At 38.5% G+C, this 115,343-nt stretch carries 105 protein-coding genes (2 of these 105 running past the window's edge); 9 read left to right on the forward strand and 96 right to left on the reverse strand.

Annotated elements, in window-relative coordinates:
- On the forward strand, positions 1-840 hold the 3' portion of the coding sequence (locus BR73_RS0115645; protein ID WP_242860684.1) for a diguanylate cyclase. It extends 306 nt beyond the left edge of the window; only the last 840 of its 1,146 coding nucleotides appear in the window; its start codon lies beyond the left edge, outside the window; the stop codon is at positions 838-840.
- 149 nt (positions 841-989) lie between these two features.
- On the opposite strand, the gene BR73_RS0115650 is transcribed toward BR73_RS0115645, so the two are convergent.
- From BR73_RS0115650 to BR73_RS0115690, 8 genes are all read right to left on the reverse strand, one after another.
- Positions 990-1,337 carry an inorganic pyrophosphatase gene (locus tag BR73_RS0115650; protein ID WP_033166299.1) on the reverse strand — a complete coding sequence of 116 codons (348 nt, stop codon included), beginning with the start codon at positions 1,335-1,337 and terminating at the stop codon, positions 990-992.
- A gap of 97 nt (positions 1,338-1,434) precedes the next feature.
- Entirely contained in the window at positions 1,435-2,367 is a 933-nt protein-coding gene (locus BR73_RS27515) for a phosphotransferase (protein ID WP_051685232.1), read from the reverse strand.
- Between the two features lie 162 nt (positions 2,368-2,529).
- Positions 2,530-5,685 (reverse strand): isoleucine--tRNA ligase, encoded by a 3,156-nt coding sequence (gene ileS / locus BR73_RS0115665; RefSeq protein ID WP_051685233.1) that lies wholly within the window; start codon positions 5,683-5,685, stop codon positions 2,530-2,532.
- Between the two features lie 493 nt (positions 5,686-6,178).
- The gene (locus tag BR73_RS0115670) at positions 6,179-6,808 is read right to left on the reverse strand and encodes a LysE family transporter (protein ID WP_051685234.1); all 630 of its coding nucleotides are present in this window, start codon (positions 6,806-6,808) and stop codon (positions 6,179-6,181) included.
- Positions 6,809-6,827: 19 nt separating this feature from the next.
- Positions 6,828-7,268 (reverse strand): Lrp/AsnC family transcriptional regulator, encoded by a 441-nt coding sequence (locus tag BR73_RS0115675; RefSeq protein WP_033166301.1) that lies wholly within the window; start codon positions 7,266-7,268, stop codon positions 6,828-6,830.
- 148 nt (positions 7,269-7,416) lie between these two features.
- Entirely contained in the window at positions 7,417-8,037 is a 621-nt protein-coding gene (locus tag BR73_RS0115680) for a non-canonical purine NTP pyrophosphatase (RefSeq protein WP_033166302.1), read from the reverse strand.
- Positions 8,038-8,450: 413 nt separating this feature from the next.
- Positions 8,451-10,811 (reverse strand): family 10 glycosylhydrolase, encoded by a 2,361-nt coding sequence (locus BR73_RS27520; RefSeq protein WP_051685235.1) that lies wholly within the window; start codon positions 10,809-10,811, stop codon positions 8,451-8,453.
- 224 nt (positions 10,812-11,035) lie between these two features.
- Positions 11,036-13,639 carry an N-acetylmuramoyl-L-alanine amidase gene (locus BR73_RS0115690; RefSeq protein WP_033166303.1) on the reverse strand — a complete coding sequence of 868 codons (2,604 nt, stop codon included), beginning with the start codon at positions 13,637-13,639 and terminating at the stop codon, positions 11,036-11,038.
- Between the two features lie 555 nt (positions 13,640-14,194).
- Between BR73_RS0115690 and BR73_RS0115695 the strand changes: the two genes are divergently transcribed.
- Positions 14,195-15,244 carry a tyrosine-type recombinase/integrase gene (locus tag BR73_RS0115695; protein WP_033166304.1) on the forward strand — a complete coding sequence of 350 codons (1,050 nt, stop codon included), beginning with the start codon at positions 14,195-14,197 and terminating at the stop codon, positions 15,242-15,244.
- A 109-nt stretch (positions 15,245-15,353) separates the two neighbouring features.
- Here BR73_RS0115695 and BR73_RS0115700 read toward each other — a convergent pair whose 3' ends face one another.
- From BR73_RS0115700 to murA, 5 genes are all read right to left on the reverse strand, one after another.
- Positions 15,354-16,313: an alpha/beta hydrolase gene (locus BR73_RS0115700; protein ID WP_033166305.1), complete on the reverse strand. Its 960-nt coding sequence runs from the start codon at positions 16,311-16,313 to the stop codon at positions 15,354-15,356.
- A gap of 317 nt (positions 16,314-16,630) precedes the next feature.
- The gene (locus BR73_RS0115710; RefSeq protein WP_033166307.1) at positions 16,631-17,593 is read right to left on the reverse strand and encodes a phosphotransferase; all 963 of its coding nucleotides are present in this window, start codon (positions 17,591-17,593) and stop codon (positions 16,631-16,633) included.
- A 49-nt stretch (positions 17,594-17,642) separates the two neighbouring features.
- Complete coding sequence (locus BR73_RS0115715; protein WP_156034737.1) at positions 17,643-18,338, reverse strand: class I SAM-dependent methyltransferase; 696 nt, start codon at positions 18,336-18,338, stop codon at positions 17,643-17,645.
- A gap of 509 nt (positions 18,339-18,847) precedes the next feature.
- Entirely contained in the window at positions 18,848-20,587 is a 1,740-nt protein-coding gene (locus BR73_RS0115725) for an ATP-binding cassette domain-containing protein (RefSeq protein WP_033166310.1), read from the reverse strand.
- 378 nt (positions 20,588-20,965) lie between these two features.
- Positions 20,966-22,282, reverse strand: a complete 1,317-nt coding sequence (murA, locus tag BR73_RS0115730) for a UDP-N-acetylglucosamine 1-carboxyvinyltransferase (protein WP_033166311.1) — start codon at positions 22,280-22,282, stop codon at positions 20,966-20,968.
- A gap of 491 nt (positions 22,283-22,773) precedes the next feature.
- Between murA and BR73_RS0115735 the strand changes: the two genes are divergently transcribed.
- Positions 22,774-23,583, forward strand: coding sequence for a prolipoprotein diacylglyceryl transferase (locus BR73_RS0115735; RefSeq protein WP_051685236.1), 810 nt, complete (start codon positions 22,774-22,776; stop codon positions 23,581-23,583).
- A 182-nt stretch (positions 23,584-23,765) separates the two neighbouring features.
- Here BR73_RS0115735 and BR73_RS0115740 read toward each other — a convergent pair whose 3' ends face one another.
- The 7 genes from BR73_RS0115740 to hutH form a co-directional block, all read right to left on the reverse strand.
- The gene (locus BR73_RS0115740; RefSeq protein WP_033166312.1) at positions 23,766-24,134 is read right to left on the reverse strand and encodes a hypothetical protein; all 369 of its coding nucleotides are present in this window, start codon (positions 24,132-24,134) and stop codon (positions 23,766-23,768) included.
- A gap of 213 nt (positions 24,135-24,347) precedes the next feature.
- Positions 24,348-26,168: a multicopper oxidase gene (locus BR73_RS0115745; RefSeq protein WP_051685237.1), complete on the reverse strand. Its 1,821-nt coding sequence runs from the start codon at positions 26,166-26,168 to the stop codon at positions 24,348-24,350.
- A 321-nt stretch (positions 26,169-26,489) separates the two neighbouring features.
- A complete protein-coding gene (locus BR73_RS0115750) occupies positions 26,490-27,842 on the reverse strand; it encodes an amidohydrolase (RefSeq protein ID WP_033166313.1) in 1,353 nt (450 codons plus the stop codon).
- The gene (locus BR73_RS0115755; RefSeq protein WP_033166314.1) at positions 27,826-29,136 is read right to left on the reverse strand and encodes a Zn-dependent hydrolase; all 1,311 of its coding nucleotides are present in this window, start codon (positions 29,134-29,136) and stop codon (positions 27,826-27,828) included. The genes BR73_RS0115750 and BR73_RS0115755 overlap by 17 nt, the downstream gene beginning before the upstream one ends.
- Before the next feature lie 8 nt (positions 29,137-29,144).
- Positions 29,145-30,383, reverse strand: coding sequence for an imidazolonepropionase (hutI, locus tag BR73_RS0115760; protein ID WP_033166315.1), 1,239 nt, complete (start codon positions 30,381-30,383; stop codon positions 29,145-29,147).
- Positions 30,384-30,401: 18 nt separating this feature from the next.
- On the reverse strand, positions 30,402-32,429 hold the full coding sequence (locus tag BR73_RS0115765) for a urocanate hydratase (RefSeq protein ID WP_033166316.1): 2,028 nt from the start codon (positions 32,427-32,429) through the stop codon (positions 30,402-30,404).
- Between the two features lie 152 nt (positions 32,430-32,581).
- Entirely contained in the window at positions 32,582-34,111 is a 1,530-nt protein-coding gene (gene hutH / locus BR73_RS0115770) for a histidine ammonia-lyase (protein ID WP_033166317.1), read from the reverse strand.
- 554 nt (positions 34,112-34,665) lie between these two features.
- Here hutH and BR73_RS0115775 point away from each other — a divergent pair.
- On the forward strand, positions 34,666-35,238 hold the full coding sequence (locus tag BR73_RS0115775; RefSeq protein ID WP_033166318.1) for a TetR/AcrR family transcriptional regulator: 573 nt from the start codon (positions 34,666-34,668) through the stop codon (positions 35,236-35,238).
- 14 nt (positions 35,239-35,252) lie between these two features.
- Here BR73_RS0115775 and BR73_RS0115780 read toward each other — a convergent pair whose 3' ends face one another.
- The 20 genes from BR73_RS0115780 to BR73_RS0115875 form a co-directional block, all read right to left on the reverse strand.
- Positions 35,253-36,398: a GTP-binding protein gene (locus tag BR73_RS0115780; RefSeq protein ID WP_033166319.1), complete on the reverse strand. Its 1,146-nt coding sequence runs from the start codon at positions 36,396-36,398 to the stop codon at positions 35,253-35,255.
- Between the two features lie 13 nt (positions 36,399-36,411).
- A complete protein-coding gene (gene rpmB / locus BR73_RS0115785) occupies positions 36,412-36,597 on the reverse strand; it encodes a 50S ribosomal protein L28 (RefSeq protein ID WP_033167514.1) in 186 nt (61 codons plus the stop codon).
- A 270-nt stretch (positions 36,598-36,867) separates the two neighbouring features.
- Positions 36,868-38,094 (reverse strand): mechanosensitive ion channel domain-containing protein, encoded by a 1,227-nt coding sequence (locus tag BR73_RS0115790; protein ID WP_033166320.1) that lies wholly within the window; start codon positions 38,092-38,094, stop codon positions 36,868-36,870.
- A 112-nt stretch (positions 38,095-38,206) separates the two neighbouring features.
- Entirely contained in the window at positions 38,207-39,340 is a 1,134-nt protein-coding gene (wecB, locus tag BR73_RS0115795) for a UDP-N-acetylglucosamine 2-epimerase (non-hydrolyzing) (RefSeq protein ID WP_033166321.1), read from the reverse strand.
- A gap of 20 nt (positions 39,341-39,360) precedes the next feature.
- Complete coding sequence (locus BR73_RS0115800) at positions 39,361-40,245, reverse strand: glycosyltransferase (protein WP_033166322.1); 885 nt, start codon at positions 40,243-40,245, stop codon at positions 39,361-39,363.
- Between the two features lie 39 nt (positions 40,246-40,284).
- A complete protein-coding gene (locus BR73_RS0115805; RefSeq protein WP_197032673.1) occupies positions 40,285-41,805 on the reverse strand; it encodes an oligosaccharide flippase family protein in 1,521 nt (506 codons plus the stop codon).
- Positions 41,806-41,862: 57 nt separating this feature from the next.
- A complete protein-coding gene (locus BR73_RS0115810) occupies positions 41,863-42,876 on the reverse strand; it encodes a hypothetical protein (protein WP_033166323.1) in 1,014 nt (337 codons plus the stop codon).
- Between the two features lie 35 nt (positions 42,877-42,911).
- Positions 42,912-43,982: an EpsG family protein gene (locus BR73_RS0115815; protein ID WP_033166324.1), complete on the reverse strand. Its 1,071-nt coding sequence runs from the start codon at positions 43,980-43,982 to the stop codon at positions 42,912-42,914.
- A 97-nt stretch (positions 43,983-44,079) separates the two neighbouring features.
- Positions 44,080-45,354, reverse strand: a complete 1,275-nt coding sequence (locus BR73_RS0115820; protein WP_033166325.1) for a glycosyltransferase — start codon at positions 45,352-45,354, stop codon at positions 44,080-44,082.
- On the reverse strand, positions 45,335-46,111 hold the full coding sequence (locus BR73_RS0115825) for an NAD-dependent epimerase/dehydratase family protein (protein ID WP_051685239.1): 777 nt from the start codon (positions 46,109-46,111) through the stop codon (positions 45,335-45,337). The genes BR73_RS0115820 and BR73_RS0115825 overlap by 20 nt, the downstream gene beginning before the upstream one ends.
- 111 nt (positions 46,112-46,222) lie before the next feature.
- The gene (locus BR73_RS0115830) at positions 46,223-47,242 is read right to left on the reverse strand and encodes a polysaccharide biosynthesis protein (RefSeq protein WP_033166326.1); all 1,020 of its coding nucleotides are present in this window, start codon (positions 47,240-47,242) and stop codon (positions 46,223-46,225) included.
- A 76-nt stretch (positions 47,243-47,318) separates the two neighbouring features.
- Positions 47,319-48,455 (reverse strand): NAD-dependent epimerase/dehydratase family protein, encoded by a 1,137-nt coding sequence (locus BR73_RS0115835; protein WP_033166327.1) that lies wholly within the window; start codon positions 48,453-48,455, stop codon positions 47,319-47,321.
- 52 nt (positions 48,456-48,507) lie between these two features.
- Positions 48,508-49,815 (reverse strand): glycosyltransferase, encoded by a 1,308-nt coding sequence (locus BR73_RS0115840; RefSeq protein ID WP_033166328.1) that lies wholly within the window; start codon positions 49,813-49,815, stop codon positions 48,508-48,510.
- Positions 49,816-49,840: 25 nt separating this feature from the next.
- Positions 49,841-50,821, reverse strand: a complete 981-nt coding sequence (locus tag BR73_RS0115845; protein ID WP_051685240.1) for a glycosyltransferase family 2 protein — start codon at positions 50,819-50,821, stop codon at positions 49,841-49,843.
- A gap of 32 nt (positions 50,822-50,853) precedes the next feature.
- Complete coding sequence (locus BR73_RS0115850; protein ID WP_033166329.1) at positions 50,854-52,221, reverse strand: phenylacetate--CoA ligase family protein; 1,368 nt, start codon at positions 52,219-52,221, stop codon at positions 50,854-50,856.
- Positions 52,222-52,281: 60 nt separating this feature from the next.
- Positions 52,282-53,400 carry a glycosyltransferase family 4 protein gene (locus tag BR73_RS0115855; protein ID WP_033166330.1) on the reverse strand — a complete coding sequence of 373 codons (1,119 nt, stop codon included), beginning with the start codon at positions 53,398-53,400 and terminating at the stop codon, positions 52,282-52,284.
- Positions 53,397-54,080 carry a WbqC family protein gene (locus BR73_RS0115860; protein WP_033166331.1) on the reverse strand — a complete coding sequence of 228 codons (684 nt, stop codon included), beginning with the start codon at positions 54,078-54,080 and terminating at the stop codon, positions 53,397-53,399. Before BR73_RS0115860 ends, BR73_RS0115855 begins: the two co-directional genes overlap by 4 nt.
- Positions 54,081-54,115: 35 nt before the next feature.
- Positions 54,116-54,715 (reverse strand): sugar transferase, encoded by a 600-nt coding sequence (locus BR73_RS0115865; RefSeq protein ID WP_033166332.1) that lies wholly within the window; start codon positions 54,713-54,715, stop codon positions 54,116-54,118.
- 79 nt (positions 54,716-54,794) lie between these two features.
- Positions 54,795-55,475 carry a PIG-L deacetylase family protein gene (locus BR73_RS0115870; RefSeq protein WP_033167518.1) on the reverse strand — a complete coding sequence of 227 codons (681 nt, stop codon included), beginning with the start codon at positions 55,473-55,475 and terminating at the stop codon, positions 54,795-54,797.
- Positions 55,476-55,542: 67 nt separating this feature from the next.
- A complete protein-coding gene (locus tag BR73_RS0115875) occupies positions 55,543-56,658 on the reverse strand; it encodes a polysaccharide biosynthesis protein (RefSeq protein ID WP_051685241.1) in 1,116 nt (371 codons plus the stop codon).
- 195 nt (positions 56,659-56,853) lie between these two features.
- Between BR73_RS0115875 and BR73_RS0115880 the strand changes: the two genes are divergently transcribed.
- Positions 56,854-57,186, forward strand: a complete 333-nt coding sequence (locus tag BR73_RS0115880; protein ID WP_051685242.1) for a hypothetical protein — start codon at positions 56,854-56,856, stop codon at positions 57,184-57,186.
- A gap of 114 nt (positions 57,187-57,300) precedes the next feature.
- Here the strand turns inward: BR73_RS0115880 and BR73_RS0115885 are convergent, their stop codons facing one another.
- From BR73_RS0115885 to BR73_RS0115895, 3 genes are all read right to left on the reverse strand, one after another.
- A complete protein-coding gene (locus BR73_RS0115885) occupies positions 57,301-58,224 on the reverse strand; it encodes an NAD-dependent epimerase/dehydratase family protein (protein WP_051685243.1) in 924 nt (307 codons plus the stop codon).
- Positions 58,175-59,494, reverse strand: coding sequence for a nucleotide sugar dehydrogenase (locus BR73_RS0115890; protein WP_033166333.1), 1,320 nt, complete (start codon positions 59,492-59,494; stop codon positions 58,175-58,177). The genes BR73_RS0115885 and BR73_RS0115890 overlap by 50 nt, the downstream gene beginning before the upstream one ends.
- Before the next feature lie 201 nt (positions 59,495-59,695).
- A complete protein-coding gene (locus tag BR73_RS0115895) occupies positions 59,696-60,058 on the reverse strand; it encodes a LysM peptidoglycan-binding domain-containing protein (protein WP_051685244.1) in 363 nt (120 codons plus the stop codon).
- Between the two features lie 314 nt (positions 60,059-60,372).
- Between BR73_RS0115895 and lexA the strand changes: the two genes are divergently transcribed.
- On the forward strand, positions 60,373-60,987 hold the full coding sequence (gene lexA, locus BR73_RS0115900; RefSeq protein WP_033166334.1) for a transcriptional repressor LexA: 615 nt from the start codon (positions 60,373-60,375) through the stop codon (positions 60,985-60,987).
- On the opposite strand, the gene BR73_RS0115905 is transcribed toward lexA, so the two are convergent.
- From BR73_RS0115905 to rplU, 10 genes are all read right to left on the reverse strand, one after another.
- Positions 60,984-61,733, reverse strand: a complete 750-nt coding sequence (locus BR73_RS0115905; protein ID WP_033166335.1) for a CpsB/CapC family capsule biosynthesis tyrosine phosphatase — start codon at positions 61,731-61,733, stop codon at positions 60,984-60,986. The two genes, lexA and BR73_RS0115905, sit on opposite strands and share 4 nt — an antisense overlap.
- A gap of 87 nt (positions 61,734-61,820) precedes the next feature.
- Positions 61,821-63,239 (reverse strand): polysaccharide biosynthesis tyrosine autokinase, encoded by a 1,419-nt coding sequence (locus BR73_RS27525; RefSeq protein WP_051685245.1) that lies wholly within the window; start codon positions 63,237-63,239, stop codon positions 61,821-61,823.
- 264 nt (positions 63,240-63,503) lie between these two features.
- Complete coding sequence (gene rsfS, locus BR73_RS0115915; protein ID WP_033166336.1) at positions 63,504-63,860, reverse strand: ribosome silencing factor; 357 nt, start codon at positions 63,858-63,860, stop codon at positions 63,504-63,506.
- A gap of 10 nt (positions 63,861-63,870) precedes the next feature.
- Positions 63,871-64,455 carry a bis(5'-nucleosyl)-tetraphosphatase (symmetrical) YqeK gene (gene yqeK, locus BR73_RS0115920; protein WP_033166337.1) on the reverse strand — a complete coding sequence of 195 codons (585 nt, stop codon included), beginning with the start codon at positions 64,453-64,455 and terminating at the stop codon, positions 63,871-63,873.
- Complete coding sequence (gene nadD, locus BR73_RS0115925) at positions 64,415-65,068, reverse strand: nicotinate-nucleotide adenylyltransferase (RefSeq protein WP_033166338.1); 654 nt, start codon at positions 65,066-65,068, stop codon at positions 64,415-64,417. Before nadD ends, yqeK begins: the two co-directional genes overlap by 41 nt.
- 39 nt (positions 65,069-65,107) lie before the next feature.
- Entirely contained in the window at positions 65,108-65,419 is a 312-nt protein-coding gene (yhbY, locus tag BR73_RS0115930; protein ID WP_033166339.1) for a ribosome assembly RNA-binding protein YhbY, read from the reverse strand.
- A 117-nt stretch (positions 65,420-65,536) separates the two neighbouring features.
- Entirely contained in the window at positions 65,537-66,823 is a 1,287-nt protein-coding gene (obgE, locus tag BR73_RS0115935) for a GTPase ObgE (RefSeq protein ID WP_033166340.1), read from the reverse strand.
- 109 nt (positions 66,824-66,932) lie between these two features.
- The gene (gene rpmA, locus BR73_RS0115940) at positions 66,933-67,220 is read right to left on the reverse strand and encodes a 50S ribosomal protein L27 (protein ID WP_033166341.1); all 288 of its coding nucleotides are present in this window, start codon (positions 67,218-67,220) and stop codon (positions 66,933-66,935) included.
- 39 nt (positions 67,221-67,259) lie between these two features.
- The gene (locus BR73_RS0115945; protein WP_033166342.1) at positions 67,260-67,577 is read right to left on the reverse strand and encodes a ribosomal-processing cysteine protease Prp; all 318 of its coding nucleotides are present in this window, start codon (positions 67,575-67,577) and stop codon (positions 67,260-67,262) included.
- 15 nt (positions 67,578-67,592) lie between these two features.
- On the reverse strand, positions 67,593-67,901 hold the full coding sequence (gene rplU, locus BR73_RS0115950; protein ID WP_033166343.1) for a 50S ribosomal protein L21: 309 nt from the start codon (positions 67,899-67,901) through the stop codon (positions 67,593-67,595).
- Between the two features lie 653 nt (positions 67,902-68,554).
- On the opposite strand from rplU, the gene BR73_RS0115955 reads away from it, so the two are divergent.
- The gene (locus BR73_RS0115955; RefSeq protein ID WP_033166344.1) at positions 68,555-69,100 is read left to right on the forward strand and encodes a helix-turn-helix transcriptional regulator; all 546 of its coding nucleotides are present in this window, start codon (positions 68,555-68,557) and stop codon (positions 69,098-69,100) included.
- 221 nt (positions 69,101-69,321) lie between these two features.
- Here BR73_RS0115955 and BR73_RS0115960 read toward each other — a convergent pair whose 3' ends face one another.
- Positions 69,322-70,539, reverse strand: a complete 1,218-nt coding sequence (locus BR73_RS0115960; RefSeq protein WP_242860686.1) for an aspartate aminotransferase family protein — start codon at positions 70,537-70,539, stop codon at positions 69,322-69,324.
- A gap of 127 nt (positions 70,540-70,666) precedes the next feature.
- Positions 70,667-72,550, reverse strand: a complete 1,884-nt coding sequence (locus BR73_RS0115965; protein WP_033166346.1) for a U32 family peptidase — start codon at positions 72,548-72,550, stop codon at positions 70,667-70,669.
- 1,047 nt (positions 72,551-73,597) lie between these two features.
- Between BR73_RS0115965 and BR73_RS0115975 the strand changes: the two genes are divergently transcribed.
- The gene (locus BR73_RS0115975; protein ID WP_033166348.1) at positions 73,598-74,809 is read left to right on the forward strand and encodes an alanyl-tRNA editing protein; all 1,212 of its coding nucleotides are present in this window, start codon (positions 73,598-73,600) and stop codon (positions 74,807-74,809) included.
- Between the two features lie 268 nt (positions 74,810-75,077).
- Here the strand turns inward: BR73_RS0115975 and BR73_RS0115980 are convergent, their stop codons facing one another.
- The 12 genes from BR73_RS0115980 to BR73_RS0116035 all read right to left on the reverse strand — a co-directional run bounded on the left by BR73_RS0115980 (position 75,078) and on the right by BR73_RS0116035 (position 86,014).
- A complete protein-coding gene (locus BR73_RS0115980) occupies positions 75,078-76,463 on the reverse strand; it encodes an NADP-dependent glyceraldehyde-3-phosphate dehydrogenase (protein WP_033166349.1) in 1,386 nt (461 codons plus the stop codon).
- A gap of 127 nt (positions 76,464-76,590) precedes the next feature.
- Positions 76,591-76,956 (reverse strand): BlaI/MecI/CopY family transcriptional regulator, encoded by a 366-nt coding sequence (locus BR73_RS0115985; protein WP_033166350.1) that lies wholly within the window; start codon positions 76,954-76,956, stop codon positions 76,591-76,593.
- A gap of 465 nt (positions 76,957-77,421) precedes the next feature.
- Entirely contained in the window at positions 77,422-78,738 is a 1,317-nt protein-coding gene (locus tag BR73_RS0115990; protein WP_033166351.1) for an AAA family ATPase, read from the reverse strand.
- A 20-nt stretch (positions 78,739-78,758) separates the two neighbouring features.
- The gene (locus BR73_RS0115995) at positions 78,759-79,682 is read right to left on the reverse strand and encodes an RluA family pseudouridine synthase (RefSeq protein ID WP_033166352.1); all 924 of its coding nucleotides are present in this window, start codon (positions 79,680-79,682) and stop codon (positions 78,759-78,761) included.
- Between the two features lie 129 nt (positions 79,683-79,811).
- Entirely contained in the window at positions 79,812-80,402 is a 591-nt protein-coding gene (gene lspA, locus BR73_RS0116000; protein ID WP_081848685.1) for a signal peptidase II, read from the reverse strand.
- Entirely contained in the window at positions 80,390-81,622 is a 1,233-nt protein-coding gene (gene aroB, locus BR73_RS0116005) for a 3-dehydroquinate synthase (RefSeq protein ID WP_242860687.1), read from the reverse strand. Before aroB ends, lspA begins: the two co-directional genes overlap by 13 nt.
- Positions 81,594-82,214, reverse strand: a complete 621-nt coding sequence (locus tag BR73_RS0116010) for a DivIVA domain-containing protein (protein WP_051685246.1) — start codon at positions 82,212-82,214, stop codon at positions 81,594-81,596. The genes aroB and BR73_RS0116010 overlap by 29 nt, the downstream gene beginning before the upstream one ends.
- 12 nt (positions 82,215-82,226) lie before the next feature.
- Positions 82,227-82,988 carry a YlmH/Sll1252 family protein gene (locus BR73_RS0116015; protein WP_033166353.1) on the reverse strand — a complete coding sequence of 254 codons (762 nt, stop codon included), beginning with the start codon at positions 82,986-82,988 and terminating at the stop codon, positions 82,227-82,229.
- Position 82,989: 1 nt separating this feature from the next.
- A complete protein-coding gene (locus BR73_RS0116020) occupies positions 82,990-83,259 on the reverse strand; it encodes a YggT family protein (RefSeq protein ID WP_033166354.1) in 270 nt (89 codons plus the stop codon).
- Positions 83,260-83,261: 2 nt separating this feature from the next.
- A complete protein-coding gene (locus BR73_RS0116025; protein WP_033166355.1) occupies positions 83,262-83,825 on the reverse strand; it encodes a cell division protein SepF in 564 nt (187 codons plus the stop codon).
- Between the two features lie 33 nt (positions 83,826-83,858).
- A complete protein-coding gene (locus BR73_RS0116030; protein ID WP_242860688.1) occupies positions 83,859-84,566 on the reverse strand; it encodes a YggS family pyridoxal phosphate-dependent enzyme in 708 nt (235 codons plus the stop codon).
- A gap of 59 nt (positions 84,567-84,625) precedes the next feature.
- Positions 84,626-86,014, reverse strand: coding sequence for an HlyD family efflux transporter periplasmic adaptor subunit (locus BR73_RS0116035; protein WP_033166356.1), 1,389 nt, complete (start codon positions 86,012-86,014; stop codon positions 84,626-84,628).
- A 377-nt stretch (positions 86,015-86,391) separates the two neighbouring features.
- Between BR73_RS0116035 and BR73_RS0116040 the strand changes: the two genes are divergently transcribed.
- Positions 86,392-86,589, forward strand: coding sequence for a DUF378 domain-containing protein (locus BR73_RS0116040; RefSeq protein ID WP_033166357.1), 198 nt, complete (start codon positions 86,392-86,394; stop codon positions 86,587-86,589).
- Between the two features lie 63 nt (positions 86,590-86,652).
- Here the strand turns inward: BR73_RS0116040 and BR73_RS0116045 are convergent, their stop codons facing one another.
- The 29 genes from BR73_RS0116045 to BR73_RS0116185 form a co-directional block, all read right to left on the reverse strand.
- Positions 86,653-87,072, reverse strand: a complete 420-nt coding sequence (locus BR73_RS0116045; RefSeq protein WP_033166358.1) for a hypothetical protein — start codon at positions 87,070-87,072, stop codon at positions 86,653-86,655.
- Between the two features lie 230 nt (positions 87,073-87,302).
- The gene (locus BR73_RS0116050) at positions 87,303-88,313 is read right to left on the reverse strand and encodes a serine hydrolase (RefSeq protein WP_051685247.1); all 1,011 of its coding nucleotides are present in this window, start codon (positions 88,311-88,313) and stop codon (positions 87,303-87,305) included.
- Positions 88,294-88,692, reverse strand: coding sequence for a methylglyoxal synthase (locus BR73_RS0116055; RefSeq protein WP_033166359.1), 399 nt, complete (start codon positions 88,690-88,692; stop codon positions 88,294-88,296). Before BR73_RS0116055 ends, BR73_RS0116050 begins: the two co-directional genes overlap by 20 nt.
- 8 nt (positions 88,693-88,700) lie before the next feature.
- On the reverse strand, positions 88,701-89,822 hold the full coding sequence (locus BR73_RS0116060) for an FtsW/RodA/SpoVE family cell cycle protein (protein ID WP_033166360.1): 1,122 nt from the start codon (positions 89,820-89,822) through the stop codon (positions 88,701-88,703).
- Between the two features lie 21 nt (positions 89,823-89,843).
- A complete protein-coding gene (gene minE, locus BR73_RS0116065; RefSeq protein WP_033166361.1) occupies positions 89,844-90,116 on the reverse strand; it encodes a cell division topological specificity factor MinE in 273 nt (90 codons plus the stop codon).
- Positions 90,117-90,132: 16 nt separating this feature from the next.
- Positions 90,133-90,924, reverse strand: coding sequence for a septum site-determining protein MinD (gene minD / locus BR73_RS0116070; protein ID WP_033166362.1), 792 nt, complete (start codon positions 90,922-90,924; stop codon positions 90,133-90,135).
- A 22-nt stretch (positions 90,925-90,946) separates the two neighbouring features.
- On the reverse strand, positions 90,947-91,612 hold the full coding sequence (minC, locus tag BR73_RS0116075) for a septum site-determining protein MinC (RefSeq protein ID WP_033166363.1): 666 nt from the start codon (positions 91,610-91,612) through the stop codon (positions 90,947-90,949).
- Between the two features lie 73 nt (positions 91,613-91,685).
- Positions 91,686-94,622 (reverse strand): penicillin-binding transpeptidase domain-containing protein, encoded by a 2,937-nt coding sequence (locus tag BR73_RS0116080; RefSeq protein ID WP_033166364.1) that lies wholly within the window; start codon positions 94,620-94,622, stop codon positions 91,686-91,688.
- Positions 94,623-95,132, reverse strand: a complete 510-nt coding sequence (gene mreD / locus BR73_RS0116085; protein ID WP_033166365.1) for a rod shape-determining protein MreD — start codon at positions 95,130-95,132, stop codon at positions 94,623-94,625.
- Between the two features lie 15 nt (positions 95,133-95,147).
- Positions 95,148-96,002, reverse strand: coding sequence for a rod shape-determining protein MreC (gene mreC / locus BR73_RS0116090; RefSeq protein WP_033166366.1), 855 nt, complete (start codon positions 96,000-96,002; stop codon positions 95,148-95,150).
- 34 nt (positions 96,003-96,036) lie between these two features.
- Positions 96,037-97,059, reverse strand: a complete 1,023-nt coding sequence (locus tag BR73_RS0116095) for a rod shape-determining protein (RefSeq protein ID WP_033166367.1) — start codon at positions 97,057-97,059, stop codon at positions 96,037-96,039.
- 71 nt (positions 97,060-97,130) lie between these two features.
- Positions 97,131-97,829, reverse strand: a complete 699-nt coding sequence (gene radC / locus BR73_RS0116100) for a DNA repair protein RadC (protein ID WP_033166368.1) — start codon at positions 97,827-97,829, stop codon at positions 97,131-97,133.
- Positions 97,830-97,877: 48 nt separating this feature from the next.
- Entirely contained in the window at positions 97,878-98,153 is a 276-nt protein-coding gene (locus BR73_RS0116105) for a DUF4321 domain-containing protein (protein WP_033166369.1), read from the reverse strand.
- 84 nt (positions 98,154-98,237) lie between these two features.
- Positions 98,238-99,557, reverse strand: a complete 1,320-nt coding sequence (locus BR73_RS0116110) for a methionine gamma-lyase family protein (protein WP_033166370.1) — start codon at positions 99,555-99,557, stop codon at positions 98,238-98,240.
- A gap of 23 nt (positions 99,558-99,580) precedes the next feature.
- Positions 99,581-100,525 carry a tRNA (adenosine(37)-N6)-dimethylallyltransferase MiaA gene (miaA, locus tag BR73_RS0116115; protein WP_033166371.1) on the reverse strand — a complete coding sequence of 315 codons (945 nt, stop codon included), beginning with the start codon at positions 100,523-100,525 and terminating at the stop codon, positions 99,581-99,583.
- Positions 100,526-100,552: 27 nt separating this feature from the next.
- Positions 100,553-102,664, reverse strand: a complete 2,112-nt coding sequence (gene mutL, locus BR73_RS0116120) for a DNA mismatch repair endonuclease MutL (RefSeq protein ID WP_033166372.1) — start codon at positions 102,662-102,664, stop codon at positions 100,553-100,555.
- A 56-nt stretch (positions 102,665-102,720) separates the two neighbouring features.
- Complete coding sequence (gene mutS, locus BR73_RS0116125; RefSeq protein ID WP_033166373.1) at positions 102,721-105,426, reverse strand: DNA mismatch repair protein MutS; 2,706 nt, start codon at positions 105,424-105,426, stop codon at positions 102,721-102,723.
- A gap of 34 nt (positions 105,427-105,460) precedes the next feature.
- Positions 105,461-105,937, reverse strand: coding sequence for a ribonuclease HI (gene rnhA, locus BR73_RS0116130; RefSeq protein WP_033166374.1), 477 nt, complete (start codon positions 105,935-105,937; stop codon positions 105,461-105,463).
- Positions 105,934-106,563: a hypothetical protein gene (locus BR73_RS0116135; RefSeq protein WP_033166375.1), complete on the reverse strand. Its 630-nt coding sequence runs from the start codon at positions 106,561-106,563 to the stop codon at positions 105,934-105,936. Before BR73_RS0116135 ends, rnhA begins: the two co-directional genes overlap by 4 nt.
- Positions 106,564-106,673: 110 nt before the next feature.
- Positions 106,674-107,168: a GNAT family N-acetyltransferase gene (locus tag BR73_RS0116140; RefSeq protein WP_033166376.1), complete on the reverse strand. Its 495-nt coding sequence runs from the start codon at positions 107,166-107,168 to the stop codon at positions 106,674-106,676.
- 308 nt (positions 107,169-107,476) lie between these two features.
- Positions 107,477-108,145 carry an ABC transporter ATP-binding protein gene (locus BR73_RS0116145; RefSeq protein WP_033166377.1) on the reverse strand — a complete coding sequence of 223 codons (669 nt, stop codon included), beginning with the start codon at positions 108,143-108,145 and terminating at the stop codon, positions 107,477-107,479.
- Entirely contained in the window at positions 108,145-109,380 is a 1,236-nt protein-coding gene (locus tag BR73_RS0116150) for an ABC transporter permease (protein WP_033166378.1), read from the reverse strand. Before BR73_RS0116150 ends, BR73_RS0116145 begins: the two co-directional genes overlap by 1 nt.
- Positions 109,381-109,431: 51 nt before the next feature.
- A complete protein-coding gene (locus BR73_RS0116155; RefSeq protein WP_051685248.1) occupies positions 109,432-109,839 on the reverse strand; it encodes a DUF4418 family protein in 408 nt (135 codons plus the stop codon).
- A gap of 203 nt (positions 109,840-110,042) precedes the next feature.
- Positions 110,043-111,230, reverse strand: a complete 1,188-nt coding sequence (locus BR73_RS0116160) for an ABC transporter substrate-binding protein (RefSeq protein ID WP_051685249.1) — start codon at positions 111,228-111,230, stop codon at positions 110,043-110,045.
- Between the two features lie 128 nt (positions 111,231-111,358).
- Positions 111,359-112,177 carry an ABC transporter ATP-binding protein gene (locus tag BR73_RS0116165; protein ID WP_033166379.1) on the reverse strand — a complete coding sequence of 273 codons (819 nt, stop codon included), beginning with the start codon at positions 112,175-112,177 and terminating at the stop codon, positions 111,359-111,361.
- Entirely contained in the window at positions 112,171-113,199 is a 1,029-nt protein-coding gene (locus BR73_RS0116170; protein ID WP_051685250.1) for an ABC transporter permease subunit, read from the reverse strand. The genes BR73_RS0116165 and BR73_RS0116170 overlap by 7 nt, the downstream gene beginning before the upstream one ends.
- A 76-nt stretch (positions 113,200-113,275) precedes the next feature.
- Positions 113,276-113,629, reverse strand: coding sequence for a NifB/NifX family molybdenum-iron cluster-binding protein (locus BR73_RS0116175; protein WP_033166380.1), 354 nt, complete (start codon positions 113,627-113,629; stop codon positions 113,276-113,278).
- A gap of 18 nt (positions 113,630-113,647) precedes the next feature.
- Positions 113,648-114,622 (reverse strand): cysteine synthase A, encoded by a 975-nt coding sequence (gene cysK / locus BR73_RS0116180; RefSeq protein WP_033166381.1) that lies wholly within the window; start codon positions 114,620-114,622, stop codon positions 113,648-113,650.
- Positions 114,623-114,637: 15 nt separating this feature from the next.
- Positions 114,638-115,343 carry the 3' portion of a nitrogenase component 1 gene (locus BR73_RS0116185; protein ID WP_033166382.1) on the reverse strand. 833 nt of this gene lie beyond the right edge of the window, so 706 of the gene's 1,539 nt are visible here — the last part of the coding sequence; its start codon lies beyond the right edge, outside the window; its stop codon occupies positions 114,638-114,640.

The following is a 115,343-nucleotide window of genomic DNA, read 5'->3' on the forward strand; positions in this document are numbered from 1 at the left end:
TTATTTGTAGTTATATGTTTTGTGCTGTTTACTGTACATGTAGCCTTTTCAGCACTATATTTTATCTTTGCCCTTCCTATTATGCTAACTATTATTTATGCTGATTATCATCTTACCGTTATAACTTCTGCTTTGAGCATGGTGGGTATGGTTACATCGGAATTATTTATTACATGGGATATGGACAAAGTTAATATCTTTGAAGATTCTATCAGATTAGTCGATTTTCTTATTTCTTTATTTATACTGCTTGCCTTTTCTACTGTAAGTATGGTTGTCATTCGCTTTGAGCGCGAGAAAAATGCTGCCAGTATTCAAAAAGAACTGGAAAGGCAGCAGCTGCAGAAAAAACTGCAGATGGATGAACTGACAGGTATTTATAACCGCAGAGCTTTACATGATACTATAAAAGATATGGATACTGATACTTCTGATAATAGCTGCATTTTTGTTATGCTTGATATCGATAATTTTAAAACCTTAAACGATTCCTTCGGGCATATATTTGGTGATGAATGCCTTAAGCGGATGGGACGTATTTTAAAGAAAAACTGTACAGACGCAATCCCTTTTCGATATGGCGGGGACGAATTCTGTATTTTGTTTCCGAACTCTTCCGTTGAAGATACCGTTAAGACCTGTGAAAAGATCAGCACAGACCTTCAGGCAGTAAGTTTTGAAAATATGGAAAATATTAAACTGACAGCCAGTATCGGAATCTCCGGTTTTTATAAGCACATGGATTCGGCTAGGCTTATCGTTAATGCAGACCAGGCATTATATGCGGCAAAGACAGTAAAGAATACCATACATATCTATAGTGAAGCTGATAAATGCTGAATATGAACCTATAAGATAGGGATAGAAAGCTTTACTGCAAAATGAGTTGTAAAGCTGATATAAGGGGCTAGTACTTTTTAAGCAATGTAACAGCAGGAAGCCCCATATAGTGAATGTTGATATTTTTATTAACGGTTTAGAGTTAGCCCCTATCTGCGTATCATAATACCTTTCATATACTTGGAGGAATTATGTGTCTGATAGATTTTTTCTTTTTCTTCCTCATTGCAGCCTATAAGTATCTTGATTTCTGAATCTCTTTTCATCAAATCAACAGTACATATAATAGCATCTGCATATTCTGCTGAATCACTTCCACGCCAGACATCTATTTCGTTGCCATCCATAGAAGAAGTTCCTTTTAAAAAACCGTAATCCACCTTATACAACAAGTCAGGGTACTTTGGATGGATGGTACCCTTGGGCCGATCGATTATTATTTCTGATCGCTCTACCAAGCTGTCCAAGGCTGCCCAAAACTCCTCATTATATACCATTTTGACTCCTTTCGAAAATATCAGATATCTTGAATTTTCCTTAATCCATAGTTAAAAAAACGCATAATTTATTTACCATTATTGTCTTTTATGTCTTTTAATTAATGGCACTCTTTTCTTCTCTCTCACACTGCTTGCGCCAGCGCATTAACCAATCAAGCTGCCTGTCAAGAAAGTCTTCATCAACACAATTTTTACCATAAATTTCAATAATAGTAGCCTGCAGCTGATAATGATATATTGCCAGCAGATTATTAAAGGAATTTATTTCCTCTGCACTAAGAATAGAATACCTGCTGTAACCCTTTAAAAAGGACTGAAATGCTTTCTTAGATCGAAGCAGCCCCTCCTCCTCATAATCAAAATAGTTTGTCCTGTTGCAGAATAACACACAATCATATAGTGGAAAGGCATAGGAAGCGGTATCAAAGTCTAATATATAATAATTACCTTTAGATGTCTTTAATAGATTACCCGGATGCAGATCTCCATGGCAGAACCCCCGGGGGAGGTTTTCCACCCTGCTCCAGAGATAATCCCCATATTCACGGAAGTTGTTTAGCTTATCTTCCTCATAATCCATTTGTTTTAGTAAATGTATGTAACGGTCAATAAAGTATTCTTTGTTATGCTCGGGAAGACTTACCTTGTAAGCTCCCATTAGATGATGGAGTTTACCAATCAGCTCCCCTGTTAATTCTAAATTATCATCTGCCTCCGGTTCTTCACCCTCCAGATGGTCAAATAAGACAAGAATATTCTCTTTGTCCTGCCCTTCAACATATGCCTGACCACTATTTGTTTTAATTACAGAAGGGGAAGGAAATCTATTCTTTTCAAGATATAATAAAATATCAATAGATTGCTTGGCAGAATCACCAAAAGCAAAAGGAATAACTTTTAAGAAATATTTTTCGTTGTCACACCATGCACAATATGTCCTGGAACCACCTTCCCGCAGCAGCTCCACACTCGAAAATTTCAGCGGATAGCAATGATTTAGCTGTACTATGATATCTGATGTAGTCATAAAGGAATCTCCCATTCTGCGGCTATGATATTATTTTATTTGAAAGTAATCTACTGCTATCCAAAAAGCTATAAATTACTTTCAAATTACAATTACAGTTAACGGTTATATATTACCGGATAAGCAGCTTAGTTTATCCGGTAACATACATTTGTAATTAAATCAGTTATTTATTAGTTTAAGATTGATTGTAAAATGATAATTATCCAGTAAGATATCCTCACTGTAATCAGGTATGAAATCCGTAGTCAGGGAAGCCAGCAGCTCACTTTCAAACATTGCTTTTTCTCTGCTTATAAGGCCTTGCAGATCTTTGCTGCAATCTACTTTCAAATATATTTTATCACTGACCCGATAACCTGCCTTTTTCCTTGCAACCTGGCATTGTCTTAGAAGCATACGAAGAAGCCCTTCCTGTTTAAGGCTCTCAGTGATATTTATATCCAGGGCAATACCAAGATTATATTGAACAGCTACCCCCAGTGAAGCTTTGTCATCATACTCGATTGAAAAGATTCCGGCTTCAAGAGGCTGGTGAATACCTGGAAGTCTTACATTTTCTCCCTTTAATAGCTTTTGAACAATTTCATCTGTCTGCTTATAAGAAAGTTCTTTTAGTATGTTATTTACGGTATTTAATTCACCCTTTAGTATCTGGCCGGCTTCTCTAAAGTTTAGTTTTATGACAGGCTGCCTGAAATCAGTAAGAACTTCTGTATATTCAATCCGATTCACGTTCATCTCGGTTTTTAAGATGTTTTCAAAATAGGAATTGGGGCGGTCAGATAAATCCTCGAACCAAAGATAAGCACACTCCAGTTTCTGCTTTACTTTCAGCTTCTTTTCATTTCTGATCTTTAAGGATAAACTTAAAAGGTCCCGTGTATTTTGTACCATAGGAAGTAATGGAATTCCTTCTGTTATCCACTGTTCCTGTGCTTTCGGCCATATACTTAAATGTACGGACTCCTCTGCCTCGGAATATCTTCTGATAACACACTGCCAGATATACTCTGTAAGAAAAGGGAGGATAGGTGCGGCAATTTGTGTGAGTGTCTTCAGACAATAAAAAAGTACCGTATAAGCAGCCTTTTTATCGTCCGTAGCCCCTTCTTTCCAATATCTTTTCCGGTTTATGCGTATATAGAAATTGGAGATATCGTCTACTGCTTTTTCGAATTGTTGTAAAACATCCTTGGTGTTATATTCATTGTAACCTTTCTCTGTCTCCCTGATAACGGTTGATATGGTTGACATCAGCCATTTATCGGATAAGTCCAGTGGTAGGTTCTGTAAAGTCCTTAAATCTATAAAGGGATGATCGATTTCAGCATAGGTGGTAAAAAATACAGCAATATTATAGAAGTTTAACAGTTTACGTTTACACTCTTCCCCAAGATTGTAACCGAAACGAACATCGTTAGCAATAGGTGTCTGAGCAAAAAGATAGCGGGAGGCATCTGCACCGATTGCATCTGCTGCCTCATCAAATCGTATCATGAACCCGGTTTTGGAGAATTTACTGCCGTCTTCTGCCGTCACCATACCATACGTGCTTACCTGCTCATATGGCGGTTCACCTGTAAGAACAGTGCTCATAAACAGCATGGAATAAAACCATAAACGAATCTGCTCCTTCATTTCAATAACACATTCGGCAGGAAAATAGGATTTCCAATAGTCTCTGTCCTCAAAATATCTCATAGTGGAAAAGGGCACGATTCCGGCATCCAGCCATACATCTCCAACCTGTTTTATTCGGGATACTTCCTTATTACAATGAGGGCAGCTTATAGCGATAGCATCGATCCAGGGTCTGTGCAGATGAGGTAATTCATCCACCAAAGCTTTCTGAACAGCTTTCTCCTTCAGTTCCTTTCGTGAACCTATCACAGTAACAGTTCCACATCTGCATTCATAGATAGGCAATGGCAGTCCGTAATAACGGCTTCTGGAAATACACCAGTCCCCCATATTAAGGAGCCAATCTGTCATGCGTTTCTCCTGGTAAGGCGGATTCCAGGTTACTTTTCCTGTATTCTCAAGAAGTTTGGGACGTATTTCTTCTACATCGATTGCCCATTCGTCTACGAGACGAAATAATACCTCCTCTTTACAGCGCCAGCATACAGGGTAACTGTGTTTATGCTTATGGGTGTAATGGAGTTTACCTCTGAGCTTCAGTTCCTGAAATACTTCTGCTCTTATAGTTTTTGCTTCTTTTCCCTTAAGGAAACCAAAGTTCTTATAGAAGATGCCTGTTTCGTCTATTGGAACAATTTTAGGAAGGTCCTCTGTTACTCCTAACCCATAGTCTTCTGCACCACAGCCGGGAGCTATATGAACTACCTGACAGCCATCACCTTCTGTCACTTCTTCCCACAACACAATCTTGTGCAGCAAATTCTTCTGCGCTTCTATTTCCGGAAAAAAGGTCTCATATTGCAAACCGCAGAGAATGTCACCTTTTACTTCTTCCAGTATTCTGACACATTCATTTTTACCTTCACAAGAGTATTTTCTATTATAGTAATTCTTTCCCATCCATAAGGGTCTTCCTTCGTCTAACTGCACAAGCACATAATCCAGATCTTTATTCACTGCCAATGCGGTATTGGCAGCCAGTGTCCAGGGAGTTGTGGTCCAGACAAGGATATCTGCTTCGTTGTCCTTTAAAGGAAGCCTTGCAAATACAGCTTCATGTTCAAGTTCCTTGTAGGAACCGGTCATTTCATGTTCAGATAATGAGGTTCCGCAGCGTGGACACCAGGGCATGGGACGGTGTATCTTCTTTATCCATCCATGATCAGAACAAGTCTTTAAAAAAGTCCAGATGCCTGTGATATTCTCATCTTTATGGGTGTAGTAGGAATTCTCCCAATCCATCCATTGGCCTAAGCGTTTCGACTGGTCTGTTATAATACCGGCACAACGTTCTACCCGCTCTATACACCTTTGAGAGAATTTATCAATACCATAGGTTTCAATATCTTTTTTCGCTTCAAACTTAAGTTCTTTTTCTACTTCAACCTCAACCCATAACCCCTGACCGTCAAAACCGTTTCGGTAATGGCTCTCAAACCCATTCATTGCCTTAAAACGAAGAAAAGTATCTTTTAAGGTTCTGCCCCAGACATGATGAATTCCCATGGGATTATTTGCAGTAATGGGACCATCAATGAAACGGTATTTATGACCATTTTTATTTTTAGCTTTTAGCTTTTGAAAAATTTTCTCCTCTTCCCACCAGTTTAAGATTTCTTTCTCATTTTCAGTAAAACCATATGCATTCGTCCAAATAAAGTATTCCTTTTCCATTTCATAACCTCACTTTTCAACCTGATATATTACCGGGATGTTGTGGGCAAACAGATTTCATATTATATTGCCATGCAGCCACAAGAATCTTCACGGTACAAACAATTAAAATCCTGAAATGGTCTTAGGATAAGAACGGCATTTTTCATGCCCTTTTCACCTCCCTTCTGTCGCATAGGTCTGGATTTCGAAGGGAGGAATACAAAAAAGCTCCCATCCGTAAGAGGATGAGAGCTAAAAGTACATTCACCTGTTACGACATACCAACATATGCGTTCCGTATAACGGCGGAAAACCGTCAGTGTCTACCGGCTAAAGCTTTCGAACTGCCAATCGGAAGTGATTTTGGGGTTATTCCTGTCGGTACCGTTTCTCAGCTGCCACGGCTCTCTGTAACTTTCAGAATATCCTTACTTTCTTCGTCATCTTGTTTGATTTTTCCATATATTATCACTAAAAGCACTTAAAGTCAAGGTGAGAGATTAGACATTTATTATCCTTCTGCTTGCTTCTCCTTCTCTTTCCTGAAAAGCATCTTTATACCAAAGAATATTAAAAAGATACCCACTACTCCATTAAGGATCTGTATTACCAGATACGGCAGAAATCTACCGATTAGACTTCCTAAAATCGCAATACAGGTAAGAAAGCTTAAAGTAGCTAATACACAACCGGCTGCAAATTCAAACAGCTGCTTTTTATTCCAGTGATTTTCTAATAACTGCGTAGTAAACATACCACTCCAGAAAAGGATTGTAAGTGGATTTGATGCGGTTAGCAGTAATCCCTGAAGAAATAGATTCCGGCTTGAAACATTAGAAAACAATGCAAGCTTTGGTAGAATAGCTATATCAAAGGAGCCGGACAAAGTATTCAGTCCAAAAAGGATTAGAATAAGGCACCCAAAGATTTTCATGAACACCTGAATCCCCTCTCTGCGGAGTACTGTTGCTATACCAATACCGGACAAACCAATGTAGCATGCATCAATTAAAGCAATTGCCACTACAAGATTCAGACTGCTGAGAAATCCATTGGTGGATGAGGTTTGAAACACCATCAAACACATTGGTCCAATAGATAACTGCAGTAACATACCAAATTTAAGACCTTTTAATATCATATCAATAGCTCCTTACAATCTAAATATTCATTTCTTCTTTCAGTGTAGTCAATGAGATAATTGTGTTTGAGCTATCAACACCTTTGATTTTCTTCAGGATACTGGTTAAGAAATACTCCAGAGCTTCCGTATCTTCTAAGATTACTTTCAGTAAATAATCATATTCACCAGCAACATGATGACATTCGAGGACACAATTATGTTTTACGATAGTGCTTCTGAAGTTATCGATATTTTCATTTTTATCAATATTAACGAATATAAAGGCAAGAAGTTTATTACCTGTTTTGAAACGGCTTACTTTAATTGTATATTGTTCTATAATACCTGACTGTTCCAGTTTTCTGATTCTTTCTGCAACCGCCGGAATAGAAAGGCTTACTTTTCTGCTGATTTCGGAAGCTGAGGCTCTTCCATTCTTCTTTAGTTCACTTAAAATTCCTATATCAATATCATCCATATGCAGCTCTCCTTTTTTAAGTAATATTACCATGCACTTGCATATTTGAAAATACTTGGATTAAATATCAATATATTATTAGGCGGATTTATATATTTGCTTAACATTATTTAAGTTTCATCACCCTTAGGTATAGTATGACTTATAATTATAATGTCTTCACTTCACTGAAGATACTTCTGAAAAACTTATAAAAGCCATTGTCAAGTGCCAGTTCATCGGCAGCATCAACAGCCTCCATATCGTAATAATACTGTCCGGTAACTTTATGTACAGAAATGCTGTCTAATGGAAATCCCGGTTCTCTTCTGATATGAGGTTTCTCTACCAAAAAGAATTCTTCACCGGATAATGTATCGTCCATACTCTCATATACATGATCTTTATCCAATATAAAGCAGATCGCGTTCTGGTAACGTGCCGGCAATCTCCCGAATTTAGCTGCCAGATTGCTGTAATATGCAAGCATTTCGTTATCACTTAATTCTATATCATTTATTCTTCTTACATGGACACCTGGTTGATATTCCTCAGGTATCCCTCTTAGGTACAAACCTGAATCGCAGGAAAATACAGGTGTCTGAAACGCTTTGTAATAAGCATATGCCTTTATTCTTGCATTTTCCAGAGGATTCTTTCCTGTTTCCTCTACTTGTGGAAGGTCGCAGTTTAGATCTTTTAATCCTACAATCTCCACCTCCAGATTTTTAAGCGCTCTTCTCATAGAAGATAGTTTTCCCTGGTTACCTGTTCCATATAATATTCTCATTTGTTGTGTTCTCCTTATTTCCCTTATGCTTCACTCTGCATTCCTGTATTTTTACTCTCAAAGGATTGTATAACTCTTATGTACATGATATATTTTAGTCTATTTTAATATAAAAAGGGAAAATTATCTACGTTAATAGTTTTATAATTTTCTATGCCATATTTTAATGCTCCTTTTAAGAGAGAATGGCAGTTAAAATAAAAAAGGTATCACAAACTCCTGTTGGAATTGTGGTACCTTTTTATTATTATAAATTCAATCAATTACCATGCCTTGTGTTTTAGTTATACACTTGGAGAAGCTGGTTTTTGTATTACTTCCTAAAAATCTCTAGAACATCAGATCAAATCTGGTCTTTTGCTACTTCCTATAATCTCTATAACTTCAGACCAACTCTGGTCTTTAGTTACTTCCTATAATATCTCTAGCATCAGATCAACCCCTGGTTTGGTCGTCTTATTATAAAAGAATTCATATCGGAAGAACATATAACCATCCACTAGTCCTGTATCCCTTCCATATTCCACCATATCCTTTAGAACATTAGGATCATTCAGCCAGTCTTTTTCAAGATTGGAACCGGATCTGTAGGTTGCAATTCCTACATATACCCTAACCGTAGAACTGGTTCGGTAGGACAGCCATGTCTTAAGAATCTTGTCATAGGGATAAGTAGCATGTGAGAAGGTCCAGTAAAGCTGAGGGCAGATATAATCAACATATCCATCGGAAGACAACCAGGTCTTAACATCTACATAATAAGACTGATCACTTGCCAGAGAATCAATGAAACCACCCGGGCTGATACCGAATTCTACATTCTTATCAATCTTCTTAATTGTACTGTAAGCATTTCTTACCATGGTGTTGACATTATATCTTCTCCAGTTAGCAATTGTCATTGGAGTAACATTGTTCTTTTTGCAGATCTCAGCGTAAGCTTCATATTCCTGTGAATCGAAATTCTTCTTATAATTGCTTCCAAGCGCAGGGTAGAAATAATCATCAAAATGAATACCATCTACATCATAATTCGTAACAATTTCTTTAATACCGTTAACAATCAAATCCTGAACTTCTTTTACTGCAGGATTATAATAGAGATTATTATTAAAGGAAAGAACGTTTCTGTCATTAGAGGAATCTTTATCTTCTTTCCATACTCTGGCAGGGTTATCTTTTGCCAGCTTGGAGTAGTCTGTACTTCCTGTGGTAACTCTGTAAGGATTAAGCCATGCGTGGAAGGCAAGACCTCTCTTATGAGCTGCTTCTACCATATAAGCCAGTGGATCAAATCCCGGGCTGGTACCCTGGGTTCCTGACGCATATTTTGACCAGGGGAAATAAGCGGAAGGATACATTGCATCACCGAAAGGACGTACCTGTACTACAACAGCATTCATTTTAAGATCTACAACATTATCAAACATGGTATCGATTGTTTTCTCAAAGGTAGCCTTTGTAAAACCATTCTTGCCATAGTTTGCAAATTCCAGATATGAAATCCAGACAGCTTTAAGCTCCAACTGTATTTCAATCGTCTTTATAACACGATTACCGGCCTTATCTTCTACCAAAACACTATAGGTACCTGACCCTGTAGCAGTAAAGCTCTTAGCAACAGTAATATCCTTTGCAGTATCCCATTTAGCTGAGGATACGGAAGTATTGCTGCCTTTTAAGAATTTGACCATACCAATTCCCGATGCATCTTTTGCACTGTAGGTTACAGTTGCTTTTTGATTCATAACGGAGGAGGACAGGCTTAAAGTGGGTTTTGTAACATCAATATTTGTAATCTGTACCGAATCAATGGTTTCATTACCGGCTTTATCCTTTAAAAGTACTGTAAAAGTCCCGTTTGCAGCTGCAGTAAAGGTTCCTGTACCGTCTTCGTTAAGTGCAGCTGTCTCGTAGGCTCCTTCTGTAAAATCAGCAGAGGTTTTTGCTCCGGACATATAATAAACAGAAGCTATACCAGATTCCTTATCTTCACCTTTTACAGTTACTTCTACACTTTTGTTTGTTGGATTCAGCGTACTTAAAGTATAGGAAAATACAGGTGCTGTCTTATCAATATTACTTATCTTCACAGTTTTAAGAACTGTGTTACCGGCTAAATCCTTTAATAAAAAGGTAATGGTATTATTTCGTGTTACCGTTAATTTTCCGGTGTATGTATAGACATCTTCTTGAGCATCCTCTGTTGTTGAATTTTTAAGGACAATTTCCTTGGCAGTCTCAGTAAAGTTCTCTGCTTTCCTATTGCCTGTCATATATTGAAGACTCTTGATACCTTTACCTTCTTCCGTTACCTTAAGAGATAAAACAACATTTCCCTTTGTAACTTTTGAGGTACTTAGTGTAATTGCAAGTTCAGGCTCAAGGGTATCAATATTTGATATGGTTATGGTCTTGACGGTAGCATTTCCCGCTTTATCCAGCGCATAAAAGGTATAGGTTTTATTTGCGGAGAAAGAAACGGATGCAGCACCCTTTGAATTGATTTTTAGAGCAGTGCCTGCTGTTTTAAAATAGGCTGCTGTTCTTTTACCGCTAGCCCATTTAAGCGATTTAATACCGGAAGTATCTGTTGCTTTTGCCGTTACCTTTACTTTACCGTTCGTCGGTTCTTTTGTACTTGCTGTTACCGTTAATTTAGGTGCTGTTTTATCTGCCGCAGCCAAAGCAGTACTCTTATGAAGCAGCAAGCTGCTTACTGAAAAGAGTATTAACAAAGCCCATATATATTTCGTTTTAATCCTTCGTAGCATATTAACTCCCATCTGTGCGTTGGCACATTAATCATTCTTACTCCCTAACAGTAATACTTAATTTGGCAGGATGATTTAACCTGTTGGAATCTGTTATATCCTGCTGAATTCGATTTCCAGCCAAAAATTGATTTTAACCTGTTGCATTCTGTCTTATCTTGTCGGTCGTATAAGAAGGGCTGCTGCATTATCTGCAACAGCCCTTCTTGTGTCCATCTTACCTGTTATCGGCCTGTGGGATAAGCATCAAACACTTCACAAATACTTTCATATATTGCTAATGCAGCTCTATTCTGAAAATCACTGTTTGTTAACAGGGTTAAATCACTCTTGTTTGACATAAAGCCAAGCTCTATCAGAATAGCAGGAACATTGGTCTCTCTTGTAACGACCAGATTCTGACTGGAGATATAACGCTTCTGAGTTTCCAGCTTATCGGTCATAGAATTAAGAACCAGGGTTGCCAGGGTCTTACTGTTAAGTCCCGCTGAGTTCTTAGAGGTATTTGCACTGTAATAATAGATTTCTGTTCCCTTTGGATCGCTCTTTGTATTGGCATTCATATGAAGACTTACAAACATATCCGCGCCTACAAGATCAGCAAAAGCTGCTCTGTCGTAGAGGTTTACCTTTGTATCGTCATATCTGGAATAATAAGCCTTTACTTCTGAATCAGGGCTGTTAAAGTACTGTCTGGTAAGTTCATACATAATTTTATAATTCAGATCTTTCTCATATATGGTCTTACCGTTTAAGCTTCGTACGGCACCTGGATCAGTACCGCCATGACCTGCATCCAGAACTACTATATTCTTATAGATATCTTTTGGATTACCAAGGGTTATACCTACTTTGTTATTACCCAGATCAGTGAGCTTATAGCCTTGCAATGTAGCAGTATCAATAACAATCTTAGTCTTACCGCCTTCTACCAGAAGCCCCAGCTTATTAATGATATTATCAGACCAGGCAACGGGATTCTGATTAAAGAAATCTGTTCTGTCACCGGGTAACTGAATTAATATCCTGTTCTTATAATACTGATCTTCCGAGGTAATATCAGAAAAGGATAAATCTGACGGAAGCTTGAACTCGATGGAATAACCGGTGGTTACCTCTATTTCAAAGATTATTTTATAAGAGGTACCATTCTGTTCAACACGGTAACCGGCATTTGAGTTCTTTTCAAAAGTTATTACAGAAGTATTGCCTGCCGTTGAACTGGTAACTGCTTTCAATGCTGCAAGATTGGTCTGAATGTTATTAGTTCCAATACCATTTACGGTAGAAGGAAATTGCAGAGTAACCATATTGCCTGATTCGGTTAAATCTACTTTCAGATCTTTCATACCGGATATCTGTAAGAATTCCTCACCGGAGGAAACTCCTGCTGTAATAAGATTGATATAGTTACGATAAAGCTTAACATACAGTGTGCAGCTGTCTGAGGATAAGGATAATTCATACTTAAGCTCCTGCTCAGCAAGGGAAAATACTAAATTAAAGGCTGTTGTATCAGTAGTGTCAGCGCTAAGTGTTACAAGGCTTGCAAGACTGCCGCCCAAGGACAGTGTCTGATTATTACCCGTAGCATTATTGATATGTAAGGTAAGCTGAGTATCCTGTTTGGTAAGTGTTGATTTACTAAAGGGAGAAGTTCCGCTTATTGCATAGGTTTCACTGTTTGCGGTGGATTCCACTTTCGTAATTCCTGTTATGTATGAACTTTGCTGTGTATCCTGTGATACTTCAAGCGCATTTCCTAAATTGCTTAATTTCGTGTATTCCTCAAGGTTGGAAGCGGCAATACCCCAGCTAAAGGTTGTAGTATCAGGTATAGGGTCATCACTTAATTCAGGGCCGCCGTTTCCTGAATCCGGCAGGGTTACGATCTTACTCTTTGTTAAATTTGAAGTTTTAGATGCAGAATCCCACTTATAATCATAACCCAGATAAGAAGCAACAAAACTGCCCGGAACCATTACATATGCCACCTTTGTATCCAGATTGGTTACGAGTAAAGGAGCGGTGTCCATTGTTCTGGCTTTCCCGTTAACATATGCAGTTTTCTTACCCATAGTCAGTACAACTTTCGTAGTACTGTTGGATAAAGTAAGTACCCCGGTTGACTTATCGAAGTTATAATCAGCCTTAATGGAGGAAGATGAAAATACTTTATAAGCTTGAAGCAGTGCGGTATTATTAACAATAATACTAGGCATGTCACTGACATCAACCTTTTTCTTATCAATGGTAACAGCACCTTTGGTTCCTGTGTAAGCGACTTTACTGCCGTTATAGGATAGATTCATGGGACTGGTGATTTCACCGGTAGCAGTACTTGAATTCCAGGTATATACATAACCAAAGCTTTCAGCTACAAAAGTGACCGGAACCATGTATTTTGTTTTTTTGTTATCTTTAAAGGTTATTTTTGTAGGTGCCTGGGACATTGTAACTTTTTTCCCATTCAGCACTGCTGTCTTACTGCCCTCTGTCAGTACTAATTTTTTATCATTTTGTGACAGGGTAAGAACACCTTTCGATTTGTTGTAGGAGTACTTTAGGCCGATTCCCGAATTAACAAAAACATCGAGAAAGGAAGCCAGTGAAGTTCCTTCAATAATAATACCTGGTGTGTCCTTCATATTAATGGTCTTACCATTAAAAGTATATTTGGCTTGTGTACTGGTGTAGACCAGATTCTTCTTTGTACTGTATAGATACAGGTTCAGTTTGGATGCCGCCGATACTTCTGTAAAGGGCAGACATATAAGAACCAGCGCCAGAATACCTATCAATTTCCAGTTGTTTCTTAATTTGACCATATTTCTATCTTCCTTCTGTATATTGACAATCGTTCAGACAGTTTAATCCTATGTATCCGAACATCTGTTTATTTGCCATGACATTATAAATATCAAATATGCAAGTTCTGTCCTATCTGCCATCTGGTATTAAATAGCTTGTAAGACAGTTGAGTTATCAGGTTACCTTAATCTATTTCATCCCTCCCTCATTAAATATTTGCGCATCTGATATAAATCTTTCGAATTACAATGAAACGTAGCAATCATTACTCGCAATAAAAACAAATCGGATTATTTTAATGCTATAATATAATGCAAGTAATTCTATACAATTTTCTTATCACGATACTTAAAGCAGGCTGTATACTTTTCAGATTGCAAATGAAGAAAAAACCCTGAAAAAATGTAATACAGACCTAACTTTCATCCTCTTATACCTTAATGTGTAAACGTGTTAAAATTATGTCATTTTTTTGTTATTAATGAATTTTATGGTCATTTTGCCTAATACATGGTATACTTTAGACAAAACTAAGAATGAATATGAGAATTTAATTACAGAGGTGTTTGACTATGGCAGAACATACTTATCATGACAAAATGAACATATACAATACCAAACGTCTGCGAAAGGTGTTGGATGAACTTCCTCCTTTCTGCAAGGATTTCTTCAGAGGAATCGAACCTACCACCTCCTCTTTAACAAGAATCGCTTATGCATATGATATCCGGGTATTTTTTGAATTCCTAATTTTCAGCAATCCGGCTTTTAAGAACCTGGCTGTTAAGGATATTAAGTTGGAGGTACTGGATCAGATCAAGGCTATTGATCTGGAGGAATACCTGGACTATCTCTCCTATTATAAGAAAGGGGATATGGAACATTTAAATCAGGAAAACGGCAAGAAAAGAAAGCTTATCTCACTAAGAAGCTTCTATAATTATTATTTTAAGAAAGAAATGATTACAACAAATCCTGCTGCCCTGGTGAATATCCCAAAATTGCACGGGAAGGAAATCATAAGACTTGATATTGATGAAGTGGCACGGCTTCTGGATCAGATAGAATCCGGTGAAAAGATGACAAAACAGCAATTAAAATATCATGAGAAAACCAAGAAAAGGGATCTGGCCCTGATTACTCTTCTATTAGGTACAGGAATCCGAGTGTCTGAGTGTGTAGGGCTTGATATAAATGATGTGGATTTCCATAATGACGGTATTAAAATCAAACGAAAAGGCGGATCGGAATCAATCATCTATTTTGGTGAAGAGGTAAGGGAGGCCTTGGAAATCTATCTCCTGGAAAGAGAGAGCATCATACCGGAAACCGGTAGTGAAGAAGCCCTTTTTCTGTCTCTTCAAAAGAAAAGGATCAGTGTTAAGTCCGTTGAAAATCTGGTCAAGAAATACTCCTCCCTGGTTACCAGCTTAAAGCGCATTACCCCTCATAAACTGAGAAGCACCTATGGTACCAGCCTGTACCGTGAAACCGGTGATATCTACCTGGTAGCGGATGTTTTGGGACATAAGGATGTTAATACAACGAAGAAGCATTATGCTGCTATCGAAGATTCCAGAAGAAGAAGTGCGGCAGGTAAGGTTAGGTTGAGAGAGAGTTGAACCCCATAAATCCGCTGTGATGACACCCTTTAGCAAATAATCAAAAATATTTTAAGAGAAGGAGTGGTAATGACACTCCTTCTCTTAAAATATATTGCTAATATAGCTCCTATTTTATATACTTAGTTATAAACTCTTTTGTCATATCGGCAATTTTATCAGCATTAGTCCAATGTAAATAATGGGTTCCGCTAAGAATTTCAATCTTTTGTATTTCAGTGTTCGAAATTAATTCTTCATGAAGCGGAATCCACTCAGGATCATTGCCTTCTATATCATCTACTAAAAATGATATTACAGGCAGGTCATATGGATATTTCACGTCGTATAATTCTTTTGCATTTGCATTTACCATATTAAACTCATTTATCACAGAGACATTTACACTATTCCAGGCAGTTGCCATCTTTTTTATTTTCAATTGTTCTTTTGTATAATAATTATTTTGGTTCATTCCATCATCAGTACTTGGCAATAGGTAAGTAATATCCCTTATGATACCCAAATTATTAAGTAAAGTTAGAGCAGGTGACATATCAGGGTCTCTATTGATTTTCGTTTGATTCGGTACAGACTCATCAATACCGATAATTGCTTCCACCTCATTCGGATAATTCATTGCATAATACAGTGAATAAATACCTGATATAGAGTGAGGCATCAATATATAGGGCCCCCCTATTTGCAGCTCTTTCAGCGCTGTCCTAATCTCATTTACAATATTCTCATTGGATCTTGCCTCTTTTGTTGTATCGCTAAAGCCATATCCAAAACCTTCAAGAATTACAACCTTATAATCTTCACTTAATCTATCCGCAAGAGGCATAAAATCTATAATTGGTGAAGCCGTCCCTAAACCACTGAGTAAAACGATTGTTTTATCTCCTTGTCCGGTCACATATGCCTGCATTTTTTTACCATCTACAGTTATTGTCTGACCGATTTTATATTTATTTTTTTCAATTGATTTCAAAATGTTATGTGTTATGGCTGAGATTAATATTAATCCAATAAGAGTCAGCAAAATACCCAGCAATACTTTACCTGTTATTTTAAGTGTCTTTTTCATAGTCTTCCTCCACTATACTCATTCGCTTTTTTCAGTTTTAACCAGTTGTACTTTATTGGTATAAAATTCTTAATATTTTCTCTGCAATAATATAATCCAAGTTCAAGCTCCTTTCTGCCTTGCGCAGATTAATTATGCCACAGCCTGCACTTAATTACAGCATAATTGCTTTGAAAGGAGTATTATATCCTCTTAATGGCTCTATCTGCTCGCCCAGTGGAACATATAATATAAAGAATAAGTATTATCCAATCATAACTGTGCCTAAAGAAAATCAGCTTATTTATATAGCGCTTTATCTTTTGACTATAATTTGACTATCTGACTTTTGTCTTTCCACTTTCCACACATTTTCTCAGCAGTAATTTAAGATCCGTCATATCGAGGATAGAGTCAGGTGCAATGTTATGTAATTTGCAGATTTGTCCCAGTATATTTGAACCGAATTCATGAATAACTAAACTAAGAGTTAAGGTATCATAGAACTCGTCCTTGTGATAATCTCCAAAGTATGCTTCCATCATTATCTGGTCACATCCGAATAATGCAAAGACAATTGGCGGCCACTCATAAAAATAAGGAGCAACACGGCTGTCGGCAAAATCTATTATATAGATTTCCTCCTTTTCATCAATAATCATATTTTCGCCTGTCAAATCACCATGTGTATATACGAAATCAGGAAGCTTATTTTCTAATCTGTCCTGAATATATGCTAATCTGTCCCGACAGAAAATATCAGGGAAGTCGCTCCAGCTTTTACTGTTTTGTATATCTGCCAGTGCTAATATGGGAATTTCCGTATATTGAACTTTTGTATTTAATTTACTTGTTATTTCTTTTAGTTTGAACGCAAAGTTTCTTTTTTGCAGGGTTTGATACATCTTTAATTTATGTTCAGCATCTTTTCCGCTAATGAACTCCATTATAATATAGTGAAAAAGGTATCTGTCGTTCATCTCACCTGCATGCAGCAATAATGGCGCAGGAATTTGCACATCGTTTGCATGTTTTAGTGAAGATAGTTCAATTGCATAATCTGAGCCGGTATTATACCCAGATTCAATTGGTGCAAATATTTTTATGACCTTATTATGGATGCGAAAGACTGCATTTGTCCCAGGGGTGAGGTTTTCAATTTCACCTGCTTCAAGATCATGTATTTTAAATATAGCTTCGATTAACGGCTTAAATATACTAACAGACTGAAATAGTTCTGCCCATGAATTATTGCCATTTATGGTTTTATTAAATAAATAAAAATTTTTATCATCACTCATATACGAAACTCTCCTCTGTTTTGCGCTTATAATCAGAAAGCAGCTAACTTTATCTTTGCTTAATCGCCCTGGTTGCCATATATTGAGGGGTGTATTCACGAATGGCTGATCCACCTGGTCTGTCCCTGTCCTCATACAGGTCTGTCAAAGTAAAACCAGCCTTTAACTGGCCTCCAATCTGCTCCTCCATACTATGGCTGAATTGAATACCTTCATAATGATCAGCCATCCTGTCATATTTATGCTGTTCCATTTTTAAGGGATTAAACGGAAGTTTGTTAACAACGGTTAAAGGAGCCTCCTCCTCAAACAAAAAGCATATATCATTTGCAAATCCGGCTAATAGAATTCCACCCTTTTTCAGAATCCGGTAGCATTCATTCCAAACAGGCTGAATATGCTCAATATAGCAGTTAGATACGGGATGAAAAATTATATCAAAGGAACCATCTTCAAAGGGGAGTGGGTTCGTCATATCCCCTTTTATAATTCTGATATTGTAGCCCTCTCTTTCGGCCACCATTCTTTCCGCTGCTAACTGCCGGTCAGAGTAATCAAAGATAGTACATTCTGCTCCCAGTGCTGAAAACAGAGGCATCTGCTGCCCTCCACCGCTTGCTAATCCAAGCAGTTTCTTATTCTTCAGGCTTCCGAACCATTCATGGGGGACTGTTATGCAGGGTGTCAGATATACACCCCATTCTCCTGTTTTCGCCTTTTGATATTCCTCCTGTGTAATCGGTATGGACTATTCACAGTTATTTTCTGACCATTTATCCCAGGTCTTTGAATTAATTTCTGTATATTTTTGTTTCATCATAATATCCTCACTTTCATAAACCGATTGTATTAATAATGTATCAGATCCCCTTAAGCTTAGGATACCATATAGGCATTGTTATGTATGTGCCATATAATTTTTAATAAAAGTTGCACACAAATCGGACTGTTAAAGAAAGTTAACATATTAATCCATTTAAAGAGACTGCTGCACTTTATACAATGTTGCGTTAAAAAGCCTCTTGGCTTTCCTCCACACACCGGCAAAAGACATCTTACCAATTTTATTTGCTATAATCGTACAAAAATTGTTCGCTTTTAGCACACAAAACGGCAATATGTCTTTCAGGCGGTGCATTATTGGAAAGCCAAGAGGCTTCTTACCACTTAACATTTATTTTGCAGTGTCCCTTGCTACTCTTTTTAATGCATCTATCAAAACAGGGGCAGAATCTGTATCTCCTGAGAAGATTTTTATAACTGTTTAACCAGTTCCTCCAACTCTTCTGCCAATACCTTTGCCTGCTCAAAATCTGTGTTCTTCAGAGCTGCTTCTATCTTTGTCTCAACAGCTTTCTTCTTCTCTTCTATCGCAAGATAGTCTTTATCAAAATGATTTGCATAAATCATCTTTCTGAATTTACGCATGCTCATCTTCCTTATGGTCTTATCCTCAATTATTAATATATAATCCACACAATTTGCTATGGTGTAGTAATCATGAGATATCATCAGCACGGCACCTTTATAATCTTTTATTGCTTTTTCCAATGCAATCTGAGAATAAGTGTCCAGGTGGCTGGTGGGCTCATCAAGTAGCAGGAGGTTAGATCTGCCGACAGATATCTTAGCTAACTGGAGCATATTCTTTTCACCGCCGGATAAAAGACCAATCTTTTGTGTAAGGACCTCTTCACCAAAGCCATAGTTTAGAATATGCTGCTTTATCTCCTCCTGGGTTTGAAAGCCTAGTTCAAAGAATTCTTCCAGTACTGTATTATTCTCCTGAAGCATCTCACCTTGCAGCTGAGATAAAAATGCCATTTTAGCAGTGTCAGAAACCTTTATGGCATCATTATTATTTCTGTATATGTCACGAAGTAATGTTGTCTTACCTGTTCCGTTCGAACCAATAAGCGCCACTTTATCCGATGATTTTATCTCAAAGCTTACATTCTCTAAAAGAATCTCTTGAAAGGCCGCACTGTAATTCTCAACCTTTAAGGCAATGGTATCTTCCACTACATCATTTGCTACAAGATCTATTACCGGTTCTTTGATTTCAACAAAAGGAGCTTTGATTCTGCGGGCTTCCAGTCTTTCCAATACTTTAACTCTGGCATGTAAGGCTTTTCCTCTGGCAGCTTCTGTATGAACAGTTGCAATGGCTCTTAGTTTGTCGATAATCATCTCATTTCTTTCAATCTCTTCTGTATCCGCTGCTGCCAGTTCCTGCAATTCTATTTTAGTCTGAAGCAGTGAGAAATTATATTCAACATAACTGCCGTCAAATTCCTGTAACTCTTTATTTTCAAGATGAATGATTTTATTAAAACAATGATTCAACAGATATCTGTTATGGGTAATAATAAGCATTATTCCTTTATGCGAGTTTATAAGGTTCTTAAGGGAATTCAGATTATCAAAGTCCAGGAAAGCATCCGGCTCATCCATAATCATTAATTCAGGGCTGGTAAGCATTTCTTTTATTACCTGAATCAGCTTAAACTCTCCGCCGCTTAATTTTGAAACTATCAGGTTTTCATGTTTACTTAAATTAGCCAGGTTTAGTTTCTTATTAATGATATTTTCATAATCATCACCTCCAATGGCTTCAAAGGTATCCAGCTTTTCCTGATACTGTAAAAGCAAAGCATCCAGGTTTTCAGAGGTTTCCATTTCGGTACATATGGCGGTTATTTCATTTTGGAGTTTAATGAAATTCTCTGCAATATATTCAAAGACAGTGATTTCGTTTGCTTTGTCAAGCTGTGAGAACTGGCTTACATAACCAATGCGGCAATCGGGAGCAATTTCTAATTTTCCATCGAACATATATTTATCCGGATCCATCAGAATGTTTAATAAAGTACTTTTTCCGCTGCCGCTGGTGCCTATAAAAGCACAATGCTGGCCTTCCTCTAATGTAAATGAAATATTCTTATATAATTCCTTATCCGGAAAAGAGAAGGAAAAGTTATCTGCTTTAATCATAATTGCTCCTGTCTGTGTGTTAGTATTTTAGGTAAAGCACTTTCGTACTCGTTAAAAAAGAGCTTATAGGAATAAGCTCTCATATATTATTTACTAAATTGCAGTTATATTATTGAATTTATAATTATGTTATGTTATTTAATATATCCTTAGTAGCATAACATTTTTTAAGATGAATTTCAACTATTTCACAGAAAGCTTATTTACTATTTCGCAGCAAAATTATTTTCTGTTTCATAGAAAGCTTATTTATACTGTTTCATAGAAAGCTTATTTACTATTCATATAAATTATGTACTATCAATCATAGGAATCTTTTCTCCTATAATTATGTATTATGCAATTAATAAGACCTCTCCTTAAGCTGCTATTATATACTTAACCGCTATAAGCATTCTGGCTGACAATTAACTCAGGGACACCTTTGTTCATAAGGGAAATGTCTGCTCCAAGAGCAAGAAGCTTTAAGAAGAAATTATCGTAACCTCTTAAGATATGCTCCAAGCCATAAATCTTGGATTCACCTTCAGCCAGCAGAGCTGCCATAACTAGTGCTGCACACATTCTAATATCAGTACCCTTCATGGTTGCTCCTGCCAGTTTCTGAATACCATTTATAATTACCTGTGAGTGCATACTTTCATAATCCATCCCCATTTTACTGATTTCATACAAGTGGTTAAATCTTACCGGAAAAACAGCATCCTTAACAGAGGATTTACCGTTACAGCTCAAGGAATAAACCGTAGCAAAGGGCTGCAAATCTGTGGGGAAGCCGGGAAATGGCAACGCTTCAACATTAATTGCCTGAAGCTCACAATTAGTAGCATCAATAAAGATATTATTTTCTCTTGCATTAATTACTGCACCGGAATCAGACAAAATCGTAATTACAGATATTACATGTTCAGGGATTACGTTCTTTAATAAAGCCTTACCTTTTGTAGCCGCAATCATAAACAGAAAGGTTCCGACTTCCAGGCGGTCGGGAATGACTTCATGTACTGTCCTTTGCAAGATGGCTGCATTTGGCTTAATCCGTATCACAGGTGTACCGGCTCCGGTTATTTTAACACCCATTGAACTTAACAGAATTGCCATATCTACAATCTCCGGTTCCATGGCAGCATTATAAATGACAGTTTCGCTTTCCGCGGCACTGGCAACCAGCATGGCATTTTCCGTTGCACCTACACTCGGAAATCTTAAGAAGATCTCCTGGCCCTTGTAAGGAAATACAGTTGCTTCACATTTGACGTAACCATCTATTATATCAGTACGAATTCCAAATTTATTAAATACATATAAATGGATGTCGATTGGTCGGTTACCAATCTTATCTCCTCCGGATAAGGGTACCACTGCTTTACCGAATCTGGCTAATAATACACCAAGAAAAAGGTTGGAGGCTCGTATTTTTGTAACATAGCGTTTACTCAATTCCGAATAAGTCATATTCCCGCTTATCTTCACTGTGTTATTATAACTGATCATTTCCAGTCCGATTTCTGCTAATATTCCTCTCATAGCTTCTACATCTGAAATTTCAGAGATATGTGTAAGTACCCCTTCACCTTCCCCTAAACACATTGCCGGAATTAATGCCAATATTGAGTTCTTTGAACCGCTGATTTCTATTTCTCCACGAAGCGCTTTCCCACCCTTTACCTGCAGATAAGTCTTGTTGTCTTTCATTATGTATGCCTCTCTTATCAATTATTAATCATTTCCGATATTTTCACGGTATTCATAGGACCCCCAAAATCTAAAGTCCATACCTCTGTATGTTGAGCTCTAACAGCTTATTTATTTAATCTCTCGTTATTATGTAATTATCATTTTGTTACCACATTCATGAGAGCCATATGTATGGAATGTTCTCTTACAGCTTTAATACCCTGTCATGTGGTAATTAGTATATGTATTATCCTGGTTGCACCCTTATATTGAAGCCGCTGTAATAAGATGAACTCCAATGTTATAATATTACTATTTTTTATGGTATAAATCAATGTAAATTTGTTAAGAACAAATAAAGGGCTATAGATTTTATAAAGCATTCCTATATCTGTATTTTTATGTATACAAAATAATTACCATGTTTTATAATGAAAATATATACATATATCACAATTAAAACATTATATGCAGAAATTATAATGGAATGAAGAAAGGATTCATAACTCATGAGAAATGAACTATTCACGATAGGTCCTTTTACCGTATACGGTTACGGACTTATGATTGCCATCGGTGCTTTCGCAGCTTATCTGGTTTCAGAATTTCGTGCGAAAAGACTTGGCTTAAAGCACGAATTGATTTTTGCACTTTTCTGGTGGTGTCTGGGAGGAGGCATTCTTGGTGCGAAGCTTCTCTACATACTTACACAGCTGAAAGAAATCGCAGCTGACCCTTCAATTCTACTGAATGTATCTGAAGGTTTTGTTGTATATGGCGGTATTATAGGCGGTATCCTGGGCGGTTTTATCTTCTGTCGTATTAAAAAATTAGAATTCTTAAAATATTTTGATCTCGTAATGCCTTCCATTGCTTTAGCCCAGGCCTTCGGCCGTGTAGGCTGTACTTTTGCAGGCTGCTGTTATGGAAATGACACTGAAAGCTTCTTTCATATTATTTTTCATGAATCCAAATTCGCGCCAAATGATGTAGCACTTATTCCGACGCAGCCACTTTCCAGCGGACTTAATTTCTTGCACTTTGCAGTATTGGTCTTCCTATCCAAACGGGTGAAGGCAGATGGACAGATTGCAGGCTTCTATCTGATATTCTACAGTGCCGGCAGGTTCATTCTTGAATTCTTCCGCGGTGATCTGGTACGAGGACATATCGGAGTATTATCTACCTCCCAGTTTATTGCCATATTTTTGTTCCTGTTTGGAATTGCACTTGTTATCTTCTGTGGTAAGAATCCAAAATTACAAAAGGTTCCTTTATCAGATAATGAGGTTAAGGATTCTTCTGATGACAGTGAATAAAAAAGATGCTATGTTTGTAAGTACTGAATAAAATGAAAATCGTATTGGTGGCAGCATATGCATCCAATACGATAGCAATTATATAATTGATTATTCTTTTCTTCTCCAGGTGTAAAAAGGCAGGAATACATGGCATTTTCATACCTGGGGGAAATGTGTATATTGGTAAAATCTTATAGTGTCTATGCTAATTCCGTCTCTTCCTCTGTATAATTATCTTTTATGATCAAATCCTTGGCACTTACACAATCACAATCAACGGAAGTATTTCCAACAACTGCTTTTGCACCGAAAACAACCGGTACTTCAACGAGTATTTTCTGGCTTAAAGTAAATGAACAGGTACCATTAGGACGGCCACAGCATTCCTTTTTACCTGGAGAAACATAGGGTTCGCCATAACAAGTGGTTGTAGGAATTCCAGCTTTTGCATAAGGAACTACAGTAATCGGAACACAAACTGTTGCTAATTGAAATGCACTGGTCGGGCAAGTTTTCTCACAAGGAATTAATTCTTCTTCCGGGGCAGCAGGTTGAACGATGTTATCCATTATAAAATCCTCCTTAATTTATATTACATTATATAATATGAAAAATGTCGAATACTGTTACGCATTTCTTACAAATTATGCTGTATATGTCATATTATGTAATTTTTATTTATAAAAGATTTAATTCTTTTCTATTCACTTTATATCAATTCAACCTGTTTTTATGAATATACTAAAATATATAAAGCTGTTGCCACAAGCAACAGCTGAAGTTTATTTCATTTTATCTATTTGAATATCACAACCAATACAAGGCACCACCTTATAGGGTCTCATCATATCATTATCTTCATGATCTATTATATGACAATGCCAAACATAGCCGGGTCCGTAACCTGGGTCAAAAGGAAACAGATTTACACAAGGTCTTGCATCTTTTTCTTTGGCTTCCTGAGGCGCATATCTAATCAGTAGTCTTGTTACCTGATTTGGCATAACCAATACAGTATCCTTCCATCCTGTCTCGTTAAGAGGCGGCTCGATGGGCTCTCCTTGAAGATAAGGCTCCGGGGACAGTGAAACCGTTGGATTTTCCAATGGCGGAGTTCCGTTAAGCTTTGTCCATTCTTCTGCATATTTCACAGAATCATAATTCTGTCTGTTTTTTATAAGGAACTGGATCAGGTGTATATGAATGGGATGCGCTCCATTGGTCATATTCACAATCTCCCATTCCACGGTGGAGCCGATAATAGCCTCTTCTGAAACAGGAGCATGCCACATCTGGCCGTTTAAGAGAAGCGCTGATAGTCCCGTTGAGTCAACTGCTACATTTAAGGTTACCGTTGTATTAAGCACATTAGGAATTAACTTTGGTATTATATTTAATTTATCCGGTAATTTCTTGGGTTCAGTAGGACATTTATCTGATATGGTAAACTTCATAATCTGTCCTACGGTTTCAGGATCTGCCGGAGCACCGTTAGGAAAGGGTGTATTAGCAATGTTTTCAAGAATGATAGATTCTCCGGCAGCAAGCCTGGAGAAATCAACTATTATATCCGCACGCTCTGCAGGTGCTAAGAGGAGTTCTGTTAATTCTACCGGCTGAGGCAGCAATCCGCCATCTGAACTTATCTGGGTAAAGGACTGATTATTGGATAGTTTAAATTTATAGATTCTGCTGTTTGAGCCATTTAATAACCTAAAACGGTATTGTCTTGGTTCAACCTTGAAATTTGGCCATACTCTTCCATTTACCATAATGGTATTACCCACAAAAGCCGGACGCCAATACGGGTGTAACTGCGTATTTATTCCGTTACTGGGATATAAAAGGGAACCATCATCATAAAAGGATCTATCCTGTATCACAAGCGGAACATCGTATTCTCCTGACGGAAGATACTCAGATAAACTATTCTTCGGATCATTTATAAGGTAAAAACCAGCCAGACCTGCATACACATTAAGTCTAGTCAACCCTAAGGTATGATCGTGGTACCATAATGTGGCAGCTTCCTGCTCATTGGGATAGGAATAACGTGATTTCGTAAAGGTACTTCCAGTTTTCTCTTCTCCTGCCGTAAACCAGGAATCCGGAAAACCATCGGAGTCCGATCTTACTTCTGCACCATGAACGTGCACAACAAGAGGTGTCGGACTCTGAGCCAGTGGATAACCCTCCGGATAGGGAAGAAAGGGTGGTTCCGGCATTGGCATATTATTAGGATTAGCCCAATGGAGGGTTGGATCTACTGCAAAGAGATTTGGTTCTGTAATAGCATTCACCCATTGTACATTAACCGGTATTCCTTTTACTGCCTTTATGGTAGCCCCAGGTGAACTATGCTGATAATGGGTTTTACCGCTTTTGGGATCTGTAACTTTTCCTTCAAACCCCCAAACTGTGGTTTTGGGGAATTTCTTTGGCAATATCTGTTGCGTAAATTGGCTCATTGTAATGGTATAATTGTGACTAATCTCTTTTCCTGTTTTTGGGTCCTTTACAACAACAGGTTTATAGGCAGGCGGTATAAATAATGGATTAACATACTTTGGTATTAATAAAGGGTCTAGCTCTACTTTTGCCATAAATACCTCCTAATGTCAATATTGATAGAAGTTTTGCCTGATATTTTCTACGATATCTGAAACGTGTTCGAAAATCACCCTACCGTTCTGACGGCCTGCTTTGGAATATACTTTACAGATATTTTGGAAATGCAACCCAAAATCAAGCCTTGTCTACCCCAAAAAGCGGACTCCCAGCCCATTATAAGCATTTAATCAAACCCTCAGAATGTATCTAAAGTAGTCAGGATATAATTCCAGGCATTATATTTATATGTCGATATATGGCATTTTGTGTCGGTATTATGCAACGTAACAATAGATTTACAGATATGCTGTTATCTAATAAGAAGATCTTACCGCCGTATAGATTCTACTGCTTAAAGCTGAGACCTGCTTTACGATATCACCCTCTTCCATAGTGGATAATTTCCCTTTATGAACAGTTTGGTGTCCATTTACGATAACCTCCTTTATAGCTGTAGGCTGCATGGAATAAACAATATTGGGCAGGAGCTGTTCGTAGTCCGAGAAATAAGGCTGCAGCGAAATATCTGTTAGGTCCACTCCTAAGAGGTCGGCTTTATAGCCTTCATTGATTTCTCCGATGGGAAGGTCTAAAAGGGTACCTCCGTTAATGGTTCCCATATTATAAGCTTGTTCACTGTCAATCAAAAGAGCATTTAATTTCGTGACCTTTTGTAAAAGGGAAGCCATGCGCATTTCCTCAAACACACTGATACGGTTATTGCTGCAGGCACCATCGCTGCCCAACCCAATATTAATTCCTGCTTCTGTCATCCACGCAATGTCTGTAACACCATCAGCCAAAAACATGTTACTGGAGGGACAATACGCAAGACTGGCTCTATTTGCAGCCATCAGTTCTTTCTCTCTGTCATTCAACCATACAGCATGCACCATAACCATCTTATCATCCAGCACGCCGAGCTTCTCAAAATATTCAACCGGACGCAGCTGGTACTTATCCAACACTTCCTTTACTTCAAAGGGTTCCTCCGCTACATGGATATGAAATTTAGTTCCAAGCTCCTGTGCCAAAGCATGTCCGGCCTGTATCATCTCCGGTGTGGCAGCATGAAGACTATGAGGAGCCGGTAGTATAGTTGTCATTGCATCTGCAGTATTATTATACTGTTTTGCCAGATATCTGGTATTCATAACGGCTTCCGGGACAGTCTCTATGTAACCTTTGGGAGCACCCGTCCAATCATACATGGTTCTGGCAAGCACCAGACGGATTCCGATATCCTTTGCAGCCTGTATAATTGCCATATCACCCTCAAGTCCGTTATTATGCAGGTAGAAGAAATCAGAAACACAGGTAACACCGTATTTCATCATTTCCCCAAATGCCAGCAGCGCTCCTACATAGATATCCTCAGGGCTTAGTAAAGGAGAAATCCGGTATAAGGCCTTATCACGCCATTCTAAGAAGGGCTTTCCAACCGCCAGCCCTCTTAACAGACTTTGAAAGCTGTGATTATGTACATTTACCGTTCCTGGTAACATAACCATGTTCTCCCATATCAACTCCTGTTCCGGTGTATGCTTAAGCCTGATATCCAATACATCACCGATTTGTACAATTGTCCCGTCTTCTATTAAGACAGAAATATTCTCCTGAAAAGTGCCCTTGTAATATACTAATTTGGGTCTAATTAAGGTTTTCATGTTTTAGCTCCTTATCCAGTCTAAGAACTGCATTTAGCAGTGCATTTCCTGCAATTTCAATATCCTTGCTATTTGTTTTTTCTTCTCTGCAATGACTCTTCCCCTCAATGCTCTGTACAAAAATCATGCCGGTTTTCGTAATACCTGACATATGTACTGCATCATGACCTGCCATACTGACAAGCACTGGAACATGATCAATAAATTCCAGACCACTGCTTTCTTCTGCTACCGTTGACAGAGGCGCCTGTTCTTTAGATATTTCTTCCCCTATGATTTTCATTATCCCTTCATCCATTGGCGCAGGTGCCTGATCCAGGATAATCTCACGGCGAAAGCTAATTCCACGGTTATTCTCAATTACAAAAAATTCCTTATCTATACTTTGAAGCATCTGCTGTTTGACCAGCTCCGCGGGAAAGCGAAATTCCATTATAAACTTTGTGTTACCGGATATAATATTGGCAGAATTCGGGTTAACCTCCAACCAGCCGACTGTAGCGACCACATCCCTGCGGTTTAATGCTTTCGCTGTCTCTTCAACTGCTAAAGCGGCTTGAGCTGCTGCCAGAAATGCATCATGTCTGTGGTTCATAAGTGTGGTTCCCCCATGATTAGCTTCACCTTTCACTGTAATTAATTCTCTGTATATTCCTGTGATTTTAGATACCGTTCCGGCAGAAAGCTGGTTGTCATAGAGGTTTCGCCCCTGTTCGATATGGCATTCAAGAAAGGCTGCCATATCATCCTTTCCTAACTGCGCTTTAAGCAATCCCTGAACATTTCCGCCGGCACGTTTTAATGCAGCCGTAAGGCTTTCACCGGTTATAAGATGTCTGGAAGCCTGCAGCTGTTCTAAAGTAAGTTTACCTGTTACTCCTCTGCTTCCCATAGTTGAAATATTAAAAGGATTGGGTTCCTCTGCAGTAAAGGATACTACCTGAAGTGGATGTTTAAGCGGCACCCGGTTCTCTTTTAAGGTCTGCATTATTTCAAGCCCCATCAGCACTCCTAAAGCACCGTCGTACATTCCGCCGTCTGGTACTGCATCATGATGTGAGCCAAGAGTGATTGGTTTATTATCGCAGTTGGTTGTTTTCCAGTTAATCCATATATTAGCCATTGCATCAATCTTAATGGTCGCTCCCATATCCAGAGCCTTTTCAAGCAGCCAGCTTCTTGCCTCTTCCTCAGCCTCACTACCCAGTGAACGGTCAATGCCGCCGTCTTCATTTCGTCCGAACTGCGACAATTCCTTCAGATTCTTCTCCAGTCGTTCCAGGTTTATTTTCATTTGCTGGTCTATTGCCTCCTTATGATTTTGCCATCTTTCATAACCATCTCTACCAGATTAATACCGGTATGATAGGGAAGAAAATGTATGGACGGATATTCTAACATAATAATGTCTGCTTTTTTACCTGTTTCAAGACTGCCTGTAGTTTCCTGGAGGCCAAGCGCAGCGGCTCCGTTTATGGTTAAGGCTGAAATAGTTTCTTCAATGGTCATGTTCATATAGATACAAGCCAGAGAAATCAATAAGGGTATGGAATAGGTAAAACAGCTGCCCGGATTAAAGTCTGAAGCCAAAGCAACCGCACATCCAGCATTTATCATTTCTCTTGCTCTGGCATATTCCTCCTTCAGGCAAAAGGCAGTAGCCGGCAGTAAGGTTGTAATTACTCCCTGTTCTGAAAGCCTCTGTATCCCTTCCTCTGAGGCTTTCAGCAGGTGATCTGCTGAGATACAGTTCATTCTGGCTGCCAGTGCTGCTCCGCCAAGGTCAGACATTTCGTCTGCATGAATCTTAAGCTCAAAGCCCATAGCCTTTGCTGATTTCAGATAATACTCAGACTGTTCGGCTGAAAAGACATTCTTCTCACAGAAAATATCCGCGAACCTGGCAAGCTCTGACTTTTTTACGACCGGCATTACTTCCTGCAGCATATAATCAAGAAATTTCATTTCCATTCCTTTATATTCCTTTGGTACGCTGTGTGGTCCAAGGAAGGTTGCTACAATGTCCATGGGATGAATACGGTTTAGTTCTTTCATTACCTCAAGCTGTTGTAATTCTGTAGCTTTATTAAGGCCATAACCGCTTTTTCCTTCCACAGTCGTAATACCCATCTCCATCATCTTATCAAGTCTTTTCATTCCAGCCTGAAGTAATTCCTCTCGTCCGGCTTCTCTGGTAGAAGTTACAGAAGCAGCAATTCCTCCGCCTTTTTTCATGATCTCCATGTAGCTTTCACCACCAAGTCTCCAGGAGAATTCCTCTGCACGATACCCTCCAAAGATAAAATGAGTGTGTGAGTCTACAAAACCAGGTAACACAGCTTTCCCGCAGGCATCAATAACGTCATAACCCGTTGTATCTCTTCTATCCAGCTCTTCCGTCGTTCCAACCGCTGTGATTCTTCCGTTTTCTATGATTACTGCGCCATCCTTGATTATTCCGATATTGTTCATATCCTTGCCAGCCTTAACCCCTCCGGCGCAGGTTACAAGTTCAGCGGCATTTCGAATGATATAATTCATGCTTACCTCTCCCACTTCTTAATTTAAGCTCCTGCTGTCTTCAAGCAGTTTATCAATAAGCTTATCATCTGCAAGGTAAGGAAGTGTAATATGATCCTTTCCCTCCATGACTTCATTGTATTCGGCTGCGGTTTCCATGGAATTCTCACATCTGCCCCAGCTTCTTCTGGATACTCCTATCATGGTATCCCAGGGAATAGCTGCCCGGATGATCTCATCCACTCTCTCACTGCCGTCTAAAATCAATCCAAAACCTCCGTTTATGGATTTGCCGATACCGACACCACCTCCGTTATGAAGGGCAACAAGACTCATTCCTCTGGCTGCATTCCCGGCATAACATTGTATTGCCATATCAGCGGTTATATTGCTTCCGTCATAAACACTGGAGGTCTCTCTGAAAGGAGAGTCTGTTCCGCCGGTATCATGATGATCCCTTCCAAGCATAACCGGTCCAATTATGTTATCTTTAACCATTTGATTGAATTTAAGAGCAATATCACGTCTGCCAAAAGCATCCTGATACAGAATTCTGCACTGGGTTCCGACTACCAGATTATTCTTTCCGGCATCACGAATCCAGATGTAATTATCCCTGTCCTGTCCCCGTCGATTAGGATCTATCATTTCCATAGCTGCTGCATCGGTCTTTATTAAATCCTCTGGCTTACCGCTTAAGCAGCACCAGCGGAAAGGACCATAGCCGTAATCAAATAGCATGGGACCCATGATATCCTCAACATACGAAGGGAATATAAACCCTTCGCTGGTATCCTTTCCGTTCTTGGCGATTTCTGTTATACCGGCATCAAATACGGCTTTCATAAAGGCATTTCCGTAATCAAAGAAATAAGTTCCTCTATCTGTTAAGGTCTTTATAAGGTGGAAATGCTTTTTCAGGGACTGATCGACCAAAGCCTTAAAATGTTCTTTGTCCGTACTCAATAGCTCCGTCCGCTGTTCAAAGGTCAGTCCCTGAGGGCAGTAACCGCCGTCATATGGCACATGACAGGATGTCTGGTCGGAAAGTAATTCAATCTGGATATGCTTCTCTACTGCATATTCCAGTAAATCGATAACATTACCGTGATAAGCAATAGAGATGCTCTGTTTGTGAGCAAGATAATCCTGTGCCAGCGAGAAGGCTTCTTCCGTATTTCCGGTCACTCTGGATATCCAGCCCTGTTCAAGGCGTGTATTTATCCTGGTTGCATCCACTTCCGCGATAATGCCTACACCACCGGCTATTTCAATGGCCTTGGGCTGTGCTCCGCTCATCCCTCCAAGGCCGGAGGTGACAAACAGATGGCCTTTTAGGTCTTCTTCACCGGAAATTCCAAGGACCTTTCGCCCTGCATTTAACAGTGTATTATAGGTACCGTGGACAATCCCCTGCGGGCCTATGTACATCCAGCCTCCAGCTGTCATCTGTCCGTAATTGCTTACTCCCATAGCGGCAGCTTTTGTCCAGTCTGCAGGATTATCGTACATTCCGACCATCAGTCCGTTGGTTATAATTACTCTTGGGCTTGTTTTATGAGAATGAAATACTCCCATTGGATGACCGGACATTACAACCAGAGTCTGTTCCTCTGTCAGCTCCTCCAGATATTTTTTAATCAACTGGTACTGCATCCAATTCTGACAAACCTGCCCCGTCTCACCATAGGTAACCAATTCATACGGATAAAGTGCCACCTCATGATCCAGGTTATTATCTATCATCACCTGAAAGGCCTTCCCTTCCAGGCATCGCCCCTTATATTCTTCCATAGGCTTTCCGTAGATCCGTTCTTTAGGCATAAAACGGTAACCGTAGATTCTTCCTCTGGTTCTCAGTTCTTCTAAGAATTCAGGAGCCAGGACCTCATGCAGTGAATCCGGTATATAGCGCAGCGCATTTTTTAAGGCTAGCTTGATTTCCCTTTCATTAAGTGTCAGCTCTCTTCTCGGCGCACGTCTTACACCCTCTTTAAAAACCGGATATTCAGGTAATACAGCCTCCAGTTTAATTTTCATGGCATCCGTTATTTTTTTATTTTCCATAGTCCTCCATTCTACAGCAAAGCAGTTCAGCTTCTGTTATATGAAATTTAAGTGTGAGCTTATATATAAGTGACCCCTTGACCTCTTTAAAGTATATTTATTTATGTCATACCTTATTGTTCAAATATTCCTATGTCAATGCAAGAAAAGAGTTAAACCGCAAGAACTCCGACTTTTTCCTCTACAGCGGATACCAGAGAACCGTCTATAATCAGATTCTCACAATTATTAATGTCTTCATAAAGCGGTCTGTCCTCATCCAGTTTTTCTACTTTTTCACGGATCAGGGCATAAGCCGCACCCGTTCCTATGCCCAGACCTCTGTCTCCGCGAAGGTCAATTGCCTGGCAGGCACACATTAATTCAATTGCAAGCACTCTTCGTACATTCTCCATAATACTCATTGCTTTTCTGGCTGCAATAGTTCCCATGCTCACATGATCCTCCTGATTTGCTGAGGAAGGTATGCTGTCAACACTTGCCGGATGAGCTAGTACTTTATTTTCTGACACCAGTGCGGCTGCAGTATACTGTACAATCATAAAGCCAGAATTTACGCCGCCTTTTTCTATGAGAAAGGAAGGCAGACCACTTAGTGAGGAATTAACCATTCTCTCAATTCGCCGTTCTGAGATATTTGCAAGCTCAGCAATTGCAATTCCCAGAAAATCAAAGCTTATAGCCATTGGCTGACCATGGAAGTTACCGCCGGAGATGCCTTCTTCCGTATCCGTAAATATTATGGGATTATCCGTCACAGAATTCATCTCTATTTCTATTTTTTCTTTGACATAATGAAGTGCGTCTTTACTGGCTCCATGAACCTGAGGAATACAGCGGAGGGAGTAGGCATCCTGTACTCTGATTTCTCCCTGCTCCGTTACATTTTTACTGTTCTTTAACAGAGTACAAAGTAAAGCTGCCGTATCAATTTGCCCCTTATGAGGTCTAACCTCATGAAGTCTGGGATCCAAGGCATTGATTATACCATTCTGTGCTTCATAGCTCAGAGCTGCAGCAACATCAGATATCTTAAGCAGATTCATGGCATCAAACACGGTAAGTGCTCCAATTGCGGTCATTACCTGTGTACCGTTAATAAGTGCAAGGCCTTCTTTTTCTGTCAGCTCAATGATAGGTATATTAGCAAGCTCCATTGCCTGAGCACCATGATATATTTGCCCTTTGTATTCTGCTTTGCCCATTCCGATCATGGGCAGTACCATATGCGCCAGAGGAACCAGATCACCGCTTGCACCAAGAGAACCTTTTTCCGGAATAAGGGGCGTTACACCTGCATTCAGCATTTGAATAAGTGTATTAATGGTTTCCAGTCTTGCACCTGAATATCCTTTTACCAGATTATTAACACGCAGCAGCATTATTCCTCTTACAACATCACGGTTCAGATTATTACCGGCACCCACTGCATGTGAAATAATCAGATTACGTTGTAACTTTTTGGATTCGCTTTTTGAAATTACCTGGTTACAGAACATTCCAAATCCTGTAGTGACACCATATACCACCTGCCCCTCTTCCACCAGTTTATCAACGACGCACCGGGATTCTACAACTTTCTTCTCCTGTTCCGGAGCAAGTATTACCGGTGCATTATGCCTGCATACCTTCTCTACCTCCTCAAGGGTTAAACTACTTCCGTTAATCAGTACAGCTTCCATATGAACCTCCAAATAATTTATAATAAGCGTTGAAATTTAAATAATTTATATTACTAATGCTTTATCACAATAAAGTTAAAAGAGGCACCTCATTATGAGGTGCCTCTTAATTAATTCTATGTAATTGTCTCTCTTTCAATTTATCAAACATATACTCTCCATTTTCAATTGACAGATTGGTAAAACACAGTATTTACTATAAATATATATTAATTTCTTGAAATTTCTTAAAACCTTCTGCAGAAACCAGTGTCTGTATGCAAAAAGGCAATGGAATTCTACCATTGCCTCGATGCAACAATTACATCATAAAACATATACCTTATTATGTCAATTATAAATTTTATTATTATGTGGCTGCAGTTGGTTTTAATCTCTCATAAAGCTTTAGCAGAACTAAATAACTACCGGAATAAGGGACGTTTATAACGTTAATTCTTATTGTTATATTCTTGTCAATATAGAATTTCCTAAATATTTATGGTATGATATAGGAAACATAAATTGCATTAATGATACTAGTATTATTAATGTATATATACTGGGGAGGGAATATGTCTGATAAAATAACCAGGGATATTATCATAGAAACAGCGAATCAACTCTTTCTTAAGAATGGTTATAAAAATGTAACCGTACTTGATATCTGTAATGCCTGTGATATCTCCAAAACTGCCTTTTATTATCATCTGAAGTCCAAAGAGGATGCCATCCTCAATTTTCATGATGCAGTCACTAAGAACATCACAAAACATCTAATTTCTATTCTGTCCAAAGATAATTACTGGGATCAGCTGCTGATCTGCTTTGAAAGTCTAATCAAAGAAGCCAGTAAGTTCGGTACAGACTTCATGAGTCAGATGCTCACATGTAATCTGAAAGTAGATTATGGAAGTTACGATTTTCGAGAGGAATTGACCAATGTTGTAGTTATGATAATTAAAAAAGGGCAGGAAGCCGGTCAGTTCAGAAATAGAAATGATGCCCTCACTTTATTCCGGGCAGCCTCTTATATGTTTCTGGGACAAGAGGTAACCTGGTGTATCAAAAAGGGTGAATTTATGTGGTTAGATGAAATTCGCCATGGCCTGGAATGTATCTTTGATGTTTCACCGGAGCTAAGATAACGAAAGTTGCGGAGTTATACTACGAGGGGAGTATAACTGACTGTACAACCATCCAGCTGATCTCTGATATTTTCTATATTCATCTCTTTTCCTATAAATACAATCTGATTCATCCTATCTCCGAGTATATCATCCCATTCCGTCAGGACTTCGGGATATTCTTTAAATACTTCCTTCTGCTCCTCCGGAGGAAAAGCTGCTATCCAGTTTGACACTTCTGTTATCGATGAATTTCTTCCCGCCTGTTCAAAAAGCTGTACATGTATGTCATCATCCGAGAACCAGATATATCCCTTTGCCCGAATAATATCTGTGGGATAGTAAAGTTCCAAAAATTCTATGAAGGCATTATAATCAAAAGGATTTCTTTGTTCATACACAAATGAATTAATCCCATATTCCTTCTGCTCACCTTCATCAGCTTTTGATTCCCTCAAAAGTGCCTTTTGAATAGCGGAGGAATTGTTTACTTTCTCATAATCAAAACGCTTCTCATGAAAAATCAGGTCGGCATCTACTTTTCCCCGAACGGTTTCAATGATATCCGCTTCCGGCTGCAACCTTCTTATGACTGTTTTTACCTGGTCGAGCTCTTCTGAATTCAGTAAATCACATTTGTTTAATATAATAAGATTACAGAACTCAATCTGATCCATTACCAGATTTATTATATCCGGATCTTCTTCTGTATCAGCTTCCATACCTTCCTTTGCTTCCTGCAAATCTTCCATTTTCACCAGAAATTCTGTATAGATTCTGTCTGCATCAACTACCGTAACAAGGGAATTTAAGTATACAGAAGAATTTTCATTTATATCTCCATACTGAAGGAAGCTTTCAGCCAGTGAGACTGGATTGCTGATTCCTGAAGCTTCAACCAGTATTGCTTCTATCTCTTTGGTATTGGATAACTGTTCGATCTGCTCCATGAATTCTTCCCGCAAAGTACAACAGATACAGCCGTCATGTAATTCTATCATTTTTTCTTCCCTATGTACTGCGCTGCTTTTCTTTAATATATCTGCATCCAGATTAATGCTGCCCATATCATTTACTATCACAGCAAGCTTTTTATTTGCATGTGACTTTAGCAGCTCGTTCATAACTGTTGTTTTACCGGAGCCAAGATAACCGGTTATTATGGTTACTGGTTTTTGCATTTTTGCCTCCTGTTTATGCTCGTGTTACTAATCCTGATTTTAGTGCAGTTGTAGATATCCAAACTTTCTTTTGGGTACCGTTTACAATGATTTTTATCTTCTTCAGATTTGGTTTCTGCATGCGTTTTGTTTTTCTGTCAGAGTGACTTACCTTATTGCCAAACATTACGGATTTACCGGTATATTTACATTTTGCCATATTTATAACCATGCCTTTCTCATAAACTGCTGCCTTGAAATGCAGTTATTTTGTGTATAGTATTTAGAGATTATATATTTTTATTTCAAGCTTGTCAATATAAATGCAAATAATATGCATTTGCAAATTACTATTGTATAATTGGTATCATTAATATTTTATTGTAAAAAGTGATGGATAAGCATACTTAAATCCGCATAATAAAAAAGATAGCTACCTCTACCAAATCATGGTTAGCTATCTTTTTCGCCACTATTAATACAGCTGATTTTAAATTTTCCTAAAATCATAGCCTGTTGGATTCTGAAATATTCTTAAATCGAATTCCGGTATAACAGCCATTATATGATCAAATATATCTGCCTGTGCGGTCTCATAATTTGCCCAGGCTGTATCATTAATAAATACATAGATCTCAATAGGCAGTCCATTGTCTGTCGGCTCCAGCTGCCGGGCCATACAGGTCATACCCTTATGAACCTTGGGATGGTGTTTCAGATAACTGTCAATATATGCCCGGAAGGTACCGATATTGGTCAGATGTCTGCCATTAACCATATTTACTGGATCTATTCCGTTAAGCTTGTTATACTCTTCTATTTCCTTGTGTTTCTTCTCCAGATATTCGCTGATATATTGAATATGGCTATATTTCCCAATCATCTCCTCGTCACAGAACCTTATGCTTGTCATATCTATGGATATGGAGCGCTTAATTCTTCTTCCGCCTGCTTCCTGCATACCCTTCCAGTTTTTAAAGGATTCTGTTACCATTGCATAAGTAGGTATGGTTGTAATGGTTTTATCCCAATTTCTGATTTTGACTGTATGGAGAGAAAGTTCTGTTACTTCTCCGTCTGCACCGTATTTAGGCATTTCTATCCAATCGCCTATCTGGAGCATATTATTGGAGGTTAACTGAATACCTGCTACAAAACCTAAAATGGAATTCTGGAATACCAGTAAAAGCACTGCGGATGCAGCACCGATACTGCCTAATAAGATCCAGGGAGAACGGTTTAGCAGCACTCCAATTACTATTATAATGCCTATAACATAAGCTATAATTTTTACTACCTGCAGATATCCTTTAATTGGCCTGACCTTTGATACTTCAAAAGTCTGATACAACTCATCTGCTGTATCAAGGAATTTATCAAGGGTTAACAGGATAACAAAAACAATATAACAAAATACCATTCGCTGTATCATTATCTGATAAGCCGGAAAGGCGGGCGCAAAGGCATGCACGGTAATAGCAGGGACAATACGTATAAGCCGTTCCAATACCTTATTATTGATTAAGATATCGCTCCATTTTGATTTGCTTCTTGCAGCCAGACCTGCCTGCACCTTTAATAATATTTTCTTTGCTGTAATATACAGCAAAGTGCTGATCACTACAATAAGTACTATCATTATTCCCGTTGTCAGGTATGAGGATAATCTGGAATTAATCCCATACGATTCTAAAAGTTCATTAATATATTCTGCCATTTGTAATCCACTCGTTCCTATTTGATTCATTTTCTTATCTTATTCTTGCTTTTTATTATAGATTATATGAGTGGGTATTACAAGTTACAACAGAAATAAAACCCGTCCTGTCTTATGAATCCTTTCTCCAGACCATACGGTTAATGATACCGGTATAACTCTGTATAATCTTAATTACCTTCGTGCTCACATTTTCATCCGTATAATCAGGTACCGGACTAATCTTTTCCTCTCTGTCTGTCATGGTGACTGCAAGATCTACAGCCTGTAATACCTCCTCAGAAGATATGGAACCCAGTATAAATGCTCCTTTTTCTAAGGCTTCCGGTCTTTCTGTAGAGGTTCTGATACAAACAGCAGGAAATGACTTAAAATAGGCAGCTTCCTCCGGTAAGGTCCCGCTGTCGGATACCGTACAGAAGGAATGATATTGCAGATAATTATAGTCTGAAAAGGAAAAAGGTTTTAAGGATCTTACCTTTGGATGAAAATGAAACTGCCGCTTCTCTATAAAACCTGCAGATCTTGGATGTGTGGAATAGATTACAGGTATGTTATAGGTCTCAGCAAGTGCATTAACGGATTTCATAAGTTCAAAGAAATTTTTCTCATTATCTATGTTCTCTTCTCTGTGGGCTGACAGAACGATATACTGCTGTTCAGATAACCCCAGCTTCTCACATATCTTTGAATTCTCAATATTTACACGGTTTGCTGACAGCACTTCTGCCATAGGGGAGCCGGTTACAAAACACCTGTCCTTAGGTATGCCTTCACCATGGAGATATCTTCTTGACTGTTCGCTGTAGCAAAGATTCACATCCGCAATATGGTCTACGATCCGGCGGTTGATTTCTTCCGGCAGATTCTCATCATAGCATCGGTTGCCCGCTTCCATATGAAAAACGGGAATCTTTAATCTTTTTGCAGCAATTGCTGAAAGAGCCGAGTTCGTATCCCCCAGAATTAAAAGGGCCTCCGGTTTTTCTGTCAGCATCAGCTCATAGCTTTTGGAGATTATATTTCCTATGGTGCCTCCAAGGTTATCTCCCACTGCATCCAGATATACATCCGGTGACCTTAAGGATAGATCTTCAAAGAATATCTGATTCAAAGCATAGTCCCAGTTCTGTCCCGTATGAACCAGGATATGATCGAAATAGCTGTCACTTTTCTTTATGATTTGTGAAAGTCTAATAATTTCAGGTCTGGTTCCTAAAATTGTCATTAATTTCAACCGTTTCATAATCGGATATCCTCCATTAGCTATATTCTTCTTATTCTTGTGTAAGGTAATAAGAGCAAGGGAAGCGATTTTAAAAGACTCTTCTTTGCATATTCTCTCCGCATCAGGAGTCTTTCCTTGTTATTCTGACTATAAGACGATTGCCCTCCCTTATGAATTACCGGTGAGGTATCTGCAATAATTCCTTTAAGACCCGCCTTTTTCAGATAAACGGCCAAATTCAGTTCTTCACTGTAAAGAAAGGTTTTGGGATATAGTTTATCATAATGACTGAAGAATTCCTTCGTCAGAAGAAAAGCACATCCCTGTATACAATAGGTATTCTGTTTCGTTTCAGTTCCCGCCAAAGGCTCAGAAGGATCTGCAGAGGCAGTCAAGCCTGAAAATAAAACCGGCAGAAAGGGCAATTCATATAATCTTTCTTTCATCCTGTCAATGACACTACGGTAATGAATATAAAGAAAACTGAAAAGCATTAAGGCATATGGATTGCTGGTATTAACTGAGATTGGCTGAGGGTGGTATTCCCTGTCATAAACTGCCGGTGAAATGACACCAACTCCTCTTACTGCCGTAGCTAATAATTCCTCAAAAAGAGTCTCCTCAAATACGATATCGCTATTACACACAAAACAGTTCTCTGCTCCCAGATAAGTTCTTGCATAACGGATACCTGCGTTGTTTCCACGGGCAAACCCTTTGTTTTCTTTTAACCTTTTAAAGGTAATATGTGCTGTCCCTGCAAATTCTCTCTTAAGCTTCTTAAGGGAATTATCCCCTGAACCGTTATCCACTACTACAATTTCATACCCTGATCCTTTTTGCTTAAGTGCACTGTTGATACAGTCTATGGTTTCTTTATAATTTTTATAATGAAGAATAATAACTGCCAGTCTGGTTTTCATAAATACAATCCTTTCAATAGCCGAAGCATTTATTTATCTTTACTTGCCAATACCCCTCTTACAAACAGATAAGAATAGTCCCTTTTCAAAAGTATTAAGTCCGCAAATCCAGAAAACACCCAGATAGATAACTACCATGGCTGCACCTTTTGCCAGAAACAGCATTATTTTACCACCAGGTAGAAATGCTATAAAAACAGCTGCTGCCAGGGAAATTCCCAACGGAAGACATAATCGTCCAAAACATTCCCGGAAGAAAACAGGGATATTGATATTAAGCTTTTTATGATATACCACATTCATTGCTGCTGTGCGAAAGAGGTAGGCAATACATACAGAGACTGCTGCACCGATTTCCTGATATTCTCTGGTTAACAGCATGGAAAAGAGGATATTAATACCTGCCATTATGGTATAGACGATGGACTGCATCTTAACCATTCCTGAGGCTGTAACTGTTAATACTGCAATGTGCTGAGGCAGTTCAATTACACTGGGCAATACCAGAAGGAGAATACAGATATATGCATTACGAAATCCGCTTCCCAGCCAGAAGCCTATGAAATCCCTGCCAACAGCCAGAAAGCCGGTAAAGATCATTCCAATGAGAATAAGCTGAATTCTTCCTACCTTTACCATAAGATTCAACAGATTATCCTCTCGGTTTTTCTCATTCAGGATCCTCGATACCTTTGGCAGAAACAAGCCGTTAATTGCAGTAGCAAAGGTGTAAACCATTCCTTCAATGGTGGCAGAAGCACCAAAGACTGAGATGCTGACAGCACCGCTGTATATACCAAGAATACTGGGGATAATGTTGTAGATAAATCTTTGTGCTATGGAAATAACTGTCGTCCATATGGAAAACTGAAAAATCTCGCGGGTTATTTTCTTTGCTTTATAACGAAAGTTCACTTTGATAAAGGTGTATTTCTTTACAAACACAAGCTTTAATAAAATACTTATTCCACCGGTAACCGCGTTGACAATCACTAAAACATTAAGTCCATACCCCATCTGCAGCGCACCAAAGATTAACCCCATATTAAGAATTTTGGCAAGGAGTTCGCTGATTTTTAAAGGTATGAATTTCTCATAGGAGGTTAAGATACCGTTTAGGGTTCCAAAAGGAAAAGACAACAAACTGTAACAGGAGGATATAATAAAGATTACCTTCAGCTTCTCAATCTCTGCGGGAGATAGTTCCTTATAGATACTGCCTATATTAAAATATGCAACGGCAAGCACCAGAAGGATGATAAAATCCAGAAAGATAAACAGTTTATAAATAATACCCAGAAGATTATTAATAGCCTCCTGATCATTTTTGGAATTGTATAATGAGAGAAAACGGGTAACAGCAGCTCCAAGACCAAAGTCCATAACCAGTATACTGATTATGGATACTGATAAGGTGTAAAGGCCATAATTATCCTGTCCCAGATTCCGTATTATCCAAGGTGTATAGATTAATCCTGCCAGAAGATTAACTCCAATGGTGAGATAACCTAGAATTGCACCAGCCTTTATCTGTCTGGCACTTTCCGTTTCATTTATCACAATCATGCCACTCACCGCTTTCTGATACTTAATATGCTTCAAGAAATAATTGATTGTTTATTTTAGTTTAGATTTTCTTTTAAATTTACTGAGTATACTCTGCTTTAATCCTTTGTAATCCTTGTATTTTAAACGAAGGATTATACTTAAGAACTTACGGTACAATCGAATGAGAGGGTGACCTCTGCCCATAATTCTGTCGATGCGGTTTAAAAATTCATAATCTTCTAATACATAAGGAGGATGTTTTAAAGGAAATTCAAGTTCATAGGTTTCCATGTAAAATATTCTTCGGATTCCACCCGGTATCATTCGAATGTCTGCAACAGAATGGGTAGCATCTGCTGATATTCCGATATTGGAAATCATGTTTTTAGAAGGCACAATATTAAGTCTGTGATTTAAATGCATGCTGGAACCTAATATTGACTCATAATGAGGTATCCCTGAATTGCGGTGCAGCTTCAAATTCTTAACCAGACTGCTTCCATCAGTGAAAGTATCCATATAACTCTTTAATTGCAATAGATTATAAGGGTCTTTTAAGATGGAGTACTCCCCGTCCCAGGTGTCAACTACCCTTTTCCAGGAAGCCCAGCCACAGATGGAGCCGGAGGTTGTAAACAGATAATCATAAGGGGTATATTCACAGACGCCGGTATTATTCATACCGCAGATCATGTTTATTCTTTCATCGTCCTTATATTTTATCAGCAATTCCTTGCAGAAAGGGAAGAAACTTAAGGACGGAACATCGTCATCCTCTAATACGATTCCATACTCTTCGGTTTGAAACATCCACTTCTGAGCTATATATTCGGAAGGATCACAGCCCATATTCTCACTTTGAAAATACGTATGTATTTCACAGTTCCAATCAATATCAAAGGCTATTGCCCTGCATTTAATAATGCCGGAGAGATCATCTGCCCTTCCTTTTCTCGGACCGTCCTGATACAGGTACAGCTTTGATGGTCTTGCTTCTTTCACAACTTCAAAGACCTTTTCAAAGTTAGCAGGCCGTGCAAAGAATATCATTAATACAGCAATATCAATTTTTGATTCTTTCAATTATACCCCTCCAGACACCACTATTTAATATTTGATTAAATATCGAAAATCCATATATACGGCACAAGATTGCCATCCCTTAAGGTTCTGTAAATAAACAATAACCCAAAGAATACCACCGATAGTAATACAAGACATTTCCTTGTATTTTCTTTATCTGCATTTTCACTCTTCAAAGACAGGATGCGGTCCATTAGTATAATACTTGCGTACAAATAGTACAGCGCTGGTCTTTCCACAGTTCTGGTGAACATTCGTAACAGCCAGATAAGAATTACGGCCATATGCATATTCAAAAAAAATACACTGTCGTTGTAACGTTCAAATAGCTCTTTTCGATAGATGATTCCAAGGAATCCAATAAGCAGCAATATTAATAAAAATATGCCGCCATTTCCGGTTTGCTCAATACTGTAATCATAGCCCAGCCAATTAGCAACCATTGAATGAATTCTGGTAAATGAAAGTCCGATGGCAGCATAAACTGCCAGAATAATCAGATGGTATTTCTTTTTCCAGGGAACCTGTGCTATGAAAAAGGCAGGTATAAACAATAGCGCAGATTTATGGAAGGGATAGGCTAATGCGATAAGTAAAAGAAATGGAATAAGCTTCTTTTTTCTTGCAGCTTCATAAGCAAATAAACAGATAGACATTGCAAGTGCTTGTCGAAGACCGGCAAGTGTAAAAGCAAAGAGACCTATAGTAAGATAGAAATATATGGCATATCTCTTATAATCACCATATCGTCTGATAAAAATAAACAGACTGATGCACATAATTGCTGAGGTCACAGCAAAGTAGAAAACGGAACTGTAGTTAATTTCACCTATAATCTTCGTAAAAATATAAAAACCCGGATCAATCTTACGTTCCCAATAAAACTCAATAGTTCTATTTACCGAATCATAAAAATTATCTGCGTATCTGCTATAATCACCGGTAAGAGAGGCTTTTAATATCATCACAAGATAGATTAAGACACAGGAAAAAAAGAGTACCGGAACATTTTTTCCGGTTACTGACTCCTTCTCATAAACCGGTTTTCTGAGCGTAAACAAAGCTGAAAAAGCAAGCATCGACAGCAAAAAAATATATACAAGCATATAATACCTCCCTGTTTATCACTCCTTTGTTAGGATATGTGCAGAAAAGTAAATAGTGTCTGTCTTAATAGTATAAGTTTATTTTCAATTTGCTTTTTCAAGGTGTTTTAGTAATCAGCCTTTTGTAAACATTTTGATACTCCTTCACATTCTCTTCCATTGAAAAATATCTTCTGGCATAGTCTGTACAGGCTTCTGAATAAAAAGCCTTTCCTTTGCTTCTAATCTTACAGAGGCCTTTATAAACACTTCTCAGTGTATTGTCCGCTACAAGATATCCGCAGTTCTTACCTACCAATTCCGGTAAGGCAGTAGCAGAAAAAGTAATAGCCGGTGTTCCGCAGGCAAGTGCTTCGGCGATGGTCTTACCGAAGGATTCCTCTTTCGACAAGGAAATATATACATCAGCAGCATTATAAAGCCTTGCAAGGCTTACAAGACTGTTGGTTCTTGGAATTAGCTGTACATTATTTGGTACCTCCGTATCCTCCGGAATACTTCCCACCATAAGCAGCACACATTCTTTATAATCCGCATTTCCCGCTTTCCTTTGAGCTTCTTCCTGCAGTTTTTCCGCCAGTTTAAGAAAACCTTTCAGCCCTTTCGTATTATCCCATAGGGAAGCTACGGATAAAATTACGAATTTGTCCTCCAATTGCAGATCCTTTCTGATATCCGCGGAATCCATTGGTTTAAAATTATCAAAGTCAATCCAATTATAAATTCGCTTAATCAGGCACGCATCTTTTAAAAAAGAGCATTTAGCCTGGTTGGTAATCCAGTCGGACACTCCGACAACTGCAAGTTTGTTAATTTTTTGAAAATTTTCTTTTTTATCCTTCCACATTTTGTTACAACGGTCAAAGAACCAGCTTGGAGGAGTATTCCTGTTATTGGGACATTTCTTACATTCTTCCCGCCACTGATAACATCCGTTGACAGTATAGTGCGTGCACCTGCCGGTATAGAACCAGCAGTCATGTAATAATAAAACTGTCGGGATATCTTCTTTTGCCAAAAAATTAAGCAGCATATTTAAATTAAGATAATTACCATGAACATTTTCAAGCTGTACGATATCCGGTTTCTTTTTCTTTATGTATCTTAACAGACCCAGGGTAGGAATATGTGAGAAATAACCTTGCAGACCGGTTATTCTAGAACAGAGGGCATGGAGCTTTCTGTCCGCCAGGAATCCAATAATGTAGTGCCCTTTCCTGCGCATCTTTCTAATCTCTTCCTTATCCTTCATACCATAGGCAGTTGCTATAAGACATTCATCCCCCTGTCTTATTATACCTTCACTCAGTTCTTTTACCGTTCTGCCGGTACTTAATATTCCGTAAACTTCATTAATCAGAAGAACTTTCATCCTTACCTCCATACGTATCCGAAACAGGCTCAGAGCAGCTGTAACTGCTGTAAGTAGCATATAACTTTTTTTCAAGATCTGTCTTACATTCCTCCAGCCTCCTGCCTTTCGAGAAGGAATACAAGGTTTCAGCAAGTACTCCCAGGTTTATCTCGTATTCCTTTGTTATGGAATAGTATTTCCTCTCTATGGAATCCTTCGGTTTAAGCAATTGAAGAAACTCCTCTACCACATCTTCAACATAACACAGCGTCAGTCTGGTGTTTCTGTCATGAATGGTTATTGGCAGTCCATGGGAGATATTATAGCAGAAGGTAGCAACAACGGAATTATAATTCGGTCTGGCTTTTGAACCGAAGATATTTGTAAGCCGATAGATATAAACCTGTCCTCCTGTAGTGTTCTGATAATCACTTAACAGGTCTTCAGCTGCTTTTTTACTGATACCGTAGGGTGTACCGCTTTGTGCATGAACGGAGGATGCATACAGCACCGGGCAGTTCCTTTTACAGGCCTCTAAATATCCTGTAAGCTTTCTGGTGAATTCAATATTTCCCTCTATAAAATCTGCTTCATTTAATGGCCGATTCACACCTGCAAGATGATAGATAAAGTCGCATTCAGAAAGATAATCCCAAAGTGCAGCTTCTTCGGTGCTATGATAGCATTCCAGTAGTATAATCTCTTTCATCTCTTGCAGGGCGGATATCAAATGACTGCCAAGAAAACCGCCTGCGCCTGTTACGAGAACTTTCATAGCTGTCCTTAACCTGGGTGTTCTTGAAAACTCATAACGATACAATGAGTTTTCAAATACGCCCTAACCATACTTTCTACCATTCTATTCCTTTAGCAGAGCAAATATCCTTTAAACTTCTTTGTATTTGGAAAGTTCCTTCTGGATATAAGGTATCGTTAATAATTTTTCCTGCATTTCCTTAACCCCTAACTGATTAGCGTTATCCGAATTAAATTCCTTCACTCTTTTCTTCTTCATTCCTTTGGTCATATAGCTGTCATAATTTAAGTCTCTGTTATCCGGAGGGATACAGTAGTAATTACCCATATCCTTGGCAAAACGGCTCTCTTCTCTGGTTAAGAGCGTTTCATACATCTTTTCCCCATGACGCATGCCGATTATTTTAATTCCTTCTTTATAAGAAAACAATTCACATAGTGCTAAGGCCAGGGTCTTTACGGTGCAGGCAGGTGCTTTTTGTACCAGGATATCTCCGCTGCTTCCAAATTCAAAAGCGAAAACCACAAGCTCTACTGCCTCTTCCAGAGTCATTATAAATCTGGTCATTTCCGGTTCGGTAACAGTAAGGGGTTCACCAGCCTTTATCTGCTCTACAAAAAGAGGAATTACCGAACCTCTGGAACAAGCTACATTACCATAGCGGGTACCACATATCTGAATTTTATCTTCTGAGAGCATTCTGGCCTTTGCAACCATTACCTTCTCCATCATAGCCTTTGAGGTACCCATAGCATTTATGGGATAAGCTGCTTTGTCTGTAGAAAGGCAGATAACCTTTTTCACCCCGGCTTCTATTGCTGCATTCAGAACATTATCTGTGCCTATTATATTGGTTTTAACTGCCTCCATGGGAAAAAATTCGCAGGAAGGCACCTGTTTAAGTGCTGCACTGTGAAAGACGTAATCAACACCATAAAAGGCTTCCTTTAAGGTACTGGGAGATCTCACATCTCCGATATAATACTTGATTTTAGGCGAATGGTATTGATGCCTCATATCGTCCTGTTTCTTTTCATCTCTTGAAAATATCCTGATCTCACCGATGTCGCTATCCAAGAAACGGTCCAGGACTGCATTGCCGAAAGAACCGGTTCCTCCGGTAATAAGCAGTACTTTATCTGCAAACATAGGCCTCTCCCTTCTATTTCTGCTGAACTGAATATCTTTAGGACGTTTGATAACTGAAATGAGTTTCACATGCTCTCTATACCGAAGGAATAACGGGACAAAAATAAGTATCCGGATTTAATGAATCAAATACTTCATTGGCCCATATAAGTGTATATAGGTCTGTATCACCTGTATTAATCAGATTATGGGTGACACCCGGCGGAATCTCCAGGAACCTTGGTTCTTCCCCTGTGAGGTAATACTCTGTAATTTCATCGGAATCGGTTCTGCGAAGCTGTATCTTTGCTGTACCGGAAATAACAAGGAACCTCTCACATTTCGTGTTGTGGTAATGTTCCCCCTTCTTGATTCCGGGTTTGGTAATGTTTAAGGAAAACTGCCCCCTATTGTCCGTTTTGAAGATTTCCATAAAGCTTCCTCTGCTATCTGAATGAGCGGGTAAAGGCACTGCAAGCTCCGTAAGGGGCAGATAACTTAAATAAGTACTGTAAAGTCTCTTGACCAGGCTGTCACCTACAGCAGGCAAATATTGCCCTTGTCTCTGTAATCGAAAACCGGTTATTATTTCTGCAAGTTCCTTTAAGGTGATACTATAAAGGCAATCCTCCTCTAAACGATAATAACCGTCTTCTTTAGGAGGCACTTCTTCCTTTAAATGTCTGAGAAAAGAAGTTATCACATCATCTATATAGTAAAAATTCATCACCGTATCCGGATTATGAATTGTGATTTCCTGATCTCTGGCTACAAGATAACAAAAGGTAGCTACTACAGAATGAGCACAGGGTTTTGCCCACTTTCCAAAGGTATTGGTAAGACGGTAGATAATCGTTCTGCTGTTGTTAATACGCCCATGTGTTGCTAAGGCTTCTTCTGCTAATCGTTTACTCCTGGCATAATCTGTATCCTGAGCTGCCTGAATGGAGGAGGTATACAGTACCGGGCTGGGATTATGATATTTCTGCAGATATGCTAACAGTGTCTTAAAGAATTCAAGATTTACTTCCAGAAACTCTTCTTTTCTGTCCGGACGATGGACAGCAGCAAGGTGAAATACAAAATCACAGTCCTTAGTATACTCCTCTAACTTATCCAGTGAATCTGATTTATCATAAGTGTAAATCTTATGCTGTTCCTGCCCGGAGGATTTAAGGGCCTCTATGAGATTTCGCCCTAAAAATCCACTGTGCCCAGTCACCAGAATCTTCATGAAACCATACCTTTCCCACAGCCTGTAAACTGAAAGCACCAGCTATTATAACTTACTTTTTGGCAATAGAGGTAAGCGCAGAATTAAGCTTGTTTCTTACAGCTTCGATTCGATGTGCTTTTACCCCCAGCTCCCAGGCTTTTTTTTGATATAATGTTATTCTATCGGGATGACGTGCTATTTGTGACAGCACTGGGTAAATTTCTCTTTTTCTTTGAATACATATTGCTCCACGGTTCCTTCTTAAATACCTTATTCCCTCATTTTCGCTATGTCCTACCGCCAGCACAGCACAAGTGGAGCCAAGGCAGTCAACGATTTTGGTAGAAAAGGAATATCTTAAAAGCCACCGGTACCTGATATCAAAACTTTCTGCATGAAGTGCAATATCTGCTTCCTTATATACTTCCTTCAATCTGTCTGCAGTAATAAATCCTTTAAGAACTACGGCATTATTCTCCTCCAGCAATCTGGATTGCTTCTTACTGAAACTATCCTTTGTATATATGTGAAGAATCATTTTAATTTCGTCTTTATTAATTTCTGATAATGCCTTTGCTATTGCCATTAGTATTTTGTCACGGTTACAGTACAGTCTTCCGGCGTATACGATTCTGACAGGGGTGGAAACAGCCTTAGGGGTAAATTTTTCAGGAAACTCTCCTCCTTTATAAAGTACTTCGCTTGCAACACCCAATTCTTCTGATATTTTCTTTGACTGAGCTAAGGAAAGGGTATAGAATTTTTCATAAAACATAGCATTTCTTCTTAATTCCTGCCGAAACAATAGCTTCCGCCCCCAATAAAAGGGTGACAGATTAAGCTGCTTTAAGGAGTATTCGTCGTCTCCCGTAAATACTACTACAGGAGCTCCTGTCATTTCATGAAGCAGCTTCTCCATGTAAAGCATCCGTCTTGAGTAAAACCGCAGACTGAAAATAACATCCGGTTTATAAGCTGCCAGAAAATCAGTAAGGAGTGTTCCCTCCCATTTGCTGTGTAACCAGACAAAATCCCGCAGCAATCTCATTGGCCCGCCTGCTGCCGCTTTCAGATACTTAAGATACCTAAGGCTCCTTCCACTGCTATTTACCTTTACAACAGCACCGGCTTTTGTCCCTTTTTCTGAAAAGGTACGGTTGATTAACCACTTACCTTTGTTCTTTTTCATGAATCTGCTGGTTACAGCCATTTTATCCGTTAATTGAAAATATTGGCTGCAACAGGAATTATATGGTGAACCGGAAGCCAGGTAAATATTTGCAAGGTTATCATCATAATTCCCAAACCAATTAGTCATTACATTATTGGGATACATTTTATCATTCCAGGCTTCTTCTGTCAGAAGTAATAAATTCATGGTAACCACCTCCCTTCGTTGAAAGTCACCTCTTAAATCTCTTTTTTACAGGCAGCAAAATCATATTGGCAATTCGCGCGCTAAGCTCCGGGGACAGATAAAAGCAAGTAAACATCAGCTTGTAGGTAATTGGGGTAACACTGCTGTACAATGCCTTAAAGTACATCTTCTCGTACAGCTTAAGAAGGGCTTCCATATCATTCTTATTGTTGGGATCACTTTTACAGATAATATAAAACCGTATGAGGTTTATACAGAAATACTCATAGGAGTGCTCTAATAGCTCCTTGTCGATTTCCATAAAAAACTGAATCCTGTCCGTAAGTACTCCATAGAAATCCGTAGATTTATACGGATTATCATTTCTGGTTACACTCTGCTGGTTCTGATAGCAATAATAAAGCGGCTTTTCAGAATAGACTACTCGTTCACAACGATAGGTTAATTGATAAACAAGAGCCTCATCCTCATAATTAAAATGATCACTTACCGGAAATTCCAGCTCATTAAAAAGCTCTCTCCGGTAAAGCTTACCGGCAACTCCGGATTTCATTTTTCTGCTTAAAATGGCCTGTTTCCTGTCATAGACATGCATAGCACCCTTTACCTTAACGCCAAAAAAATCAGAAGCCGACCCAGTAGCCATTCTGGCTTCTGCAATCTGTGCTTTATTTTTCAGACATAACCACAGCAGATACTTAATAAATTGGTGATGAAGAAAGTCATCACTATCTAAAAATGTAATATACGTACCCTTTGCAAGTTGAAGTCCTTTGTTTCTTGCAGCTGATATTCCACCGTTTTTCTGATGTACAGTAGTTATTCTTTTGTCCAGTAATGCCAAATTCTCGCAGATGACAGGACTTTTGTCTGTGGACCCGTCATCTATTAATAAGATTTCAAGATTTTTATAGGTTTGTTCTCTTACACTCTGCACACAGCGCAGAAGGTATTTTTCGGCTTGATAAACCGGTATGATGACACTTACCAATACCTTTTCTTCCATATAACCTCCTTATATTTATTTCATTAAATGTGTTAATTTTGTTCGTCCTTTAGAATAAGTCTGTATTTTCCGCTGGCGGTCCTGCTGATATTGTCTGTAAACTCTAACGTAAACACTGTCTCCTGTCCAAGAAATTCTCTTATATTCTTTTCAACTATTCCCGTGTCTTTTCTGTTCAGTTTGTTCCTTACCGGCTGGCACAGGATGATAAGGGAACCGTCACTCTTAAGCTGAAACTGCATCTGCTTTATATGTGAATGCAGACTGCTTACCAGATAGGATAGCTGAACCTGGCTGAAAGTACCGCCTTTTGTGGTAATGAAATCTGCTTCTCTTCCTTCGATTCTCTTTATAACCGGATGAACACTGCCGCAGGGACATTTCTCTCCTCCCTCACTAATCACATCTCCAATGTCATACCGTATTAAAGGTGTACCAAAGGTATCAAAACCCGTAACCAGAATTCTTGTACCCTCCTTAGCCGGAATATGTTCAAAGATTCCGGTATCTATTGCTTCATGGTATGCTCCAAAGGGACATTGTATAATAAAGGGTGCTCCTTCATTGGAGGCATATTGATCGGTTAAGGGACAGCCAAAAACTTTTTCTATGGTTTCTCTGTGATAAGGAAGTACGGTTTCTGAGGTTGTAAATACTGCTTTTGGTATAAATTCAGGCTTTAACCCCTTCTCTTCCATGTATTTGGCAACAGTATAGATTGCAGAAACAAAACCTTCAATGGATTGAGGTTTATAACGGTTTAAATCTTTCACATACAATAACAGGTTCTCTTCCGAAAGATGATAGGTGGAATAAAGCCTTTGCCGTAAGGTATAATTATTTCTCCAGAATACTGGTTTTGCTGGTTTATCCTTTACTATCTTTCTTCCTGTAAATCGTGCTGCCCTCATTTTATTGCTGGTAAAACCAAAGCTTTGTTTATAAGCATCCAAATATGCCATTCTCTGCTGAACATCCTGCTTTCTCTTTCTGACCTTTACCGGAATACCCGTAGTTCCACCGGTATGAAAGGTTAAGCTTCTGTAATTTGGTATGGTATAGATACGCTCGATATTATCCCTTAGAATATCCTTCGTCAGAATCGGTAACCTATGGATATCCTCAGCTGATTTAATCTCCTTCAGAGAGATTCCCTTATAAAACTCTTTGTAAAAGGGACTATTCTCAACAGCATAAGACAGCAGTTTTAAAAATCTCTTGTTCTGTATATGCCTTTCCTCTCTTAAGTTTAGATGTTTACGGCTTACAAAAAGCTTACGATATTTCTTGTAATCACCTGAATACCTGCTGAAATAAAGAACAAGGCCGTACAGGCTGATTGCAGCGTTCTGAAGAAACACCGGGAGGCTGTAATATAAACCCAAAATTACTCTTTTCATAGCTCCCTCCTTCTATTGATTCCAGTTCTGCCTTGAAGCAGTACCAGTTGTTATCGTACACTATTCTTTTTGCAGCAGTCCCATCTCTGTAAGCAGTATTTTATTTATGTGTTTTACTTCAAACTTCTCCTTACACAACTGATAGGAGTACTCTCCCATAACTTCACGAAGTTTTCCGTTCTGAATCAGAAGCTCCAACCCTTTGGCTAGTGCTTCACTGTCCCTGGCTTTGACCAGAAAGCCGTTATACCCGTCAACCACCGTTTCTCTGCAGCCTGGAACATCGGTTGTAACTATTGGCCGGCCGGCTGCCATTGCTTCAACAATACTCTTACCGTTACCTTCATGATAGGATGGTAATACAAATATGGAACAACGGTTAAGATAAGGCCTGACATCTTCTGCGTAACCACAATAAGTAACCGCACCTTCCGACAGAAGGTGCTTAAGCTCTTCCTCACTGATTGCTTCTTTATGTTCATCCAGACCGCCAACCAGCAGAAATTCAATACCTTCGTATTTCCTTTTTAACTGGAAGGCTGCCTTAAAGTATTCTCTGATTCCTTTTCCCTCTACCAGCCTGGCAGTCATAAGAATACAAGCCTTCTCCGGCAGGGGAAGCTTTGAAAAATAGTTCATATTAACTCCTGAGCCATTGACCAGAACACCTTTGCCTCTTCTTATTAATCTCATGGATATCATTCTGTCATAGTCATCCTGATTCATAAAGAAACAGGTCTTACTGAAATGAAAGATAATCCGGTAGAAGCCGCACAATATCCTGCGAATAAGTAAATTATTAATTCCTTTCCCGTAAAAGGCTGTTTCAAGACCGGTTACGAAGGGATATATCTTTCTGACCCTTAGGAATATCGAAGCAATTCCTCCGAATACAATAGGTTTAGCCATATATAAGAAACAGATATCCGGTTTTATTCTCTTGATTATCCTTATATAACTCCAGAAAAGCTTAAGGTTCTCTATAATACCAGTACCTGTTCTGCTGCCTCCTGTTGATATATAATCAGAGCCTAATTTCTCTACTTGCGCTTTCATATCCTCCGTACTCTCAATGGAAATACAGGTCACTTCATTGCCTGCATTAACCATTTCCTTAATGAAATCTCCTCTGAAATTTGTCAGAGAGGGTCCAAAACTGGCTGCGACGATAATCTTCATTTTTTCCTCTCCTCCAGCACTCTGTTCCAATCAAAACCGCAGGAAAACAGAAAATCCAATACTGACAGATTCTCTTCAAAAGCCCCCCATTGCTGCGGATAGTAGAAGGGCTTATAATCCGTATAGGTCAGAGTAATTCCTTTTTTCTCAAAGTTCTCACTCTTTTGATAATTCTTTGCACCAAGTCCTGAATAGTATTCGTTTGCATGGAGCAATGAGCAGATATCCAGAATCCGCTCTTCTTTTACGCTATGGATATTTAATTCCGATGACTTTACAATAGCAGTTCTTAGTCCGAAGCCTGCCAGGATGAAACGGTTTATTGTTATATTCATATCTGCAAGACTTTCATATTTGGCAAGCAGCAGTTCTTTTATCATAGGAAAGATATCATTATAATACTTACAGTGTTTATAATTGGCAGTTATAAGAGCCAGATGCTTTTCTTTCCAGCCCATTTCATCTTTTGTACGTACCTTGTTAATATTATCCTTAAAATGATAATCTAAAGGAATCGTCAGCCTTTTTCTTCCCTGCGGAGTCTTAATATCATTTCTATGATGCATATTATTATTGGAAAACTGAACATCATCCAGATATACAAACAGATCAGCTTTGGATATCTTATAAAAATGACCCAGATAGGGAATATAATCCGGCTGATGGATAGCGATTCTCATGCTTACCTCTTTCCGCCGCCAAACAGGACCAGAGGTTATCTGTCCTGCGGGTCAGCATATACATTACTTCCTTTAAGCACTGTTACTGCAGTCTTTATAACGATAATAAAGTCACTTTTTAATGTGATATTTTCAACATAAGCAACATCCATTCTAAATTGCTTCTCTCTATCCGCTTTTGCCCGGTATTTCATATCTATGGAGCAAAATAAGCCAGGAAGTACAGAAAACCGCTTATCATAAGAATAACCTTCTATTTTAAATTCTGCTTCTTCTTCCAGAATGGGTCTGGGGCCAACTATTGCCATATCTCCTTTTAAGATATTAAAAAGTTGAGGAAGTTCATCTAAACTGGTTTTTCTAAGTATTCTACCGATAGGTGTTATCCTGGAATCTCCCTGGTATGCTCTTGTATCAGGATTTTCATGATTTTCTTTCATTGTTCTGAATTTATATATTTTAAACGGTTTTTTATCTTTACCAAGCCTGGATTGGGTAAAGATAACTTTTCCTCCATCTTCTAACTTAATACTGACTGCTATTATGAGAAGTAAAGGCCAGAATAGGATTAAAAGTACTGCACTTACTGACTTCTCAAGCTTTTGTTTCATATATCTTTCATAGATGCCTGTCATAACAACCAGAATTACCTCCCGTCTGCTGCTTACTGCCTCTTTATGCTTTTAAGTCATTTCTTCAAACGGTTTATACTCTTTAAAATATTCTTCGAAAAGCACCTTCAAAGGCTTCTGCCAGTAGTAGTCCTGCCTGGCTGCCACGATATGCTGCTAAACCTTTTATTGCTTCTTCACTGCGAGGGTGGGGGTAAGGACGCATAACCCCTTCATATTGGGATAGTGCTTTAATTTTTGTATCGATACCCTCTTCTTTTACCTCCACAAAAACATTGGGAGTAAAGGGAGGAAGTGTTGGATTTAGATTCCATTCTGTTGAAGAAGGAATCTCCATATAAAGCAGTTCTTTTAATGGTTTTATGTTTTCTTTTCTCTGAAACAATCTTACTGCCGCCTGGCAGGCAATTGAGGTATAATAATGGTCATTATTCATATCAGCCGGATGATGAGTAAACACCATATCAGCCTGTGTTACTGTCAAGATTTCTTCAATGAATTTTACAAGTTTAAGATGAGGAACCGTGTTAAATTCTATGTTGGGAAACTTGCCAAGATAGACCTTATGAACTCCAAGAATACGGCAGCAACTTACGATATCCTTATAAAGTTTCTGTATCCCGGGACGATTTTTTCTCGCTCCGGCTTCACCGCATAGTATGCAGACTTCTGCTTTGTTTCCCTCTGCAGTAATTTTATGAATGAAAGCACCTGCTCCCAGCACTTCATCGTCAGGATGTGCAACAACAAATAAATAGTTCATACCTGTCTGGCCTCTGCTTTGGCTGCTTATTCCTATTAATTGCATAACTTAAACTGTATTACTTCCATTATCCATTGATTGTCTCAGGATCTTTAAAGGTTGGTACAATGGTCTTTAAGGTTTCTCTGATTATTTCTGCTGAATCTGACTCTATTGCTTCCTTTAACTGCTTCATGGAATTTAATATACAGGGCAGCCCTATTTCTTCTTGTTTTTCAATAAATATCTTATGATTAACCGTTGCAATGAGTTCATCTCTATTTGTCAAAATCTCTTCGTACAACTTTTCTCCTGGTCTTAAACCGGTTTCAACTATCTCGATATCACTGTAAGGAATATAACCGTTAAGCTTTATCAGATCCTCCGCTAACTTTAAAATACTGATTGGATTTCCCATATCCAGTATATAAATTTCAGAGCTTCTGGCCATTTCTCCTGCTTTTAGTACCAGGGATGCAGCCTCTTCTACTGTCATAAAATAACGTGTAACCTTTTTATCAGTTACGGTAACCGGACCTCCTCTGGCTATCTGTGTCTGAAACAGAGGAATGACGGAACCGTTTGAACCTAGAACATTACCGAATCTTACCGCTGCAAATCTGGTCTCTTTACAAAATTTCATACTCTGAAGTATCATTTCACAGAATCTTTTACTGGCTCCCATGATATTTGTGGGATTAACTGCTTTATCCGTAGATATCAATACAAATTTCTCTGTTTTATATGTTCTTGCGGCCATCACAACATTGTAGGTTCCAAAAATATTGTTTTTGATTGCCTCTGCCGGGCAATCTTCCATTAATGGAACGTGTTTATGGGCGGCTGCATGGAATACCAGTTGAGGATGATATTTATTGAAGATATGATCAATAGCAGCAATATCCTGAACGGAAGCTATCTCCACCTTCAGGTCCAGATTTTTTATCATACTGCTTAATTCCTGCTGCAGTTCATATGTTGTATTCTCGTAATTATCTAATATGATAAGTTGTTTCGGTTTGCTCTTAGCAGCTTGCCGGCAGACTTCCGAGCCTATGGTTCCGCCACCGCCTGTTACAAGAATCACCTTATCCTTTAGATAATTCTCATCTTTCTCTTCTGCAAAGTAAACCGGTTTTCGTCCCAGTAATTCACTTGTAATGGAGAACGGTTTATTACCTGCTCCTGCCACATAACCCTTCAACCGGATCACCCCCTTTACCCTTACTAGTATTAATATATTCCTTATGAATCTCATTGTGACAAAATGAGGCATGCTGATGCATTAAAATCTGTCGATTTAAGTAACATTTGGATTTTAAGCGCATAAGATATTAGGAAACTACATGGTAGCTTTTTTACCCAATGAATCAAAGTTTAGAGAGGAGCTGGAATTTAAATGCCATTTATAGGTTTGGATATTTTTACGATGTTTTTAATCATTATTGTACCCGGTATTTTTGCCGACAGAATCTTCCGACTAATCGCTTTCTGTCATAAAACCAGCAGCATTTACACATCCCTGATTTTTAGTTTAATTATCTATTGGATAAATATTTTCGGACTGTTTGTTTTCAAGGACATTACGAATTTCTCAATTTTAAATGCATCCTTTGACTGCTTGCAGTTTACAAGAAGATATATCCTTCTCGCCCTTATAGTGGGTGCTATCCTGGGTGTTATCGCTGGTTTTGCCGGATGGCTGCTTTGCAGACTTCGCAGAGATACCTAAATAAAAAAACAGGTCCTCATGGGCCTGTTTTTTTATTCAATAACATGTTACAGAATTTACAGTTGCTTGTAACTAAATCTTTAAAGCACTCTCTGATTTGACAGATCTTCAGAGTTATATCTTCGAAGAATTTTCTTTTTCTACCATTTCTTTAATTGATTCCTCATATCCTCTAATACAGTAATCAAAGTTTTCATAATCTGATAAATCTCTTTCGTAGCAGTCATCACCAAAAATTTTTTTGATAAAGCCTACCTTGGGTATTAAAAAGGTAATAATCGGATTAAAGACTTTTATGGGGTGGATTTTCCTCCCATTGTAGGACGCAATGGTCTGAAGCATTTTCCAGGTTGAAATATAATCTTTATTTTGAGGATGGTATATTCCTCTGTCATTTTTATCAATGATAATTCGAATCAGTTCACATAAATTTATTATGTCAACCATACTGCGCCGATTAGGATAGCACGGAAAAATAAAAAGGTATTTTGCGGCTTTCAGCAGGATTCGTATATTTCCTTTACAGCCATAGCCATATACAACCGGCGGTCTTATAATTGCTATACTAAAATTACTATCCTCTAAAGCTAATATAGCGGTTTCTCCTTCCCGTTTACTCTTGCCATAGAGGCTGTCAGGCTTAATGGAGGTATTTCTGTTAACTGTTTTTCCGGTATCTCCGTAAACATTCATACTGCTGATGTAAATATACTGGCTAACTCCGTTTGCTTTAGCTTTCTTTGCTGATTCCAGTACCTGATCTCTGTTTACCTGATAGTATATACTTCTGTTTTTTCTTTCTTCTTTCCTATGAGCGATACCAGAAGCATTGATAATAGTTTTATACTCGGACAGGTCTAGTGTTCGCCATTCTTCATTTCTGGCGGAGACACTTGTTACAGCATATGCATTTCTTCGCAGCCATTCAGCCAGGGAACTGCCTATAAAACCGTATTTACCGATAATCAGAACCTTATCCCCTGCCATTTTATAGTCTCCAAAATTGGTAGCCTTCAGAGCTCCATTTATTTTTATCAAGTATTCCTTTTACATCTATAATCACCTTTTCCTCTGCACTTCCGGCTGTATACATGTCTTTAATTTCATTTTCCGTTAATCTTAAATATTCGTCATGTGCTACAGCAAATACCAGGCAATCCGCTTCCTTGATATCCTGCCTGTCGATAAGCTCGATATTATAATGGCGTTTGGTTTCAGCCTTGTCTGCCAGGGGATCGGTAATTATGGGATCTAAGCCATATTCCCTAAGTTTATCTATTATATCCAATACTTTCGTATTTCTGATATCCGGACAGTTTTCCTTGAAGGTAATACCTAAAATTACAACTTTACTGTTCTTAACCGGTTTATTTGTCAGTATCAGTTTCTTTATAATATTATCTGCTACAAATTCACCCATACCGTCATTTATCTTTCTGCCGGACAGAATAATCTGTGAATGATAGCCTAAACGTTCAGCTTCATATATAAAATAATAAGGATCCACACCGATACAATGCCCTCCTACAAGCCCCGGATAAAAGCTAAGAGCGTTCCATTTGGTACTCATTGCTTCAATCACTTCCTTTGTATCTATCTGCATACGGTCAAACACCATTGCCAGTTCGTTCATAAACGCTATATTAATATCTCTCTGGCTGTTCTCAACCACCTTAGCGGCTTCTGCAACCTTAATGCTGCTTACTCTTACAACACCCGCTTCAATAATTTCTTCATAAACTGCTGCGACCTCCTGTAAGGTTTCCTCATCCATACCAGATACAATCTTTCTGATATTCTCAAGACGGTGAACCTTATCTCCGGGATTAATTCGTTCTGGTGAATATCCCACTTTAAAATCTTTGCCGCAGATCATTCCGGAAGCTCTGTTCAATATAGGTACACACACCTCTTCCGTTACGCCTGGGTAAACAGTGGATTCATATACAATAATAGAACCCTTTTTTAAATTCCTGCCGACTATTTCACTGGCTGCTTCAACAGGTGCAAGATCCGGTGTCTTGTGAATATTAACTGGTGTAGGTACAGCAATAATATGAAATTTTGCCTCCTTAAGTTTTTCTTCATCATATGTGAATTCTATGTTAGCTTCCTGAATGGCTTTATTCCCTACTTCTTTGGTTGGATCTATTCCATTTCTATATTTATTAATAACCTCAGCACTAATGTCAAAACCGATAACATTATATGTTTTTGAGAAAGCCAGGGCCAGGGGCATACCTACATACCCCAATCCTATGACGGCCAGACTTTCTTTTCTTTCGGATAAATCTTCAGCCAAACTCATAACCTATACCTCACTATCCATAATTTATTTAAAAAGGGTTCTTCCCTATTTCAATAGTATGACAAAACCAGCTTTTTGCCACAAAAAGAAACTGCCGCAAGCTCTTTGTCATAGATAGATATTATCATAGACAACTTCTTGCGGCAGTTCTTATAGTGGTGTATTTTGAAGGAACAAGACGGTTCATGGGTTTTAATAAACCTATTCCCCTTGTGCATAGTATGGTATTACAAGATACTTACCTTCGTGAATGGTGTCTGAGGTAAGACCGTTTGTCTTCTTTATCTCTTTGATATATTCATTCATATTATCGTAATCATCTGTTATGTATTGACTTGCGATACTCCATAAAGTATCACCTTTCTCTATCTGAATACTGGTTATATGTTTAGTTGAGCTCTGCAGCTTCTCTGCATTTACATTTGTCGATAACAAAAGAAGTGATATTACCAATATAACAGCTATACAGAATCCAGACAATACAAGGTAATTCCTCTTAGACTTAATGTGATTATAAAGCAATAAAAACGGGCTGTTTAATAAGGATAATGACATCTGGTTCATAATATGATCCTCCTGTTATACTTATCTTATTGATAAAGAAAGTGCAGCTATTTCGTTTCTTACGGGCTTGTCTTATATTACACCGAACAATAAAACGAACATATGTTGCGAACATTTGTTTTGTTATCCTGATTATAATACCCAAACATTTGTTTGTCAACGATATTTTTTTAATTTTCTAGCAATTTTTACAAAGAAGCGAACATAAGTTTTGCATTTCCAGAAAAATCGTGTTATAATGATGACAATGAAAGTAAAAGAATTTTTCATACAAATAGAATATTAGAATGCAAGCTATTAATGGAGGAAATATAATGAGTTATGGTAAAATCAGTCCTAAACAAAGAGAGATTCTGGAATATCTAAAAAGCCAGACTTTATCTAAGGGTTATCCGCCTGCCGTTAGGGAGATATGTGAAGCAGTTAAGTTAAAATCCACTTCCTCCGTTCATTCCCATCTTGAAACATTGGAGAAGAATGGCTACATAAGACGAGATCCGTCAAAACCAAGGGCCATAGAAATAACTGATGACACTTTTAATCTGGCGAAAAGAGAGATGGTCAGCGTACCGATCGTAGGAACAATTACAGCCGGACAGCCTATACTTGCTGTTGAGAATATTGAAGGATATTTCCCTATACCAACAGAATATATGCCTAACGAAGAAACCTTTATGCTTAAAGTGAAAGGCGAGAGCATGATAAATGCCGGAATTTTCGACGGTGACCAGATTCTTGTCCAGAAGCAGTCTCACGCAGTGAACGGAGACTTCGTAGTAGCTTTAATTGAAGACTCCGTTACTGTAAAGACCTTCTATAAAGAAAAGGATTATTATCGCCTTCAGCCAGAAAATGATACCATGGAACCTATTATTCTGAAGGAATTAGAGATTCTGGGTAAAGTTATTGGTCTGTTCCGCATGTTTTAAACCTTTATTGGCTCAATCACTGTTATGGATTCAAGAACCTTTGGTGTCTCCAGGATAGTTTTTGGCTCAATTACTTTCTTAGCATTAATCATTAATTTATCCCAGGTATTTTCACCTAATTTATGAAAGATAATTTTCTGGGCCTCCTTAATATTAGGAGGCCTGTAGGATAAATTATGGCAGTCACTTCCCAACAAATCTACATATTCCTCTTCTATTAGTTTTAATGCTCTCCTCCTGGTACCAGAATCTGATAAGGCCGAAACATTTAACTGTAGAAGGCATCCTTTTTGTTTCAGTACTTTTAAAAGCTTCTTGCTTCTCATAAGTGGCCTGTAACGGTCTATATGAGCAATTATGGGATTAATATTATAGTATCCGATTATTTCATCAAGGTCATTCATGTACTCCATATTCCATACCTTCATATCAGGGAATTCCAACAGAAGATAGTTTGTATTCTCTATACATAAGGGTTTTAAATCCGTGTAGTGGAATAGATACCTATGCAGATAGGTCTCACTTCCAGCTATTAAATGTATCTTACTGTGATTTACTGCCTCCATAGCTTTTGAACGGTTTAGCAGAAAATTCTCCATGGTTCCTTCCATGGGATAAAAATGCGGTGTGCAGACAGCTTGCGTAACCTGCTGCCTATGCAGATATTCCGTCAGCATTATGGCTTCTTCCTGGGTAGTGGCTCCGTCATCTATACCAGGCAGTATGTGTGTGTGCATATCAATCATTATTACCTCCATTCCTGCGTATAATATTACGCAATTGTTAATTAATCCGAGGATTCATAATCGCTTGTCACTTCTACTGCCTATCTCCTATTTATTGCCTTCAGATCTGTGGTAATAGTAGTATTTGGATTTATTAATCCCCAATTCCTTCACCGATACACCATTTAAAACAAAGCCGAGGATATTCGCTTTTGCATATCGGTATTTCATCAATACATTTTCGATTTCCGGATAGGAAGTCTTTCCTTCTCTGATTACAAGTATGGCTCCGTCTGTATTCTTAATAAAACTAAGTGAATCGGCTACTACATTCACCGGAGGCGTATCTAATATAATATAATCATATTCACTTTCCAGCTCTTTTATTAGTGCTTCCATTTGCTTGCTGCCTAAGAGTTCAGAAGGGTTTGGAGGAATTGACCCCATGGGTATGCTATAAAGATTATTATAGGGTGTTGTTTGGATTACTTCTCTCGTAGTATTCATATTTGAAAGGCAATCACTGAGACCTGGGGAACTTTTTGCTTTAAAAAAGTGATGAGTTCTGCCTTTTCTTAGGTCACAGTCAATCAATAGAACTTTATTGCCTGCCTGTGACAGAACTATGGATAGATTAATGCTGGTAGTGCTTTTTCCATCCTCCGGTGCCGGGCTGGTTATCAGTATCTTTTTACAACCATCTTTTCGAACTGAAAATCTAAGATTTGTACGCAAAGCTTTATAACTTTCCGATACCAGAAATGTACTTTCATCATTTAGTGTTGTACTTACAGTTTCATTATATCCAAATCTTTCAGCTAAAATTTTAAAAAAAGTTGAATTTCTAATACCTCTTGTATAGTTAGCTTTTCCAGAGGTATGAGGTATACTGCCCAGAAGCGGAATGTCATAATGTTTCAGCAAATCTCCCTGATTTGCTACCTTAATGTTAAGTATTTCCTTTAATATAACTAAAATAAATACTCCAAATCCTGTAACAATTCCTCCCAGTAATGTATTTAACAGAGTATTGGGACCGGAGGGGCTGGTGGGATATGCCACTGGGTCAACTACACTGATAATTACATTGGACTTTATATTTTTAATTAACAGGGGAGCTACTGTTTCCATACTTTTGACTAGGTTATAGGAATCATCCGGGTTCTTACTGGTTAATGTGATACTGAATATTTCCGTATTCCGAATGGTACTTATGGTTGTCATGGCTTGCAGCTCCTGCATGGTATAGGGAAGATCACTTAATTCAATGACTTTTAGGAAGAACTGTCTCGTATTTAAAAAATTGATATAGGTTTCTGCTATTTTCTGAGCATAATCCAACTCAGACAAATTTGTGAGGGTACTGTCTGCTGTACTTACGTAAAATGAAGCTGAAGCTGTATAAGTCTTGTCAATCATAAATTTGTTAACAAGAAAACTGAGAGAAAGGCCTGCAAACGTACATACTGATATCAGGATGAAATATCTCCTGATAAGCCGAAGTACATCTTTGACTGTAAAATCCATTCTATACCGTTCCTTTCTGCGTTACTTTTTAGATTACTAGCTGACTATGCTTAGGAAGTCTCAATAAATGCACCGATAAAATTTAAGTGCAAGAGTTTATCATGGTAAACCCTTTTATTCTATAGTATGAAGAAAATAAACTTTGGGAACTTTAAGACCAGAAAAAACTCCACGAAAAAAGGTACTGTATGTTACTGCCAGAAACCAATTCTGGAAGTAACATACAGTACCTGTATTAATAGTACCACATATATTTTTTATTTACTAAATAAACAGCTGTTCTTTCTCAACTACCTTTCCATCTCTCCAGATACGCTCTAAGTCGTAGAAAAGGCGGTCTTCTTTTGAAAAGATATGAACAACTACATCGCCGTAATCCATTAAGATCCAGCTTGCAGATCTGACACCTTCAATTCTCTTTGGTTCATGTCCGTTCTTAGATAACTCTTCCATTACATTATCAACCAAAGCCTGAACCTGTGAAGAGTTGGTTCCGTTGGCAATGATAAAATAGTCTGCTATAACAGTAATATTACCGATTTCAATAACTTTTATATCTTCTGCTTTTTTATCGTCTAAAGCTTTATAGGTCAATTTTGCGATTTCTTTTGCTGTATTCATTAATACTCCTTTACTTCACATAATTTCCTTTATAATAATCATAGGTTAATGCTGTTGTTTCATCAATGGCAAAACCACTTTGCTCAAGATATCTTACGGTATCGCCTAAGATCTTACATACGGCATCCTCCAGATTTTGAAAGGATAATTTTCGAATGCAGTCCAACTCAGGAATAGTGGATGAGGATCGATTTGGCTCTATATAATCGGCTACGAATATAATCTTTTCAAGCTTTGACATATCCGGTTTACCGGTTGTATGCCAGGTAATAGCAGAAAGGATTTCCTCATCTACAATATTATATACATTTTTCGCGTAGAATGCTCCTAATTTGGCATGAAGCAGGTCGGGCTTAAGCCTTTCTACCGGTTTAACAGGAATGTTATTCTTATAACATTCCAAAAGCATTTCCTCACCTGTCATGTATTTTGCACAATCATGCATTAATCCTGCGATGGCAGCCTTTTCGTAATCTTCTTTAAAGGTAATTGCCATGGAAAAGGCCGTGGTCATTACTCCCATTGAATGCATAAACCTTTTTCTTGGCAGTATCTCACCTAATCTCTTCTCCAACTGAAACAAATTTTCCATCATTTTTCTGCTCTTTTCCTGTATAAAGCTGATGCTCCCTGATATATTCATATACTGCCTCAGGAACCATATATCGAATAGAGTTCCCTTTTGATAGCTTATCTCTTAATTCATGAGAGGCAATATCCAGATAAGGTGTATTCAGTATATGAATATTAGCATGAAACTTTGCAGTCAGATGCTCTGCCTGAGCTTTTAATTCTTCTCTTGTCTCCTGCCCCCTTACAGCTGCCACAATATGGGCAAGTTTCAGTATTACCTCCGGTTCCCACCAGTTTTCCAACTGGAACAGGGAATCTGCACCCATTATAAAATAATAGGTTATATCCGGATTATCCTGGGTTAACTGCTGTAAGGTATCTGAGGTGTAGGTGGTACCCTCTCTTAACAACTCCATTCTTGACAATTCAAAAGAGGAGTTATTCTGAATGGCCAGCTCCACCATTTTCTCTCTGTGTTTGTCATCTGCTATCAAGTCATTTCGCTTATGAGGCGGTCTCTTCGAGGGCATAAATAGAATTTTTTGTAGCCCCAGCTGTTCCAAAGAGCTTTGTGCCAGTATCAAATGCGCCATATGAATGGGATTAAAAGTTCCGCCCATAATTCCTACTTTCATAAGCCATGCCTCTCTTCTGATAGTCAAAACGGTTACTATTTATTCTTTCTTTCCTTTTGCTTCTTTTGGCAGTTCAATCTTTTTCTTGGTTTTTGATTCTCTGTAGAGAACAAATTTCTTTCCTATTACCTGAACTACTTCAGAATGGGTACGTTCTGCAACTACCTGCGCAATTTCACGGGGATCGTCCAGGCAGTTTTTCAGTACAGTTACCTTTATAAGTTCCCTTGTTTCAAGTACCTCTTCCAGACCTTGGGTAAGCTCCGGTGTGAGGCTTGATTTACCTACTTGAAATACGGAATCGATATTCATGGCAAGACCTTTCAGATAGGATCTTTGTTTACTTGTCATATTAATACCATGCCTTTCTCACAACCTGCAAACTTTGCCTGCAGGCTTTCTTAAAGTACCAAGCTTTGTTTGGATACTTTTTATCAGTCGTAAATAAATTGTCTTTATGCTGATATTTTACTTATAATAATCAAATTGCAGGCCATACATCTTAACAGTATCGCCTTCTTCAATATCAAGTGCCTCAAGCTCGTCCAGAATTCCGTTTTCTTTCAGGAAACGCTGGAAGAATTCAAAGCCTTTTTCAGAATCAAGATTGGTATAACCAAGCATTCTTTCAATTCTGGGTCCTTCTACAACAAAGAGATGTTCGTCTTCTTTCACTACGGTATATGGTTCATTACCAAAATCCATATTATCAAGATCAAACTCTTTCTCAAATATTAAGGGTTCAGAAGGAAGGCTGTCAAGCAGCTCTTTCACATAGAATAATAATTCTCTGACTCCCTTACCGCTGACAGCAGAGATAGGAAATACTTTTATGCCTTGTGGTTCAAAGGTTTCTTTTAATAAATTGACTGCCTGTTCTTCCTCTTCACCGTAAAGGATGTCCAGTTTATTAGCAGCTATTACCTGTGGTTTACCTGAGAGTTCTTCATTATAGGCCTTTAATTCGCTGTTGATTGTCTCGATGTCCGCTAAAGGATCTCTTCCTTCTACTCCGGCTGCATCCACCATATGAACAATTACTTTTGTACGTTCTATATGGCGTAAGAACTCGTGCCCAAGCCCGATTCCCTGGGAAGCACCTTCAATAAGTCCAGGTATGTCGGCTATTACAAAACCATTTCCATTCTCCAGATCTACAACTCCCAAGTTGGGATTTAAGGTAGTAAAATGATAGTTGGCTATCTTAGGCTTTGCATTGGTTACACGGGATAAGAAGGTGGATTTACCAACATTAGGGAAACCTACCAGACCTACATCAGCAATAACCTTTAATTCCAGCGTAACATTAAGATCTCTTGCTTTTTGTCCGGGCTGTGCATATTTCGGCACCTGCATGGTTGCTGTGGCATAATGCTGATTTCCTTTGCCGCCTCTGCCTCCTTTTAGGATAACCTCTCTGCGGTTGCCATGGGACATATCAGCAATGACTTTACCGGATTCCGTATCTTTAATTACAGTTCCTTCCGGCACCTTCAGAACCAAATCTGCTCCATTTTTACCGTGGCAATTCTTCTTACCGCCACTCTCACCGTCTTCAGCTGAATATTTTTTGATAAAACGGTAATCTGTCAGGGTATTCAGATTATCATCCACCTCAAATATTAAATCGCCGCCTTTTCCGCCATCACCGCCATCGGGTCCGCCGGCTGGAACGAAAATTTCTCTTCGAAAACTTACATGCCCGTCGCCGCCTTTACCTGAACGAATATATATTTTTGCACTATCTGCAAACATTTTTTTCACCTCTTTTCCGAATATCTTTATTATGAGCAGATATTCCTATATCATGAATAAACCCCACATTCATGAATTAATCAAGAATCTGGGGTCCTAAAGTTTCATCTTATTTGGATTCTACTGGATAAACAGAAGCCTGTTTCTTGTCTCTGCCTTTTCTTTCGAAACGAACAACACCATCAACTAATGCAAATAAGGTATCATCGCCGCCGCGTCCTACATTAACACCGGGATGAATCTTTGTGCCACGCTGTCTGTAAAGAATGTTACCAGCCAGTACGAACTGTCCGTCTGCTCTTTTAGCTCCTAATCTCTTGGACTCGGAATCTCTGCCGTTCTTGGTAGAACCAACACCCTTTTTATGAGCGAAAAACTGAAGGTTCATTTTTAACATAACCTACACCTCCTTGAATATATGTCGCAGGATACCCCGCTAAACAAATTTAATATACTGCTTTCCGTAATCTTCTCTGATTCCATTTAGTCCCAGAAGCAGAGAATTCAATAACAAAGTGGATTCATTACCAGGTTTTGAAACAATCTTAAAATCTATCATTCCCTTTTTCTCATCTTCTTTCAATTGAAAGGTATCTGATGTAAAAGTCTCAATAGAATTCACGGTATTTATTATCAGTGCTGATACCGCTGCACAAACTATGTCCTGTCCGCTTTCTGCGAAACCAGCATGTCCTGTACTGCGAAAGCCTGTAAGCTTACCGTCTGCATCTTTATATACGGATATAGTTATCATAACCTAACCCTGAAGTTATGCGTTGATTTTTTCAATCTTAACCTTGGTATATGGCTGTCTGTGACCGTTTTTCTTGTGATATCCGGTCTTTCTCTTGTAGCGATAAACAACAACTTTCTTGTTCTTACCATCTTCAACTACGGATGCAGTTACAGTTGCTCCTGCTACTGTAGGCTCACCGACTACTAAAGAACCATTGTTTACTACAAGTACCTGGTCAAAGGTATAAGTTGCTCCAGCTTCTACACCAAGCTTCTCTACTTTAATGATATCGCCTTCGGCTACTTTGTACTGTTTACCACCTGTTGCAATAATTGCGTACATATGGCACACCTCCTATTATCATTACTCGCCAGCTATGGTATCTCTATGAGAAATCAAATTAATTTGATAAATTATAAAGATTTAGAACCTCGCTGTGCGGCACACTAAAACAGTTTAGCATATGAACCATTAATTGTCAACGCTAAGTTTTATTTTTTTGATATTTGTCTCAGAATTCAAAGGGTACAATAACTTTTCTCATTTCACTTATAATTCATAAAATTATTTAATTGTTGGAAATTACTATACCCACTAAATAGTATATTTGTATTTATAGATAAAAGCAAGTCAAATAATATATGGTGCAGAATATTAATATTTTGCGGTGTTTCTAAAGCTTACTTTGTTTATATTATTTACGAGTTCCTTTTATTACTTACGGGTAATTTGATAAATTACAGTGTTTTTAATTACTTTCAGGTGTTTGGATAACTCACGAATGTGATTAATAATATGCGGTTGCTTTCATTTACTTAAAGTATGACCATTTTCTGTAATAAAACCAGCTGGAATTCTTCTTGACATTTATATCAGACTGATATACTCTAATAATAAACATCGTTACTTAAATGTATTTGTTCAACTGTAAAATAAACTCAAATAAATCGGAGGAGTCATAAGGCTCCTCTGCTATAAGTTAAATTGGAGGAATAATGGCTATCAAAAATAAAACTCGTTATGCTATACTTGGAATTCTAAGCATTCATTCCGGTACCGGTTATGATATCAAAAAATACTGCGATACTGTCATCTCAAATTTCTGGAATGAGAATTTCGGGCATATTTATCCGGTATTAAATCAACTATTGTCTGAGAAATTGATTCAAACAGAAGAATCTTCTTCTCCCAGAAAAAAAGTTTATACGATAACAAGCTCCGGGCGTGAAGAATTCCTGAAATGGTTGGCTGAACCTCCCGTTCAACAGCCAGTCAGATCGGAATTTATGTTAAAACTGACCTTTGCCAGCAATCTTCCAAGGTCAGAAGTTATTAAAATGATAACTGAATACAGACAACAACATCTTAGTCGCCTGAAGGAATATCAGGCAGTAGCTGAAAGTTTAGAAAAAGGTATTAAAGAGATTACACCCGAGAGAAAACTCTATCTCTATGCACCTTTACGTTATGGAATCTTAAATGCTCAAGCTGTTCTGTCCTGGTGTGATGAAATACTTGAGTTATTAATTTCATTAAATTAATTAATAGCTAAAATTTGCTGCAGATTTTATTTTATCGTTTCCTCTAATTATTTAAGTAATAGGGTATATCAGAAAATAAAAGAAGTCTTCTGATACACCCTATTTATTTTTTGCAATTTAAAAATCAAAGTAATATTTAATACCTAATTACTCATTCTACTCCAGAAGCAATAAACATTTTTGCGGATGGAATACCCCAAAAGCTATTCTCTATCCTGGAATTAAACCTGGTTATTCCAGCTAAGTGCCAGGGCTTCCTCTAATTTCTCTATTAAGAAATCAATGTCAGCTTCTTCTATTACCAGCGGTGGCTGAAAAGCAAGTACATTCCGGTATAATCCGTTCTTTCCAAGTATTATTCCCTCGTCCTTTAACCGCTCCAGAATAGCATCGGTTAATTCAGGCAACGGTTCCTTTTCAACAGTACATAGCTCCACCCCCAGCATCAGCCCTTTACCTCTTACATCACTTATAATTGGGTATTTTTCCTTCAAGTCCAATAGTTTACCAAATAACCTTTCACCTAGTGTTTTGGCACGACTGCATAAATCTTTCTCTGTGATATAATGAAGCACTCCTAAAGCAGCAGCACAGGATACCGGATTACCGCCAAGTGTCGATGCGGAAGGTGCCGTAAAACGGGCAGCTATCTCCGGTGTTGTAGAAAAGGCGGCGGCAGGAATTCCGTTTCCTAAGGCTTTTGACATAGTCATGATATCGGGTACGATTCCATATTGCTCAATTGCAAACATCGTTCCGGTACGGGCAAAGCCTGTCTGGATTTCATCACAGATCATTAAAATTCCATGTTCCTTCAGCAGTTTCTGAATCTCTTTGAAATATCCTTCAGGCGGTGTTATTATACCACCATTTCCCTGAATTGGCTCAAAAATAAAAGCTGCTATATCGGAATCTTCCTTTACAATATTTTTTATTTCTGACAGGGTCTTTTCGGGAGAATTGGATACAAAGTAAAAGTCGTCATCAAGAAATGGATCTCCTCTCCACATTGGTATCGCCGTAGCTGACATTGTAAGATGAGTTCTTCCGTGAAGACTGTTACTTAATGCAATAAACTTCTTCTTCCCTGTATAAATTCTTGCCAGGAGCATTGCACCTTCATTTGCTTCCGAACCGGACATACAGAAGAAGGAATTATTAAGGTTACCCGGAAGTACTTCACTTAGCCTTTTGGCTAGTTCCACTACCGGTTCCGTAAGATATACATTGGTTACGTGCTGCAGGTTCGTTAACTGCTCTATTACTTTATTTATAATTGCAGGATTGCTATGCCCGCAATTCATTACTGAAACTCCGGCAAAAAAATCCAGATATTTTTTTCCCTGATTGTCGTAGAGATATTGCATTTCCCCTCTTGTAAATACCGGAGGATTTTTATAAAAATACCCCAGGCAGGGCATCAGATAGTCTTTACGCATCTGTAATACTTCTTCAGAATTATACATTAAATAACCAAACCTTTCTTATTAACAGTTACTTGTCTTATTAACTGTTACTTGTGCACAGGTACAGATCAGAATACATATTTGCTAATTTCACACAGCTTTACAAACCGAAAATCCCCAGAGTGAATCCGGTTCCTTCGGTTTTGATCTCATGATATAAATTATTACAGTTATTAAGATCAGACAAGGCTTTCTTATAGATAGTAATTACATGTTTTAGTTCTTTCTTGCTTAAATGCGCTGCCTCAATACGGAAATTTAATAATCCGCCTTCATAGAGTCCTTTCAGAATAGGCAGATAACAGAGATTTTTATATAAAACCATATGGTTTCTTCCATACTGGTCCTTATAAACAGGATGTTTAAACCCTTTTTCATCAACCAGATACAAAAGCCCTTCTCTGTCTTTTTCCACATTATCATAAAGATCATGCTCCATATACATTACTGTTGGAGAACCATAAACTATTAATTCGGCTTTTGAGCCTGCCAGGTTAATAAGCTCCATAGCTTCAGGAAGAGTTGCTTCCGGTGTTATTGTGAACCTGTTCAGACCCATTTTCTCATAGAAGCCTGCAGCTGCATAATTTAAGATATTTAAGGGGTAATCACCAATTAGATTCTTTTCTTTAAATGTACGTATACCTCCAATATTTGTCGCAAGCAGTCCGTCTACAGGGAGTCCTGAAGCCATAAGCTGTCCATACTGTTCAAACTGCATGTCAAAGGTCATATGAGGCATACCAAGGTATATCTCCGTATTCCCCTTCCCGGAAACCAGTTCCTCTATCTCATACCTTGAAAAAGGCCTGTCTGGAAGGAAAACATCCCCTGAGAGATATATAGCATCAACGCCTGCCTCCAGACATATTTGTGCCTGAGTAATGTTATTTACTTTAACCTTTAGCTTCGCTTTCTCTGTATTGTTTTTGCTATAGCTTTTAAGTTCCTGGGTAATCTTTTCAAGCTTCTCTTCGGTTATTTCACGTTCCTCAGTTGCAGTGCTGAATACCTTTCCGCTGCTAAAGAGAGTTCCTGTACCTTCATATCTGGTATTGATATTACTAAGACCGGGTCTGCCAAAGGCGTAAGCCGGTGAGGTATCCCGCTTACGATTTTCCTTCAATAATTCAGAATCCTTTTTCCTGTCATAGCAGATAGGATCCTTAATATATCGGTCAATTGCATCTGCATAAGTTCCAATAATCATTTTGAGATAGCCGATATCTCGCATACGGCCTTCAATTTTGAAGGAGGTAACACCGCCTTCGATTAATTCCGGTATATGCTCATACATGGACATATCTTTTACAGCCATGGGAAACTCTGTTTGGTAATCCATACCGTCCTGGTGTATATTAAAGCTCCATCTGCATGGTTTTAAGCAGCGGCCACGGTTAGAGCTCTGTCCAAATAATATTCCGCTGTAAAGACATTGCCCGCCATGAGCAATACACATATCACCATGAATAAAATATTCTATTTCCATCTGTGTTGTATCAGCCAGATATTTGCTGTAGGTAAGGGAGGCCTCTCTGGAAATTACTACTCTTGTTACTCCCAAATCCTTTAAGGCATATATGCTCTGCTGATTATGAATATTCATCATTACAGAGGCATGTACTGTCAGCTCCAGTGCTAATTCCTTTATTAAAGCAATTACGCTTAGATCCTGTACAATTAGTGCGTCCGGCTTATACCCTTCCAGTTTTATAAGAAAACTTTTTAGCTCAGAGAGCTCTTGGTCGCCATAGAGATTATTTACAGTGATATATGCTTTCTTGCCCAAGGAATGTGCAAGCTTTACAGCTTCTTCAAGCTCTGCATCAGAGAAATTATAATCCTTGCGATGAAGACGCATATTCAGGTTCTTACCACCAAAATAAACGGCATCGCAATCCAATTGTATCACTTCCTTGAATATTTCAAAATTACCTGCGGGAGCAAGCAGTTCTATGGGTTTCCTGTTAAAAAATCTGGCCATTTCTTATCTCCTATGTTATCCAGTGTTGTCATCGTGAATATATATGTAATCACATTTTGCTTGTTTTAATTGCATACTTATGATAAGACTATTTTTTCGTTAATGCAAGTATTTTCTTAGTATAGAATATTCGTAAGTTGTTTTGTGTTATTTAGCAGATAGTTATGAGAATTGTTATTTTTATGTATCAGAGGGTTAGTTTTTTACAAGGGGACGGCGAATAGCACATAACAGAAAGAACTCATGCTTCAATTCCAAGGTATAAGAAGTCCTAATTTCTTTGAATATTTTGTGCTTGACATAATGTAAAACAGATAACTCGCTTCGCTCAGACAATCTGCTTTACATTATAGCACAAAATCTTCAGAGAAAAGGACTTCTAATACCTTTCCATAGGCACATTCGTTCTTTCTGTTATGTACTATTCGCCTGAAACCATATGGAAGCGGGTTTTTGAGACCTGAATTTTTAAGTATTCTGGTTAAGATAAAACCATAAAGTCTTAATATAGATATACAAGATATATAGTATATAGCATAACAGGCTCCGTTTCTTATTTCGTGTAAACTTATTTTACAGACTACTCCATTTTGAGCTTGATTATAATACACAAAATCCATGAAATACTGTCAAGGGTTTCAGCGGTTAATTACCGAAACAAAGTACTGGTAAAAACCATTTGAAACTGATAAAATGAAAATTGCTTATCATTCCAGGATATATTCTTTCTGTATTTGCACTGCTATCCGACGCAATCTAAGATAATTATAAACTCGGAAGCATATTATTTAGTTAAATAATGTGTTATATAAGTTGTATGATTAAGTTTCACTCTATCATGTATAAAGGGTTGAATATTAAGTCTTTTGACACATTGAGCTTAGTAAGCAGCAAGTAAACTTATATAGAGAAATACTTATATCCAAGGATATACTTCTTTTAAGAGTAAAAAAATACAAATAGAAAGGCTGCCACATATAAATCCCATCATACTTTCATTATAGATTGTGGCAATATCGCATTAATACTGCGGTAACAGGTTTATTTATGTCAACTAATACGGTTAAATTATATGATGAAGACAGTTATTTGTCTGACTTTTCGGCTACTGTAATCTCCTGTACTGAGAAACAAAATGACAGCCAGGAAACCTTATACGAAGTTATACTTTCTGCCACAGCTTTCTTTCCGGAAGGTGGTGGACAGGCCTCTGATACGGGTACCTTAAATGGTATCCCGGTTATTGATGTACAGGAAAAGAATGAAATTATCTATCACACTTTAACATCACCCTTGTCAGAGGGGGAGGTAATCAACGGTTCCATAAATAAGTCGAGAAGATTTGATTTTATGCAGCAGCATACGGGGGAACACATCTTATCTGGATTAGTTTATAAGACTTTGGGTTATGATAATGTTGGTTTTCACCTGGAGGCAGATACTGTTACAGTTGATTTTAGCGGAACCTTTACAGAAGAAGACATCAGACGTATTGAGGAACTGGCAAATGATGCTGTATTTCAGAATATACCGGTTATTGCTGTTTATCCGGACAAAGAAACCTTAAATTCCCTGAACTACCGCAGCAAAAAGGAATTGTCAGGTGCAATCCGGATAGTAACCATTAATGGTGTAGATACCTGTGCCTGCTGTGCTCCCCATGTTAAGTCTACAGGTGAGGTAGGACTTATAAAAGTAACCTCCTATCAAAATTACAAAGGAGGAACGAGACTTGAACTTCAATGTGGAAAACGGGCTTTAACCGATTACAACAAGAAAGAAAAGAATATCCAGAATATATCGGTTACTCTTTCAGCTAAAATCTATGAAACCGATGAAGCTGTCAAACGGCTCAAGGACGAGAAATTATCTCTAGAAGCGAAGCTTGCAACACTTTCAGTAAAGCTGTTAAGTTATAAAGCAGCTTCAATACCTTCAGGAGAGGAACCCTATTCCTTATTTGATTACGAAATACAGGATAATCAATTAAGGAATTACGCGAACCTTGTGAAAGAACGCAGAAATGGATTTGTTGGTATCTTTATTCCCTCTGCAAAAGATTCTTCTATATTGGAGACAGATGAAACAATTGAATACCGTTACATTTTGTGTGCGAAAGCTATGGATGTCAGACCTATCGGAGCAGAATTGAATAAAAGCTTTCAGGGACGAGGCGGCGGCAGCCAGGAAATGGTTCAGGGCAGTATAACTGGGGGCAGAAAAGATATCGCTGATTTTTTAAAGAATTACAAATATTAGATCAATCAGTATGCAGATATATTTAATTTGCAAAATCCATGATCTTTTAACCGGGTATTCATAAAGACCTGATTAAAATATCATGGATTTCTTATTTTATTCTATAAATCTTGAAAATTATAAATAAAATATATTACAAATTATAGATGTGGTCAAAAGGTAAAAAACTAGAATTTTATAATGTATGTGCACTTGATGAGATTATTCAAATGTTAATCACCTTGTTTCCATAGGCTTCATACACCACAAAACAGATACTTTGATCTTGTTATCTGTTCAGGTTGATTACAGTTGCTTTCACTCTTGTCATTGCTTCTATGGAATAACGTATTCCCTGGGTTCCGATACCGGATTTTTTAACACCCAGGAAAGGAAAATGATCAGGTCCACGCTCTGTTTTATTATTAATGTGTACGGTTCCTACCTCCAACTTTCCTGCCACATGAAAGGCATCTGTTAGATTCTCAGTAAATACAGAACTTTGAAGACCATATTCAGATTTATTTGCCAGATGAACGGCTTCGTCCACCGTCTTAACACGAAGAATCGGGAGTACAGGACCGAATGGTTCTTCCCAGGCAATTCGCATATCCTCCGTTACTTCGTCAAATAAGGTAGGATATAACAGGGTGCCTTCACGTGTGCCTCCAATAATAAGCTTAGCACCTTTCTGCTTTGCATCTTCAATAAGCTCCCAAACAAAATCTGCAGCTTTTTCACTGATCAGCGGCACTACATCTGCCTGGACGTTTAAGGGGTTTCCAACTGTAAGCTTTTCAATTTCAATTTTCAGATAATTAATTAACTCATCTGCTACGTCTTCTAATACAAGAATCCTTTTAACCGCTGTACAACGCTGTCCTGAATAGGAAAAGGCTCCTGCAACGATATTCTTAGCTGCAAATTCTAAATCGGCATCTTTAAGAACAATTGCTGCATCCTTTCCTCCAAGTTCCATAAGCAGCGGTACCATATGAACTTTTCCTGAAATATCGAGGCCGACTTCGGTACTTCCGGTAAAGTTAATAAAATTAATATCCTGATGGGTTACAATATAATCTCCAATCTCACTGCCTTTTCCTGTGACAACTGTTAATGCCCCTTCCGGAAGTCCGGCTTCCATAAATAGCTTTGCAAGTTCTATTCCGCAAAGACTTCCGGTTGTTGCTGGCTTAAAAACCACCGTATTACCGGAAATAAGTGCAGGCGCTATCTTAGAAGCTGCCAGATTGATAGGATAATTAAAGGGTGAGATGGCAAGTACAACGCCTACCGGTTCTCTTGTAACCATTGCTATTTTTTCTTTGCTAAAGCCGGAAAATGTATCCCCCTGGATACTTTCTCCATGGATACTTTTAGCTGTATCTGCTGTAAAACGAATAAAATCAGCTGTTCTGGTCACTTCTGATGCAGCACTCTTTTGATCCTTGCCAACTTCCATCATGAGTAAATCCGCAAGTTTCTTTGTATTTTCAACCAGAAGGTCTGCGGCCTTATACATAATATCCGCTCTTTGGCTTAAGGGCATTTCTTTCCAACTATAGAAAGCTTCTTTCGCTTTTCCTACTTCTTTATCTACTTCTTCCTTCGACATTGACTTAACGGAACCTAAAAGACTGTTATCAAGGGGAGAAAAAATCTTAATCTCTTGCATATAGTGCTCCTTTCAAATAAACACAATTATTGTTTATTATCCATCAAATATGTGTAAATTATAAAGGTATTTTAAACGTAAAATAATATTTCGTATGTGACTAAGTTACATTGATAATGGTTCTCAATCAAAGCTTCTGTTCACTTATTATCCGCTCTAACTCCAGCAGCTCTCCGGCACCTAATTTTTGGTTTTTTAAGTAATCCGTAAAAAAGTTACATAAAGAACCGTTGTAAAACTTATTGAGTAATGCCTGGGTTTCTGTGTTCTGCACTGTTCTCTTTGAAATAGTTGCCCGGCATAAGAAACCTGGATCTTCTCTTTTCACGACACCTTTATCAATCAGACGCTTGATTACGGTGTAGGTAGTATTCTTTTCCCAGCCTATGTATTCTTTAATTATTTTGGAGATATCCTTTGCGGCCAAAACCTTATTGGACCATAAAAGCTCCATAATATTTAATTCTCCTTCATGTAGACGTATTTCATTCATTCTTGCTCCAATCTGCACTTTAGTTTTTTGTGCTTAAATATAGTAAGAGATCTATATGAAATCCTGATAAAGCTTCCTGCATTGGATTCTTCTATTAGGATTGAAAAAGGATGATTGCTTACACACTACATTTGTAGAATCAAAGTGTATTAACAGGTTTATTATTGTAATTTAAAGGTTTTTAATGTTGTACTATTCCTTATGCTGTCCTCAACCCAGCTCAAATCCATACTGGAGATTCAGCCGATAAAATCTTGTGTGCAAATTATGCCTTTAATCCGTACTACTCACGCATAAAGCAAACCCGCTTATCGAACTGCCTGAATAAGCAGGTTAAATGGCTTATAAGTTGATTTTTGACTATATTTGACTGATTGCAGTATGGAAAGTCTACAACTGTCGAATGTCGTTGCAATTAGGCTCTGTTCAAAATCTACACTAGTAGTTTTTACCATTATCATTATTCTATCTAAATAGAATCAAGTTGTCAATGATATTTTTAACTCCATATAGGGGGATAATATTTCTTGAGGCTTCATCATTGCTGAATTCATCTGTGGTCACCAGCATTTGATTGATCTTAGGCTGCTTATCTTTCAGAGCACCTAAAAGTTTTGATCGCTTTTGTAGTTTCGTTCTTATTTCCAGCGGTAAAACAGGAAAGTCGTTCTTAAAAGCTGCCCTTAACAAAAACAGGGAATGGGACCCTGAAGCTGTCTCCCAGTAACCAAAGGGTATATTGGCACCTGTTAATACTTGTGCGATATAACTTTCAATCAGACCTTCCCGAAAGCCTTCCTTTACTTCACAGCCTGTAATTTTTGACAGAGAATGATATAATCCTATGTCAAAAAGATATAGCTTGAATGCAGAAAAATCGTAATTAACCTCCCCGGTTTCATAACTGCTGATCCTATCATCCGTAATCCTTGGACATATCATTCCACAAAAACTGCTTTTAATAAAGGTCAGGCTATCTTTGTATTGATTCTCCGTAGCTCCTTTTCTGATTTGGTTAAATTGGAACTTTTTATTACGCTTTGACAATTGTTGCGGCAGTGTAAAGAGTAACTGTCTGACCTTTAGAGCACAGCTTTCTTCTTTCATATCAGTTTCATAGAAATAAGAATAAAGTATGTCCCTGTGTATTTGTGTTATATTCTCTGTATTTTCGTTATTTATGTACTCATTCACAGCCGCCGGTAAGCCTCCCACAATTAGGTAGGTCTCAAAGAGATTTACCAGCTCCTCATGAAAAATCTGTGGCAGACTGCTATTCTTATTAACAGACTCCTCTATCATTTCTATATACCATTCATGTCCGGCAGCAGAAAGAAATTCATCAAAATCCATAGGATACAGCTTTAGTGTTGTGTATTTATTTATCATACAGGTAGCTGTTTGGGAATATCCGGATATCATTAAAATATCCCAGCTGGGGTAAAGCTTGCTGATTTTACTAATAACCCCAAGGATTTCCTCTGTACAGATCATATCATCTACAATAAAAAGACCATTGTCATTACCGTCCTCCCATGTTCCTTCTAAAGCAGTAAGTTCTGAAGTTGCACCGGTTAACTGAAAACGTTCAAAACAGGCAGCCAATTTGTCTTTGTCTGCCTGTAATTCGTAATTTATATAGATATATCTTTTGTAAAAGTCCTTTGCCAGGGTTAATGCAAGGTATGTTTTACCTGTTCCTTTGGCTCCGGTTAGTATTAATGGTTTCTTTTGTAAGGATTCTTTCCAGATTTTAAGTTGAGCGAATAATTTTCGTTTCAAAGCTTACTCCTTATCATTGTTTATCTTCTTAATTTATTAAGAAGTTCTTCATAATAAGCAGGAAGAGGGGCTTCAAATTCTACATATGCTCCAGTTGCAGGATGTATAAATCCCAAAACCCGAGCGTGCAAAGCCTGCCCTTCCAGGCTGAAATTACTTTTATTATTGCTGTATAGTTCATCTCCAAGGAGTGGATGACCAATACTGGCCATATGAACTCTTATCTGGTGTGTTCTGCCTGTTTCCAGGGTACATTCTATATGTGCATACCGTCCTCCTAAATTCTCGAGGAGCTGGTAATGTGTAACTGCATGTTTTCCATTTTTGTGATTGACAGCCATCTTTTTTCTATCTACAGGATGGCGTCCGATTGGAGCTTCTACAGTCCCTGTAAGCTCTTTAAAGGGCTGAAAGACAACTGCATTGTATTTTCTGGTTATGGAGTGCACTTTAAGCTGTTCAGCTATGCATTGGTGCGCTTTATCATTTTTACAGGCAACCAGAACTCCTGTTGTATTCATATCAATACGGTGAACAATTCCGGGACGCAATATGCCGTTTATGCCGGAGAGCTCATCTTTGCAATGATACAGCAAAGCATTTACCAAAGTATTCGAATAATGACCAGCTGCAGGATGTACTACCATCCCTTTTCTTTTATTGATTATTATGATATCTTTGTCTTCATACACAATATCTAAAGGTATATTCTCCGGTTTCAGATCTAAATCCACCGGAGGCGGAAGTATCAATTTAATCATATCTCCATCATTAACTTTGTAATTTGCTTTAACTGTGTTCTCATTGACCTTTACCCTGCCTTCTGCTATAAGCTTTTGCAGATAGGAACGGGTCAAATCCTCCTGAGCTTCTGCAAGATAACGGTCAATTCTCAGACCGCCTTCCTCCTGCTCCACAAAGAAGTCCAGTATTTCATCATTCATGAGATTCCACTTTCTTATTTCTAATTAATGTATTTAGCAATTATATAGTAATCTAATTGTATTTTTAGACTCTAATACATACCGCAGGATTTCTTGCAATATTACTAGTATAATAGCTTAAAATACTCGTTATCTGATTTGGTCCTCTTCCTTTTCCTCAGTCTGAGAATCTTCCGGTTTGTCTTTCTCAACAGCCTTCTCACCAGCATCACCACCGGTTGCCGTAACTGCTTTAGTATTTTTAAGGGTAAGGAAAGCAAAATCTTCATCCTTATAATAAAATAACCCCAAAAGCACCAACAGGACAGAGGATATGGTTATATAGCAATCTGCTACATTGAAGATAGGGAAATCAATGAGTTCAAAGTATAAGAAGTCCACTACATAACCTTTAAGGATTCGATCCAAGAGATTACCAACTGCTCCTGCACAGATAAATATAAGGATTATATGAAGCGCATTATATCTTTTCTCATTGGGTACTTTTATATAGATAAATACCATAAAACTCAATAATATAACTGCCATAAGTACCAGAAAAATTGTTCGTCCGCTTAATATGCCCCAAACTGCACCATCATTTTCATGATAGGTAAGCTGAAAAACTTTAGGGATTAAGATAAATGGGTTATCCTGCAGATTTTGTACTACCAGGTATTTTGTGAACTGGTCGAATCCGATTAGCAGGATAAGATATAACAGATGTCTTAATTTTCGCATATTGCCTCCGATAATTTCGTTTTTTTAATACAGTTCACAGCCTCCAGAATATCCTCTCTGCTTACCGATGTGTCAATCACTGCATTTCCTTTTTCTTTTAACAAAATAAATTTAATCAGATTTCCATCTACTTTCTTATCATGAAAGCATACCCTTAAAAATTCTTCAGAAGGAATATCCGTATCCGTTAAGTTAACGGGCAAATTGAAAGAGCTTAATGTTTCTGTAATTTCTGTTACATCGTCTTTGTTAAGATAGCCATGTACCTGAGAAAGGTAAGCTGCCGAGACCATACCAATGGATACGCATTCTCCATGCAATAATTTAAACTCCATTAATCTTTCAATGGAATGCCCCAGTGTATGACCGAAATTCAATAATGCTCTGACACCTTTCTCTGTAGGATCGATTTCGACTACCATTTGTTTGATTTTACAGGAGCGCAGTACCATTTCTTTTAAGGCCTGGGGATCTCTTTTTAAAATAGCCTCCCTGTTGCCCTTAAGCCATTCATAATACTCTATATCCCTGATTAAACCATGCTTTATAACTTCACCCATTCCATTACAGAATTGTCTGTTATCCAGGGTATTAAGATGAGCAAGGTTAATATATACCAGCCTTGGCTGATGAAAAGCACCTACCATATTCTTATAAGCTTTAAAATCAACACCTGTTTTACCGCCTATACTGCTGTCAACACAGGCTAAGAGGGTCGTAGGTATCTGCAGGAAGGCTATGCCTCTTAAATAGGTTGCTGCAGCATATCCGGTAAGATCACCTACCACTCCACCGCCTAAGGCAAAAAGCATGTCATTTCTGTCAAAATTGGATTGTATTAATTTCTCATATAAGAGCTCTACTGTCGCCAGGGTTTTACTGTCCTCTCCAGCCGGAAAGGTAAAGGTTTCAACAACTCTTGCATAATCTTTTACGATTTCTAACAGGTTATTTAAGTGAAGCTTACTGACATTCGAATCAGTAACAATACAAACCTTTCTGCCTTCCAGTTTAAGTGCTTCTAATTCTTTCAGAAAAGGGTTATAATCTTCTGCAAGAACAATATCATAGATAGGCGTATTATCTTTCTTAATTGTAATACGATTGGTATTCTGCATCATACGAACCATGCCTTTCTCAATCCTGCAAACGCTGTCCGCAGGCATTAATTTGCGTAAAGCCGCTTTTATGTTATGCTTCTGAGGAGTGAAAGAATTCAAATGCCTCCAGCTCTTCCGCCGTTACACCCGTATCCTTTGGTTTATCCTCTCTGTCGGTCTGCTCTGCAGGCTCTAAGGTTACTGCAGCCTGTTTATTGGAGATAACTGCTCCGACATTTTCCAGGGACAGGTCAAGATCGTCCGTATGTATTCTAAAGGCTTCACTTTCCAGAAGCTCTGTCTGTGCAGCTGCAAGATGTTTAAATTGTGTCTTGAAAGCCTCATATTGCTGAACCAATTTTATTGTCTGTTGTTTCAGCATTACAACTTCTTTATAGCTTTCTGATATAATCAGCTGTGCCTTACCGTTCGCTTCATCTTCAATTGCTTTCGCCTGTTTTCTGGCTGCTTCTTTTGTATCCTCTGCCGCCTGTTCTGCAAGCAGCAGCGCTTTTTGAAGGGTCTTTTCGATAGATTTATAATAATTAATACCTTCATTTAAAGTATTAACCCTATCATTTAATTCCATGTTTTCTTTGTACATGGTTTCATAACTTTTCTGCAATTCAGATATAAAACCTTCTACATCCTTTTTGTCATATCCAATACCTGATTTAAAAGTTTTACTTTGCAGTTCAATCGGTGTTATCATAACTTTCCCCTCCTAAATGTATTTTAATAACGATACATAATACCGTCCTTTTTTCGTCTGATTCTCAAGTCCTTTATAAATAAATTTCCCGTGACCTCTCACGGATACAGTTTCATTTTCTTTTAACTGATAGCTGTTACTTTCTATAAGCCTTCCATCAACATAGACCTTACCTCCCGCTATTAATGACAATATGCTGCTCCTGGAGGATTGAAAGGCCAGCGCAATGACTGCATCCAGTCTTGGCGAGGCTATACTGCCCCGGATTTCCTTGAAATCCGGCGGGAAATCAGGTAAGTCCCCGTAAATTACTTCGCAGTTTACTTTTGTATGTTTTATCTTCTCTAAGTTATCTGCCAGAAAATTTCCTATTCTTGATTCACAATATACAAAACCTTCTTTTTCCTTAACCAGAATATCCCCTATTTTGCCTCTCTCAATTCCCAGATTCATGATAGAACCCAAAAAGTCTCTGTGACTGAATTCATCACTGAATTTCTTATTATTAGGGAGAATCTTTATACAGGCAATATAATCGGAAAAAGCTTTCACGGAGGAATCTCCGCAAAAGCATAGAATTTTCCTTTCCGCAGTTTCAAACCCGCCGAAAAGCTCATGATTTACATTTGGTAATTCCGGTTTTATACTATGAAAAATACTGATATCATGCAGTGTAAGAAAATCAGTATAAGTATTTATGTTCTTATTATAAGCAGTTCTTGCCAGCTCCATTAACCGCTTCTTTAATAGATTATCTTCTTTATCCGTGTTCATCTTAGCTCCCGTTTAATAATTTTACAAAGAAATCCTGTAAAAACATGATTAACACAAAACTGATCAAAGGTGATAAATCAGCGGCAGGATTGCTGAAAATAGAATATTTCAGCAGAAAGCGCACCGGTGTTAAAATCGGCTCAATTAACAAGGACAAAAGATTTTTGAATTTTTCTCCCCCATTAAACCAGGAGGATACCATAAATAGTAGCAGTATTACCTGCAATACTACAAAAAACATATAAAAGGTTGAATATATAGTTTGAACCATTATTAGAAATCCTTATTTAGTGTAGGCACTTCGAAGCCATTATTCTGTAGTATATCTGCATAATCTCCGGATATGTCCACGGACTCCGGTGATATGATAAAAATAAAACCTGATATCTGATGCAATTTACCGTTTAAGGAATACACCGCACCTGATATAAAATCCATAATACGCTGGGCCAGATCAACATCCAGTCCTTCCAGGTTAATTACAGCAGCTCTTCCTGATAAAAGCATATCACAGATTTCCTGAGAATCTTCAAATGTACCGGGTTTCATGATACAAACCTCAAATCCTTTGGGGCTTGTCCTTATAGGAACCACCTTACTTGGACCGGACTTGTCCCTTTCCATCTTCATCTGCCTTTCTTTTCTTGCCTCATTCAACACATTATTGACGGTTTGGGAAGGCATTTCTGTTTCATAGGCAGGCTGATAGGCGTTTTTTACCGCTTTCTTTTCTTGTCTTTCTGCACGCTTATATTCTTTTTCATCAAAATCGTCATCTTCATATTCATCTTCAGTAAGCTTTAGTGAATCTAAAATACTTTTAAATATATTTTCCATGCTCCTTGTCTCCTATCTGTAATTATGTCGCCCCTAAAGGCTTGTATAATTACGTTCCCCGAAAATACCTGTTCCTACCCGGACCATTGTTGCTCCTTCTTCAATGGCGACTTCGTAATCCCCTGTCATTCCCATTGAGAGCACATCCATAGTAACATTATCAATGTTTTTCATTTTTATGTCAACATTTAATTGTCGCAATTTTCTAAAATACTTTCTGTTTTTTTCAGGTTCATCCACATTGGGGGCAATTGTCATTAAACCGCATATCCGAACATTCGGAAGTTTAGAAATTTCTGTTATCAATGGCAATAGATTCTCTTCTAAAACCCCGTATTTGCTCTCTTCTCTGGCAACATTTACCTCTATAAGAATATTGCTGACGATATCTTTTTTCTCTGCTTCTTTTTGTATCTGCTGTGCCAGTTTATAGGTATCAACCGAATGTATGAGCACTGCTTTATCCACAATATATTTGACTTTATTTGTCTGAAGATGACCAATTAAATGCCATTGTAATTCTTTCGGGAGAACCTCATACTTTTCTGTCAATTCTTGTACTTTGTTTTCTCCAAATACTCCTATTCCTTCCTTGATAGCAACTTCAATGTCCGGAACAGGCTTTGTCTTACTGACTGCGATTAAAGTTACATCATTTCGTTTCCTGCCGGCTCTGGTACAGGCGGCATTTATTCTTAATTCAACTTCCTCAAGATTTTTTCTGATTGCTTCAGAACTCAAAATTATGTCATCCTTTCCTGATTGATTTTAAGTAGCTTTATTATTATGCTATATTTTCATTAATATATTAAAGCTTGTTCTGTTGCCGTACTGCTATCTAAAGCTATATGGTCATATACAGAAAGTCCGTTAACTGTATTTTTCTTGACGATACAGTATTCTTCATTTTGATAAAGTATTTCAATCTGCCGGAAAACCGCATATCCTTTATTTACATTAAAGACTCCTTTAAAAACCTCCGTCTTGTCCAAGATAAAAGTATCCTTTTCGTCTTCCCCGATTATCATATCTCTTGTTCCGAAAAGATTCGTGTCAACATAGGCATATTCTTCATCCTGATAATAGATATCCGTGGCTATAAATTCATGGGTGGTTTTCTCATTGCCTCCATCAGAAGAGGTGATAACACGGGTTAATCCCTCCTTGTTGGAATCCCCGCCTTTTCTAAAATAGGAAAGTGGAACCTGATAGAACTTCTTCTCAACAATGGAAGTAACCGGTATCTTTAAGCCTTCTGCTGAATTTATAACAATTTCCGTAGAAATAAATCTTTGGTTGATATACCTTGGCATATAGCGTGTTAAGGTTACCTGGGCATAATAATCATTGCCTTTCTGAAATATCTTAACCGGCAGTGTTTGCTTCAGTCCATCTGAGGTGAAAATTATAGTAACTTTTTCGTTGTCTTTTATCTTATTATATTGTTCTTCATTTAGAAGATAAAGGATACTCCAATTATCACTTGTTATTATCTTGTAAACCGAATTTCCCTTATTCTGCAGCTTGTTGGTCCGAAGCTGTGTCTTCTGATAGGCACTCTTATCAAAAGTAGCTGAGGTAGCGGAATCTGCACTCAGATTTTCATATCCATCTGTATAATAACATATCACACCGCTTGTATCACTTTTTGCCACTTTTAACGAAGCTGTTTTATCCTTCATTAAAGTCTTTAAGTTCGTGAGCATACTGTCATTGTAGATCTGCATGGAGGAATTCTTAAGTTCTTCTTTTAATTGATAAACATATGTAAAATCTCCGCTGTCATAATCCTTCTGAAAATCTGTTATTTCATTTTTGATAGCCAAGGAATCATCTGAAGATATTGAAGTATTGGTATTATCAGCAGCTAATTCTTCTGCATAAGCGTTACCTTCATCAACGGAATAAACCACTGAATTCTTAGCAACACGTTCTCCATCACGATGATAATAATTTATATACCCGGCAGTATCTGTACTTACAATCTTCTCATCTCTAAAAATAATCCCGTCCAATACAAAGTCATCAGCAGCTGAACCTTCCTTCACCTCATATATGGTTAAATGCTCACTGGTGAAGTAGATATAAATATTAACAATCACATAGACAAAGATAATAAAAAATATTATGAATCCTATATTGATTGTTCTGGCTCTTCTGAATTTAGTAACTTTTTTATCAGAACTCAAATTATAACCCCCTCTGATTTCTATTAACGAACTGATTACATTTTATTTTACCTTTATTCTGCATAAAAATTAATCAAAATCCGCTATTGAAATCTTCTACTCTTCTATACAAGTTAAATTCTATCATTTTCCTCTTCCTGTTATAGAACATTTTGATTATATGCAATCTTTTATGTTTGTAAGTGGTAAAAAATCTTAATTTAACTTCTATATATCTTTATCTATTATACTTTCTACCAGAGAAGAATGAAAGCCCTAAATTAATATTTTTAGACTCATATTTTATATAAATATAAAATGTAAACACCTATATTTTTCATTAAGAATATTTTGTACATAATTGGAAACAATATTGAATGCAAGAAGGAGGTAATCAAGTGAAAACATTAGATTATATCGCATTGACGCTTGTTATCATCGGCGCCATCAACTGGGGTCTTATCGGCTTCTTGGGATTTGACCTTGTAAGAGTGATATTTGGTGACATGACAGTAGTGTCCAGAATTATTTACGCTCTGGTAGGTATTGCAGGTTTGTATGCTCTGAGTTATTTCGGAAGACTTCGCAGCGAATAATAACGATGAGCGTAAAAATAGGAGGCAGGTTAATCATAACCTGCCTCCTATTTTGTGTATATTTTATAAAGCTACTGCTATATTTTCTCTCATTAATTCAGGAAAAGCATGTTCCGCCATGGAAATGCTCAGGGTAAAATCCACATCATATTCTTTTGAAATTTTCTCAATTTTCTTTAAGGTGGGAGTTAAGAGATCACCTTCAATAAAGGCGATGGTTAGAAAACTATCCAGAAAAACTGCTTCCAGATCATGATCCTGTGATACAAGACCGCATAAGAAACCAATAAATTCGCTGGGATTCTCAATACAATAATCTTTCACATTAATAAGCCTTATCCTGTTGCTAAGCTCATACATATGCTTATTGTTCTTATCCAGATAAACTACATTGCCTTTCGCTTCTCTTGCTGCCAGATTAGCTTTTTCGATCAGTATTTTGGTCTTGCCTTTACCTTTTTCGCCTGCTATTATCTGTATCATTGTAATCTCCTCCTTAAGATGTGTATTTAATTAGGTGAAAACTTATAAATAATTCCTTAATACAGTTTTATTATAGTATATTTTCACCTAAAGCACAACCATAATATACCTTATCAGAAATTACATTTCAAATTTCTGATAAAAGGCGGTGCTTTTCCGCCATCCATCCGATTATAGAAACAGCCTTATGTTCCTATGAACAGCTTTATGTTCCTATAATATACAATCGGTCATTTAATCATTTTCAGTAAATCTGTCATTTGTGTGAAAAGACTGTTACCGCTGTCTGCTTTCAAAATAAGGGAGATATAATCTTTATTATCTTTATCCTGGCTATACAAAATGAGGCAGTTACCTGCCTTACTGGTCGTTCCTGTCTTTCCGCCTACTACTGTTATTCCCTCTGGTGCATTCTCTGTCCCTTTAAGATAACGGTTGGTGGTAAGAAAGGTCTTCGTTACTGATTCTTTGGAAACATCTTCATATGTTACAGTATATTCCGTAGTTTTAATAATAGAAAGAAATTCATCATACTTCACCAACTGGTGAAATATCAGATACAAATCGTATGCAGTGGTATAGTGATTATCGTCATGTAATCCATGGGGATTGACAAAGTTTGAATGAACCGCACCTGCATCTTTGGCAGCTTTATTCATCATTTTTGCAAATTCGCCCACTGTACCTCCTACATGCTCTGCGATAGCAATACCAGCGTCATTTCCGGAATAAATAAGAAACGCGTAAAGAAGATCCTTTAATTTAATGGTGTCTCCTTCTTTCAGCCCGCATAACTTAGCTCCGCTTTCCGTTATATGGGAAGCATTATAGCTTACTGTTACAGTATCCTCCAGGTTACCTTCTTCCAGCACTACCAGTGCAGTAATCAGTTTCGTAAGACTGGCTGGATATAACCTCTCATATACATTATTGGCAAAAATCACATCATTATCCGTATCATTGACAATTAAAGAAGATTCTGCCGTTATAGCAGAATCCGACATGTGATTTAGTTCGTCCGGTATTACTACAAGCTCAGATGCAAAAAAATCAGATTGATCACTGCTTAACTCATCGGTATAATTTGCATATACCTGATTCGTTTCAGCAGTATCTGAAAAGGGTAGCGCAAGATTTTCTTTGCTGCTGCATCCAGTGAGCAGTGAAACAGACACTACAATACAAAACAGTTTTTTCTTCATTGTCTTATCAGCTTTCATATCAAGAGCGTAATATTTCACGCCAGTCAAGGTCACCTCTGTCAAGAGCCTTTATCATTAATTCGGCTGATGCTAAATTGGTAGCCAAGGGGATATTATGTGTATCACAAAGCCTTACTACAGTGTTAACATCGGGTTCGTGGGATTTTGGTGAAAGGGGATCTCTTAAAAAAATCACTAAATCCATCTGATTATGCTCAATCTGAGCACCCATCTGCTGTTCACCGCCTAAGTGACCTGCCAGATATTTATGGATATTTAAGTTTGTTACTTCCTCGATTAATCTACCGGTGGTTCCGGTTGCATAAAGCTCATGCTTATTTAATATACCTCGATATGCGATACAAAAATTCTGCATTAATTTTTTCTTTGCATCATGTGCTATCATACCAATATTCATGTGTGGTGTTACCCCCTTCTATATTTTCTCTGTAAATTTATATTGATTATGATTCCGATGGATATCATGCTGCTCATCATGGAACTTAATCCGTAACTGACAAAAGGCAGCGGAATACCGGTATTAGGCAGTATAGCAGTTGCAACACCGATATTGACAAACATCTGAAACACAAACATAGCAGAAATCCCTGTAGCAATCATACGTCCCAATCTGTCAGGCGCATGGCTTGCTATAATAAGACACTTAAAAATGATAATTGATAATAGCACTATTATAGCACAGCTGCCTAAAAATCCAAGGCTTTCACTGGCAACTGAAAAAATAAAATCACTTTCAGCTACCGGAACGTAGGTGTCGCTTTGGATGGCATCTTTGCCTTCTGAAAATAGCTTTCCAGTTAACTTACCCGATCCGATAACCTCAACAGAATTCTCCTGCTGGTATAAGGTATCAGAGGAGGTGTCTGCCTCCGGGTTCAGATAAGCTTCAATTCTGTTCTGATGATAATCCGTCAGGAAGAAGATATCGTAATGATTCTGAATCCCCCATAAAGTTCCGGCTACAATCGGTATGGTAACCAACAGGATTGGCAGAATTATTTTAAGGCTTAATCCTCCTACAAATATCATTATAGCAAAAATAAACAGAATAACAAGAGTTGTAGATAAATGTGGTTGTATGAAAACTAAAAAAGTTGGAATCCCGATAAGTGCTGTTAATAAGAAAAATACATAAAATTTATTCATCTTCTCTTTAAATATCACTAAGAGTTTTGCCATAAAAATGATAAGTATAATCTTCGTTAACTCAGATGGCTGAAATTCAAATACTTTTAAATCAAGCCATCTCTTTGCGCTGTAGTGCTCAACTCCTATCAGCCTAACAGCTGCCAGGAGTATCAGATTTATAAAGTATAGTATAATATAGAATTGGCTGATAAAATGGTAATCTACCAGGGATACAAATACCAGTATGAAAACACCAAGAACAAGACCCATTAAATGCTTTAAGAAAAAGGCCTCATTAACAATTCGGACCAGGTATATTCCAATACTGCTTAGAATAATTACCAAAGTCATTATGCTGAAATCATAGTTGCTTATACTGTACTTTTTAAATGGAAACATATTTTTACCCTAACTTTACAATTATTTATTGGACTTCATATCTCTTATAGGAATATTTGCAAACAACGCAGGTACAGTCCCATTATTACCTTCAGACTCTGTCTGGGTAATCTTAATATCCAGTCCTTCAGTGTCAATTTCTACATACCTGGAAATAACGGCAATTATATCGTTCTTGATCTGTTCCATTAATTCCGGTGAACATCCTGCCCTGTCTGAGACAAGCACCAGCTTCAGACGATCTTTTGCAACACCGCTTGAAGTCTTTTTTTTGAAAAAATCAGCTAATCCCATTTTAATACTCCTCTCCCTAATTCTTCTTTAGTAAGTTAGCCAGCCAGTTAAACAGTCCCTGTTTTCCCTTTAAATCAAGGAATGGAACTTCCTCCCCTAAAATTCTGCGGCAGATATTCATATAAGCCTGTCCAGCTAATGTACTGGTGCCAACCAAAGGTTCTCCCTGATTGGTTGAGATAACGATATTCTCATCATCGGGTACGACACCGATTAGGCTGATGGCAAGTATCTCCACAACATCTTCACTGGACATCATATCACCTCTCTTAACCATATCAGGTCTTAAGCGGTTTACTATTAAATGTGTCTGCTTCATTTCATTGGCCTCTAAGAGACCGATAATACGGTCAGCATCCCTTACAGCTGATACTTCAGGGGTAGTAACCACTAATGCTCTGTCCGCGCCTGCAATTGCGTTTTTAAATCCCTGTTCAATACCTGCGGGGCAGTCCATTATTATGTAATCAAATTCATCTCTCAGTTCATCTGCAAGTTTCTTCATCTGTTCCGGAGTAACTGCTGTTTTATCTCTTGTTTGTGCTGAAGGCAACAGATACAGATTAGGATATCTCTTATCTTTTATAAGCGCCTGCTTCACTCGGCAATTACCTTCTATTACGTCCACCAGGTTATAAACGATCCGGTTCTCTAAGCCCATAACAACATCCAGATTTCTGAGACCTATATCTGTATCGATCAAGATTACTTTCTTATCAAGCTTTGCAAGGCCTGTTCCTACATTGGCTGTTGTTGTTGTCTTACCTACTCCACCCTTGCCGGATGTTATTACTATTACTTCACCCATTAAATTATCCTCCAAAAACTTATTATAAGTTTATATCATTTATAACCTCTTTACTCAAAGGCTCTATATAGATATTTCCATCTTCCAAAAAAGCAATTTTGGTTTCTTTCGCTGCTGTTTTTTCCGGCTTGTCCGGAGATCTTGCAATGGTATCTGCTATTCGAATCTGAACAGGATTCATATCAAGAGCAACTACAAAAGAGTTGTTATTACCCGAGGCACCGGCAAAGACACTTCCCTTTAAGGAGCCAAGTACAATGATATTTCCTTTTGATACGATTCTGGCTCCTGGATTAATATCTCCAATTACAATTATACTTGTCTCAGACTCAAGTACCTGTCCGGAACGAAGATTTCCTTTATAGAACTGTCCGCTGGCATTAGACAATTCCATCAGCTTTTCATCCAATGCTTTTTTGAACTTTTCTTCCTGTCCCGGGTCATCTTCAATTACACAAACTACATGAAGCATAGTCTCTTCTGCAATGATATTAAGAACATCCCTTTGCTGTTCGTTGGTCAGCTTTCTCCCCTCAAAGCTCAGAGCCATCTGAGCTTTATCAAAAAATTTTGCGGATTCCCGAAATTTTTCTGCTATTTTTTCTCTTAAGCTTTCATAGTCCATATCACTGTCTAATACAACTATTATACCATATTTATTGCCTTTTATAATAACTGGGTTGTTCATAAACACCTCCTGATAACTTAACTTATAAAACACACTGATAAACCAAAACCAAAGACACTGCCGTTGTTTTGGTTTAGTCAGTAAAGGATGTTGTCTGGGATTCCGGCATAATAGCTTTTCCCTCTGGATCTGTAAAGCCATCTACATTAAAGTAATAGCCGTATAAATTCTTGCTCAGTTCAACAGCGTTGCTGGAGGCATAACCATTAGGTATTACAGCAATCATAGAAATTTCAGGATCTTCATAAGGACCATAAGAAGCAAATAACGCATGATTACCTCTTGAACGGCTTTCCTGGGCTGTACCAGTCTTACCTGCAACTGTCACAGGAAAATCCTTAAACAGGTAGGACACTGAACTTCTGCTACCGTTTGCAACCTTATACATACCTTCATGTACAAGATTCCAGTAAGTACTGCTTATTGAGTCAATATGCTCAGTCTTGCTATTTTCCTCTTCCTGCTTGTTTTTACTTTCCTTATCTTCCTTATTCTTCTTATCCTTCTCAAGTTCATTTTTATCCAGGACCTTACCATTTTTATCAACTACCTTGCTTAAAAGGGTAAGCTTATAGGAGGTTCCTCCTGTGGCAACAGTAGTCACATATCTGGCTAACTGTACTGGAGTATAATTGTTCGTACCCTGTCCAATGGCAGAGCGGACTGCATCCATATCGGAACTCTTTGGTTCAGCTTCTTCAAGCTCAATTCCTGATTTCTTATTTAGGCCCAGTAAAGTAGCATATTTTGATAACTTTTCAAGCCCGATGGCAGTCTTATTAGAATCATTTCCATTCAGACTTAAACGCCATCCCATTTCATAGAAGAAATAGTTACAGGATACTTCCAGTGCCGTGGTGACGTTTACTTTACCATGGCTGGAGGTCGACCAGTCTTTTGGTGGCTGATAGGTTACTTTATTGAAAACAACCTCATCATAAACAGTTTCCTGAGGACCTAAAACGCCCTCTTCCAGTGCAGCAATTGAGGTAACCATCTTAAAGGTAGATCCGGGAGCTGTTTTCTGCTTGGTAGCTCTTGATATGGTAGGTTGGGATAAGTCAGCATTTACCTTGGTATAGTATTGATAATCTATTTTATTTGCAAAATAATTATTATCATAGCTGGGATAAGATACCATTGCTCTTACTTCACCGGTTTTCGTATCCGTTATTACAACTGAGGCACTGCAAGGATCAAGGGCTAGTTGTGCAGGAGTTATTTCAATATTACGTATCTTTTCTGTAATAAAGGAATAAGCTGATACTGTATTGTTCTCTAATTTGGTGATATCTTCCTTATTATATTTTAACACACCTTGGTCAAATAATAAAAGACAAATTTCAGTTCCTGTTAATTTATAGGAGTATACCAGTTCTTTGTATATTTTCTTCTGGAAAGCCAAATCATCCACCAGCGAATCCATTACATGCTTAACAAGTATTTCATATAACTCATCTGTGCTGTAATAGCTGCTTCCAACCTCCAATTTCTCTAAGTCCACCCAATTCTTAGACAAGGCATACTGAAGAAATTTGCTCAAACTGATTTTATCTTCCGTATATTTTATATAAGTGTCATCACTGGTATCAACAGGTGCCAAAAGAGAAGTTCCGTCTTTAATATCGCTTTGTTTGGTTATAAGAATTCCTTCACTTTTCAGTTTGGCATAGATATAATCCAGATAATCTGCCATTGCCTCAGATACATTTGAATTCAATGCATCAGAGCTGCTGGAGAGCTTTGATTTCAGTTCCTTTAATACATCGTCTCTTTTATCAGTGTATTTATTGTACACCTGCTTTTCCAGATTGGTTGCATCGTCTGCCTTAAAGCTATTGACATCTATAACACTGTTGTTAATCAAAGCAAAATAAACATCATAGATAGGAATCTTAATATCTTTCGCAGATTCACCTCTGGTTCCCGCATTTGTACTGTTATTTATCTTAGAGAGCAGAATACCAGCCAGAACTCTCTCTATTATTTTATAATAAGCTTTTTGAAGATCGCTGTCTATGGTCAGATAGACATCCTTGCCAGCAACCGGTTCTGTCCTTTTAATGGTCTCAAGATATTTACCCGAAGAATTAACCGATATGGTTTCAATACCTTTCGTTCCGGCAAGTTCTTCTTCAAAAACCTTTTCCACCCCTAGTTTACCAATCATATCAGAAGTGTTATAGCCGGAATCATCTCCCATGCTCTGCATTTCCGTATCATTGACAAGTCCGGTATAACCAATAATATGTGCATTGTAGATACTGTCATTATATACACGGTAAGATTGCTGCTTAATCTCCACCCCCGGTAATTCGGAGCTGTTTTCATAAATAGCAGCTACGGTTTCATCACTGACTTTAGAAGCAATAATAATCTGATTATATGCCGGCCAGTTACTAAATATAGCATAACGAAGTGCCATTATCTTCAGGGCTTCTTCCATTGTATAATCATTCGAGATCTTAAACATGGCAACACTTTTATCACCGTTTCTAAGATAGTCAAATACTTCGTCAGGAGTAGCTTTTACCTGTTCTTCGGAAAGTTTATTGATATTTGATTTACCGTATACATTCATCTTAAAACGCAACTCAGCAGTTTCTTTTACGGTAAAGTACAGCTTTCCCTCCTCATTGAGAGCTATTCCAAAGTTATTTTCTATGGTATTGTCATACTTCTCTAAAATGGTAATTAAATGGAACAGCATTTTATTTAGTTCTTCATTGGAAGCAATCTTCGATATGTTTTCCAGTACAACCGAGTAACTAATCTCATTGTAGGCAAGAAGTTTGCCTTTAACGTCATAAATATTACCCCTGGTACTTTTAATCTCACGCTCTCTCGTTTCTCTGACTTGGGAGATTTCTTCATATTGATCCCCCTTAATGATCTGGAGGGTATACATTCTGCTGATCAGGACAGCAATAAGTGACAGAAATATTATTGTAACCGGAAACATTCTGGAGGTGAATACCTGTTTTATCTTTTCCCATATAATATCCAACATTTAAAACGCCTCCTCCTCTTCCTTTTTCTCTGTCTTAATTCGGATTATGTTCAGCAGCTTATACAAAAAGACAGATATAATCACTGTATAAATCAGCTCCGGCAGACCTTTATGGAAAAAATAAAATCCTATGTTTAATCTGCCTCTCAGTAAGTATTCGAATACATAGTAGAAAAAAAAGTAAATCAGATCACTAATTCCAACAAGTATTACAGGTATCGTAAGGTTCTCTTTTACAAATATCTTGTAGCAGAACCCATTCAGATATCCAATTGTCATAAAGATCAGTGCATATAGTCCGACGATACCGCCATAACACAAATCAATAAACAGACCGCAAAGGAATCCGGTTAATAGCCCTTCTCTTCTTCCTTTCATTAATCCCGACGAAACTGTAAGTATCAGAAGAAGATTAGGAACCACTCTGGCAAGGGAAAGCCATTGGAATACCGTCGTCTGTAATAAAAAGCATATTAATATTTCAGCCATTACTATTACGAATCGTTTCACTTTAACTCCTATCTATCAATCCTTCAATTCCTCTTTTAATTCGGTTATTATAAGTACCTCATCCAGTCTGCTGAAATCAACTGCCGGAATCAATTTTGCTGTTTTTGTCAGGTTATTGGGCTCTAACTGTATTTCCGTGATATAACCTATAAGTATTCCCTGCAGGTATTTCGGGCTGATAGCAGAGGTAACAACTTCATAACCATCAGCTACCTTCGCGTCTTTTCCAATTAAAGATACATCGATAACACCGTTGCTATATGCTTCCATCCCTCCGCTAACCACACAGGTATCTGAGGTCTTGATGAACATTCCAAAGACATTACTGGAATCATCAATTATAGAACGAACAATAGAATAATTCTTGTGAGCTTCAACTATGATACCCACTAATCCATTGCCGGAAATAACATTCATATCCACTGCAATACCATCATCCGTACCTTTATCGATTTTAAAGCTGCTGTACCAGTAATCGTTAGGGTCCCTTCCGATAACTCTTGCACCTACCTTAGGATAATCGGCATATTTTTTGTCGAGCTTATATAGATCACGGTACCGGTCCAGCTCATATTTGTCCTGCAGTAATATTTTATTTTCATAAGTAATCTCAGACAACTGCTGTTTCAAATCTTCGTTTTCACTTAGCAGGTCGTTCATACTGACAAACTTATCCCCCTGGTCAGCAATGGCTTTTCCAACGGAATTAATACCTTTCTGCATGGGTGTCACTACATAACCGATTGCTCCTTTTACAGGTAATAAGATTTCACTGTAGCGGAATGATATAAACATTAGTATTAGACATAATACTACACCTCCGATAAAGAGATGCTTCGGATTAATGGAAAAACCTGTTCTCCTTTTCATATTGAATAGCTCCCTTGCTTACTTTAAAAATACATTACCCTTTTATTGCAGCCTCTTTTAATGGACTTGCCAATTCTTTCAGGTTCGCATCTTCGATTATTTTTCCCAGTCCGTTTACTACAGTGTTCGCTGAATCATTACAGATATTAATCTTAAGTCCGGTTTCCTTTGCTAAAAGGACATCCAAGCCTTTAATGGCAGAGGAACCACCGGTTACATAGATACCGGAGTCAATGATATCAGAAGAAATTTCCGGCGGGGTTCTTTCCAGAATAATACGGATTGCATCTATAATGGAATAAATGTACTCAATGATAGATTCATAAACGAAGGAAGAACTGATATCAACTTCTGTAGGCAGGCCTGTTACCACATTCCTGCCATAAGCTTTTATAGTCTTTTCTTCCATAGGAGAAGCAGTTGCCAATTCTTTTTTGATGGTTTCAGCAGTTCTATCACCAATTACCAGATTGTAGGTCTTCTTAACCGTAGACCTGATAGATTCGTCCAGCCTGTTTCCTCCAATAGGAATAAGCTTGCTGATAACAATACCGCCCAAGGACATTATGGATACCTCTGTAGTATCTGCACCGATGTCTACCACCATAACACCTTTGGCGTTGTTAACGTCAAGACCGATACCTACTGCATCTGCAATAGGCTTTTCCACAATTTTAATCGATTTCGGCTTAACCTGTGAGCTTGCAATCAGATCATAGAAAGCTCTTTTTTCTACTTCTGTAATATCTGTGGGCGTAGCGATGAGTACAGAAGCTGCCCTCATACCTCCTCTTTTGTTAAGCCCTTTAAAGGTATAGTTAATCAGCTCAAGCATATTGTTAATATCTGCTATTACCCCGTATTTTACAGGATAGCTCACATTGATATTAGCCGGTGCCTTTCCATGCATTTCAAACGCTTCATTTCCTACAGCAATTACCTTTTTCCTGCCTTCTACTGCGATGATGTTTTTTTCATCTACCACAACTCCGTCATTTTTTCGGTATATTTTAATGGTACTGGTACCAAAGTCTATTCCATATGTTTTTCCTGACATTTTTTATTTCTCATTGCAATTGTATTCTTATTCTTCTATTAGGGATTCTGTCTCTGCAATGTTTTCCTTTCCTAAATATAACCCTGTTCTGCAAGGCTTATATACCTATTATCCCCAATAATTATATGATCCATAAGCCGAATTCCCATTAAATTACCGGCTTCTTTCATTCGATGTGTTGTTTGGATATCTTCCCTGCTGGGGGTTGGGTCCCCACTGGGATGGTTATGAAGAAGTATGATATTAACTGCTTCGTATTTAAGTGCATTCAAAAAAATCTCCCGGGGTGAGAGCAGGGAACTGCTTACTGTACCGGTTGATATTATCATATCCTTTAGTATTCTGCTCTTGGCATCCATCATGATAAGATAAACAACCTCTCGCGCAAGATGCCTCATTTCCTGCATATAGTAACTGGCAACCGCTTCGGGAGTTATCAGTGATAACCTCTTTTCATTGGTTGCCTTAGACATTCTTTTTGTTAATTCTGTCACACACAAAAGCTGTATCGCCTTTACACGGCCTATCCCTTTAATCGATGTTAAATCCTTCAGACTCATATGGTTTAAGCCTATAAGTCCCGGATAGGCAGCCGAAAAAGAAAGTACCCTGGACGCCACATCTACAACACGCTCTCCTGTTGAACCCGAGCGTATAATAACTGCCAGAAGTTCAGCATCTGAAAGTGCCCCCGGACCTGATCTTTCACATTTTTCATAGGGTTGTTCCGATGCAGGCATGTCTTTCAGGGTATAATATTTACCTGTCATTTATCCTCCTACCTTCTCTCTCCGGGAAAAGCAGGATGCTTAGAACCTTTAAAGCTTACGGTATAATATTATTGCCAGAATTATGCCAATAATACCGCCAATGGTTATTTTAATGGATAAGCCGAAGCTTACGACCAATACACCCAAATTTACCTTTACTACACCATTTTGTCCGGCACTTCCGATGCCGAATTGCTGTCCATAATTAAGCCATGACAGATAGGGGATATCCCTTGTAAGATAACCTATGAAGCCACCCAGGACCACACCGGCTAACAGTACGATCAATAATACACCTGTATCCTTAGCATTGAATCTGGACATCGGACTTGTACCTCCACTACAAAAATTTCCCCTATATTCTAACATATAATACTGATTTTGTATACACCAATAGAATAATATAATTTATAAGGTTATAAGACCTTCTTCATACATTTTCTGTACAGACATGAGAATTCCGAATTTGGCATGATACCAGGTCAGCCCTCCCTGAAAATATACATTATAGGGTGGTTTCACCGGTGCATCTGCACTAAGTTCGATACTTGCTCCCTGAATGAAAGCTCCTGCTGCCATGATTACATCACAGGTATATCCAGGCATTGCCCAAGGCTCCGGAACCACATAACTGTCAACAGGTGCTGCTGCCTGGATTCCACGGCAGAAAGCAATTACTCCTTCTCTGGTGCCAAGTGTCACTGCCTGAATAATGTCATGTCTGGATTCGCTGCCGTTAGGAACAACAGCAAAACCTAATTTCTCATAAATATTCGCTGCAAAGATAGCTCCCTTTAACGCTCCGGACACCACCTGGGGTGCCAGGAACAAGCCCTGGAACAACTGGCTGTTAATACCAAGGGTAGCACCTACTTCTTTGCCAAGTCCGGGTGCTGTCAGGCGGAAAGCCGCATTCTCCACATATTCTTCTTTACCGGCAATGTATCCTCCGATAGGTGCAAGACCGCCTCCCGGATTTTTAATCAATGAGCCTACTACCAGATCAGCGCCTACATCTGTAGGCTCGATGGTTTCTACAAACTCACCATAGCAATTATCCACCATACAGATAACTTCGGGCTTAATAGCTTTTATAAAGGCGATCAATTCACCGATACGTTTTACAGATAAGGTAGGTCTGGTTGCATAACCCTTGGAACGCTGAATGGTAATCAGCCTGGTTCTCTCGTTGATGGCATTTTTTATGCCTTCATAATCGTATTCACCATTCTCTAATAAGTCTACCTGCGCATAGGTAATTCCGTATTCTCTCAATGATCCGGTTAACCTTGCTCCTTTTAAGCCATCTGTACTGCTGTCTTCCCCGATTCCGATAACTCCTTCCAGGGTATCATAGGGTTTTCCAACAGGTGATAAAATCTCATCTCCGGGTCTTAAATTTCCTGACAACGCGGTGCTGAGAGCATGAGTACCGCTGATCAGCTGAGGTCTTACAAGTGCTGCTTCTGTATGAAATACTGAGGCATAGACACTTTCTATGGTATCTCTGCCCAGGTCGTTATAACCATAACCTGTGGTAGCAGCAAAATGTATATCGCTGACACGATTCTCCTGAAAAGCCTTTATTACTTTTAACTGATTATATTCTGCTATAAGATCGATTTCATCAAATCTTTCTTTAAGTTTCTCTTCTGTTTCTTTTCCAAGTTTTAATATAGACGGCTCTATAGAAAACTCCTTATAAATCTTTTCCAGTTCCTGCTTCATGACTTATCTGCCCTTTGCCTTTCTTATTTTACAATACCCTTATCCTTTATTTGTGAAAGCAGGGCTTTTAAGATATCTTCATCATCCTGGTAATCTTCTTTCTGTACCCAGATTACTTCTTTCTCCCGTTTAAACCAGGTAATCTGCCGTTTGGCAAAGTGCCTTGTTTCCTGTTTGATACTATTGATTGCTTCACTCAGACTGCAGCTGCCGTTAATATAACTGATAATTTCTTTATAACCAAGTCCCTGCATGGAAACCATATTACCGGTGCAGCCTTTGTCCAGCAGGCTCTTCACCTCATCCACAAGCCCTTCTTCTACCATCAGATCAACTCTTTTATTGATTCTGTCATAAAGGACCTTTCTGTCACGGTTTAATACAAAATAGCAGAAGTTATAAGGTGAATCTTTCTGCTTTTGTTCTTCATTGTGGGCAGAGATTAAATCCCCGGTCTGATTATGATATTCAAGGGCACGGATAACACGTTTCACATTGTTTGGGTGAATGGCTTTTGCAGCTTCCGGATCAACTTTCTTAAGTTGGTCGTAAAGGTAATCTGCACCCTTTTCTGCTGCCTGTATAAGTAGACTATCCCTGTATGCATTATCCTCTTTTGCCTCTTTAAAATCAATTCCGTTTAATACCGCCTGTATATAGAAACCGGTCCCGCCCACAAGGATGGGCAGTTTACCCCTTTTATAGATGTCCTCCATATACTTAAGCGCATACTCCTGAAATCTGACTACATTAAAGTCTTCTTCCGGTTCCAATTCATCAATAAGATAATGGGTGACGCCCTGCATATCTGACGGTTTTATCTTCGCAGTACCTATATCCATATGTTTGTACACCTGCATGGAATCGGCACTGATAATTTCACCCTCTACAGCTTTTGCAAGCTTTATGGAAAGCTCGGTCTTTCCCACTGCCGTTGGTCCTGTCAGGATAATCAAAGGCTTTTTCATAATTTCGCTTTCTCCTGTATTTATTCTCTATACGATTCGCTTGAATTTTCTTTCCACCTCATATTTACTCATGGAGATAATAACCGGTCTTCCGTGAGGACAATTATATGGATTCTCAAGGGTCAGAAGTTGTTCAATCAAAGCTCTGGCTTCTTCTACGGATAGTTTATGACTTCCCTTAACCGCTGCCTTACAGGACATGGAGGCTATCTTATCCAGTATGATTTCCGGTGTATTGTTATAGCCTTCTTCAGTAAGTCCATCAATGATCTCAATTAATATATCATAATGGACCAGGTTGTATAAATCTCCCGGTACCGCACGTACTGCATATTCCTTACCGCCAAACTCCTCGAATTCAAAACCCGCTTCTTCAAGGTATTTCATATTGTGAAGCAGTGCATCTCTTTCTCTGATATTTAGTGATAAGATAATGGGTGGCATTAACTGCTGTGAAAAATGTTCCTTTTCTTTTAACTTCTTTACAATACGCTCATACAGAACCTTTTCATGGGCTGCATGCTGATCAATCAGGAACATCTTGTCTCCGTATTCAATAATCCAATAGGTATTGAATAGCTGACCAATTATCTTATGCTCCGTTACCGCCTTTTCCGATAAGAAAGCTAACTGTTCGTATACTCCATTGGTTTCAGGTTTCTGAAAATTGCTATCTATGTTAATATCTTTTGTATTTTCGCTGTCAGAATTTTGAGATGCAGCTGCTGGTATAACTGTACCTGCTGGTGGTGCGGGTTGGTTGGCAGCAACGTTATCTTCTGTTAAATTATAGTTTTGTTCTGTCTTCTCCATTTGAGGAACAACAGCTGCCTCTTCCCTATAAACAATGGTGTTTTCTGCTGTTCCTGCACTGGCTTCCTGAAGTCGTGCTTTATTCTCCAATAATATGGAGGGTGCTGTATCCACATAGGATTTTAACTGACCGATTTCAGTTGCTTTTACTGCCTCTTTCAGAACTGAATTAATCGGACTATTATTATTTTTATCATAGGAAAATGAGGAGGGCTTTTGTGGTGCTTTGTAGGTAAGTCCTTCCTCCTGCCGTCTTTTTACTTCGAAGGGTTCCGGCAGTTTTTGTTCTATCTTTCTGGCTTTATCCTCTTTTGTAAGGTGTACTTCTGTAATTAAGTCCCTGCCCTCTAAAGTATTCCTTATGGTGTTATAAATAAACCGGTAAAGTTCCTCTCCGTTTTTGAAACGCACCTCTAATTTTGCAGGATGTACATTTACATCAATCAGCTCTGTGTCGATGGTCAGCATCAATGCAGTAAACGGATACCGGTGTAGCATTATGTAGGGCTTAAAAGCTTCCTCTATGGCTTTGTAGATAATAGGATTTTTTACGAATCTGCCATTAATAAAGTAGTTTTCGTAATTTCTGTTACCTCTCGATATGGCTGGCTTTGCAATAAACCCGGATAGGGTAAGCTCTCCCTCTTCCCCTTTTACCGAAATCAGATGAGAGGTAATATCCCTGCCAAAGATATGGTAAATAACATCTTTTTGATTATTGTTTCCGGAGGTGTGGAGCTTAACCTGTCCGTTGACAATGAATTTAAAAGAGATCTGAGGATGGGATATAGCAATTCTCTCCATAAAATCCTGAATATACCCCGCCTCTGTTACTGCAGATTTTAAGAACTTCTTTCTGGCTGGTGTATTGAAAAACAGATTTCTGATTATAAAGGTGGTACCTTCCGGACAGCCGATATGTTCCAAGCCCTTTTCGACTCCGCCATCAATGAGATACCTTATTCCGGTAAAGCTTTCTGAGGTCTTAGTCACCAGTTCCACCTGTGCTACTGCTGCAATACTGGATAAAGCCTCACCTCGAAAACCAAGACTTGTTATACGTAAAAGGTCGTCAGCGGTTCTGATCTTACTGGTGGAATGGCGGAGAAATACATAAGGCATATCTCCTTCTTCTATACCGGAGCCATTATCCGTTATACGCAGGAAACTGATACCGCCTTCTTTGATTTCAACGGTTATTACCGTAGAACCTGCATCTATGGAATTCTCCACTAACTCCTTCACTACCGCTGAGGGTCTCTCAATCACTTCTCCGGCAGCTATCTGGTTTATGGTAGCTTCATCCAGAACTGTTATTTTAGGCATATATTCTCACCTACCTTTCTCTTGTTGGTCACCCCTGTGAGTATCGCAGAAGGTTGTCAGGAGTATTTCACCTTTTCCTGTAGTTTATAAAGATAATTCAGAGCATCCATGGGAGTCATTGTATTAAGGTTCAACTCTTTAATCTCTTCCGTAAAATCAGGCACCAGCTTGTAGTCAAACAATGAAATCTGATTCTCCAGGTCTTTGCCTTTTCTATAACCTTTGTTCTTAGGATGACCATAAGTATGTTCGTCGCTGACTGCAATTTCCTGCAGTTCTTCTCTCTCAGTACCTTCACTGATATTAACTGCTTTCATTGCTTTCGCTTTATCGGTAATGTCATTAATACTAAGTTCATCTACAATATCCCTTGCTCTTTTTAATACATTATCTGGAACTCCTGCCAGCTTCGCAACCTGAATACCATAACTTTTGTCTGCTCCGCCGGAGATGATTTTTCTCAGGAAGATGATATCTTCTCCCTGCTCTTTTACGGCAATGCAGTAATTATTTACACTATCTATCTTACCTTCCAGTTCTGTAAGTTCATGATAATGGGTAGCAAATAGAGTCTTCGCGCCTAACAGCTTTGGATTGGCAATGTGTTCCACTACCGCCCAGGCGATACCAAGACCGTCAAAGGTGCTGGTTCCCCTGCCGATTTCATCCAATATCAAAAGACTGTTTTTCGTGGCATTTCGAAGAATATTGGCTACTTCTGTCATCTCCACCATAAAGGTACTCTGACCGGAAGCCAGGTCATCAGAAGCTCCTACCCTGGTAAAGATTCTGTCAGCAATACCGATATTTCCATAAGAGGCAGGAATGAAACAGCCAATCTGAGCCATAAGTACAATCAGAGCGGTCTGTCTCATATAAGTTGATTTACCCGCCATGTTAGGACCAGTAATAATAGAGATACGCTTATCTTTGTTATTAAGATAGGTATCATTGGCTACAAACATATCTCCGGTTATCATCTGCTCTACTACCGGATGTCTGCCGTCCTTTATGTCTATGATTCCTTCTTCGTTGATAACCGGACGTATAAAACGGTTTCGTTCAGATACATAAGCCAGGGAGGTATAGACATCAATTTTGGCAAGTCCCTTTGCCGTCCGCTGAATTCTCTGGACTTCCCGTGAAATCGTATCCCGGATTTCGCTGAATAACTCATATTCCAGTGAATATAATTTATCTTCCGCTCCGAGGATTACATCTTCCAGTTCCTTTAACTCAGGTGTGGTATACCGTTCTGCATTTGCCAGGGTCTGTTTTCTGATCCAGTTCTCCGGAACCAGATTCTGGTAGGAATTGGTTACTTCCAGATAATAACCGAAAACACGGTTGAATTTTATTTTAAGATTTTTAATACCGGTTTTATCCCGTTCTCTGGTCTCAAGATCCGCCAGCCAGTTCTTCCCTTCTGATTTCGCCTTACGAAGCTTATCCACATCCTCATGATAACCATCTTTGATAATACCGCCTTCCTTGACAGCAATTGGCGGTTCCTCTTCAATACCTTCATCAATGAGTTTAAACAGATCCTCTAAAGGATCTAATTCAAGAAAGATTTCTTTTAGGAGGCTGCAGGCAGAGGTCTCAAGAAGCATTTTTATAGGCGGAATCATAGCTAAGGAGTTCTTAAAGGCAATTAAATCTCTTGGTCCTGCACTTTTATAGCTTATACGGCTGATAAGTCTTTCCAGGTCATAGATTGCATTCAGGTATTCCCGGATCTCTTCCCTGGTAATAGCAGACTCATTTAATTCCTCCAAGGCGTCCAGTCTGTCTGTAATACTCTCTTTCTCTATAAGGGGCTGTTCAATATAGCTTCTTAAAAGTCTTGCTCCCATAGCTGTCTTTGTTTTATCCAGCACCCACAGCAGTGAACCTCTCTTCTGCTTTTCACGCAGAGTTTCTACTAACTCCAGGTTTCTTCTGGTGGAACTGTCAAGAATCATATAACGGCTGGTCACATAGGGAATAATGTGTGTAAGGTGGGAAAGCGAGTTCTTCTGGGTTTCATGCAGGTATAACATAACTGCACCGGCGGCAGTTATTCCAATGGAATAATCTCCAAGGCCAAGACCTCCCAGGTTAGAAACCTTAAACTGCTCTTTTATTGCCTTCACACAAGCCTCTTCTTCAAAATACCAGGGTTCCAGGTCAGATAAAGAAATATTCAAACGGTTTCTTAAGTCCGCAATATCAAATCCACTGACCATAAAGGTGCTGTTGCAGATTATCTCAGAAGGTGCATATTTATTAATTTCATCAATGAGTTTACGCTCGGAATCCACTTCAGTAACAAAGAAATCACCGGTAGTAATATCTACCGTTGCAATTCCGTAAGCATTTACTGTATGTACAATACCCATTAAAAAGTTATTCTTGCCTTCTTCTAATGACTGGGCATTTAAATTGGTTCCAGGTGTTACAATCCTGATAACCTCTCTTTTTACAATACCTTTTGAGGCTTTAGGATCTTCTACCTGTTCACAGATAGCAACCTTATACCCTTTTGCAATTAGCCTTGACAGATAATTTTCCACTGCATGGTAAGGGATACCACACATTGGTGCTCTTTCTTCCTGTCCGACATTTTTACCTGTCAGGGTTATTTCAAGTTCTTTGGCACAGGTAACAGCATCTTCAAAGAACATTTCATAGAAATCTCCCAAACGGTAAAAAAGAATACAATCCTTATATTGTCCCTTTATTTCAACATATTGCTGCATCATTGGAGTCAATTCAGCCATATCCTTTGTTCCTTCCTAAAACAATTAATATTATTTATAATTCTATGGTATCATCAGCAAGATCATTTCCATCCGCAGCACTGGTAGCAAGTACATCGCATCTTTCATTCTGAGGATGACCGTCATGACCTTTTACCCAAACAAAAGTAACCTTATGAGGCTCCATGGCCTTTAGCATTCTTTTCCATAGGTCTACATTTTTGACCGGTTCATTTTTTCCTCTTTTCCAGCCTTTTTTTATCCAGCCCTCCAACCAATGCTCGTTAAAGGCCTTCACCAGGTACTGGGAATCTGAATACAAAGTCACTTCGCAGGATTTATTCAGAGCTTCCAGGCCAACAATGGCAGCCATAAGTTCCATACGGTTATTGGTAGTCTTCTTAAAACCGCCGGAGTATTCACGGATGTGCTCTGTTCCCGCCGGATCGATATAACTGATTATGGTTCCGTAACCGCCCGGTCCGTCCGGATTGCCTCTGGCTGCTCCATCCGTATATATTGTTACTTTCATTCTGCCCTCTTTTCCCAGGTTATCAAATCCTCACTGTAGGGAAGTTCTCTGACATAGTCGCAGAAAACATGCCATTCCATCAGCTTGTGGTTCTTTCTGGCATTATAAATATTTATAAGATTCTCATAATTTAAGGTAACGGTTCTCATCTGATTATAACCGGAAGGAAGCAGCTGTATAATACTATACCAATAATTTTTATCCTTGGTCTCAAGAAATTTCAGACGAAGAGCCTCCAATTCCTCCATAAGATGACCGAATACAAGCTTTGCTTCTTCTGCCAGATGATCCGTACTGAAATCAGAGATTTCAAATGGTTTACAGTGAATTTTGTGCATGGTACTGGTTGAGTTGGCTGTTGTACCTATTTTATAAGTATCAAATTCCTTCCACCAGTAAAGCGGTGCTGTGATATCCATGGAAACGAACACCTGACGCAGATATTTTCTATGATCGGTTCCTGCTCTGCACAATCTGACTGCAAGGGAAAAATCATTGCTTCCCAGTATGTATTCTCCTTTTTCATTATAAGAACTGTCACTCTTCTCCCAGCTGTTCATGGGATTTCTAGCTCCTCTTATAGCATTTTCCAGATTCATGACATGAATATGCTCTATTTTTAGCATGTTTATTTTCCTTTCTCATTTAAGGTGTATAATTCTTATCAAATCAGCGCTTTATCAACACTCATAATTCTGCTTCTGCTTAGCAGTCTTATCTATCATCTTTATGTACTTTATAGTAATTTCGCCATATAATACTCATCTACATAGCTCCCATTAACAAGCATTGAATTTTTCTTAATTCCTTCCTTCCGGAATCCTTTTTTTTCGTATAGACCAACTGCAGTCTCATTATGGCACATGACGGTCAATTCCAAGCGGCTTATCTTATTCTGTTCAGCCCATTTATCCAGCTCATTAAAAAATTTGGTTCCTATACCCTGATTTCGATAGCCGGTACATATACCCGTCACAATATAAGCTGTATGACGTATTCTGTTTAAGCCGCCTCTTTCTGCAGAAATATAACCCCACAGCTTGTCCTTATCTTCTATAACCATAAGGAAGTTATCCCCGTCCATCGCTCCCCTGATTAAAGCTTCTGTTCTGTCTCTTTGAGGCTTTCTCTCTCCCGGCTCATACATCATATACTCAGTTTCTTCATCCAGTCTCAACTGAAAGGCAATAAATTCATCTGTATCTTTTAGTGTTATATTCCTTATCTGCATATAAACCCCTATCTTTGTTTTTGAACAGGAATAAATCAAGCGTTTAAAAAGATTTAGTTCTAAAACCTAGCCCTGGCGTGTAATTAAAATGCTTGCGCTGGCAGGCATTTCACTTTTAAAGCAATGATTATTCAGGTACTATCTAGTCCAATAAAAGATATTATAACATTTTTTTTGCTAAAATGTCACCCTTATGAAAAAAAAGATACTGGGAGTTCATATACTCCTGTATCTTTTCATACTTTCCTATTCATTTCTTTTCATGCCATTTCTTCTCAAGCATTTCTTTCTTCTCAAGCCATTTCTTCTCAAGCAATCTTGTTTACAACCTTAAGTATTCCTTTGTTCATTCTATATACACTATCGCTCAATGTTAAAAAGCTCTCATCGTGAGTACTGATCACTACTGTTGTACCATCATCATTTATAGCTTTAAAAAGTTCCATTACTTTACTGGCATTTTCCCTGTCCAGATTACTGGTTGGCTCATCTGCTATAAGAATTTGAGGTTTTAGCATTAAGGCTCTTGCAATTGCAGCTCTCCTGATTTCTCCTCCCGATAGTCTGGCAGGATAAGAATTCATTGCTTCCAAGAGCCCTACAAGTTTCAGGACCTCTTCTGCCCTTTCCCTATAATTCCCCTTATTACCTGACAGATAAATCGGATAATAAAGATTATCTTCAACGGTAAAATTAGACAACAGGCTCTGTCCCTGCATAAGGAAACTAATACCTGCCGCTGTACTGGCTTTCTTTAAGTTCTCATTTACAATTTCCCCTGAATTATAATAAACCACCCCGCCGGAAGGTTTTAACAGTCCTGCAATTATAGAAAGCAATGTACTCTTGCCGCTGCCGGAAGGACCAATTATAGTCAGAAATTCTCCTTCATAAATCTTTAGCGATACATTATTCACTGCTGCTTCTCCGGTAGCAGAATGCTTATAATGTTTTGTAATATTCTTTAATTCCAGCATTATTCATTCTCCCTTATCAGCGTATAGGTTTCTGTTCTGTATAGAGATATCGCACTGATAGCTGCTGCAATTACTCCGGTCAATACGGACAGCAGTATAGCTAACAGGGTTAATCCCAAAAGTCCGGCAATACCGGGACTCAGGTAAGGAAGCTTTAGCTTCAGAGAAATGTAATTATGAAATAAGCTTACCACCATCGTAGCAATTATACTTGCGGATACACTTCCAAGGATTCCAACTGCCGCAGCCTCTCCAATAATCAACTGGAGTATTTTACCTTTGCTTCCACCCAAACTCTGAATTATACCGTATTCTCTCTTTCTCTCATTAATAGACAGGGAAAAGATACTGATCAATGCAAGAACTGTAAAGGATACTAACAGGATTCCAAATATAATAAAATAGGAGGTAAAGCGGCTTAGAGTCACTGCAATTCCTTCCACCAGCTTTCCGGAAGTCTGAACGCTGACACCATCCTCTTTATATATTTTTTTCAGTCCGGCAGCAACTTTATCAGCTTCGGCATCTTCGTTTATCTTTATTGTTATCAGCGAAATTACATTTTCTCTATTTCCAACTGCAAGATAATTTTTAACAATGGGTTCCTCCAGAAGTACCTGGGCAGTATTGAAGTTTAAGAATACACTGTTATCATAACCCATTCCGGTTTCTTTTAATTTTCCGGCCACTTTAAAATCCCGACCGAGAAAAGTTGCAGAATCTCCTTTTTTGTAGGAAAGCTTACTGCCAACAACAATTTCACCATCAGGCAGATTACCGTTTAACTGTTTGGATATCCAAGGCTGCACTAAAAAATCGGTATCCGGATTGTAAGCAATCATTTGTACCGCCTCGTCACAGCAGGGACTGTTATAGATGGTAGCAAGAAACAGCTGTGAACTCACCTTCTCTACCCCTTCCACCTGTGATGCCTTTTGCTCCAGGGACTTATCGAAATAAATCGTACTAGGCTGGCCAAGAAACAGTGCATCTTTTACTGAACTTACATAATCCTCCGGCACCAGAAGGATATCAGCACCGGTACGGTTCACGGTGCTGTTAAGTCCCTCTTTCATGCTATAGAGTATATTGGCAGATAAGAAGATGGTAAATATCATAATAAATAAGAAGGAAGACAACAAAATGGTTCTGCTCATTTTCCTTTTTAGGTTTTGCAGGAGGATATGGCTATAGCGGAGGTTACCGCGGATATTACCCTTTGATTTTCTCTTCATATTATATACCCTTTGCATCTCATAATGGATTTAGATATTTCACTGTTCAGCTTATTGTTGTATCTGCCTAATTCTGCCAAACAAATATAAAACAGTACCAGTAATATAAAGGAGGCCTAAGGCCGATATTAAATAAAGTGCCGGGAATGTAAGGCTCTGACAAGCCATATCCTTGCTCTTACAACCACCGATCAGTACTGCCGGTATTAAGATACCTATTAGAAAAATTGCAGCTGATTGCAATAATAAGAATAGTCTGGTATTAAGGCCGGCAGCAAACAGATAGAGCCCCCCTGTAACAATTAACAGAATACCAATTCCTATTTCTGCCTGTATAGTCCAATGGCAATTCATGACCATCTCTTCTGAAGAGCAGACTTTAAAGATAGAACGGGGACCTGTTATAAATAACAATCCTGATATTCCCAGTATGATAGCTGTAGCTATACGATTTTTCATAATTTATACCCATTGCATATCGCAGGCCGACCTGCGATACTGCCACAAATAATAAGGAGTGAAAGAATCCTGGCGTGACATCCTTTCAATTTATTATTTTCTTTCACTCTTTCACTCTTTCTCCCCAGACATAGACATTCACCAACGCCATAGTTTTAATTTTCTTTTCGCTTCTCTGGCTGTTAAATATCCTATTTACAGTTTTACTTTAGCTGAGAGGCAGGATCAATAGGTGCTTCTATCGTACCAGTAATTTCATCTTCAACACCTTCCAGTCTGATAAAGCTGTTTTTAGCTAAGGTATCTGCATCAGTATCCTTACGAATCAAACCCAGCTCTTTCATATCCAGAATATTTCTGGTAAGGGCTGTTTCCACACCGCTAACAGATGGCAGATACTTGTAATCAGCAAGGGTTCTCTGATCAACTGCAAGATCTCCTACCAGCCACTCATTATCCAGCTGAATTTCAGCAGCAAGATCTTTGTTCTGGTCAATCCAGACAGAGGCTTTCTGAATGGCTGTAACTACTTTGGCAAGTTTCTTTGGAAGTTTTTCTATTATTTCATTTCTAACCCATAAAGAACAGCAATATTCATCCTTTAAGAGTTCTGAGGTAGCAGAGTTAAAGATTGATACTCCGTCACCATCACTTACTAGAATAGAAGCCTGAGGATCACCGATTGCAATTGCATCTACTTTACCCTCCTTAAGTGCTACCGGAAGGTCTGCCTTGGGAAACACTACAAACTCCACTTCCATATTACTGCCGGTAGAACCTATTCCAACACTTGCCAGGGCTCGCTGGGCAACAATGTGAGGTGAGGTAGCAAGGTTTTCAACACCGATTCTCTTTCCCTTTAACCCTTCCAGGCTTGTAATACCGGAATTATTTCCTGCAAGAAGCTGGATACAGCCTGTATGCACACCAAGTACTGTTTTGGCTTCCAAGCCATTGTCAAGAGGCGCTAACATGGCTGCTACCAGACCAAAGGAAACATCTGCCTGTTTGGTAGAAAGCATTTCTACACCGCTGGTACTGGAGGTCACATAGGTGTAGTCAACTCCTTCTTTTAAACCTTCCGCTTCAAAGAACTGAAGCTGTTTGGCAATGTGGATGGGAATACCGCAAAGTCCTGCACCGTAAAGAATTTTTATAACTCCATCTTCTAATTCTTCGCCAGCTGCTGTACTAACGGCTTCTGTTGTGGGTGTTTCTGCAGCACTTTCAGCGGCTTCTGTTGGAGTAGGTGTTTCTGTAGCTGTTACTGTAGTGGTTACTGCTGTCCCCTCTGTCTCTTTATTCTTCGTTCCTCCGGAGCATCCGGTAAGCACCAATACAGTGACCAATAAAAGACTTACAAGTATCCTTGCCTTTTCTTTCTTTTTCATAAAATTCCTCCGTCATACAAATAATTTTCCATAGATGATAATTTTCTTCACATTTCCATATTCAATGCTAAATTTTTTTCTGATGAATCTCCTTGCCGGCAGTTCTTTTATATCCTTTATGTACTTACCTATAAATAGAACTCCGGTGTTTGTACTTTTCCGGTAAAATCAAGTATTTGCAGAATCCTGGAACGAAAATTCAAGAAATCCACGCTGTTTCTCTGTCTTCCATAGGTTTCATTCCTGCCAATCTCCACATTGATTATCTCCTCTACTTTTGCCGGTCTGGGCGTCATTACAAAGACGCGGTCGCTTAAATAAATAGCTTCATCTACATCATGGGTTACCATCAGCATGGTAGTGCCGCGCTCTTTCCAGATACGAAGGATTTCATCCTGCATATTCATTCTGGTAAAGGCATCCAGAGCTCCTAAGGGTTCATCCAGCAGCAATACCTTGGGATGATTCACCAATGCCCTTGCAAGGCTGGCACGCTGTGCCATACCTCCCGACAACTGATGGGGATAGGACTTCTCAAATCCCTTAAGTCCCACCAGGCGGATAAATTCTGACACCTCCTCTTTCTGTTCCTTATAAACACCTCTTATTTTCAAACCATATGCCACATTATCATAGATAGTAAGCCAGGGAAATAATGTTGGATCCTGAAATACCAGCCCTCTTTCATAACCTGGTCCGTTAATGGGATTTCCGTCCAGATAGATTTCTCCTTCCGTCGGCGGATTAAGCCCGGCCACCAGTCTGAGAAAAGTTGATTTTCCGCAGCCGGATGGCCCGATAAGACACACGAATTCTCCTGGTTTTATTTCCGTATCAAGATTTTTAAGTGCAACGGTTTTGTTTCCGTCAGTGTTTATAAACTCTTTGGATACATTAACTGCCTTAATGTTTCCGGTTTGTTTTTCAGTGCTGCTTTCTGTTACCATTTAATTACTCCCTTCTGCCATTTCAATAATTTATCCCTTACCTTAAACTGAAGAGTGATAAACAGATAGCAAAAACCTGCTATTAGAATTAGACCGGCATACACATTTGGATAAGCAATCATTTCCTTCTGCCAGTTGATATACCAGCCAAGACCTGATTTGACTCCCATCATTTCAGCTGCCATTAACGCAACAAAGGAACTGCAGGTTGCATTAAAGAAACCTAAAAAGATAGAGGGCAGGGCATCCGGGATAGCAATGTGAATTAAATTCTGAAAATTACTGGCTCCTAAGGTTGATGACACTTCAAAATAGGATTTTTTAGTAGCCTGTATACCGGAACTAGTTAAAATGGTTATCTGAAACCATACACCGAAAGCAATAAGAAATACAGCTGCCCACCTTGGGCCAGGGAATACAATAAGTGCAAGGGGAATCCAGGTGGAGGAAGGAATCGGTCCCAGGATACGGATGATAGGGTAAATCCAATAATTCCACCCCTTGCTCCAACCTACCAATATTCCTGTTACCACACCTAATACGGTTCCCACCAGCAAACCTTCTACCAATAAGGAGAAGGAACTTGTAATACAGGTTAATAAAAATTCCCTGTCCTCTATATACACATTAAAAACTCTGCTTAAGCTTGGAAAGTATAATTGAGGCAGCAAATGTGTCTTAACCGTTACCAGGTTTAAGATCGTTACAAAAACCCCTACCCCACCGATAAACCATCCCTGAGAAGAATATTTTTCACGGAGTCTGGCAAAAAACAAAGAGAGCAGCAAAACGGCTAATGATATGGCCAGGGCTACAAAAAGTACGCTTCTTAGATTTGTTAAATCACTGTATTTTGCTTCTCTATGATTTGGTACAACTACTTCTGTAATCAGTGCAATCAGCAGGCCAACGCTTGGTATCACTGTTCGATAATCAAAATGTATTTTATTCTCGGCATAAATCTTTTCTGATAGTTTTAAGTCCGGAGTTATTACATTTGCTTCCTGTAACTCGTCTGACATAATTTCCTCCAATAATATGATTCTGCATATCTTTAAGTATAAATGTATCTGTTTATAGGTGAAGACCCCTCCTCCTTCACCTATAAAACTGATGTTTTTTATAAAAGGTAATAATTTTTTTAAGTGCCTGATTGATTGCACCCTGATTCTGCAGAGGTACGATTCCGTAATGTATCAGCAGCTTTTCCGATTGAACTCCGATTTGCTTGACCAGTACCAGCTGACAATCCTTTAAGGCATCTATCTTCTCTCTGATAACTACCTCCTGATGAACACCGCAGGATTCCTGATGACCGGTAATCCGGTCTTCAATAAAATTGATACTATCGTCCTCCTGATTGATCTCAAGAATCTGAAAACGGCTGCATCCGCCAAAATGTTCCGTTATATTGCTTCCATCCTTCGTTCCGATTGCAATTCGATATTTCATAAAGTTCACTTCAACTTTCTATTCTTGTTTATACCAAATGCGGCTTTTCTCCTCAGGTACTGTATTAAACAATTCTGTGGAAAGATATCTTTCACCGGTATCCGGCAAAATAGCAAGAACTGTCTTCCCGGCATTTTCAGGCCTTTTTGCAACGAAAGCTGCAGCAAAGGCGGCAGCTCCGGAGGATATACCCACCAAAAGCCCCTCTTCTCTTGCAAGTGCCCTTGCTGTATCGATAGCTTCCTCGTTCCTTACCCGGTAGATCTCATCAATTATTTTTGTATCCAGAACAGAGGGTACGAAACCTGCACCGATACCCTGTATTTTATGAGGATTTGGATTACCGCCGGAGAGGACCGGTGATGCATCCGGCTCTACTGCTATGATCTTTATCTCCGGATTTTTTTCTTTCAGGTAAGCTCCTGTTCCGGTTACGGTTCCACCGGTACCTACACCCGCTACCAGAATATCGATTTTACCGCCGGTTGCCTCCCATATTTCCGGTCCTGTTGTAAGCTTATGTATTTTAGGATTCGAAGGATTATCAAACTGCTGTAATATGATACTGCCCGGTGTCTGTATATGAAGTTCTTCTGCTTTTCTAATGGCGCCTTTCATACCAAGACTTCCGGGTGTCAGTACCAGATTGGCACCCAGTGCTGTCAAAAGTGTTCTGCGCTCAATACTCATAGTATCAGGCATGGTAATTATGAGTTTATAGCCCTTGGCTGCTGCAACAAAAGCCAGGCCTACACCGGTATTACCGCTGGAGGGTTCAATCAGCACGGAATCTTTATGAAGCAGACCTTTTTCCTCTGCATCGGTAATCATGGAATAAGCAATACGGTCCTTTACGCTGCCTAAGGGATTGAAATATTCCAGTTTCAACAGCAGATTGGCATCTGCTATTTTCGCCAGTTTTGAAAAAGCCAGCGGCTTTAATATTGGTGTATCTCCTATCAGATCTGTCAGATTTTCTACAATTCTGCTCATTCTACTTCCCCCTGTTTAATAATTTACCGCTTCCTTTATATTTTCCGTGGGATCCTTCGCATACCAGCTTTCTGCCAGGGGCAAGGACACATTGGCAGAGACATTCTTAACAAAATTGGTGTTTTTAAGAATCTTAGCCGCTTTTCTGGCTAATTCGAAAGCACCTGAATACCCCATGTAATTAAGAGTCTGGCCAAAGAGGGGGAAGTTAGGGATACCAAGCTTACTCACCCAGCCATTTGCATTTAGATGCCCAACGTATAAATCTGGTTTTAATTTCTTTAATAAATTCAGCTCTTCTGCAGGCTGACCTGCTCCCACCTCTACTAACAGCTCCGGATCTTCCATATCCTCAAGGATGTCTTCTACAAAACGGTCCACATTATGAGCTTTCACACCTACCAGCTCCATACCCAGAGAACGAAAGAATTCAGCTGTTGTAAGTATACGGGTCTCACCGCCTCCGACAAAGATCTTCTTGCCTGCAAGAGAAACCTTTAACGGTTCCAGGGCTTTCTTTAATTCTGCATTTTCAAAAGCAATCAATTTCTCTGCTTCTTCTTCCAAATGAAAATATTCAGCAATCTTTCTCAGCCACTTATTGGTATTACGTATGCCAATTGGCAAGGTATCAATTAAATAATCTGTTCCAAAACGTTCCTTTAGATGACCTAAAAGATAATCATCATGGGTTGCGCAGATACTTACATTCAAGGCAGCC

It is taken from the genome of Clostridium sp. KNHs205 (assembly GCF_000702945.1).
GTDB lineage: Bacteria > Bacillota > Clostridia > Lachnospirales > Lachnospiraceae > Anaerocolumna.

Coding starts and splice junctions, on each gene's coding strand:
- BR73_RS0115650 (WP_033166299.1), bottom strand. CDS start 1,337: ATGGTATATAATGAGGAGTTTTGGGCAGCCTTGGACAGCTTGGTAGAG.
- BR73_RS27515 (WP_051685232.1), bottom strand. CDS start 2,367: ATGACTACATCAGATATCATAGTACAGCTAAATCATTGCTATCCGCTG.
- ileS (WP_051685233.1), bottom strand. CDS start 5,685: ATGGAAAAGGAATACTTTATTTGGACGAATGCATATGGTTTTACTGAA.
- BR73_RS0115670 (WP_051685234.1), bottom strand. CDS start 6,808: ATGATATTAAAAGGTCTTAAATTTGGTATGTTACTGCAGTTATCTATT.
- BR73_RS0115675 (WP_033166301.1), bottom strand. CDS start 7,268: ATGGATGATATTGATATAGGAATTTTAAGTGAACTAAAGAAGAATGGA.
- BR73_RS0115680 (WP_033166302.1), bottom strand. CDS start 8,037: ATGAGAATATTATATGGAACAGGTAACCAGGGAAAACTATCTTCTATG.
- BR73_RS27520 (WP_051685235.1), bottom strand. CDS start 10,811: ATGCTACGAAGGATTAAAACGAAATATATATGGGCTTTGTTAATACTC.
- BR73_RS0115690 (WP_033166303.1), bottom strand. CDS start 13,639: ATGGTCAAATTAAGAAACAACTGGAAATTGATAGGTATTCTGGCGCTG.
- BR73_RS0115695 (WP_033166304.1), top strand. CDS start 14,195: ATGGCAGAACATACTTATCATGACAAAATGAACATATACAATACCAAA.
- BR73_RS0115700 (WP_033166305.1), bottom strand. CDS start 16,313: ATGAAAAAGACACTTAAAATAACAGGTAAAGTATTGCTGGGTATTTTG.
- BR73_RS0115710 (WP_033166307.1), bottom strand. CDS start 17,593: ATGAGTGATGATAAAAATTTTTATTTATTTAATAAAACCATAAATGGC.
- BR73_RS0115725 (WP_033166310.1), bottom strand. CDS start 20,587: ATGATTAAAGCAGATAACTTTTCCTTCTCTTTTCCGGATAAGGAATTA.
- murA (WP_033166311.1), bottom strand. CDS start 22,282: ATGAAAGACAACAAGACTTATCTGCAGGTAAAGGGTGGGAAAGCGCTT.
- BR73_RS0115735 (WP_051685236.1), top strand. CDS start 22,774: ATGAGAAATGAACTATTCACGATAGGTCCTTTTACCGTATACGGTTAC.
- BR73_RS0115740 (WP_033166312.1), bottom strand. CDS start 24,134: ATGGATAACATCGTTCAACCTGCTGCCCCGGAAGAAGAATTAATTCCT.
- BR73_RS0115745 (WP_051685237.1), bottom strand. CDS start 26,168: ATGGCAAAAGTAGAGCTAGACCCTTTATTAATACCAAAGTATGTTAAT.
- BR73_RS0115750 (WP_033166313.1), bottom strand. CDS start 27,842: ATGAAAACCTTAATTAGACCCAAATTAGTATATTACAAGGGCACTTTT.
- BR73_RS0115755 (WP_033166314.1), bottom strand. CDS start 29,136: ATGAAAATAAACCTGGAACGACTGGAGAAGAATCTGAAGGAATTGTCG.
- hutI (WP_033166315.1), bottom strand. CDS start 30,383: ATGAATTATATCATTCGAAATGCCGCTGAACTTGTAACCTGCGCCGGA.
- BR73_RS0115765 (WP_033166316.1), bottom strand. CDS start 32,429: ATGGAAAATAAAAAAATAACGGATGCCATGAAAATTAAACTGGAGGCT.
- hutH (WP_033166317.1), bottom strand. CDS start 34,111: ATGGAAGCTGTACTGATTAACGGAAGTAGTTTAACCCTTGAGGAGGTA.
- BR73_RS0115775 (WP_033166318.1), top strand. CDS start 34,666: ATGTCTGATAAAATAACCAGGGATATTATCATAGAAACAGCGAATCAA.
- BR73_RS0115780 (WP_033166319.1), bottom strand. CDS start 36,398: ATGCAAAAACCAGTAACCATAATAACCGGTTATCTTGGCTCCGGTAAA.
- rpmB (WP_033167514.1), bottom strand. CDS start 36,597: ATGGCAAAATGTAAATATACCGGTAAATCCGTAATGTTTGGCAATAAG.
- BR73_RS0115790 (WP_033166320.1), bottom strand. CDS start 38,094: ATGGCAGAATATATTAATGAACTTTTAGAATCGTATGGGATTAATTCC.
- wecB (WP_033166321.1), bottom strand. CDS start 39,340: ATGAAACGGTTGAAATTAATGACAATTTTAGGAACCAGACCTGAAATT.
- BR73_RS0115800 (WP_033166322.1), bottom strand. CDS start 40,245: ATGAAAACCAGACTGGCAGTTATTATTCTTCATTATAAAAATTATAAA.
- BR73_RS0115815 (WP_033166324.1), bottom strand. CDS start 43,982: ATGCTTGTATATATTTTTTTGCTGTCGATGCTTGCTTTTTCAGCTTTG.
- BR73_RS0115820 (WP_033166325.1), bottom strand. CDS start 45,354: ATGAAAGTTCTTCTGATTAATGAAGTTTACGGAATATTAAGTACCGGC.
- BR73_RS0115825 (WP_051685239.1), bottom strand. CDS start 46,111: ATGAAAGTTCTCGTAACAGGCGCAGGCGGTTTTCTTGGCAGTCATTTG.
- BR73_RS0115830 (WP_033166326.1), bottom strand. CDS start 47,242: ATGTTTGCAGATAAAGTACTGCTTATTACCGGAGGAACCGGTTCTTTC.
- BR73_RS0115835 (WP_033166327.1), bottom strand. CDS start 48,455: ATGAAGATTCTGGTGACTGGGCACAGTGGATTTTTAGGGCGAAATCTC.
- BR73_RS0115840 (WP_033166328.1), bottom strand. CDS start 49,815: ATGAATTTATTACTTCTGACAGAAGAAGCCTGGAATGATAAAATGTAT.
- BR73_RS0115845 (WP_051685240.1), bottom strand. CDS start 50,821: ATGGAAGAAAAGGTATTGGTAAGTGTCATCATACCGGTTTATCAAGCC.
- BR73_RS0115850 (WP_033166329.1), bottom strand. CDS start 52,221: ATGAAAAGAGTAATTTTGGGTTTATATTACAGCCTCCCGGTGTTTCTT.
- BR73_RS0115855 (WP_033166330.1), bottom strand. CDS start 53,400: ATGAAGATTATCGTCGCAGCCAGTTTTGGACCCTCTCTGACAAATTTC.
- BR73_RS0115860 (WP_033166331.1), bottom strand. CDS start 54,080: ATGAGAATCGCTATCCATCAGCCGGATTATATTCCCTATCTGGGTCAT.
- BR73_RS0115865 (WP_033166332.1), bottom strand. CDS start 54,715: ATGACAGGCATCTATGAAAGATATATGAAACAAAAGCTTGAGAAGTCA.
- BR73_RS0115870 (WP_033167518.1), bottom strand. CDS start 55,475: ATGAACTATTTATTTGTTGTTGCACATCCTGACGATGAAGTGCTGGGA.
- BR73_RS0115880 (WP_051685242.1), top strand. CDS start 56,854: ATGCCATTTATAGGTTTGGATATTTTTACGATGTTTTTAATCATTATT.
- BR73_RS0115890 (WP_033166333.1), bottom strand. CDS start 59,494: ATGAGTTTGGCTGAAGATTTATCCGAAAGAAAAGAAAGTCTGGCCGTC.
- BR73_RS0115895 (WP_051685244.1), bottom strand. CDS start 60,058: ATGAACCAGATGTCATTATCCTTATTAAACAGCCCGTTTTTATTGCTT.
- lexA (WP_033166334.1), top strand. CDS start 60,373: ATGAGTTATGGTAAAATCAGTCCTAAACAAAGAGAGATTCTGGAATAT.
- BR73_RS0115905 (WP_033166335.1), bottom strand. CDS start 61,733: ATGATTGATATGCACACACACATACTGCCTGGTATAGATGACGGAGCC.
- BR73_RS27525 (WP_051685245.1), bottom strand. CDS start 63,239: ATGGATTTTACAGTCAAAGATGTACTTCGGCTTATCAGGAGATATTTC.
- rsfS (WP_033166336.1), bottom strand. CDS start 63,860: ATGAATACAGCAAAAGAAATCGCAAAATTGACCTATAAAGCTTTAGAC.
- yqeK (WP_033166337.1), bottom strand. CDS start 64,455: ATGATGGAAAATTTGTTTCAGTTGGAGAAGAGATTAGGTGAGATACTG.
- nadD (WP_033166338.1), bottom strand. CDS start 65,068: ATGAAAGTAGGAATTATGGGCGGAACTTTTAATCCCATTCATATGGCG.
- yhbY (WP_033166339.1), bottom strand. CDS start 65,419: ATGACAAGTAAACAAAGATCCTATCTGAAAGGTCTTGCCATGAATATC.
- obgE (WP_033166340.1), bottom strand. CDS start 66,823: ATGTTTGCAGATAGTGCAAAAATATATATTCGTTCAGGTAAAGGCGGC.
- rpmA (WP_033166341.1), bottom strand. CDS start 67,220: ATGTTAAAAATGAACCTTCAGTTTTTCGCTCATAAAAAGGGTGTTGGT.
- BR73_RS0115945 (WP_033166342.1), bottom strand. CDS start 67,577: ATGATAACTATATCCGTATATAAAGATGCAGACGGTAAGCTTACAGGC.
- rplU (WP_033166343.1), bottom strand. CDS start 67,901: ATGTACGCAATTATTGCAACAGGTGGTAAACAGTACAAAGTAGCCGAA.
- BR73_RS0115955 (WP_033166344.1), top strand. CDS start 68,555: ATGGCTATCAAAAATAAAACTCGTTATGCTATACTTGGAATTCTAAGC.
- BR73_RS0115960 (WP_242860686.1), bottom strand. CDS start 70,539: ATGCGTAAAGACTATCTGATGCCCTGCCTGGGGTATTTTTATAAAAAT.
- BR73_RS0115965 (WP_033166346.1), bottom strand. CDS start 72,550: ATGGCCAGATTTTTTAACAGGAAACCCATAGAACTGCTTGCTCCCGCA.
- BR73_RS0115975 (WP_033166348.1), top strand. CDS start 73,598: ATGTCAACTAATACGGTTAAATTATATGATGAAGACAGTTATTTGTCT.
- BR73_RS0115980 (WP_033166349.1), bottom strand. CDS start 76,463: ATGCAAGAGATTAAGATTTTTTCTCCCCTTGATAACAGTCTTTTAGGT.
- BR73_RS0115985 (WP_033166350.1), bottom strand. CDS start 76,956: ATGAATGAAATACGTCTACATGAAGGAGAATTAAATATTATGGAGCTT.
- BR73_RS0115995 (WP_033166352.1), bottom strand. CDS start 79,682: ATGAATGATGAAATACTGGACTTCTTTGTGGAGCAGGAGGAAGGCGGT.
- lspA (WP_081848685.1), bottom strand. CDS start 80,402: ATGCGAAAATTAAGACATCTGTTATATCTTATCCTGCTAATCGGATTC.
- BR73_RS0116010 (WP_051685246.1), bottom strand. CDS start 82,214: ATGATAACACCGATTGAACTGCAAAGTAAAACTTTTAAATCAGGTATT.
- BR73_RS0116015 (WP_033166353.1), bottom strand. CDS start 82,988: ATGAACACGGATAAAGAAGATAATCTATTAAAGAAGCGGTTAATGGAG.
- BR73_RS0116020 (WP_033166354.1), bottom strand. CDS start 83,259: ATGGTTCAAACTATATATTCAACCTTTTATATGTTTTTTGTAGTATTG.
- BR73_RS0116025 (WP_033166355.1), bottom strand. CDS start 83,825: ATGGAAAATATATTTAAAAGTATTTTAGATTCACTAAAGCTTACTGAA.
- BR73_RS0116045 (WP_033166358.1), bottom strand. CDS start 87,072: ATGATACAGATAATAGCAGGCGAAAAAGGTAAAGGCAAGACCAAAATA.
- BR73_RS0116055 (WP_033166359.1), bottom strand. CDS start 88,692: ATGAATATTGGTATGATAGCACATGATGCAAAGAAAAAATTAATGCAG.
- BR73_RS0116060 (WP_033166360.1), bottom strand. CDS start 89,822: ATGTTTCCATTTAAAAAGTACAGTATAAGCAACTATGATTTCAGCATA.
- minE (WP_033166361.1), bottom strand. CDS start 90,116: ATGGGATTAGCTGATTTTTTCAAAAAAAAGACTTCAAGCGGTGTTGCA.
- minD (WP_033166362.1), bottom strand. CDS start 90,924: ATGGGTGAAGTAATAGTAATAACATCCGGCAAGGGTGGAGTAGGTAAG.
- minC (WP_033166363.1), bottom strand. CDS start 91,612: ATGAACAACCCAGTTATTATAAAAGGCAATAAATATGGTATAATAGTT.
- BR73_RS0116080 (WP_033166364.1), bottom strand. CDS start 94,622: ATGTTGGATATTATATGGGAAAAGATAAAACAGGTATTCACCTCCAGA.
- mreC (WP_033166366.1), bottom strand. CDS start 96,002: ATGAAAAGGAGAACAGGTTTTTCCATTAATCCGAAGCATCTCTTTATC.
- BR73_RS0116095 (WP_033166367.1), bottom strand. CDS start 97,059: ATGTCAGGAAAAACATATGGAATAGACTTTGGTACCAGTACCATTAAA.
- radC (WP_033166368.1), bottom strand. CDS start 97,829: ATGACAGGTAAATATTATACCCTGAAAGACATGCCTGCATCGGAACAA.
- BR73_RS0116105 (WP_033166369.1), bottom strand. CDS start 98,153: ATGTCCAGATTCAATGCTAAGGATACAGGTGTATTATTGATCGTACTG.
- BR73_RS0116110 (WP_033166370.1), bottom strand. CDS start 99,557: ATGAAGCAGGAACTGGAAAAGATTTATAAGGAGTTTTCTATAGAGCCG.
- miaA (WP_033166371.1), bottom strand. CDS start 100,525: ATGAAAAAGCCTTTGATTATCCTGACAGGACCAACGGCAGTGGGAAAG.
- mutL (WP_033166372.1), bottom strand. CDS start 102,664: ATGCCTAAAATAACAGTTCTGGATGAAGCTACCATAAACCAGATAGCT.
- mutS (WP_033166373.1), bottom strand. CDS start 105,426: ATGGCTGAATTGACTCCAATGATGCAGCAATATGTTGAAATAAAGGGA.
- rnhA (WP_033166374.1), bottom strand. CDS start 105,937: ATGAAAGTAACAATATATACGGATGGAGCAGCCAGAGGCAATCCGGAC.
- BR73_RS0116135 (WP_033166375.1), bottom strand. CDS start 106,563: ATGCTAAAAATAGAGCATATTCATGTCATGAATCTGGAAAATGCTATA.
- BR73_RS0116140 (WP_033166376.1), bottom strand. CDS start 107,168: ATGCAGATAAGGAATATAACACTAAAAGATACAGATGAATTTATTGCC.
- BR73_RS0116145 (WP_033166377.1), bottom strand. CDS start 108,145: ATGCTGGAATTAAAGAATATTACAAAACATTATAAGCATTCTGCTACC.
- BR73_RS0116150 (WP_033166378.1), bottom strand. CDS start 109,380: ATGAAGAGAAAATCAAAGGGTAATATCCGCGGTAACCTCCGCTATAGC.
- BR73_RS0116155 (WP_051685248.1), bottom strand. CDS start 109,839: ATGAAAAATCGTATAGCTACAGCTATCATACTGGGAATATCAGGATTG.
- BR73_RS0116160 (WP_051685249.1), bottom strand. CDS start 111,230: ATGAAAAAGAAAGAAAAGGCAAGGATACTTGTAAGTCTTTTATTGGTC.
- BR73_RS0116165 (WP_033166379.1), bottom strand. CDS start 112,177: ATGGTAACAGAAAGCAGCACTGAAAAACAAACCGGAAACATTAAGGCA.
- BR73_RS0116170 (WP_051685250.1), bottom strand. CDS start 113,199: ATGTCAGACGAGTTACAGGAAGCAAATGTAATAACTCCGGACTTAAAA.
- BR73_RS0116175 (WP_033166380.1), bottom strand. CDS start 113,629: ATGAAATATCGAATTGCAATCGGAACGAAGGATGGAAGCAATATAACG.
- cysK (WP_033166381.1), bottom strand. CDS start 114,622: ATGAGCAGAATTGTAGAAAATCTGACAGATCTGATAGGAGATACACCA.